This is a genomic window from Roseateles sp. GW823-FHT07B05 (assembly GCF_058794515.1).
Map to the genome: position 1 here is coordinate 166,331 of NZ_JBXAGX010000003.1, position 108,078 is coordinate 274,408.

Below are 108,078 nucleotides of genomic sequence, written 5' to 3' on the forward strand. Positions count from 1 at the left end.
ATCGGCGTTGGCGACGATCTCGTCCGGCGTGCCTTCGGCCAGCACGGCACCCTCGCTGATGATGTAGGCGCGGTCGCAGATGCCCAGCGTCTCGCGGACGTTGTGGTCCGTGATGAGCACGCCGATGCCGCGGGCCTTCAGGAAGCCGATGATGCGCTGGATCTCCAGCACGGCGATGGGGTCCACGCCGGCGAACGGCTCGTCCAGCAGGATGAAACGCGGCTGCGTGGCCAGCGCCCGGGCGATCTCGACGCGGCGGCGCTCGCCGCCCGACAGTGCCGGCGCCGGGCTGTCACGCAGGCCGTCGATGGACAGGTCGTGCAGCAGGCCGTTCAGCAGCTCGTCGATGCGGCCCTTGGACAGCGCCTTGCCGCGCTCGTCCTGCTGCAGCTCCAGCACCGCGCGGATGTTCTGCTCGACCGTCAGCTTGCGGAAGATGGAGGCTTCCTGCGGCAGGTAGGAGAGGCCCAGCCGCGCGCGGGCGTGGATGGGCTGGCGCTGCACCTCGGCGCCGTCGATGCGGATGACGCCGGCGTCGGAGCGCACCAGGCCCACGATCATGTAGAAGCTGGTCGTCTTGCCGGCGCCGTTGGGGCCCAGCAGGCCGACGACCTCGCCGCAGTCGACGCGCACATGCACGTTCTTGACGACCTTGCGGACGCCGTAGGTCTTGGCCAGGCCCTCGGCTTCGAGCCGGCTCGTGCAGGCCTGCGCCATCACGAGGCCTTGCCCGGTGTCAGCGTCGTGGACGGCTTCAGCGGCAGGCCAGGCGCCGGCGCGGAGGCCGGGTCGTCGGGCTGGGCGGGCGGCATGATGACGATGCGGGTGCGGCCGCTGGGGTTGGGCGACGTGTTGCCGGCCTCCAGCGTGAACACCTCGCTGCGGCTGTCATAGAGGATGACGGCGCCCGACACCTCGTTGGTGATCGTGCTGCCACGCATGCGGCGCATCGTGGCGCTGCCGATGAAGCGGATGGTCTCGGTGCGGGTGTCGTATTCCAGCTGGTCGGCCACGCCCTCGATGGACTCGCCGGGCTTGTCCTGCCCCTGGCGGAACGTCACCGGCTTGCCGGTGGCGCCATTGGCGTAAGCCTGGATGTAGCCGTCGCGGGTCTCGCGCACGTCCACCTTCTCTGCGCGCAGCATGAGGCTGCCCTGGGTGATGACGACGTTGCCTTGCAGCTCGGTGCGCTGGTTCACGCCGTCGACGGAGCCGCGCTGGTCCGACGTGAAGACCATGGGCTTGGTGCGGTCGGCCTTCTCCGCATGGGCGGCGCAGGCAGCGAGTGCGAGGAGCAGCAGGGATAGGCGGGGCAGCATGGCGGCACGGAAGTTGCAGGCCATTCTATGGGCCTGAGCCTGGCCTCAGCCTTTCCCTCGCGACAACCTGATCAGGAAATCTGCCGCAGCCAGCGCCTGTTGGCCTTGCGCCAGCTCGTTCTGGCCCTGCATGAGGCTGGGCGCGGTGCGGAAGCGCCCGCCGACGACCAGCGCCGGCACACCGTCGACGCCCGCCAGCTCGGCCAGCTTCTGGCCCTGGGCCAGCTTGCCGTTCACGCCGAAGGACGAGAAGGCGGCCTTGAACTTGGTGGTGTCCACGCCCAGCTTGCCGACCAGCGCGACGACGGCCGCCTCGTCATTGGCGTCCAGGCCCGCACGGTGGAAGGCGTTGAAGATGCCGCCGTGCACCTGCGGTGTCAGCGCGCCCATGGCTTCCAGCGCGTAGTACATGCGCGCATGCAGCTTCAGCATCGCCTGCTGGCCCACCGGCACGCGGCGGAACACCACGTCCGCCGGCTGCTGGTGCAGCCAGGCTTCCAGCAGCGGGTCGAACGCGAAGCAGTGCGGGCACTTGTAGAAGAAGAACTCGATGACCTCGACCTTGCCCGGCGTGCCGGGCAGGGCCTGGGGCAGGCGCACGTACTGGCGGCCCTCCACCGGCCCGCCCTGGGCGAAGGCGGTGGGTGCCGTGGCGGCCAGGCCGGCGGCGGCCAGCGCGAAGGTGGCGTCACGTCGCTTCATGTCTTGTTGCGCACGCGCTGGATCAGGAACTCGGTGTACTGCAGCGCGCGCTGGCCGGACTCGTGCTCGGGCAGGCGCTGGCCGGCGCCGGCCAGGGCCGGCGAGGTCAGGAAGCGGCCGCCGATGCCCAGGCTGGGCACGCCGTCGATGCGGTAGGCGTCGGACAGCTTGTCGGCCTGCGTGCACTTGGTCTGCACGCCGAAGGAGTTGTAGGCGTCCAGGTACTTGGCCGGGTCCACGCCGAGGTTGCTGAGGAACTTGGCCTGGACCTTGGGGTCGTCCAGCGTCTGGCCCTGCTGGTGGATGGCCGCGAAGATGGCCGGCCGTGCCTGCACTTCCTTGCCCAGCGCCTCCAGCGCGTAGAACATGCGCTGATGCGGCTTCAGGTTGGCGCGGAAGGCCACGTGGGCCTTGCGGAAGCTGACGTCGGCCGGCAGCTGGCGGCTCCAGTTCTCCACCAGCGGCTCGAATGCGTAGCAGTGCGGGCAGCCGTACCAGAAGAACTCTATGAGTTCGATCTTGCCCGGCGGCGTCGGCAGGGCCGGCGAAACCACCGTGTAGTGGCGGCCCTCGACGGGGCCGCCCTGGGCGAGCGCGGTGCCGGTGGCGCCGGCGAGCGGCGTGGTGGCGAGCAGGGCGGAGAAGTCGCGGCGCTTCATGGCGTCAAAGTCCTCGGGGCAGGGAATCAGCGTTGTACACGAACGAGGTTGGCCTCGAAGCCAGCCCCCTCAATCTTGCGTTGCAGGTCTTCGGCGGCCTCGCGCGTGTCGTTGGGCCCTAAGCGCACGCGGTAGACGGTGCGGCCGTTCTGCTCGCGCTCCATGACCTTGGCCGTGAAGCCCTGGATGGCCAGCTTGGCCTTCTGGGCCTCGGCCTCCTCGGGACGCGTGAACGCGCCGGCCTGCACGAAGTAGACATAGGCATCGGCGCCCGCGGCGGCGGCGGGCGCCGCAGCCGAGGCAGGGGCGTCGGCCTTGGGGGCCACCGGCTTGGGCTGGGCCGTCGTGACGGGCGGCAGCGCGGCGGCGGCGCTGGCAGCGGCCACGGCGGCGCTGGCGCCGGTGGTGGCCGGCGGCGGGGCCGTCACCGCAGGCGGCGTGGCGACCACGCCGCTGGCGCTGCGGGCGCCCTTGCCGGCCAGCGGCGCGTTGGGGTCCCAGTTCTTGTTGCGCTCGGCTTCCAGCGCGTCCTGCTCGGCGGTGCGCTGCGGCACCTTGTTGACGAACGGGATGGGCACCTTGGTGATGTAGAGCGCCACGCCCAGCGCGACGGCCAGGCCGACGAGCAGGCCGACGATGAGGCCCAGGACGAAGCCGCCCTTCTGGTTCTTCTGGCCAGCGGGCTTGGATGCAGAACTCATTCGGTCTCCGGGGTGGTTTCAGCCGTGTCGCGGCTCATCTGTTCGGGGGCGCTGACGCCCAGCATGCCTAACGCGTTGGCCAGCACCTGGCGGGTGGCGGCCAGCAGCGCCACGCGGGCGCGGCTCAGCTCGGGCGCCTGGCCCATGACGCGCTCGGCGGCGTAGTAGGAGTGGTAGGCGCCCGCCAGGTCCCGTGCATAGAACGCGATGTCGTGCGGCGCCAGGCCGGCGGCCGCGCCGCTCAGCATGTCGGGGTAGGCGGCGAGCTTGAGCATCAGCGCCTCTTCGGTCGGTGCGGTCAACAGGCCGAAATCGGCACCGGCCACACCGGTCACGTCGCCGCCCATGTCGGCCGCCCACTTGCGGATGACGGAGCAGATGCGCGCGTGCGCGTACTGCACGTAGAACACCGGGTTCTCGTCGTTCTGCTTCAGCGCCAGGTCGATGTCGAAGACGAACTCGGTGTCGGCCTTGCGGCTGATGAGGAAGAAGCGCACCGCGTCGCGGCTGGTCCAGTCGATCAGGTCGCGCAGCGTCACGTAGCTGCCGGCGCGCTTGGAGATCTTGACCTCCTCGCCGCCCTTCATGACCGTGACCATCTTGTGCAGCACGTAGTCCGGGAAGCCTTGCGGGATGCCCAGGTCCACCGCCTGCAGGCCGGCGCGCACGCGGGCGATGGTGCCGTGGTGGTCCGTGCCCTGGATGTTGATGCACTGCGTGTAGCCGCGCTGGAACTTGTTGATGTGGTACGCCACGTCGGGCACGAAGTAGGTGAAGCCACCTTCCTTCTTGCGCATGACGCGGTCCTTGTCGTCGCCGTAGTCGGTGGTGCGCAGCCAGAGCGCCCCGCCTTCCTCGTAGGTCTTGCCGCTGGCCACGAGCCGCTCGACGGTCTTCTCCAGCTGGCCGCCGGCGTACACGCTGGACTCCAGGAAGTAGCTGTCGAACTTCAGGCCGAAGGCCTGCAGGTCCAGGTCCTGCTCATGGCGCAGGTAGGCTACGGCGAACTGGCGGATGCTGTCCAGGTCGTTCACGTCGCCCGAGGCGGTGAACTCGCGGTCGTCGGCCTTGACGGTTTCCTTCTTGAGGAAGGCGTCGGCGATGTCCTGGATGTAGTCGCCGTTGTAGGCGGCCTCGGGCCACTCGGCGTCACCGGGCTTGAAGCCCTTCAGGCGCATCTGCGTGGAGTTGGCCAGCGTGGCGATCTGCACGCCGGCGTCGTTGTAATAGAACTCGCGGGTCACGTCGTGGCCCTGGCTCTGGAACACCGAGCACAGCGAGTCGCCCAGCGCCGCCTGGCGGGCGTGGCCCACGTGCAGCGGGCCGGTGGGGTTGGCGGACACGAACTCCACCATCACGTGCTTGCCCGTGGCGGCGCGGTGGCCGAAGGTGGCGCCGCCGGCCAGCACCTCGGCGACGACGGCCTGCTTGGCGGCCGGCTTCAGGCGGATGTTGATGAAGCCGGGGCCGGCGATTTCCAGCGCCTGCACCCATTGCTGGAAGGCGGGCTTGGCTTCGAGCGCGGCGATCAGGCGCGTGGCCAGCTCGCGCGGGTTGGCCTTCAGCGGCTTGGCCAGCTGCATGGCGGCCGTGCAGGCGAAGTCGCCGTGGGCGGCCTGCTTGGGGGATTCGAAGGCCGCGGCGGCGTTGGAGCCGGGGGCGATTTCCTGGAGGGAGTCGGCGAGTGCGGCGAGCAGCGCCTGCTTGGCTTGGATCATGGCGGCGATTTTAGGAGGCACGCCCTGAACGCACGGGCCGCTGGGCGCGCTGACTCATCCGGCCGTCGCTTCGTGACACGCGACGCACAGCTTGTTGCCGTCCGGGTCGCGGAAATAGGCGCCGTAATAGTGCGCGTGGTACTGCGGCCGCAGCCCGGGCGGGCCCTCGCAGACGCCGCCGCTGGCCAGCGCGGTGGCGTGCGCCCGGTCCACCAGCGCGCGGCTGGCTGCCAGCAGCGCCACCATCTGGCCGTTGCCGGGCGCGTGCGGGCCGCCGTCGAACGGCCGGCCCAGCACCAGCAGCGGCCGCGGGCCGGGGTCGCTCTGCCAGCCGGCCCAGGGCCTGGACGGGTCGCAGAAGCGTTCGGCCACACCCAGCAGCGCCATCAGCGGGCGGTAGAACGCCAGGGCGCGCTCGAAGTCGTTTGTGGCGACAAAGACATGGGAGAACAAGGGGCTGCACCTCCTGGGGCGGCCCGTATCATGCCCCGCGTGAGCGCTTCCGCAGACGACCTGCCTTCCCACATCGGCCGCTACCAGGTGCTCCGGCGCCTGGGCGAGGGCGCGACCAGCGATGTCTTCCTGGCCCGCGACCCGTTCCAGAACCAGGAGGTCGCCGTCAAGCGCATGCGCAGCTGGGCCCCGGTGCCCGACGCGCCCAGCAGCGACTTCAGCAACCGCTTCTTCAGCGCCGAGGCCGCACTGGCCGGGCGGCTGCACCACCCCAACGTCGTCGCCATCCTGGACGCCGTGGCCGAGGACGCGTCGCCCTACCTCGTCATGGAGTACGTGCCGGGCGTCACGCTGAAGCACTTCTGCCGCAGCGACCGGCTGCTGCCGCTGGACCAGATCGTCGAAGTGGCCTTCAAGTGTGCGATGGCGCTGGGCTATGTGTTCCGCCAGGGGCTGATCCACCGCGACGTGAAGCCCGCCAACCTGCTGGCGGTGCTGGACGGCTCGGGCCAGGTCGTCGACGTGAAGGTCAGCGACTTCGGCTCGGCGCTGAACCTGCATGCCGACTCGACGCAGATCCACCGCGTCGGCTCGCTGGCCTACATGCCGCCGGAGCAGATCGAGGGCGGCGACGTGGACTGCCGCGCCGACATCTACGCGCTGGGCGCCGTGCTGTATCACCTCATCGGCGGCCGCCCGCCGTTCGACGCGCCGCACCAGATGGCGCTGATGCACCAGATCTACCACCAGGCGCCGCTGCCGCTGACGGGCCAGCGCGAGGGTGTCACCGAGGCGCTGGACGCCGTCGTGCAACGCGCGCTGGCCAAGGCGCCGCACGAGCGCTTCCCCGACTGGGACAGCTTTGCGCAGGCGCTGTCGGCGCTGGTCGCCAGCCAGCAGATCCCGATGAACCGGCTGGGCGAGGTGCGCGACTCGGAGCGCTTCAACATGCTGCGCGCGCTGGAGTTCTTCGCCGAGTTCGGCGATGTGCAGCTGTGGGAGGTGGTGCGGCGCGCTCGCTGGCGGCGCTATCCCGTAGGCCATGCGCTGTTCCGGCGCGGCCAGGAGGGCAGCAGCTTCCACATCATTGCGCGCGGCGAGGTCAACGTGCACCGCGAGAACCGGCTCGTCGCCACGCTGGGGCAGGGCACGTCGGTGGGCGAGATGGCCTACCTGGCGCCCAACCCCGACCTGCGCAAGCACAGCACCGACATCAAGGTCACGCAGGAGTGCACGACCATCTGCTTCGAGCCCGAGACGCTGGGCCAGCTCAGCCCCGAATGCCAGCACCGCTTCGACCGCGCCTTCATCCGCGTGCTGGTGCGCCGGTTGCATGCGGCGCACGAGGCGCTGGCGCATCCACGACGCATTCTTTGAGGGCGGGGCCCGCTTGGCAGCGTCATGGCGCCGTGCTTGAATGACCCGGCCCGATCAATCTCCCAGAGGAAGGAGTTCCCGATGAAACGCTTCACCCTCGCCATCGCGCTCGGTCTCGCCGCCTTCGGCGTGCAGGCCGCCGACAAGGCGCCCACCGCGCAGCAGTCCAAGATGGCCACCTGCAACAAGGACGCCGGCGACAAGAAGGGCGACGAGCGCAAGGCCTTCATGAAGGAATGCCTGTCCGCCAAGGGCGATGCCGCTGCCGCCGCGCCGGCCAACGCGGCCTGCGAGAAGTCCGCCGCCGACAAGAAGCTGCACGGCGCCGCCGCCAAGGCCCACATCAAGAAGTGCACCGCCGACGCGGCCTCTGCCCCCAAGTAAGCGGACGCCCGCCCGCCGCAGAAGCCACCTCCGGGTGGCTTTTTTTCTGGGCGTGTGGCGGCATGCCGTCCGACAGGCGTGTGCGTCGGCGGCTGGCCGGGCGCGCGCGCTGCGCGGCTCAAAGTGGAGGCGTGGCAAGTCCATCACAAGGAATATGACCATGAACACCGCCATCACCTCCCTGTCCGGCGCCGCCTATTGGCGCGTCACCGTCGTCTCCCTGGCCGCCGCCACCACGCTGGCGCTGACCGCCTGCGCGGGCATGTCGCCGCGTGAGACCAGCACCGTCGTGGGCGCCACGGCCGGCGCCGTCATCGGCGGCGCGGTGACGGGCACGACCGCCGGTGCCGCCATCGGCGCCGCGGCCGGCGGCGTCGTCGGCAACGAAGTCTCGAAGAAGCGCGGCCGCTGACGCCGCGGCCTGGCGCCGCTCAGACGGCGTGGCAGGCCACCTGCCGGCCGTCCACGTCGCGCAGCTGCGGGGTGTCCTCCGCGCAGCGCGGCAACGCCAGCGGGCAGCGCTTGTGGAAGGCGCAGCCCGTCGGCGGGTTCAGCGGGCTGGGCAGCTCGCCGTGGATGACGATGCGCTCGCGCCGGTCGGCCTTGCGCAGCGCCGGCGTCGCGCTCATCAGCGCCCGCGTGTAGGGATGCAGCGGTGATGCGAACAGCGTGCGCTTGTCGCCGACTTCGACGGCCGCGCCGAGGTACATCACCATCACCTCGTCCGCCACGTGCTCCACGACCGACAGGTTGTGCGAGATGAACACGTAGCCGGTGCCGAACTCGTCCTGCAGGTCCATGAACAGGTTCAGGATCTGGGCCTGGATGGAGACGTCCAGCGCCGAGACCGGCTCGTCGGCGACGACGATGCCCGGGTTCAGGATCATGGCCCGCGCGATCGCGATGCGCTGGCGCTGGCCGCCCGAGAACATGTGCGGGTAGCGGCGCAGGTGCTCGGGGCGCAGGCCCACCTTGGTGGCCAGGGCCTCGACGCGCTCCTGCCGCTCGGCGGCGGACAGTGGCGTGTTGATGAGCAGCGGCTCGGCCAGCGTCGTCGCGATGGTCTTGCGCGGGTTCAGCGATGCGAACGGGTTCTGGAACACCATCTGCACGTCGCGGCGCAGCGCCTTCACGTCGGCCCCCGCGGTATCGACGCCGCGGATCTTCAGCGTGCCGCGCGTGGGCGGCTCGATCAGCGTCAGCTGCCGCGCCAGCGTGCTCTTGCCGCAGCCGGACTCGCCGACAACGGCGAGTGCTTTTCTCGGTGCGAGCGTGAAGCTGACGCCGTTCAGCGCCTTCACGGTCGCCTTGGGCTGGAACAGGCCGCGGCTGACGCTGTAGTGGCGGGTCAGGTCCTGCGCCTGCAGGAGGAGCTCAGACATGCGCCACCTCCTCGACCGGGTAGAAGCAGCGCACGCCGGCCTCCAGCGCGGGCCGCTCGGCCACGCAGCGCGGCTGCACGCGCGGGCAGCGCGGCGACAGCAGGCAGCCGGTGGGCCGGTCCAGCGCGCCCGGGACGATGCCGGGCAGCGCGGACAGCCGCTTGGCGCCGCGGTTGTGCTCGGGAATCGCGGCCAGCAGCGCGTTCGTGTACGGGTGGCGCGGCGCGTCGAACAGGTCGGGCACCGGGCCGGTCTCGACGATCTGGCCGGCGTACATCACCGCCACGCGCTGGGCCATTTCGGCCACCACCGCGAGGTCGTGCGTGATCATGATCAGCCCCATGCCCTGCTCGCGCTGCAGCTTCAGCAGCAGCGCCATGATCTGGGCCTGGATGGTCACGTCCAGCGCCGTCGTCGGCTCGTCGGCGATCAGCAGCTTCGGGCTGCAGGCGATGGCCATCGCGATCATCACGCGCTGGTTCATGCCGCCGGAGAGCTGGTGCGGGTACGCGTCGGCGCGGTTCGCGGCGTCGGGGATCTCGACCTGCTCCAGCAGTTCGATGACACGCTGCCTGGCCGCCTTGCCGCTCAGGCCCAGGTGCGTCTTCAGCACCTCGGCGATCTGCGCGCCGATGGTGTAGCTGGGGTTGAGGCTGGTCAGCGCGTCCTGGAACACCATGGCGACGTCACGGCCGATGAGTTGGCGTCTCTCTTTCGGCGAGAGCTTGAGCAGGTCGCGGCCCTGGAACTCGATGGCGTCGGCCGTCACCTTGCCGGGGGCGTCGATGAGGCCCATCAGCGCGAGCATGGCGACGGATTTGCCGGAGCCGGATTCACCGACGATGCCCAGCAGTTCGGCGGCTTCTAGCAGCAGGTCGACACCGTCGACGGCAGGGAACTGGCCGAAGCTGACGCGGAGATTCTTGATGTGGAGGAGGCTCATCGCTGCTGGATGTTGGTGGCGAGGCCCGTGCCGGGACGTCGCCCCGGCGGGCGACCTTCTTTTTGAGCGACCAAAAAGAAGGCAAAAAGTCGCCCCCGATCCGCCCGGCCCTTTGCTTCGCAGCGGGCTGCCCTGCGCTGCTCAGGCCTTGAGGGCCCGCGCAAAACTCGCTTCGCTACGCTGCGCTCAAACAGTTGCGCGGAGTTAGTTGTTGATGCGAGCTTCGCTCGCGCCCTCAAGCCCCTGCGCTGCTCGGCGGGCTCAAAGGGGGAGTGAAGAACAGCCGGCGCCAGCCGGCTGGCGGGCTTGGCTGTTGGCTGTTGGGGTCGCCCGCCGAGGCGAACTCCCGGCATGGCCCTGGGCGGTAGGCAAGCGCAACGAAGAAGCATCACGCCACCTTCTTCAACTTCGGGTCCAGCGCATCGCGCAACCCGTCGCCCATCAGGTTGATGGCCAGCACGGTAACGAGGATCGTCAGCCCCGGCAGCGTGACCACCCACGGAGCCCGTGTGATGTAGTCCCGCGCCGCCGACAGCATCGTGCCCCACTCGGGCGTGGGCGCCTGCACGCCCAGGCCCAGGAACCCCAGGCCCGCCGTCTCCAGGATGGCCGACGAGAACGACAGCGTCGCGTTGACGATCAGCGGCGCCATGCAGTTGGGCAGCACGGTGATGAACATCAGCCGCCACACGCCGGCGCCGGCCACGCGGCTGGCTGTCACGTAGTCGCGCCCGATCTCGGCCAGCGCCGCGGCGCGCGTCAGCCGCACATAGCCCGGCAGCGCGCCGATGGCGATGGCGATGACCGTGTTGACGAGGCCGGGGCCCAGGATGGTGATGACGCAGATGGCCAGCAGCAGCGCCGGCAGCGCCAGCACGATGTCCATCACACGCATGATGGCCGGCGACAGCCAACGCTGGAAGAACGCGGCCAGCAAGCCCAGCAGCACGCCGGGCAGCAGCGACAGCGTGACCGCCGCCAGGCCGATGCCCAGCGACACGCGGCCGCCGTAGAGCAGCCGGCTCAGCATGTCGCGGCCCAGTTCGTCGGTGCCCAGCAGGAAGCGCGTGCTGCCGCCTTCGGCCCAGACGGGCGGCGTCAGCATGAAGTCGCGGTACTGTTCGATGGGGTCGTGCGGCGCGATCAGCGGCGCGAACAGCGATGCCAGTGCGATCAGCGCAAAGACGACCAGCGCGATAAACGCACCGCGGTTGGCGGTGAAGCCTTGCCAGAACTCGCGCAGCGGGCTGGGCGGTTGTTGTTCGATCAGCACGGCGCTCATCAGTGACCGCCTCCGCGGATGCGCGGATTCACCACGCCATACAGCACGTCCACGACGAGGTTCACGCCGATGAAGGTCAGCGCCGAGATCAGGATGCCGGCCTGCACGACTGGGTAGTCGCGCCGCGCGATGGAGTCGATCAGCCACTTGCCGATGCCGGGCCAGCTGAAGATCGTCTCGGTCAGCACGGCGCCGGCCAGCAGGCTGCCGGTCTGCAGGCCCACCACCGTCAACACCGGGATCAGCGCGTTGCGCAGCGCATGCACCACCACCACGCGCGTGGGCGACAGGCCCTTGGCGCGGGCCGTGCGCACATAGTCCTCGCGCAGCACCTCCAGCATCGACGAGCGCGTCATGCGTGCGACGACAGCCAGCGTGCTGGTGCCCAGCACCAGCGCCGGCAGGATCAGGTGCATCAACGCTGACTTGAAGGCGCCTTCCTCGTCGCTCAGCGCCGCGTCGATGAGCATGAAGCCGGTCACGCGCACCGGGTCGTACTCGATGCCGATGCGGCCGCTCACCGGCGTCCAGCCCAGCTGCACGCTGAAGAACATGATGAGGATCAGCCCCCACCAGAACACCGGCATGGAGTAGCCCACGGTCGCCAGCCCCATGACGCCCTGGTCCAGCAGCGAGCCGCGCTTCAGGCCGGCGCTGACGCCCAGCAGCAGCCCGAAGCCCACCGCGAAGACCAGCGCCGCGGTGGCCAGCTCGACGGTGGCGGGGAACAGCGCGACAAACTCCTGGCTGACCGGCTCGCGGCTCACGAGGCTCTCGCCCAGGTCGCCCTTGAGCAGCTTGCCGACGTAGTCCGCGTACTGCACGGGCAGCGGCTGGTCCAGCCCCATGCGCTTGACGAGCGCGGCGTGCGTCTCGGCGTCCAGCTGGCGTTCGCCCATCATCACTTCGATGGGGTCGCCGGGCACCAGGCGGATCAGGCCGAACGCGACCAGCGTGATGCCGATCAACGTCGGCACCAGCGTGGCCAGGCGCTTGAGCAGGAAGCCCAGCATCACCAGCGCGACGTGTAGGGACGGGTCTCGCCCTCGGTGGCGCCGGCCACGCGCATCAGCGCGGGCGTGGACGCCACGTCGATGAGCGCGGCCGTCTCGGCGTCCACCAGGCCGGAGATGTCGCGCGGCCGGTACTTCATCTGGAAGGTGGCGACGACTTCCTTGGTCAGCGTGTCCAGCTGGCCGGAGCGCGACACGTTGTAGCCGATGCGCGCCAGGCGCTCCTGCAGCCAGGCCACGTCGCGCGGCGCCACCTCGTGCTCCAGCTGCTTGACGGCCACCGACGGGCCGTCGGGCCACGGGATGAGGCCGGCCTCGGCCAGCTGCTTCCACGGGAACATGGGGCCGGGGTCCTGCTTGCGGCCGGGCGCGATGTCGGCGTGGCCGATGATGCGTTCGGGCCGCACGTTGTGGCGCTGCTGGATGTCGCGCACCAGCGCGATGACTTCCTCCACCTGCGCCGGCGGGAACGGCGCGTAGACGCGGCCGGCCGGCGTGTCGGTGTAGCCGGCGTTGACGATCTCGATGCCGATGGACGCCGAGTTCAGGTTGGTGTTGCCGGCCCAGAAGCTGGCGCCGGCATGCCAGGCGCGGCGGTTCTCGTCCACCAGCGCGTAGCTGGCCACCGGGTTGTCGCGCACCAGGTAGTGCGCCGACACCTGGCCGCCGGTCGTCAGCACCCGCAGCGACTTCTCCCAGTCGATGACGGTGTAGTGCAGCACGATGTAGAGCGCGCGGCTGTCCTGGTTCTGCGACGTGTAGCTGCGGTCGATGCGCGGCGCACGCACGGTGATGCCCGGCGGCGCGGCCACCGGGGACGTGGCGGCGGGCGCGGGCGTGGCGGGCTGGGGCGATTGCTGCGGCGGCGGTGCGACGCTGGCGCAGGCGCTGAGCAGCAGGGCCAGGGCGGCGGTGAGGGCGTAGGTGAACTTCATGCGGGGGCGGGCGTGGCCAGGCCCGGATTGTTGCAGCGCCCCCGCGCCCGCCGACCGAGGGTCAAGCCGCAGCAGCCATGTCGAAGCGCCATGCAGGTATGACTGCAGGCCATGGCCTGCGCGCTGACCAGAATGGTGCATGACCTACACGACGCTGCATGCCACGCCCTCCGCCGACACCTACCGCCACCTGCGCGTGGCGGCGGGGCTGAGCCCCAAGTCCGCCGAGGCCGCCGCGCGCGGCCTGCCCAACACGCTGTTCGCGGTGCAGCTGCTGCACGGCGAGGAGCCGGTCGGCATGGGCCGCGTCATCGGCGATGGCGGCACGGCCTTCCAGGTCGTCGACATCGCCGTGCTTCCCGCGCACCAGGGCCGGGGCCTGGGCAAGCGGCTGATGGCCGAGATCGCCGCGTGGTTGCAGGCGAACGTGCCCGAGGGCGGCTACGTGAGCCTGCTGGCCGACGTGCCGGCCGACGCGCTGTACGCGCAGTTCGGCTTCGTGCCGACGGCGCCGGCCACGCTGGGCATGGCCTGGAAGCGGCCGGCCTGAGCGGTCAGCCGGCCAGCCGCGGTGTGGCGGCCAGTTCCTGCCGGGCCGCGGGCTCGGTGACGTAGCGCTCCAGCGCGGCCAGCAGCACCGGCGCGGCGATGCCGTAGTCGTGGCTGAAGATGATGATGTCCACGCCCGCCTTGCCGCGCGCCCAGGCCAGCCGCCGCGCCAGTTGCGCGCCGTGGCCGGGCGGCATCGGCGCCAGGGCGTGCGCATCCACCGTCAGCAGCACGGCCGGCTGGCCGTCCACCTCGTTGCCGCCCAGGCCGGTGATGGCGTCCCAGGGCACCCGCGTCTGGCCGCCGCGGTCGCCGACGGTCAGGCCGTCGGGGGCGAACTGCAGGTGGCCCGGCGGCAGCCGGCCCACCGCTACGCCGGCCAGCATGCCGCCGCCGACCAGCATCAACAGCCAGCCGCCGCCGCCCATCTGCGCGTCGCGCGGCCCGGCGACGCTGGCCAGCACGGCGCCCACCGCCAGCAGCGCGGCGCCGTACAGCGCGAACTGCAGGCGCGACGGCCGCAGCCGCACGCCGCCGGTCACGCGGGCCGACACGCTGCCCAGCCGCGCCAGGCGGCGCTTGCGCAGGATCACATGCAGCGTGTGCACCAGGCCCAGGCCGGCCACGGCCAGCAGGGCGACGCCGTTCTTGAAGTCGCCGGGCAGCAGGCCCAGACCGGCGAGCGTGAGGCCCGCGGCGATGCCGGCGAGCGTCCAGTCCATGGGGGTGACGCGCAGCCGCGGTGACAGCGAAGTCATGGGTGGCCTGCGGCGGGAATCGGCGGCAACTCGGGGGCGTCCAGGCCACTGAACGGATCCGCCCATGCCGGTAGCGCCAGCAGCCGCGCGTGCCAGGCGGCGACGGCCGGGTAGTCGTCCAGCGGCAGCCGCGCCACGTCGTTGAAGGGCAGGAAGACGGCCATGCGGAAGTCGGCATAGCTGAGGCCGCTGGGCAGCAGCCAGTCCTGCCGGGCCAGGTGGGCGTCGAGGATGGCCGCCGTCTCGTGGAAGCGCGCCAGGCCGCGTGCCAGCACGGCGGCGTCGAGCGCGCCCAGGCCGTAGCGCTGCTTGGTGCCGCGCTCGAAATGCACCATGTCGCAGGCGTGCATGAAGTTGTCGCGGCTCCAGCTGACCCAGCGGATCATGTCCGGCAGCTCGGCGCCCGTGCGCCAGAACTCCGACCCCACCTGCTGCGACAACCGGCAGGCGATGGCATCGGCCTCGAACAGCGAACGGCCCTGTTCGACCAGGATGGGCAGGCGCAGCGACGGGTTCAGCGGTCGGAATTTCTCGTCCTGCCCGGGCGCCAGCGGCGCAGCGAACTCGAACGTGACCGGCGCGGCCAGGTGGCGGGCCACCGCGACGGCCAGCCGCGGGTTGGGGTTGCGGGAGAAATAGAGGACGGGCTGCATGGCGCGGCAGTGTGGCGGGTGCCGCCGCGCCGCGACATCCCGTGGATGCAGCGCGTCAGCGCAGCTCGCCGAGCAGCCGCTCCCGCTCGGCCGGCCACAGCCCCGGCGCGCGGGCCAGCAGCGGCTCCACCTGCGCAGGGTCGATGTCGTGCAGGCTGCGGGCCAGGTCTTGCCAGGCCTGCCAGCGGCGCTCGGGCGACGCGATGCGAGCCACCAGGTCCATGGCCTCGAACGGCGCCTGGCGGGCCAGCTCGTCGCCGCTGGCGTGGCGGGCGATGGCCTCGTCCAGCTCGGGCTGGGGCGGCTGCGAGCGCAGCCAGTCGCGGGCGGCGGGGCCGTCCTGCGCGGTCCAGCGCGACAGGCCCTCGGCCAGCAGCGCGCCGCGGGCCTCGCCCGGCGGCAGCGTGCTGGCGAACACCGTGGCCGAGCGCGCGTCCTGCTGCAGCCAGCGGTCGTGCAGCGGCGCCAGCAGCGCGGCCTGGCCCGGCGTGGCCAGCGCCCAGCGGGCGGCCTGCTCGGGCGCGGCCTCGGCCCAGCGGGCCAGCAGCGCCTGCAGCAGCCGCTCGCGGGTGTCGGGGTCCAGCGGCGCGCGGGCCAGCGCCTGCACGCCGCGGGCATGCTGGCGCAGCGTGGCCCAGCGGTCCAGCAGCTGCTCGTACAGCGGCAGCGCCAGGCCGGGCCAGCGCTGGGCCAGCGCTTCCAGCTGCGGCAGCGCGGCCTGCGGGTCGCGTGCCAGCAGCTCGCGCACGCGGGCCAGCGCGTCGGCGTCGTGCTCGGCAGGGGCGGCCACCGCCGGTGCGGCGGGCCGGAACACGTGCAGCCGCGCCGGCGCCGGCAGCGCCGCCGTGGCGGGCAGGACGGGCATGGCGGGCGTCGGCTCGTCCCGCGGCGCCAGGGCCAGCGCCGCCAGGGCGCCCGCCGCCGCCAGCCCCCAGGCCAGCGGGCGGGCGGTCATCACTTGAACACGCAGGCGCGGGCGATGTTGCTGCTGTTGGTGTCCTTCACCGGCTCGTTGCCGGAGCCGGTGCCGACGAAGCCTTCGCACTTGGTCTTGGAGCCGCCGTAGACGAGGTCGGTGATGGTGGCCACGTCGTACTTGCCGGCGATGCCCGACTTGCTGTCGTAGCTGCTGTTCACGCCGATGCCGGCCGCGTTGACCGTGCCCAGGCGCACGCCCGACACGGTCACCTTGCGGGCGTACTGCGTGGAGCAGTTGCCGCAGGAGCGGTAGAGCTTGCCGATGTTGTCGGCGTAGAAGTCGGTGATGACCAGCGTGCCGTCGCCGTTGTGCTGGAACAGCTTGTCAGCGGCCTTGAAGGCCGCGCCGCCGCTGATGGTCAGCTTGCTGGTCACGCCGCTGAGCTTCTTGACCGTGGCGCCGTCCTCGCCGACGTCGGCCCAGTAGACGTTGGTGATGTTGCAGACGCCGTAGCAGTGCACGCCGTCGGCGCCGCCAGCGGCGAGGTTGGTGCCGCTGCCGAGCGACCCGTCGCCGATGACGACGTTCTTCACCGTCGCGCCGTTGTTCAGCTTGAACATCGGGATCTGGCTCTCGCTCTGCGTGCCCTTCATGTTGGATGCCGTGCCCACCAGGCACACCCACTTGCCGTACTTGGCCACGCCGTCCCAGGTCGTGCCGGCGGGCACGTCGATGGTGGTGCTGACGTTGACCTTGGTGCAGGCCGGCACCGTGCGCACGCCGGGCGCCGCCGCCGCGCTGCCCGCCGCGCCCACGAGGGCCAGGGCTACCAGACCGCGCCACAGGCGCGCCATCACAGAACCGTTCATTCCTTGTCTCCAGTCTTTGCTTTGATGAGCAGCCGGTCCCGGCTGCGGGGGCGTCAGCGCAACGGCAAGGTGTCTTGGAGGCAACCCACAGGCAAAGGCAAGGCGGGGGAGTTCAACAGCGGCTCCGGCCCGTCAGTCATTGACGGTCGAGAAGTCCAAAACGGTGTATTGCACCGAACGAAACGTAATTTCGTTGTTTTGGAACGCCGTTCCAATTGGTGATTCCCTGAAGCTGGAACACGCTGCGTTGAACCCCGGGCTGGGCGGCCGGCGGCCGTCAGCGCTTGCGCGGCGCGGCTTTCCTGGCGGCCGGGCGGGCGGGCCGGGCCGGTTTCTCGGCCTCGGCGGGGGCCGCCAGCGGCGCCAGCGCGGCCAGCGTGTCGAGCTGGGTCAGCAGCCGCTGCAGATAGTCCGGCGCCAGGCCCTGCAGCTGCTGCAGCGCGCGCGTCACCAGCACCTGGCTGTTCAGCGGGCCCAGGTGCTCGGGCACCGGCGCGCTGACCTCGGCCAGCCGGCGCTGCGCGCGCAGCGCCCCCCAGGTGCGGCGGTGCACGGCCACGTTGCGCAGCTCGGGGCTGGCGGTTTGCAGCTCAGTGACCAGCGCGGCCAGCGGGCTGGCCGGGGGGGCTGCGGGCCGGGCCGGCAGTGGCACCGGGGCGGCCTCGGCGCGCTGTACCAGCCGGCCCACCAGCCGCTCGCGCAGCGCGCCCGTCTGCGCGGCCGCGCGCCGTGCCAGGCCTTGCAGCACGCGCAGCCTCACCGGGTCGCTCTCGGCGCGGGCCTGCAGCCAGGCGAGCGGGTCCAGCAGCGCGTCGTCCATCGTCAGGGGGCGGACGCCGCCGCGCGCTTCGGGCGCGGCGTGGGGGCGATCTCGACGCGCCGGTTCAGCGCGCGGCCCGACGCGTCGTCGTTGGACGCCACCGGCTGCTGCGGCCCGAAGGCGGCGGCGAACACGGCGTCGGGCGGCAGCCCCTCGGCCATCAGCGCGCGCGTGACCGTCAATGCGCGGTGGGCCGACAGCTCCCAGTTGTCGGTGAACTTGGCCGTCGTGACGCCGCGGTCATCGGTGAAGCCGCTGACCATCAGGATCTCGTCGCGCTGCGTCAGGTAGGTGCGCAGTGGCACGGCCAGGCTCTTGATGAGCGCGCGGCCGTCGGCGTGCAGCTGGTCCGAGCCGATGGCGAACAGCACGGCGCCGCTGATGCCGATGCGGCCTTCGATGAGCGTGATGCGCCCGTCCGCCAGCGGGCCGGCGAGGGCCCGCTCCAGCGCCTCGCGGCGCGCCTGCTCGGCCTGGCGCTGCTCCACCTCGGCCTTGAGCTGGTTGGCCAGGTCCAGCTGGCCCACCAGCGCGGCGGCCAGCACCAGCACGAAGGCGCCCAGCACGCCGGCCATCAGGTCGCCGAAGGCTGCCCACGCCGGCGCGCCGACGCCTTCCTGCTCGATCTCCAACGGCTCATCCATGCGCGGCCGCCGTGTTCTGCAGCGCGTCCAGCACGGCCTTCTGCGACCCCAGGCACAGGTCGATGACCTCGCGCGCCTGGGCGACGTAGTAGCCCAGCTGCTCGTCGCTGCGGTTCATCGCGCCGGCCAACCGTTCCTCCAGCGCGGCCAGGTGCTGCACCAGCTGCGCGTTGGCGCCCTGGTACTGCTCCACCGCCGCGCCAAAGCCCTCGCCCAGGCTGCCCATCTCGGCGGCGCTGGCGGCGATGGTGGTGGCAGCCTCTGCCAGCGTCTGGCCTGTCGCGCCGGCCTGCTCGGTGAAGCGCTCGCCCAGCGACGCCAGCTGCGTGGCCGAGCCGTCCATCAGCGTGCTCACCTGCGTGGCCGTGCCGGCCAGCAGCGTCTCCACCTGGGTGGCGGTGCCGCCCAGCAGCGTGCCGACCTGCGCGGATGCGCCCTGCAGCAGCTCGTCCACCTTGGCTGACGCGCCGCCCAGCAGCGCCTCCATCTGCGACGACGTGCCGACCATCAGCGCCTCCACGCGGCCCGACGCGCCTTGCAGCAGCGCGTCCAGCGCCGCGCGCTGCTCGCCCGCGGCCTGCTGCAGCGAGGCCAGCAGCGTCGACACCGTCTGCATCAGCTCGGCGCGTTCGGCCAGCGCGGCGCGGTCCTGCGCCTGGCTCTGCGCCAGCTGCTCGCGCAGCGCGGCGACCACCTCCACGGCCGCGCGCGGTGCCTCGCCGGCGGCCTGCAGCAGCGCGCCGGCCTCGCTGAGCGTCGTCCTGGCCTGCGCCGCGGTCTGCGCAACGAGGTCGCGCGTGTGCTGCAGCAGGCCGTCGGCCAGTTGCTGCTGCTGGGCCAGCTGTGCGGCACCGGCGGACTGCAGCTCGGCGCGCCAGGCGGCCAGCCGTTCGGCGTCGTTGGCGACGTGGGCGGACTGCAGCTGCGTGTGCGCGTCGGCCAGCGCCGTCACGGCGGCCTGTGTCTGCGCGGCGAAGCCGGCGGTCAGCTCGGTCAGTGCGTCCTGCGCGCGCTGGCCGCTGGCGGCCAGCAGCTGCTGCGCGGCCTCGCGCTGGGCCATCAGCAGCTGCTCGTTGGCGGCGCGTTGCTGCGCCATGGCCTCGGCGTCGGCGCGGGCCTCGGCGCGGCGCTGCGCGTCCAGCTCGGCCTGCAGCGCGGCGTGGCGGGTCTGCGTGTTGGCGATGCGGTCCAGCAAGTCCCGGGTCTGCGCCGCGAAGCCGGTGGTCAGCGCCGTCAGCGCGTTCTGCGCGCGCTCGCCGCTGTCGGCCAGCAGCTGTTGTGCGGCCGCGTGCTGGGCGGCCAGCAGCTGCTCGTTGGCGGCGCGCTGTGTGCTGAGCGCGTCGGCGTCCGCCCGGGCCTCGGCTCGGCGCTGCGCGTCCCGCTCGGCCTGCGCGGCCTGCTGGCGCGCCTGCGCGTCGGCCACGCGGTCCAGCAGCGCCTGGGTCTGCGCGGCGAAGCGCTCGGCGGTGTCGGCCATGGCCTGCTGCGCGGCGGTGCGCTGCTCGGCCAGCGCGTCGGCCTGCGCGCCCAGCGCGTCGGCCTGCGCGCCCAGCGCGGCGGCGCGGGCGGCGTCTGCCTGGGCCTGCGCGGCCAGCAGCGCCTGCGCCTCGGCCGCCCAGCGCTCGCCGAGGCGGTCCACGGCCTGTTGCGTCGTCGCGCGGGTGTCGGCCAGCAGCTGCAGTGCCGCCTCGCGCTGCCGGGCCAGGCCCGCGGCCTGCGCCTGCGCGGCGGCTTCACCGTGCTGCGCGATCTGCGCCACGCCGGCCTCGAAGCGCGCGCCCAGCGCCGCCAGCTGCTCGCCCACCTGCGTGCCGACGCGCTCGTGCAGCGCGGCGGCCTCGCGGGCAATGCCGGCCATCGCGGCTTCGGCGGCGGGCTGGATGGCGACGCCGGCCAGGCGGGCGGCCTCGGTCAGGCTGGTGCGCAGCGTCGCGTCCACGCTGGCGGCCAGCTTCTCGTAGGACTGGCTGGTCTCGGCGTGGAAGCGGTCGTTCTGCGCGACGAGGCGGTCGGCCATCGCTTCCGCGAACTGCTGCAACTGGGCGACGAGTTCGCGCTGGTTCTTCCTGGCGTCTTCAGCGGCGGCAGCCTCGGCGGCGGCCTGCTCCACCTCGCGGCGGTGCGCGGCCGTCAGCGGGCGCAGCTTGCCCAGCAGCGCCGTGTCCAGCCGCGCGACGACGGCCGCGCGCTCGCGCCGCGCCAGCGCCACCATGAGGCCCAGCATGGCCGAGCCGGTCACGCCGGCCACGCTGGCGCTGAAGGCCAGGCCCAGGCCCTGCACGGGCGCGCCCAGGGCGGTGCGCAGCGCGGCCAGGTCGGCCGACGCGCCCAGAGCGCTGGCCGTGCTGCCCAGCGTGATGACCAGGCCGATGAACGTGCCCAGCATGCCGAGCAGCACCAGCAGGCCCGCCAGCGCCGGCGCCAGCGACAGCCCCGGCAGCGCCACGCGCAGGCCGTCCAGCCGCTGCTGCACGGCGGCGCGCAGCGACTCGGGCAGCGCGGCCAGGACGTCGTCGCCGTCCAGCGCGGCGCCCAGCCCGCGGCTGGCGCGGCGGAAGGCCGTCAGCTCCCACACGCCGACGGCGAAGAAGGCCGCGATCAGCAGCGTCATCGCCAGCGCCACCGGGTGGTGGCGGGCGGCCGCCAGCGCGGCGCCGGCAATGCCGGCCAGGCCGGCGGCCAGCGCGAGGGGGTAGAGGGCGTGCAGGAAGCGGTTCATCAGGAGTCGGCTGTGTGCAGGGCCTCGATGAGCCCTTGCACCGGTTGAAGTCGGAGGTCCAGCTCGGCCCGCAGCGCGCGCTGCAGGTCGGCCCAGAAGCGCAGGCGCCAGCGGCGCGGGTCGGCGGCGTGGTGGAGTTCGGCGCGGCGCGTCAGCAGCGCGGGCAGGCCGGCCAGGGCCTGCTTCTCCTGCGCGGCGATGGTGTGGTCGAACACGGCGTCCAGCTGCGCCAGCCGCGCCAGCGGGCCGGACGCCTCGGCCAGCCGCCCGCGCAGCCGCTCGCGCAGCGTGGCGACGCGGGCAGCCATGTTGCGCTGCTGCTGCGCGTGGTGCAGGCGGAACGGCGCGAGCAGGTCAGGCAGCGGCACGCCCTCGGGCGCCGTCTCGGCGGCGTCCAGCGCCAGCAGCGCGTCGTCGAAGGCGTTGGCCAGGTCGGCCTGCAGGCGGTCCAGCGCGGCGGCGGCCCAGTCCTGCGCCTCGCGGCGGGCGCCGGCATGGGCGCCGGTGGCGGGCGGCGTGGCCAGCACCTGCGACAGCCCGATGGCATCCGCCCAGCCCAGCGAGCCGCCCAGCCGCTCGGCCACCGGCGCCACGGGCACCGGCGCGACGCCCCATTGCAGCAGCAGCCGGGCCAGGGGCTCGGGTGCGGGGGGCTGCGTCGTGGGGGCGTGCATGGGGTGTCTCGCCCGCGCGGCGCGCGCGAGCAAAAAGGGCGAGATTTTAGTGACCCCCGCCGGCGCGGCCCCGGGGGTGTCACGGGCGGGGCGGAGAATGCCCCGTCCCCCCGCAGTCCGGCCCCCCTCGCATGCACACCCACGACCTCGCCGCCTGGCGGCATGACCATGTCTTCGACACCGGCAACGCGGCCGGCGAGCGCGGCACGCGGCGGGTGCTGTGGATCACCGCCGCGATGATGCTCGTCGAGATCGCCGCGGGCTGGTTCTACAACTCGATGGCGCTGCTGGCCGACGGCTTCCACATGAGCAGCCACGCCATCGCCATCGGCCTCAGCGTGGCCGCCTACGCCGCCGCGCGCCGGCACGCCAGCGACTCGCGCTACGCCTTCGGCACCTGGAAGATCGAGATCCTGGGCGGCTTCGCCAGCGCCATCGTGCTGCTGGGCGTCGTCGCGCTGATGGTGTGGGGCTCGGTGGAGCGGCTGCTCAAGCCCGAGCCCATCCACTACCCCGAGGCCATGGCGGTGGCCGTCCTCGGCCTTGTCGTCAACCTCGTCTGCGCCTTCATCCTGGGCGACGCCCACCATCACGGGCACGACCATGGGCACGGCCATGACCACGACCACGGCGACCCCCATCACCACGACCTCAACCTGAAGTCCGCCTACCTGCACGTCGTCGCCGACGCGGCCACGTCGGTCGCCGCCATCGCGGCGCTGGCGGGCGGCTGGTGGATGGGCTGGGACTGGCTGGACCCGGCCATGGGCATCGCCGGCGCCCTCGTCGTCGCGCTGTGGGCCAAGGGGCTGATCCGCGACACCGCCGTCGTGCTGCTGGACCGCGAGATGGACCACCCCGTCGTCGACGAGATCCGCGAGGTCATCGCCGAGCGCGGCGCGGCGGGCGAGGGCGCCATCGCCGACCTGCACGTGTGGCGCGTGGGCCGGGGCGCCTATGCCTGCGCGCTGACGCTGGTCACGCACGACGACCAGCTCACGCCCACGCAGGTGCGCGAGTGGCTGGCCGTGCACGAGGAGATCGTGCACACCACCATCGAGATCCACCGCTGCTGACCCCCATGCCCGCCGCCACCTCGCCCGACGCCGACATCGAGCTTCGCAACCGCTGCACCCGCTGGCTGAACGGCCACCGGCCGCTGCGGTCCATGCGCGAGGCGCTGCTGGCGCTGGCCGACGTGCCCGAGGCGGCACTGCCGCTGGACGTCTACGGCCAGGGCGAGGCCGTGCAGGCGCTGGAGCGCCAGGTCGCCGCGCTGCTCGGCAAGCCGGCGGCGCTCTACTTCCACAAGGGCGTGGCGGCGCAGCTGGCGGCGCTGCGCGTGCACTGCGGCGACGGGGACGGACCGGTGGCGCTGCACCCGCAAAGCCACATCGCCATCGACGAGGCCGACGCGTTCGAGCAGCTGATGGGGCTGCGGGGGTTGCGCGTGGGCGTCGCGCACCGGGCTTGCGGCCGCGGCGACCTGATGGCCGAGCCCGGGCGCCCGGCCGTCGTCACCGTGGAGCTGCCGCTGCGCCGCGCGGGCTATCTGCTGCCGGACTGGGAGGACCTCGTCCTCGTCAGCGGCTGGTGCCGCCAGGCGCGCGTGCCGCTGCACATCGACGGCGCACGGCTGTGGGAAGCCGCCGCGCACTACGGCCGGCCGCTGCACGAGATCGCCGCGCTGGCCGACTCGGTCTACGTGTCGTTCTACAAGGGCCTGGGCGGCCTGGCCGGCTGCGTGCTGGCGGGCAGTGCGGAGTTCATCGCCGCCACGGCGCCGTGGCAGACACGGCTGGCGGGCAACGTCTACACGCAGGCACCGTTCGTGCTGGGCGCGCTGGAGGGCCTGCGCGCGCAGCTGCCGCGCATGCCGGCCTACCGTGCACGCGCGCAGCGGCTGGCGGCGCTGCTGGCCGCCGAGCCCGGCTGGCGCGTGTGGCCGGAGCCGCCGCAGGTCAACGCCTTCCAGCTGCACCTGCCCCTCGCGCCCGGCATGTTGCGCGAGCGGCTGCTGGCCGTGGCTGCGCGGGACGGCTTCTGGCTGGGCGCGCGGGCCGGCGCATCGCACCTGCTGGCGGGTGGCGCGATGTTGGAGGTCGTCATCGGCGACGCGGCCGACGGCTGGGACGATGCCGACGCGCTGCAGGCGCTGGGCGCGGCCGTGGGCTGAGCTGAAAAGACAACGGCCGCCGGGCCTCGGGTGGGGCGCGGCAGCCGCTGCGGTTCAGCCGCTGGCGATCAACGCGTCGGCGCGGGGCCGCGGTTGGCCAGGTGGCGGAACGTGATGCGACCCTTGCTCAGGTCGTAGGGCGACATCTCCAGCGACACGTTGTCGCCGGCCAGGATGCGGATGTGGTGCTTGCGCATCTTGCCGCCGGTGTAGGCGATGACCTTGTGGCCGTTCGTCAGCGTCACGCGAAAGCGCGAGTCCGGCAGGATTTCGTCAACGACGCCGTGCATTTCGATCAGTTCTTCCTTGGCCAAGTGTGAGCTCCTAGTGCGATAGGTTGTACGAATCGGCGCGGCCAAGGGCCGCGCACGGGTGTCAATGGCAATGCGCCCAGGCCATTCCTTGCGTCCTGGCGTAGCGCAGCGCGGCCTGACGGCTGCTGAAATAGGGCGTGAACTGCATGACGCGGTCCACACTGGACATGCCCTGGCCGGAGCGGATGGACACGAGGGCGTCGAAGCCGCCACCGTTCCGGGCCTGGGTCATGGGAGAGACGACATAGCGTCCCACTTCGATGTTCTTGTTGTTGTTCATTTTCTTCTTCTGGTGTTGACCGCGGGGCCCGTCGAGGGGCCGCGCGGGGGAGACGCCGTCAGGCGCCTCAGAGCGAGCGGATGTTCGACGCCTGCAGACCCTTGGGGCCTTGCTTGGTCTCGAACTCCACCTTGGCGCCTTCGGCCAGCGAGCGGAAGCCGCCGCTGTTCTTGATTTCGCTGTGGTGGGCGAACAGGTCCTTGCCGCCGCCATCAGGCGTGATGAAGCCGAAGCCCTTGCCGTCGTCGAACCACTTCACGGTGCCGGTTTCGATGCTCATGGTGTTTCCTTTATTTCTGGAATGGAAGACAACTCCGCCGGCGACATTGCCGTGCGGAGACAGAGACACTCAAGAACACTCACCGGGAGTTGTTGAAGCGAGCCGCTCGCGAGAACGGGCCAGGGGGTGGCCAGCGGGGCTGCAAGAAGACCTTGAGAAAACGGTCTTGCGCGAATCTATGGCCCGGATTGTACCGCCCGCCGCGGAAATGCCGCATGCAGCCCGGGGCATCGTTCCGGGATTGCAGCACGCAGACGGCCGCCGCGGCGCGTCAGGCGCGCTCGACGCGGCACTGGAAGCAGTTGAATTTCGAGCGGATGTGCACGTAGGCCACGTCCGCGCGGGCCAGGATGTCGCGGCAGGCCTGGGCCAGTTCGGCGCCGGGCACGACGCGGCCGGTCTCGTAGACGATCCAGTCGCGCGCGTCGTAGCCGCGCACCAGCGCCGGCGCCAGGTAGGCGAACCAGGCGGGCAGCGTGTCGGCTTCGTAGCGCTCGCAGCCGTCCTGGTGCAGGAAGATGGGGCCGGTCTCGGCATAGGGCTGGGCGGCATCGAACGGCCGGTAGGCCAGCACGAGCTTGGTGTCGCCCTCGGCGATCAGCTGCAGGCAGTGCCGGCACGGGTTGCCCAGGCCGGCGGACGGCTCGGCCAGCGGCGCCTGGCCGTGGGCGTCGGGGCCGCCCTGGCGCAACGCGTGTGCGTGGGCGGTGGGAATGCCTCGGACGATGAGTTTCTGTGCGGTCTGCATGGGGCCGGCTCCGTGTGGGATTGGCCCGCATTGCAGCAGCGCCGCGCCCGGCGCGCTGGCCGGGAACGGACATGGAAATCGGCTCAGTGCCGCGCCGGGCCGCCCTGCGGCTGGCCGTTGTCGGGCTTGCGCGGGAACGGCGCGAACATGGCGCCCAGCACCGACGGGATGGCCGCCACCATGACGATGATGAAGTAGGTCTTGTAGCCGAAGTGGTCGGCCAGCGGCCCCGACACCATCTGCGTGGGCACCAGCGTCAGGTTCATGATGGAGTTCGCGAACGCGTAGTGCGTCATGTGGAACTTGCCCGGCGAGATCTGCTGCATCATGTACAGCATGTTGGCGACGAAGCCGAAGCTGTAGCCGAACTTCTCCAGCGTGACGAGGCTGGCCACGGTCCAGAACGACAGCCCATGCCCCGGGCCGGCCAGCTGCGACAGCACGACGAAGCAGACGTGCGGGATGTTCAGGCACAGCGCCATGAACACCAGCGTGCGGCGGTTCAGGCCGTACTTGGCCATGAAGGCGCCGCCCAGCAGGCCGGCGCCCAGGCTGACGACGGTGGCGATGGTGCCGTCGATGAGGCCCTTGTCCTTCAGCGACAGGCCCACACCGCCGGCGTCGGGCGAGGCCTGCAGGAACAGCGGCCCCTCGATCAGCAGCAGCCCCTCGGAGCTGCGGTACAGGAAGACGAACAGCAGCATGCCCCAGATGCTGTCCTTCTTGAAGAAGTCGACGACCGCCTCGCCGAAGGTGCGGAACGCCGCCTTGATGCTCTCGGGCCGCTCGCCCAGGCTGCCGGTGGGCAGTAAGAACCAGTGGTACACGGCCAGCAGCGCCAGCGTGGCGGCCGACATGCCCAGCGCCCAGCTCCACGCGGCCGTCGTGCTGAGGTGGTGGTCCTCCTTCAGCGAGCCTGCCAGCCACACCACCAGCGCGGTGCCGAACAGCCGGCCGACGTTCCAGAACACACCTTGCACGCCGATGTATTTCGCCTGGCCCTTCTCGTCCAGCGACGTGATGTAGATGCCGTCCACGCAGATGTCCTGCGTCGCCGACGCGAACGCCATCACCCACAGCACGGCGATGGTGATCTGGAAGTAGTTGGGCAGCGGCAGCGCCACGGCGATGCCGCACAGCAGCAGCGCCATCAGTACCTCCATCCACAGCACGAAGAACTTCTTCGTCTTGAACATGTCCAGGAAGGCGGCCCACAGCGGCTTGAGCGACCAGGCGATGCCGATGCTGGCGGTGGCCAGCGTGATCTCGCCGTCGCTGTGGCCCAGGTCCTTGAACATCGTGCCCACCACCCAGATGACCATCGCGAACGGGATGCCCTCGGCCAGGTAGGACGACGGGACCCAGGCCCAGGGGTTGCGGATGCGGGGTGATGGGGTGCTCATGCGGATGAAACTGGCTGAAATTTTTCTAGGCCCCGGGTGGACAGCGCGGCGTTGTCTCCAAGCGCGTGGACAGCGTTGTCATTTTGGATCGCAACAGTGCCCGGGGAACTGCTTCACCCCGCCGCCCGGAGGCGGGCGCGGTGAGCGTGGCGACATGCTAGGCGCGTAACCGCCCGTGGCTTATCCAGGGTTACGCGGGGAGGGTCCGGGCCGGCAGCCGCGGTGCGGCGTCAGTCGCCCAGCGCCTGCCAGATGGCCGCGGCGACCGGCGGCAGCTGCGGGTCGGCGCTGATGTCGATGTTGGTCATCAGCAGCCGGCCGACGCGGGTGGCGGGGTCCAGGAACAGGAAGACGGTCACGCCGTCGTCGCTGCCCGTGTGGCCCACGCTGCCGTCCTTGCGGATGGCGAAGAACAGGCCCTGGTTGGGCTCGCGCGCGCTCAGCCCGGCGGGGGCCAGGCCGGGCGGGAACTGCGGCGCCATCGCCGCGCGCAGCGCCGTGGCCGTCAGCGGCGCGGGGGCCTGGCCGTCCAGCGCCGCCGCCCAGCCTTGCAGCAGCCGGGTGAGGTCACCGCAGGTGCTGCGCAGGCCGCCGTCCGGGTAGGTCGCGAGCAGAAAGGGTGGCACCGCGCGGCGCTCGGCGTCGTACAGCGTCGCCGCCTGCGCCAGGCGGCTGGCGGGCATGAACCAGGCGCTGTCCCGCAGGCCCAGCGGCTGCAGCACCTGCTCGGTGGACAGGTGCTCGAACGACTGCCCGCTGGCGCGCGCCAGCACGTGGGCCGCCAGCGCCGACCCGACGTTGCTGTACTGGAACCGCGTGCCCGGCGGTGCGTCGGAGAAATGCGCGCGCTGGTAGAGCCGGCCACCGGGGCGCAGGTAGGCGGCCAGGTAGTCACTCAGCGCCTGCCGCGGGCGCTGCGGGTCGGCGCGGCCGCGCTCGTAGGCGGCCTGCTGGTAGCCGGCGTCGCTGTCCACCACGCCGGCCGTGTGCCGGGCCAACTGGCGCAGCGTGATGGCAGCGGCCGGGGCGGCGGGGTGCGTCAGCGGCCAGCCCAGCCAGCGCGACACCGGCGCGTCCAGGCCCACCAGGCCGCGCTCGGCCGCCTGGGCCAGCGTCAGCCCGATGACGGTCTTGCTGACCGAGCCCACCGGCTGCCAGGTGTCCACCGTGTAGGGCCGCTGCGTGACGACATCGGCATGGCCGAAGGCGTGCTGCAGCTCCACCGTGGTGCCGCGGGTGCGCGCCACGCAGCCGCCGGGCAGCGGCGCGCTTGCCAGCAGCGGGCGCAGCCGGTCCAGCCGTGAGGCTGCGGCTTCGTGGCCCGCGGGCTGGGCATGCGCCGCCGTGAGGCCCGCCAGCAGCAACGCGGCCAGGCCGGGGCGCCGTCGCCAGCGCGGCGTCACCGTTCGCCGGGCTGCGGCCCGTCGTAGCCCTCGACGATGACGACGTCCGCCTCGGCGGCCGACTGGCGCAGCGCGATCTGCGCCGCGTACTCGGGCGAGCGGTAGCAGGCCAGCGCCGCGTCGTAGCTCGGGAACTCGACGACCACGTTGCGGCCGCGGCTCGTGCCCTCGGGGTTCTCGAACCGCCCGGCGCGCACCAGGAAGCGGCCGCCGAAGCGGGCAAAGATGGCGTCGTTGCGCTGGGCGTAGAGCTTGTAGGTCTCGGCATCCGAGACGTCGACGCGGGCGATCCAGTAGGCCTTGGGCATGGTGTCGGGGCGGCAGAAGCGAAGCCTGCGTTGTAGCGCATCGCGTGCAATCCGTCCGGCGCCGGTGCCAGGTCTTGCGGCACACTGCCGCACGGCACGCCGCCACCGGGCCCGATGAGGCCGGGGCAGCCGTGAAGGAGGGGGAATGAGCCAACACGACGCGGCCGCACGAGCCGTCGCACCGCCGGCGGCACTGCTGGCCCACAGCCACGAACTCTGGTGGCAGGAAGACGAGGCCGGCGTGCTGCGCGAGGTCTCGGCCACGGCCGCCGCGCTGACCGGCTGGCGGCCCGACGCGCTGCTGGGCCAGCCCGTGAGCCGCCTGCTGGACGCCGAGGCCCGCCAGGCGCTGGCGCAGGCGCTGGCCGACGGCCGGCCGGGCTGCCAGGCGCTGCTGCAGCGCCAGGGCCAGCCGCCGCGCCACGTGGTGCTGGCCGCCCAGCCGCTGCCCGGGGCCGGCGGGCGCTGGGTGCTGGCCCGCGACATCTCCGAGCAGCAGCTGCTGCAGGAGCGCCTGCAGCACAGCGAGCGCCGCTACCTGGAGCTGGGCGAAACCGCCAGCGAAGGCATCGCCGTGGTGCAGGACGGCTGCTTCAAGTTCGTCAACCGGCACCTGTGCGAGTTCGTCGGGCTCACGGAGCAGGAGCTGCTCGGCCAACCCTTTCTGGACTTCATCCACGAAGACGACCACGAGCTGGTGTTCTCCAACCACCGCAAGCGCCTGGCCGGCGTGCCCATCCCCACGCGCTACGAGTACCGCGTGAAGACCCGCGCGCGCGGCATGCGCTGGCTGGAGATGGGCGGCGCCCTCATCGACTGGCAGGGGCGCCCTGCCACCATCAACACCATCAACGACGTCACCGTGCGCAAGGAGCTGGAGGCCCAGGTGCGGCAGCTGGCCTTCGTGGACGCGCTCACCGGCCTGCCCAACCGCCGGCTGCTGGACGACCGCCTGCGCATGGCCGTGAACCAGGTCCCGCGCACGGGCCTGCACGGCGCCGTGCTGTTCATCGACCTGGACCGCTTCAAGCCGCTGAACGACACCCACGGTCACGCGGCCGGCGACGCACTGCTGCTGGCCGTGGCGCAGCGGCTGCAGGCCGCGGTGCGGGCGTCCGACTCGGTGATGCGGCTGGGCGGCGACGAGTTCGTCGTCATGCTGACGCCGCTGCCGGCCGACCCCGGCGACGCCGCGCACCAGGCCGAGCGCGTCGCGGCCAAGCTGCGCGAGTGCCTGGCCCGGCCCTACGAGCTGCGGCTGCCCGGCCCGCACGGCGGCGAGCAGCGCGTGCTGCACGACGGCTCGGCCAGCATCGGTGTGGCCCTGTTCGGGCCGCAGGACGACCAGCCCGACGCCGTGCTGGCGCGCGCCGACCAGGCCATGTACCGCGCCAAGGCCGCGCGCTGACCGCGGCCGCGGCGTCAGCGTGCCGGCGGCGCGGTGACGAAGCCGGCCACGTCGTCCAGCACCGGCGCCAGCCAGCGCAGCGGCCGGCCGAAGGCGCCGATCAGCGTCATGTGGCCGACGCGGTCATAGCGCCTGAACACCACCGGCACGCCCGCCGCCTGCAGCCGTGCGGCCAGCGCCGCCGAGTTGCGTTGCGGGTCCACCAGCCTGTCGCTGGCCGCCGCGCCGAGGAAGCTGGGCGGCGCGCCGGCGCCGGCGTGCGACAGCGGCTGCGTGCCGGGCGGCACGTCGGGGTGGAAGAACACCGGCTTCACGTCCGGGTTCTCGATGGGCAGGAAGTCGTACGGCCCGGCCAGCCCCACCCACCCCGCCAGCTCGCGCGGCGCATGCCCCGTGGGCGCCAGCCAGCGCGCGTCCAGCGCCAGCATCGCCGCGTTGTAGCCGCCGGCGCTGTGGCCCATGACGAAGACGCGCTGCGGGTTGCCGCCCAGGCCCTGCGCATGCCCGAGCGCCCAGGCCAGCGCGGCGGCGCTGTCCTGCAGGAAGGCGGGGTAGCGCACCTCCGGGTACAGCCGGTAGTCGGCCACCAGCGTCAGGATGCCGCGCGCCGCGAGCGCCTCGCCGACGAACGCATAGCTGCCACGCTCGCCGTTGTTCCAGGAGCCGCCGTAGAAGAACACCACCACCGGCCAGCCGCCGGCCGGCGCGGTGCTGGCGGGGCGGTAGACGTCCAGCCGCTGCCGCGGGTGCGGCCCGTAGGCCACGCCGGCGGTGCGCGTGTAGGTGTCGCCGGGCGCGAGCGCATTCAGCGCCGTCGTCGGCGAGCAGCCGGCCAGCAGGCCGAGCGCCAGCAGCAGTGCAAGGGTGGGGCGGGAGCGGGCGGGCATGGTGTGAGTGTGGGTGGCTCAGAGCTGGGTGCGCAGCAGGCGGGCGGCGGCCTCCCACGCCCGCTCGGTGAGCGGGCGGTCGCGCCACTGCTGCAGCGTGATGGGCCGGGCGCGGGCCCAGTCTGCCTCGAACACCGCCTGCTGCTCGCGGCCGAACGCGGTGCTCATCACGTTCAGGTTGGCCTCGTCGTTCAGGCGGAAGGAGCGGTTGTCGAAGTTCGTGGAGCCGACCGACGCGAACAGCCCGTCCACCACCAGCCCCTTCACATGGAACATCGTCGGCTGGTATTCGGCGAACTCGATGCCGGCCTCCAGCATCGGGCCCCAGCTGCTGCGCGAGGCCTTGCGCACCGTCTCGGAGTCGATGTGGCCGCTGGGCGTCAGGATGCGCACCTTCACGCCGCGCCGCGCGGCGTCCACCAGCGTGCGGATGGTCAGGTCGTCCGGCACGAAATAGGAGTTGGCCAGGTCGATGCGCTGGCGCGCCGCGGTGATGGCCAGCAGGTACATCAGGTGCATGCTCTCGCTGCCGCCGCTGGGCGAGCTGCTGAACATCTGCGCCGTGTACGGGCCCACCGGCGCCAGCGCCGGGAAATAGGCCTCGCCGTGCAGCACCTCGCCGGTGGCGCGCATCCAGTTGTCGAGGAACACCGACTGCATCTGCGCCACCACGGGGCCGGTCACGCGGTAATGCGTGTCGCGCCATTCGCCCGGGTGGCGCGCCTGGCCGCGCCAGTGGTCGGCAATGCCCACGCCGCCGGTGAAGCCGGTGCGCCCGTCCACCACCAGCAGCTTGCGGTGCGTGCGGTTGTTCAGGCGGCCCCAGTGGGCGAAGCGCGGCTCGTGGAAACGCTCGCAGGCCACGCCGGCGGCCTTCATCTCGTCCAGCAGCGCGGTGTCCATCTTCATGCTGCCCACCCAGTCCAGCAGCACGTTCACCTTCACGCCGGCGCGTGCGCGCTCGGTCAGCGCGTCCACGAACTCGCGCCCGATGCTGCCCGACCAGTAGATGTAGGTCTCGAAGTTGACCGTCTTCTGCGCCGAGCGGATGGCGGCCAGCATGGCCGGGAAGATCTGGTCGCCGTTCAGCAGCGTCTCCACCTGATTGCCCTCCACCAGCGGCGGCCCCAGCAGCGCGCTGAGCGAGCGGCGGAACTCAACGTCGTCCGTCTCGTACAGGCGCGGCAGCTTCTCGTCGATCTTCTTCTCGGCCGACGACAGGTTCTGGAACAGCAGCACCGCCAGCAGCGTAACCGCCGCCGTGGCCAGCACCAGCAGCCCGCTAGCCATCTTGCGGCGCGCCATGGGGGCCCGCGCGCGTCAACGCGCCGTCAGCCGCTTCACCAGCAGCGCCGCCACGTCCTCGCTGGAGCGCGGGTTCTGCCCGGTGATGAGGTTGCCGTCCTCCTCCACATGGCTGAGCAGCGGCAGCAGCGCGGAATGGAAGTCGGCGCCGCGCGCCTTCATCTCGTCCTCCAGCAGGAAGGGCACCACGTCCTTCAGCCGCGCCAGGAACTCCTCCGCGTTGGTGAAGCCCGTCACGCGCCGGCCCTGCAGGAAGGGCTGGCCGTCGGCGCGCCGCGCGTGGATCAGCCCCGCGGGGCCGTGGCACACCGCGGCGATGAGCTTGCCGGCCGCGTCGTGGCGGGCGATCAGCGCGTGCAGCGTGGCGTCATGCGCCAGGTCCACCATCGGGCCGTGGCCGCCGGGCAGGAACAGCGCGTCGAAGGTCTGCGCCGCCACGTCGGCCAGCGGCACGCTGTGCTGCAGCGCCTGCAGCGCGGGCTGCCAGCGCTGGCGCTGCTCGTCGTCCGGCGCGGTCTTCGGGTCCAGCGGCACGGCGCCGCCGCGGGGCGACGCCACGGTGACCGCGATGCCAGCCGCCGTCACGGCCATGTAGGGCACGGCGAACTCCTCCAGCCACAGGCCGGTCGGATGGTCGGGCGCCAGCTGGCTGGCACTGGTGGTGACGAACAGGGCATGCATGGCGGGGGCCTCGGCGGGTGAATCGGTTGCTGGCGACTCTAGGCAGGCGCCGGTGCCCTGGCTGTCAGAGGGGGCGCCGTGGCAGCGTGCGGCGACGCTGGTTGCGCGGGCCGGGAACCCCCGTCGCCGTGAATCAGTCCACTCGACGGGGCGCGTCCAGCCCACGCCCGTTCGGCAGTCTCACCGTGAAACAGCTCCCCCCGCCCTCTGCCGGGGCCACGCTGATGCTGCCGCCGTGCACGTCCACGATGCTGCGCACCAGGGCCAGGCCCAGGCCGGAGCCTTCGTAGCGGCGCCGGGTGTGCAGGCGCTGAAAGGGCTTGAACAGGCGGGCGGCGCCTTCGGCGCTGATGCCGATGCCGTGGTCGCGCACCTGCAGCACGCGGTCAGGGCCGTCGTCGAAAGCGCTGAACGCCACGTCGGGTGCCTTGCCGGCTTCGACGAACTTGAGCGCGTTGCTCAGCAGGTTCTGCAGCAGCAACTGCAGCATGGCCGGGTGGCCGGTCACGCCGCCCAGCGGCGCGGTGGTGATGCGCGCCCCGCTTTTCTTGATCTGCTGTGCCAGGGCGTCCCGTGCGGCCTGCAGCGCCCGGTCGAGGTCGACGCGCGTCATCGTCGGGGCCTCGTGCTGCCGCAGCTGCGCGTAGGCCAGCATGTCGTCCAGCAGCGTGCGCATGCGCTCGGTGCCGCGCAGCATCAGCGCCAGGTGCTGGCGGGCGGTGGAGTCCAGCGCCGTGGCTTCGTCGCTCAGCAGGCCGCCGAAGCCGGCGATGGTGTTGAGCGGCTCGCGCAGGTCATGGGCCGAGAAGCGCACGAACTGCTCCAGCCCGTCGTTGGCGCGCTTCAGCGCCTCGGTGTGCTGGGCCAGGCGCTGCTGGCTGCGCCGCAGTGCCTGCAGCGTGGCGGCCAGCAGCTGGCCGGGCAGCAGTGCCGCGGCGATGGCGATGTAGATGAACACCTGCTGCCAGGCCGCGCTGAGCGGTGGCGCGGGCAGCAGGCCGCTGCCGAGCGCGGCCACCAGCGTGACGGAGACGGCCAGCGTCAGCACATAGGCGCCGGCCAGCGGCAGCATCACGGCGGCTGCAATCAGCGGCAGCGTGGCGTACACCATGGGATACGGCAACCAACCGGCCGCCAGCAGCGTGATGCCGATGGCTGCGCACAGCAGCGCCCAGGCCAGCACTTGACCTGCGAGCTGCCGCAGCGGCGCCGGCCCCGCGCCCGCCAGCAGCAGCGCGAGCGGCAGTGTGGAAAGCGCGCCGATGGAGGCACCCTCCAGCCACTGCAGCCCCAGCGCGCCCGGGCTCTGGCCCATGAGTGGCCCCACGGTCAGCATCGCCACGGTGGCGCCGGCCAGCGGGGCGGCCAGCGCCGCCAGCAGCAAGGCCTTGCCCAGCGTGGGGGCGGAGTCGATGCCCGTGCGCTGCAGCCCCGCGTGGCGCAGGGCCGCGGCCGCGACGCTGATCTCGGCCAGGTTGGCCGGCGTGAAGGCCAGCGCCGGCAGCAGCGGATCGCCCCACAGCGCATTGGCGGCCGTGATGGCCAGCGTCGTCGCGGCCAGCAAGGCCGGCCAGTCCTTGCGGGGGCGGTGAGCCAGCGCGGCCACGGCCAGCGCGTTGGCGTACCAGACGGAGGCCACGCTGCCGGGCTGGCGGGACAGTTGCAGCGACAGCAAGGCCGCCAGCGCGTAGGCCAGCGCCAGGCCCACGGCCAGGGGCGCGAGCGGCAGACGCGCCAGCCAGGCCTCGGGGGTGCGCGTGCCCGGCGTGGGGAGCGCGGGCGGGTCGGTGGCCGTCATGTCAGCGTGGACGGATCGGCTTCGCGGGCAGCGCGCCGCCGGCGCCGGTGCCACAGCACGCCCAGCAGCAACGCGGCGGCGGCGAGCCACGCGGCGGCCCAGCCTGCCATCCGGTGCCAGGGCGGCTGCATCAGCGCGCTGCCGCTCAGCGGCCCCATCCAGCGCTGCTGGATCTCGCTGCGCTCCTGCAGTGGCAGCGCGACGATGGCGTCGTCCAGCCGCTGCACCAGATCAGCCCGCGCCTTGGGCACGGCCAGGCTGAGCGCGTAGTCGAAGCCGATCGGGCCTGCGGAGCTCAGCGTGCCCATGCGGTGGCGCTGGGTGATGAAGGCGGCGCTGGCGGCGTCCACCACGGCGGCGTCGAAGCGCCCGTCCTGAACGCCCTGCAGCGCCTGCACGTCGTCGGGCACGGGCGCCCAGGCCACCTGAGGAAAGTGCTCACGCGCGAACCCTTCCACGGCATAGCCGGCACCGACCGACACGGCCCTGCCCGCCAGCTGCTGCAGCGCAGCCCGGCCGTCCGCACTCTGGGGGACACGGGCGTCGGTGCCGCGCACCACCAGGATGGCGGGCACGTTCACGTAGGGGCGGGTGAACGCCAGGTACTCGGCCCGCTCGGGCGTGGGCCGCAGTGAAGACACCAGGTCGGCCCCGCCGGCGCGCAACAGCGCCAGCTGCTGGGCGAGGGGTGCGGGCGGCAGCGTCCGCAGCTGCAACCCGGCGGCGGGCGCAAGGCGGGCGAGCAGGTCCACCGACAGGCCCTTCACCTGGCCCTGGTCGTCGGCGAACACGAAGGGGCCGTAGTCGCGCTCCGGCGCGAAGCGCACGATCTCCGGGGACGCCGCCTGGGCGGGAGGCAGCGCGACCAGCGCCAGCGCGGCGAGCAGCAGGCGCCAGTGCCCGGCCGTCATGCCGAGGCGAGCCCCCGGGGTTGCCCCAGGCGCTGCGCCTGGGCCTGCGTCAGCGGCTTGACGAGGTAGTCCTTCACCACCGGATGCGCCAGCGCCTGCTGACGCTCGCTGTCCAGCGGTGAGCTGCTGAGCACGACGATCTCGGTGGCACCCCGGACGTCCGCGGGCAGGCGCTCGAACGCCGCGATGAACTCGAAACCATTCATCCCCGGCATGTTGACGTCCAGCAGGATGAGGCCCACGCGGCCGGGCGCCTGCGCAATGACGTCCAGCGCCTCGGGCCCCGACTCGCATTCCTGCACCGCCCACGGCAGCCCCGTGCGGCCCAGCATGATGCCGGTGTAGGTGCGATCGAACTCGCTGTCATCGACGAGCAGCACGGGAATGGTCATCGCCAATCGGTCCGGGAGTGCTTACGCGGCGATTGAGTGTAGCCAGCAGGACGTTGCGTGGGTGCGCTTGACGGATGCGTCAGCGGCTCAAGCAGATCAAGCGGCGCGCCGGCACAGGTTGTTGTGAGTTCGGCTGCTGACGGCCTGCCGCTCAGCGCCGCCGCACGCGCGCGCTCTTGCGCGTGGCGACGAAGAAGTCGTCCGGCTTGGTCTTCACCCAGTCCACGAACGCGCGGAGCGGCGGGTGCGCCAGCAGCGCCTCCACCGTCGCGTACTGCCGCGCCAGCTCCGCCTCGGTCAGCAGCGCGTGGATCTGCCGGTGGCACACCCGGTGCAGGTACGCCGTCTGCCGCCCGCCGCGGCTCTTGGGCACCAGGTGGTGGGCGTCGCGCTGCGCGGGCGGGATGGGGCGCTCGCACAGCGGGCAGATGACGGGCTCGGGCGGGGCCATGCGGTGCGCGTCAGGCCGCCTCAATCGCCCGCGCCGGTGGCCGAGCCTTGCGACTCCGCCGCCTGGTCGATCATCAGCCGCGCCATCAGCAGGGCCACCAGCGTCTCCACGGCGGGGTCGTCGCTCAGCAGCTCCACGAGGTGGCGGTTGCGCAGCGTCAGCCACTTGCCCTGCGCCGTGGCCAGCAGCTGGCCGCGGTGCTCCACGCGGAACGACATGTCGATAAAGTTGCCGGTGAACGTGGCGCCGTCAAACGGCCCGCCTTCCACCACCAGCGTGCGCCGCAGCGTGAACACGCGCTGGCACAGCGTGAAGGCCCCGAGCGGCGAGGTGATGTCCCACCGCGGCACCCAGCTCAGGATGCGCCGGCGCATCACCGTCTCGGCCCCGCCCGCGGCCGTCAGCACCCACACCTCGCGGAACCAGGCGAAGCGCCAGGTGCAGTCATACAGCTCCACGGGCTCGCTGCCGTCGCCGCGCTCCTCGCGGATCTTGAAGCGCTCTTTCAGGGACAGGAGTTGGGTGGCGACGCTGAGATGGCGGGGCATGGGGGCAGCAGGAGTCGGGTGGTTCAGAAAGCTCGGCCGAGTGCGCGACTCCGACAAGCAGCGCGTCGGGCAATTCGAAGCGCCGGGATTGGCGATCAGGCCATCTGGGCGGTTTGCTCGCCGAAAGGTTTGGAGTTGAGGCCTGACCCCGATCCCGTTGGTCAGTGGCCGGGAAGATGCAGCACGCCGGCGCGCTGCGCCAGCGCGGCGAGGCGCCGGTCCAGCGTCCACAACGCCGCACCAGGCGTCAGCCGTGTGGACGCCAGCAGCGCGATGTCCACATAGCCGCAGCCCTGGCCGAACAGCTGTTCGCGCTCCAGGAAGGCCAGCACCTCCTGCAGGTTGGCCTGCTGCGCCGAGGGCAGCCGGGACAAGTCGGCCAGCGTGCGGTTGCGCGACGGCGGCGTGCCGCAGGCCAGTTCGCCGATCACCAGCGGGTGGCAGAGCACCCGGTCCAGCGCCAGCAATTCGGCCAGCGCGGCGTTGTGCTGCCGGAAGTGGGCCACCCAGACGGAGGTGTCCACCAGGACCGGCTTCACTGCGGCGCTGCCTCGCGGCGACGGGGTATGTCGGCCATCGCCGGCGCCTGGCCGCCCAGCGCAGCCAGGCGCTTGGCAGCCTGTACGCGCACAAAGGTCTTGATGGCCTCGCGAAACAGGTCGGCCTTGTCCATGTCGGGCTCAGCGAGCTCCAGGGCCTGCTGGTACAGGGCGTCGTCGATGGTGACGGTGGTGCGCATGATGAGTGCCTCAGAGTTGATGCGAGTCTGCATCTAACGAGGCATCAGGGCAAGCGGTGGGTGCAGCTGGGAGCGGGGATTGGCGGAGGACTTTAGATTTGAGACCTGACCCTGGCTCCCCCGCATGTGGTCCTGATCCCGTGACCCCGAGTTCACGATCATTTAGACCCATACTCATTCGATCCGTTGCTGACGATGCGTTCCTTGCCTAACTATGCGTTTTGAAGAATTTCAGCAATTCGAGGGTGATAGTCTGAAACTGATTTTCCTATGCCATCTACGCATCGCTGGAAAATCTTTGCCCCATCGGTCGCCTTGATTTCAATAGCAATTCGTTGGGCTGCACTTTCCTCAAGGTCTGGGCCGCAAAGCTTTACCACATATCCCATCACGTACCAGCGATTATGCGATTGGGCGAGTTCTGCTGCGGCGAGCACTGAGGCGGCCTTGCATTCATGATCGCCTGCCTTGAAGATGAACTCAAGGCGTTTGACTAGGACATCGCAGTATTCAAAGCTGAATCCGGTGGATTCGACCCAATTGCAGTATTCAAGGGCGACGAACTTCCATAGCCCGAAATCCAAATCCTTTAGAAGCGAAAGAGCCTCTTCGTCGAGAGCCGAGTGGACAACATATTTGTCGTCGTAGATCGTGGCGTGCGACAAAAATCTAGCGAATGCATGGGCTTTATCTAGGTCCCAACTACCAACGTACTTTACAGCGTCCGCCCATTCAGCGGCCTTCGGACTTGCAGTAATTGATGTGGTCGATGAGAGCAAGGTAAGAAGTGTGCCCCGCAGCGCCTGAACGCTCTTAAAGCGCTTCTCGGGTCGTTGCTCCGTACATTTTTCGATGATTGCGCCAATTGAACCTTGTGCGGTTTGCCGTTGATAGGGTATGCGTGGCGTGTTTGAATATATGTCGTGCAATATGCAGCCGAATGCATATATGTCAACTGCTGGCGTGGATCCTCGAAAATCAATGGCTTGCTCCGGGGCGCAGTACGCTGCGGTTCCCCAATTTGAGTCTAGTGATGTTAGTTTTGTTGTTCCTGTTGACGGCGGCAAAACAAGGCCGAAATCGGTTAGCTTCCACGTGCCCTCATGGAGTAATATATTTTGCGGCTTAAGGTCCCGATGCACAAATCCTAGTTGGTGCAATTCTTCTAGGGCGTTTAGTATGTCGGCCAGTCCATTTGCAGGAACGTTGCCGCTTATTCGATCTAATTCTATTTAGTCATGGAAATTTCGATCGGCCAAGGGCATAAGATAAGACGGATCTGGATTGGAGAGTTCTGAAGAAACTATCGGTATGAATGATTTTGAGTTTAGCGAGGATTGAACCCGTACTTCTCTTGAAAATCTGGTTTTCAGCTTCTCCAGTTCGGAGGCTGATCCTATTGCCATGGCTGGTGCAAACGTCTTTTTCGCCAGTCTGCTTCCATCTGGCATGCGTACCTGCTCTACCCGGCCGAAGCCGCCCCGCGCTATTTCCTTTTCGACTATCACAAGCACTCCCTAGGTTATTTGATGTGCAGCGCATCCGCAGCGGCGCGACGCGGGCTCGGGGGCAGGCCCTAAATCTAAAGTACAACAACCCCACCTGACCGACTCAACCGCCGGTACAGCGTATTCCTGCTGACGCCGAGCCGCCGCGCCGCCTCCGACACATTGCCATCCACGGCCGCCAGCGTCTCCCGGATGCTGGCGTCTGCCTGCTCCCGCAGGTCGCCGCCACCGGCAGTCCACATGGCCGGCCTCGCTGCAGTAGCAGGAGCCGCGGCGCCTGACGCCGCCAGCCTCTCCCGCAGGTCATCGCCCAGCTGCGCCAGCGTCAGCATGTCCTCGCCATCCTCCAGCAGCGCCACCCCCGTCCTCACCACGTTCGCCAGCTGCCGCACATTCCCTGGCCAGCGGTAGCGGCTGAACAAGGCCATCACGGCGTCATCCACCCGCAGCGCCCGCGCCGGTGCCTCGGCCTGCAGCAGCTTCGCCACCAGCGCCGGCAGGTCGCTGCGCTCGCGCAGCGGCGGCAGCGTCAGCGTCAGGCCGTTCAGCCGGTAGTACAGGTCTTCGCGGAAGCGCCCCGCGGCGACCTCGTCCGCCAGCCGGCGGTGGCTGGCGCAGATCAGCCGGAAGTCCACCGCCACGGCCGTGCCGCCGCCCAGCGGCGTGACGGTGCGTTCTTCCAGCACGCGCAGCAGCCGGGCCTGCATGGCCAGCGGCATGTCGCCGATCTCGTCCAGCAGCAGCGTGCCGCCGTGCGCCTCGCGCAGGCGGCCGGGCGCGCCCTGGCGGCTGGCGCCGGTGAAGGCGCCGGGGCGGTAGCCGAAGAGTTCGGCCTCGATCAGCGTCTCGGGCAGCGCGGCGCAGTTCACGGCGACGAAGGGCTGGGCGCGGCGGGCGCTGCTGGCGTGCAGCGCGCGGGCCAGCACGTCCTTGCCCGTGCCGGTTTCGCCGTGCAGCAGCAGCGGGATGGCCGGCTTGTCGAGCACGCGGCGGGCGCGGTCCAGCGCGGTGCGCAGCGTGGCGTCGCCGGTGTCGAGCGCCGCGAGGGCGTCGGCCGGGGCGCCAGCGGGTGGGGGGCGCAGCGCGGGCGCGGCGGCCGGCGAAGCAGCGGTCGGGGCGCGGGCCGGGGCGACCGCGGGCGTGGACAGCGCCACGCCGTGGCGCAGCGTCTGGCCGCGTTCCACGCGCAGCCACAGCGGCGCGCTGCCGCCGCCGCGCGGCAGCAGGCGCGGCGTGGCGCCCAGCGCCAGCAGCGCGCGCACGTCCAGCCCCAGCGCGCGTTCCACGGTGGCGGCGCCGATGTCGTGGCGGGCCAGGCCCAGCAGGTCCAGCGCGGCGGTGTTGGCGCCGGTCACCCAGCCGTCTTCGCTGACGGCCAGCAGGCCTTCGGTGACGGTGCCCAGGCCCTCGGCCTGGGTGTGCAGCCGCAGGTGCAGGCCGGCGGCGTGGCGCGCGGTGAAGAGCTGGTGCTCGATCATGCGGGCGCCGCTGCGGGCCAGCGCCAACGTGTGGCGGTGGTAGCCGCGGCGGTCGCCTGAGATGTCCAGCACGCCCAGCAGCTGGCCGGCGGGGTCGGCGATGGGGGCGGCGGCGCAGGTCAGGAAGCCGTTGCGCGACAGGTAGTGCTCGCCGGCGTGCACGACGAGCGGCTGGCCCTCGGCCAGCGCGGTGCCGATGGCGTTGGTGCCGCGCCATTGCTCGCTCCACAGCGCGCCGGGGCGCAGCGCGACGCGGGCGGCGCGGTCGGCAAACGGCGCGTCGCCGCTGGCGTGCAGCAGCAGGCCGTGGGCGTCGGCCAGCAGCACGAGGCTGTCGCTGCCCTGCACCTGGTCGTGCAGGAAGGCCATCACGGGCTGGGCGTGGGCCATCAGCGCGTGGCGGTGCTCCAGCGCGCGGGCCAGCTGGGCGGCGCTGGCGTGCGGCGCGCCCTGGGGGCGGCCTTCGGGGGCGAGGCCGAAGTGGTCGCGGCAGCGCGCCCAGCTGGCCTGCAGCGGGCCGGCGATGAGGCCGCTGGCGACGGTGCCGGTGTCCAGCCACTGGCGGCGGGCCTGGCGGATGCGGTCGGGCGGCGTGGGGGCCTGGGATGCGGGCATGGCGTTGTCTCCGGTGCGGCGCGGGGTGGCGCCTTGGGGCGCTCTGCGGTGCCGGGTCAGCATGCCCGGCCTGCCGGACGCTAGCCTGACGCCGCCGCGCGTCAAGCGGTTGTGCCGGTTTGGCACGGTGTGCCGGCGCGGGTGTGCCATTTCGTGACAGTCTGGCCGGCGCCGGGCCTGGTTTTGCGCCGGCCGGCGGCGGGGCCGGCGGAAGGGGCGCTGGCACGCGGTTTGCGCTGAAGGGGGTGACCCGGCGCCGTTCAGGACGCCGGGCGCCCATCCCTCGGAGACAAGCCCCATGACCGTTTACGCCGCCCCCGGCGCCGCTGGCGCCAAGATCGCCTACAAGCCCCGCTACGACAACTTCATCGGCGGCAAGTTCCAGCCGCCGGTGGAGGGCCAGTACTTCGACGTGATCTCGCCGATCAACGGCAAGGTCTACACCCAGGCCGCCCGCTCGGGCGCGCGCGACGTGGAGCTGGCGCTGGACGCCGCCCACGCCGCCGCCGCCGGCTGGGCCGCCACGCCGCCGGCCGAGCGGGCCAACGTGCTGCTGAAGATCGCCGACCGCATCGAGCAGAACCTGGAGCTGCTGGCCTACGCCGAGACGGTGGACAACGGCAAGCCCATCCGCGAGACGCTGAATGCCGACATCCCGCTGGCGGTGGACCACTTCCGCTACTTCGCCGGCTGCGTGCGGGCGCAGGAGGGCGCGCTCAGCGAGATCGACGGCCACACCATCGCGTATCACTTCCACGAGCCGCTGGGCGTCGTGGGCCAAATCATTCCGTGGAACTTCCCGCTCCTGATGGCGGCCTGGAAGCTGGCGCCGGCGCTGGGCGCGGGCAACTGCGTGGTGCTCAAGCCCGCGGAGAGCACGCCCATCGGCATCCTGCTGTTCGCCGAGCTGATCGCCGACCTGCTGCCGCCGGGCGTGCTCAACGTCGTCAACGGCTTCGGCCGCGAGGCCGGCACGCCGCTGGCGACGAGCAAGCGCATCGCCAAGATCGCGTTCACCGGCAGCACGGCCACCGGCAAGGTCATCGCGCAGGCGGCGGCGGCCAACCTGATCCCGGCCACGCTGGAGCTGGGCGGCAAGAGCCCCAACCTGTTCTTCGACGACGTGATGGCCGAGGACGACGCCTTCCTCGACAAGGCCATCGAGGGCCTGGTGCTGTTCGCGTTCAACCAGGGCGAGGTGTGCACCTGCCCCAGCCGCGCGCTGATCCAGGAAAACATCTTCGACAAGTTCATGGAGCGCGCGCTCAAGCGCGTGGCGGCCATCAAGCAGGGCAACCCGCTGGACACCGACACCATGATGGGCGCGCAGGCCTCGGCCATGCAGATGGACAAGATCGAGACCTACCTGGCGCTGGGCAAGGAAGAGGGCGCCAAGGTGCTGGCCGGCGGCAGCCGCGCGCAGCTGGGCGGCGACCTGGCGGGCGGCTACTACATCCAGCCCACGCTGTTCCAGGGCCACAACAACATGCGCATCTTCCGCGAGGAGATCTTCGGCCCCGTGCTGGCGGTGACGACGTTCAAGACCGAGGCCGAGGCGCTGCAGATCGCCAACGACACGCCCTACGGCCTGGGCGCCGGCGTGTGGACGCGCGACGGCAGCCGCGCCTACCGGCTGGGCCGCGCCATCCAGGCCGGCCGCGTGTGGACCAACTGCTATCACGCCTACCCGGCGCACGCGGCCTTCGGCGGCTACAAGGAATCGGGCATCGGCCGCGAGACGCACAAGGACATGCTGGACCACTACCAGCAGACCAAGAACCTGCTCGTGAGCTACTCGCCCAACGCGCTGGGCTTTTTCTGACCAGCCGTTGCGCCGGCTGACGGGGGCCGCCGCGGCGGCCCCTTGTCATCACAGCACCCGCTGCGCCGCCGCCGTGTAGGCCGGGATGCCCACCAGGATGTTCAGCGGGAAGGTCAGCCCCAGCGACATGCCGAAGTACAGCGCCGGCCGCGCCTCGGGGATGGCGATGCGCACCACCGCCGGCACGGCGATGTAGGACGCGCTGGCCGCCAGCACCATCAGCAGCGCGCCGTTGCCCACCGACAGCCCGCAGGCCCAGGCCAGCGCCAGCGCCAGGCTGGCGTGCACCGGCGGCGCCAGCAGCGCGTAGGCCAGCAGCCGTGGCGACTCGCCGCGCAGCGAGCCCAGGTTGCGCGCAGCCAGCAGGCCCATGTCCAGCAGGAAGAAGGCCAGCATCCCCTTGAACAGGTCGCCGGCGAAGGGCTTCATCGCGGCCTCGCCCGAGGCGCCGGTGATCAGGCCCACGGCCATCGCGCCGATGAGCAGCAGCTGCGCGCCGTCGGTGAGGGACTCGTGCAGCACCGACTTCAGGCTGTGCGAATGCGCCGTGCTGCCCTCGCGCTTGCGGGCCAGGTTGGCCAGCACCACGGCCATCACGATGGCGGGCGATTCCATCAGCGCCATGGCCGCGGCCATGTGCCCGCCGAAGGCGACGCCCTGGTTGCCCAGGTACTGCGTGGCGGTGATGAACGTGACGGCGCTGACCGAGCCGTAGGTGGCCGCGATGGCGGCCGCGTCGAAGCGCGACACCAGCCGCTTGAGCAGCAGGTAGCCCAGCGCCGGCACCGCGGCGGCCAGCAGCAGCGCGCAGGCCAGGCTCACCACCACCTCGGCGGTGAGGCCCGACCTGGCCAGCGCGAAGCCGCCCTTCAGGCCCAGCGCCATCAGCAGGTACAGCGACAGGAAGCGCGCGATGGGCGGCGGGATCTCCAGGTTGGACTTGAGGGCCCCGGCCAGCAGGCCGAAGACGAAGAAGAGGATGGCGGGATCGAGAAAATTCTGCATGGCGGGGCGCGATGGTGCGCAGGCCCGTTGATATGCACAATTGATTTATGTCGATGCCATTGATCAAATTTGCCAATGCGTGATGCGCCGCCCCCGGGGCTGGAGAAGGCGTGGCGGGCCAGCTGGCCGCAGCTGCGCAGCCTGGAAGCCACCGTGCGCCTGGGCGGCGTGGGCCGTGCGGCGCGGGCGCTGCACCTGGCGCAGCCGACCGTGTCCACGCAGCTCAAGGAACTGGCGGCGAGCTTGGGGCTGGTGCTGTTCGAGCCGCAGGGCCGCGGCCTGGTGCCCACCGCCGTAGCGGAGCAGCTGGCCGCCACCGTGCGCGACATGGCCGGGCGCTGGCAGCAGTTCGAAGAAGACGCCGCCGCGCTGCAGGGCCTGCGCCAGGGGCGGCTGCGCATCGCTGCGGTGACGACGACCGAGTACTTCCTGCCCGACCTGCTGGGCCCGTTCGCGCGGCAGTACCCGGGCATCCGCATCGAGCTGGCGGTGGAGAACCGCGATGCCGTCGTCGCAAGGCTGGAGCGCGGCGACGACGAGCTGGCCGCGATGATGCGGCCGCCCACGCACCTGCCGCTGGCGCGCTGGCCGTTCCTGGAGAACCCGCTGGTGTTTATCGCCGCGTTGGACCACCCGCTCGCCGCGCGGCGGCGCCTGCGGCTGCAGGACCTGGTGGACCAGCCGCTGCTGGTGCGCGAGACCGGCTCGGGCACGCGCGCCGTGCTGGAGGAGGCGCTGGCCGAGCGTGGCATCGACTGGCCGCCGCGCATGGCGCTGGGCAGCAACGAGGCCGTCAAGCACGCGGTGCGCGCGGGGCTGGGGCTGGCGCTGCTGTCCCGCCACACGCTGGCGGCCGAGCCGGCGGGCGAGGGGCTGGCGGTGCTGCCGGTGGCGGGCTTCCCGCTGCGGCGGCAGTGGGTGCTGGTGTGGCGGCAGGACCGCGCGCTGTCGCTGCCCGCGCGCACGCTGCTGGACGACCTGCGCGCCCGGCTGCGCGTGCGCGCCGTGCCGCGCTGAAACAAACGAAACGCACCCCCCGCTTCGCTGAAGCGGCGCTGCAACGCGCGCTGCCGAGCATGACGGCTCTTTCGACACGGAGCCCTTCATGACCTCGACCCGCCACACCCTGACCCTGATCGCCACCGCCGCGCTGCTGAGCGCCAGCACGCTGGCGCAGGCCCAGCTGATCCAGCCTGCGCCGCAGGCGCGCCGCGCCCCGGCCGAGCCGGCAGCCGCCGGCTTCATCATCAAGTTCAAGGACGGCAGCCGCACGCCGGTGGCCGCCAAGGCCGCCGTGCAGGGCTTCCGCGCGATGACCGAGGCGCGCGGCCAGCGCGTGGCCTTCGACCGCGAGAGCGCCTTCGGCCGCCGCGTGATCCGCCTGGACCGCCGCGTGCCGGCGCGCGATCTGACCCAGTTGGCGCGCGACATCCAGCTGTCCGACCCCAGCATCGAGTCGGTCGAGATCGACCACGTCGTGCGCGCCAGCTTCACGCCCAACGACGGCCGCTGGGACCTGCAGTGGGACTTCGTCAGCGGCACGGGCGGCATCAACATCCAGAAGGCCTGGGACCTGAGCCAGGGCTTCGGCCAGCGCGTGGCCGTGCTGGACACCGGCGTGCGCCCGCATGCCGATCTCGTCGGTAACCTGCTGCCGGGCTACGACCTCATCAGCGACAGCACCCGCGCCGGTGACGGCGGCGGCCGCGACAGCGACGCCAGCGACCCCGGCGACAACGTGGCCGCCGGCGCCTGCGGCCTGTTCGAGCCGGCCGAGGCCAGCAGCTGGCACGGCACCCACGTGGCCGGCACCATCGCCGCCGTGGGCAACAACGGCATGTGGGTCAGCGGCGTGGCGCCCAAGGCCAAGATCGTGCCGGTGCGCGTGCTGGGCAAGTGCGGCGGTGCCGAGTCCGACGTGGCCGACGGCATCGTCTGGGCCGTGGGTGGCAGCGTGGGCAACCTGCCCAAGAACGCCAACCCGGCGCTCATCCTGAACCTGTCGCTGGGCGGCCAGCACAGCTGCGGCAGCACCTACCAGTCGGCCATCGACTACGCCCGCAAGCTGGGCGCGCTGATCGTGGTGGCCGCCGGCAACGACGAGGAGGACGTGTCCAACCACGCGCCCGCCAACTGCAAGGGCGTGATGGCCGTGGCCGCCACCACCCGGGCCGGCGCCCGCGCCAGCTACTCCAACTTCGGCAGCGGCGTGGACATCGCCGCGCCCGGCGGCGACAAGGACAACCCGGTCTGGTCGCTGTCCAACATGGGCACGGCCGGCCCCAGCACCGATGCGCTGGCCGGCATGAGCGGCACCTCGATGGCTGCGCCCCACGTGGCCGGCGTGGCCGCGCTGATGATGGCCAGCAACAGTCTGCTGATGCCGTCTGACACGGCCTACCTGATGAAGGCCTCGGCGCGCAGCTTCCCCGGCAGCTGCAGCGGCTGCGGCACCGGCATCGTCGACGCCGAGGCGGCCGTCATCGCCGCGCGCGGCTTCCGCGCCGAGCGCGAGCCCAACGACACGGTCGCCACCGCGCAGTACCTGAACGTGTTCCCGGCCCGCGTCATCGGCACGCTGCAGGCGGCCTACCCGGAGCAGGTGGACGTGTTCTCGCTGAACCTGCCGGCCGGCCAGGGCCTGTCCACCAACATCGTGGTGCTGGCGATGGACTTCAACTTCAGCGCGTCGCTGGAGCTGCTGGACGCCACCGGCAAGGTGCTGGCCAAGTCCACCGTCATCAACAACAAGCCCGAGATCAACTACTACAACACGTCGGGCAAGACGCAGGCGCTGTACGTGCGCGTGAAGGGCAAGACGACGCTGATGCTGGGCTCCGGCGACAAGGCCTACGAGCTGAAGCTGACCCGCAATCCCTTCTGACTACTCCGCGTCAGCGCGCTGCGTACGGCCCCGTGCGCAGCGCGTCCGCAATGCCCTTGCGGTTCTGCGCCAGCGCGACGAGGCTGAAGTGGATGTGCCCGCTGCCCGGCGCCAGCCGGCGGATGCTGTCGATCTGGCCCAGGACCTCGTCGGGCTGCCAGCTCTGCGGCGTGCTGTCGATGCGGCTGGTGAACAGCCCCGGGTGCAGCGGCCGGTCCAGCGGGTTCAGCGCCTGCCACGACTGCAGCAGCACGTCGAAGGCCTGCGCCGCCTGCGCCCGCGGCCAGTACAGCTGAGGCGCGAGGTAGTCCAGCCAGCCCTCGCGCAGCCACAGCTCCACGTCGGCGTACAGCTTGTCGTACTGGCTGAAGCCGGTGATGCCGGCGGGCCGCAGGTCCGGCCGCGGCAGGCCGAAGGGGCTGATGCCCACGCGGGTGCCGGGCCGCGTCTCGTGGGCCACCGCGTACAGCCGCTGCACGAGGCGGTTCACGCTGTAGCGGCGCCAGTCGGCGCGCGCCAGGCTGCCGCCGCCGGCGAGGTACTTCTGCCAGCTGGTTTCGTCGGGGAAGTCGATGTCGTTCTTCGCCGCGTCCTGCACCGGGTAGGGGTAGAAGTAGTCGTCGATGTGGATGCCATCCACCGCATAGCGGCTCAGCAGGTCGCGCACGACGGCCAGCGTGTGCTCCGCGGCGGCGGGCTCACCGGGGTCTATCCACAGCTGGTCGCCATAACGCTTCACCCAGTCGGGCTGCGTGCGGCTCAGGTGCGTGGCCGCCGGTGCGGACTTGGCCGTGCTGTGTCGCGCGCGGTAGGGGTTGAGCCAGGCATGCAGCTCCAGCCCGCGCAGACGTGCCTCGGCCAGCCAGACGGCCAGCGGGTCGTAGCCCGGGTGCTGGCCCTGCGTGCCGGTGAGGTACTCGCTCCACGGCTCCAGGCTCGATTCGTACAGCGCATCCGCGCCCGGGCGCACCTGCAGGATCAGCGCGTTCAGGCCGATGCGCTGCGCCGTGTCGCACAGCGCGCGGATCTCGGCCTGCTGGGCTTCGGCGGAGAGGCCCTTCTTGCTGGGCCAGTCGATGTTGGCGACGGTGGCCACCCAGGCGGCGCGCCATTCGCGCGGCGGCACGGCGGGTGGGGCTGCCACGGCGCTGGCCGCTGGTGAGGGCGCTGCCGGTGCGTCGCCCGGCGGGGCGGGCGGCGGCGCGGGCGGCGTGGCGCAGGCGCCCAGCAGCGGCAGGCTGGCGAGGCTGAGGAGGTCGCGGCGCTTCATAGCTTGATGAACCAGTGTTGGCGGTGCATGAACCACGCCACGGCATACATGACGAGCACGAAGGCGATCGCATGCAGCAGCGACGCGTTGATGGGCGCGAGGCCCGTGTCGAGCAGGGGTTGGTACAGGTGCCGGCCCAGGCTGCGGCCGTCGGCCAGCGTGAACGTGTGGAGCAGCTTGGCGACGAGCCCCGACAGCACGAACAGGAACAGCGCGTTCATGCCGAACACCACCAGCGGGTGCAGCACCCTTGCCCAGCGCGCACGTGACAGCGGCTGCGGCATTGCGTCCAGCAGCCAGTAGAAGACGGCGAACACCAGGCAGGCCCAGCCGGCCATCGTGAAGACGAAGGCCGGCGTCCACAGCGACTTGTTGATGGGCATCAGCCACGCGTGCAGCACCTGGCCCAGCCACAGCGAGGCCAGGCCGGCGATGACCCAGGTCATGGCCTTCTCGGCGGGTTGCCGGCGGGACGCCAGCACATAGCCCGCCAGCACGCCCAGCAGCTGCGACGCGACGGCCGGCAGCGTGGAGAGCAGGCCCTCGGGGTCCCAGGTCTTCGCCTGCTTCCACAGGTGGCCGTCCATCAGCAGCCGGTCCAGCCACGCGCCGGCATCCTTGCCGGGTTCCAGCAGGCCCACGTGGACGACGCCGTCGGCATCCGGCACCGGCAGGCACAGCTGGATGACCGAGTAGACGGCCATCAGCCCCAGCGCCCACAGCGCCACGCCGCGCGCGCCGCACCACAGCACGATGGGTGCGGCCAGCAGCGTGCACAGGCCCAGGCGCTGCAACACGCCGGGGAGGCGCAGCGTGGCGAGGTCGAAGCTCGGGATGAGGTTCAGCAGCAGGCCGATGCCGATGATGAGCACGGCGCGGCGCGATGTGGCGAGCAGCAGCGCGGTCTTGTCGGCGCCGGCCTGCGCGCGGCGGGCGAGGCTGATCGTCATCGCCATGCCGCTGATGAACACGAAGAACGGGAACACCCAGTCCGTGAACGTCCAGCCGTGCCATGGGGCGTGCAGCAGCGGCGCGTACACATGGCCCCAGTCGCCCGGGTTGTTGACGAGCAGCATCGCCGCGATGGCGAAGCCGCGGAACGCATCCAGGCTGAGGACGCGGCCGTTCACTCGACCTTCTTCCCGAAGCAGTCGGGGATCTTGATGAGCGCCGCCATCGCGACGCTGGGCACCGTGGCCACCAGCACCCACGCGAAGAAGGGCACGTAGCCGAGGTGGTCCTGCAGCCAGCCGCTCCACATGCCGGGGATCATCATGCCCAGCGCCATGAAGCCGGTGCAGATCGCATAGTGCGCAGTCTTTTGCGGGCCATCAGCCACGTGGATCATGTACATCAGGTAAGCCGTGAACCCCAGGCCGTAGCCGAACTGCTCGACGGCCAGCGCCGCGCTGATGACGGCCAGGCTGGTCGGGTGTGTCAGCGCCAGCACGAGGAAGGCCACGTTGGGCACGTGCATGGCGGCCACCAGCGGCCACAGCGCCTTCTTCAGGCCCACCTTGGAGATGACCCAGCCGCCGCACAGCCCGCCCAGCGTCAGCGCCGTCAGGCCCACGGTGCCGTAGGCGATGCCGACGGCCTTGGTCGACAGGCCCAGGCCGCCGTCGCTGACGGGGTCCAGCAGGAAGGGCGTTGCCAGCTTCAGCAGCTGCGCCTCGGGGAAGCGGTACAGCAGCAGGAAGCCCAGCGTGACGAGGATGCCGGGCTTCTTGAAGTAGCTCGCGAACACGGCGAAGAACTCCGCCACCAGCCCGCGCGCGGCCGCGCCACCGGCGCCGCGCACGTCCGCCGCGGGCCGGGGCAACGCGAACGCGTGCCACAGCGCCAGCGCCACGAACAGCCCGCCCAGCAGCCAGAACACGGCAGCCCACGCCTGCACGACGCTGCCGGTGCGCTCGGTCAGCTCACCGGCCAGATACACCAGCCCGCCCTGGCCACCGATGTTGGCCAGCCGGTAGAACGTGGAGCGCACGCCGACGAAGGCGGCCTGGCTGTGCTGCGGCAGCGCCAGCATGTAGAAGCCGTCGGCGGCGATGTCGTGCGACGCGGACGCGAACGCCATCAGCCAGAACACCGCCAGCGTCATCTGGAACGCGCGCTCGCCGGGCAGCGTCAGCGCCACGCCGGCCAGCGCCGCGCCGACGAAGAACTGCAGCACCGTGACCCACGCACGCTTGGTGCCGAACAGCTCGGCCAGCGGCGACCACAGCGGCTTGATGACCCAGGGCAGGTAGAGCCAGCTGGTGTAGAGCGCGATGTCGGTGTTGGAGATGCCGAGGTTCTTGTACATGACGACCGACAGGGTCATCACGACGACGTAGGGGATGCCTTGCCCGAAGTACAGCGTGGGAATCCACGCCCACGGGGAGCGCTGCGTCGCGCTCACGCGGCCAGTGCCCGGCTCACGCTGCCGTCGGCGGCTTCGAGCAGCTGCCGAGCCTGATCGACACCCACGCCGCGCTTCAACATCACCAGCGCCGTCTTTACATGGTGGTCGCACTGCGCCAGGGCGGCCTGGGCGTCCGCCTCGCTGGCGCCCGACGCGCGCACCGTCAGCGCCAGCGCCCGCTTCACGAGCTTGGCGTTGGTGGCCTTCAGGTCCACCATCAGGTTGCCGTACACCTTGTTGAGCTTGACCATCAGCGCCGACGAGAACGAGTTCAGCGCGATCTTCTGCGCCGTGCCGGCCTTCAGCCGCGTGCTGCCGGAGATGACCTCGGCGCCGGTGTCCAGGATGACGCCGATCTCGGCCTGCTGCGCCACCGGCGCGCCGGGGTTGTTGGCGATGCCGATGGTCAGCGCGCCGGCGTCCCGCGCGGCCTGGATGGCGCCCAGCACGTAGGGCGTGCCGCCCGATGCGGCCAGCAGCAGCGCCACGTCGTTGGGGCCGGGCTTCAGCGCGGCGAGGTCGGCGGCGCCTTGCAGGCGGTCGTCCTCGGCGCCTTCCACGGCGACGAACATCGCGCCGTGGCCGCCGGCGATGACGGCCACGGCCCGTTCGCGCGGCCACGAGAAGGTGGGGTACAGCTCCACGCTGTCCAGCACGCCCAGGCGGCCCGACGTGCCGGCGCCTGCGTACAGCAGCCGGCCGCCGGCGCGGATGCGCGGCAGCGCCGCGTCCACGGCCGCGGCGAGCTGCGGCGCGGCAGCCTTGACGGCGGCGACGGCGGCGGTCTGGTCGGCGATGAAGGCATCCAGCAGCGCCGGTGTGGCGTAGGTGTCCAGGTCGGGATGCCGGGTGCTCGGGGTTTCGGTGTTCAGCATGGGAAATGGGGGCGCTAAGCCTCGGGACTCTAGCGGCTCACCTCTGACCATGACGAATGCCACGCGCCATTGCAGTCATAACGCCGGGTAATCAGAATCTGCGCGTCGGCTGTAAGGAGTAGGGCAGGGCCCCCGACGGACGCTGGCAAGTTGATGCCGGGCCTTCCGGTGCCGACCTGTGGTGAACCCGATCTCAACCACTCTTTCCTTTTTGGAGACTCCCCATGAACGCATCCCTGAAGACCGGCCTGGGCATTGCCGCCGCTGCTGCCGCCCTGTTCGCCACCGCCGTGCCCACGACGGCGCTGGCCGCCGACGGCATGGTCAAGTGTTCCGGCGTGAACAGCTGCAAGGGCACCTCCGAGTGCAAGACCGCCAAGAGCGAGTGCAAGGGCCACAACGGCTGCAAGGGCCAGGGCTGGGTCAGCAAGAAGTCGGCCGACGAGTGCACCAAGGCCGGCGGCAAGGTGGAGAAGTAAAGCCCACCCCCGAAGGGCAAGCCCACCCCCGAGGCGCTTGATGCGCCTCCCCCTCAAGGGGGCTGAGCCCGGACACAAACAGTCCTGAGGACTGTTTGTGCCTGGCGAAGGACAAGGCCGCTGGCCTTGGCAGCACTGAGCGGCCAGGCAGAGCCAGTTCCGCCAGTGCCGCTGGATGAGGTGCGGGCGCCTGCGGCGCCGCACCGTTTTCCCTTCTGACGATGACCAAGATCCAAGGCTTCGGCCTCGGCCTGCGCACCGAGCATTACGCTGCCTTCGAGGCCGGCGTCGATGCCGCCGCGCGGCCCGACTGGCTGGAGATCATTTCCGAGAACTACCTCGTGCCCGGCGGTCCGCCGCTGGCGCATCTGGAGCGCATCCGCGCCGACTACCCGCTGGTCATGCACGGCGTGTCGCTGTCCGTCGCCGGCCCCGAGCCGCTGGACCTGGCCTATCTGCGCGACCTGAAGAACCTGGCCGACCGGCTGCAGCCCGGCTGGGTGTCCGATCACCTGTGCTGGAGCGCCGACGCGCACAGCCAGCTGCACGACCTGCTGCCCGTGCCGCTGACACGCGCCGCGCTGGACCATGTCGGTGGCCGCGTCGCGCAGGTGCAGGACCTGCTGGGCCGCGCACTGGTGCTGGAGAACGTGTCCAGCTACGTGCGCTTCGCCGCCGACGAGATGACCGAGTGGGACTTCCTCGCGCAGCTGCTGGCCGCCACCGGCGCGCGGCTGCTGCTCGACGTCAACAACGTCTACGTGTCCGGCCGCAACCACGGCTTCGACCCGCTGGACTACCTGAACGCCATCCCCGTCGGGTGCGTCGCGCAGATCCACCTTGCCGGCCACGAGGACCGCGGCGACATCGTCATCGACACGCACGACCACCCGGTGCGGCCCGAGGTCTGGGCGCTGTATGGCCACGCGCTGCAGCGCTTCGGCGCCGTGCCCACGATGATCGAGCGCGACGACCACATCCCGCCGCTGCCCGAGCTGCTGGACGAGCTGGCCATCGCGCGGCGGTTGGCGTCATGAGCGTCGTGCAGCAACAGCGCCAGCTGGCCGCCGCCGTCCGCGACGACGGCGACGCCACGGGCCTGCTGGCCGGCGATTTCGCGCTGGGCCTGGAGGTCTACCGCCATGCCTACCGCGCCCGCCTCGTCGCCGCGCTAGCCGACAACCACACCGTGCTGGCCCGCGCGTTGGGCGACGACGCCTTCGACGCGCTGGGCCGCGCCTACCTCGCCGCCCGCCCCAGCCGGCATCCGTCCATCCGCTGGTTCGGCGACGCGCTGGCCGATTTCATGGCCCAGGCCGGCGACGACCTCGTGCCGCACGCCAGCCTCGTCGACATCGCCCGCATGGACTGGGCGCTGCGCGGCGCCTTCGACGCGGCCGACGCGCCGCTGCTGGACGGCGCGGCGCTCGCGGCGCTGGCGCCCGATGACTGGGCCGGGCTGGTGCTGCAACTGCAGCCCAGCGCACGGCGCGTGGCGCTGGCGCATGCCGTCGAGCCCGCCTGGCGCGTGCTGCGCGAATGGGCCCCCGAGTCCGGCGACGACCAGCCCGAGCTGCCCGAGCCCCTGCCGCACGACCACGTGTTGCTGGCCTGGCGCCAGGCCGGCGAAACGCGCTGGCGCTCGCTGGAGCCGCTGGAGGCCATGTTGCTGGACGCGGTGGCGCGGGGCGAGCCGTTCGCCGCGCTGTGCGAGGCCGCCGCCGCGCAGCTGGGCGACGCCGATGCCGCGGCGCCGGCGGTCATCGGCCTGCTGCAGCGCTGGCTGGCGGACGGCCTGCTTCAGAGCCGCGCGTCGTAGCTCAGCGGATGCGAGGCGGTGCGCAGCCCCGTGAGGCTGCCGTGGCCGTTCATCGTCGGCGCGATGCTGCCCGTGGCCTTGGCGGTCCACGTGACGACCAGCTCGCAGCGCGTGACGGCCGGCGTGCGCGCGTCGTTGTTGTTCGCGTTGCGGCTCGCCGCGTTCAGGCTGTCGTCCACCGCCGCCGGCTCCAGCCGGTAGCCGCCGGCCACGCTGGTTTCGGTGCGGGCGCCCAGCGAAGCGCCTTTGAGCTCAAAGCTGCTGCCGTCGCTGCGGCTGCAGTTGCCGCTGGCCGAGGCACTGGCGGCGCCCACCGTGGCCTGGCTCAGCCGCACGGGCAGCGCGGCGCCGGAGCGCGTCAGCAGCGGGCCGCCGGTGGGCTGCAGCACCGTGAAGCCGGCCGGCAGCGTGACCTGGCTGACATGCCGCGTGCCGCCGCGCGTGAACACCACGCGCACCACCGACTGCTCGCCGGCGGCGGCGAGGCGGGCCGTGTAGTTGAGGCGCTTGCCGTCCGGGCTCGCGAGCGTGACCTCGGTGCCGCCATCGACGGACGCGCTCAGCCGCTCGTCGGGCGCGATCAGCACCGTGGTCAGCACGTTGGCGGACTTGCCCAGGTCGCCCTCCACGACGAGGGTGCTGTCGCCAGCCGCCTGCATCGCCGTGAAGCGCGGGCTGATCTCGTCGACATTCAGCGTCGCGGACTCGGTGCAGTTGCGCAGGCCGCAGATCAGGCCGTCCGCGATGGCGCCGCCAATGTCTGGCGTCGGGCTGCTGACGCCGCCGCAGCCGGCGAGGGTGAGCAGGACCAGCAACGGCGGCAGGCAGTGGCGGGGAGAAGTCATGTCGGGCACCTCGGAATTCACCGCCGCGGATACTAGGCGCCTGCTGGCCACCGCCTTGTGGCTGACCGATGTGACTGTTCACCTTTTGGAGTCGTTATGTTGACGTCCCCCGCCCGCCTGCTCCTTGCCCTGCCGCTGCCGCTGCTGCTCGGCCTGGCGCTGCCCGCCCACGCCGCGCTGACCGTCGGCGCCCCCGCGCCCGACTTCAGCACCGACGCCGCCGTCGGTGGCCAGCCCTTCAAGTTCAAGCTCGCCGAGGCGCTGAAGCAGGGCCCGGTCGTCGTGTACTTCTACCCCAAGGCCTTCACCAGCGGCTGCACCGTCGAGGCCCACCAGTTCGCCGAGGCGACCGACAAGTTCAAGGCGCTCAACACCACCGTCATCGGCCTGTCCAACGACAACATCGACACGCTGAAGAAGTTCAGCGTCGAGGCCTGCCGCAGCAAGTTCGCCGTCGGCGCCGATGCCGCGGGCAAGGTCATCAAGGCCTACGACGTCGAGCTCAAGATGGTGCCCGGCACGATGGCCGACCGGGTGTCCTACCTGATCTCGCCCGACGGCAAGGTTGCCGCCGTGCACGCCAGCATGAGCCCCGACGGCCACATCGATGCGATGCTGAAGGCTGCCGAGAAGCTGAAGAAGTGATCGCCGCGCTGTCGGTTGCCGAGCTGCTGGCGGCCTACCGCCGCGGCACGCTGTCGCCGGTGGATGCGGTGCAGGCCGTGCTCGCGCAGGCCGACGCGCGCGAAGGCCAGCTGCATGCGCTGTGCGCGGTGGACGCCGACGGTTCGCTGGCCGCCGCCCGCGCCAGCGAGGCCCGCTGGCGGGCCGGCACGCCGCGGGCGCTGGACGGCGTGCCCGTCACGCTGAAGGAAAACATCGCCGTGCCCGGTGCGGCCTACCGGCTGGGCACGGCCGCCACGCCGGAAGACGCGGTGGCCGGCTTCGAGGCCCCGCCCGCCGCGCGGCTGCGCGAGGCCGGCGCCATCGCGTGGGCGCGCACCACCATGCCCGACTACGGCATGCTGAGCTCGGGCCTGAGCAGCCTCTACGCCGAGCCGGCACGCAACCCGTGGAACACGGCGATGACCCCCGGCGGCTCCAGCGCCGGCGCCGCGGCCGCGGCCGCGGCGGGCTACGGCCCGCTGCACCTGGGCACCGACATCGGCGGCTCCATCCGGCTGCCGGCCGGCTGGTGCGGCCTCGTCGGCCTGAAGCCCAGCCATGGCCGCGTGCCCATCAAGCCGGGCTACGCCGGCCGCGTGGCCGGCCCGCTGACGCGCAGCGTGGCCGATGCCGCCGCGATGCTGGCCGTGCTCGCGCAGCCCGATGCGCGCGACCCCACGCAGCTGCCGCCCGGCGACGTGGCCCCGCGGCCGCTGGACGTGCGCGGCCTGCGCATCGGCGTGATGCTGGACGCCGGCTGGGGCGACGCCGTGCAGCCCGACGTGGCCGCCGCCATCACGGCCGCCGCGCGCGCCTTCGAGCAGGCCGGCGCCGTCGTCGAACCGCTGGCCGGCTTCACGAAGCGCGACATGGCCGACGGCATCGACCGCTTCTGGCGCATGCGCTCGTGGCTGGACATCTCGGCGCTGCCGGCCGCGCAGCGCGAGCGCGTGCTGCCCTACATCCTCGACTGGGTGGCGCCCGCCGCCGGCTACGACGGCGCGACGGTCTTCCACGGCTACAGCCAGATGCAGGCGCTGCGCGAGGCCGCCAACGCGGCCTGTGAACCGTTCGACTTCGTGCTGTCGCCGGTGTCGCCCATGCCGGCCTACCCGGCCCACCAGGCCAGCCCGCTGCATGACCCGGCCCGGCCGTTCGAGCACATCGCGTTCACGCTGCCGTTCAACATGAGCGAGCAGCCGGCGCTGGCCATCAACGCCGGCTACACGTCGTCCGGCTTGCCCATCGGCCTGCAGATCATCGGTCGCCGCTTCGACGACGCCGGCGTGCTGGCGCTGGGCGCGCTGTGGGAACAGCTGCGGCCCGCGCAGCGGCCGTGGCCCCTCGGCGGCGCCTGACGAGGCCGGGTGCGGCCGCGGAGCCGCTCAAGGCCGCGGTGGCGGCGGCTGCGGTGGCAGGCCGGCGGCCTTCAGGTCGGCGTTGACCAGCGCCCAGGCCGTGTCGAAGTTGTCGGCGCGGCGCACCGGGCGGCTGGCGCGCCAGATGTCCATCAGCGCCGGCAGCCGCTCGATGCCCGGCAGGCCCGGCGGCACCAGGAAGACCGTGGAGATGGCGACGATGCCGCGCTTGGAGAAGCTCTCGATGCTGGCGCGCAGCTGGGCCAGCGCGTCGCCGTCCATGCGCAGGCTGCCGCGGATCTCCAGCAGGTCGCCGAAGCGCCGGTCCGCCGGCAGCCGCTTGCCGGCCAGCGCGATGGCGCGCTTGGTGGCCGCCATCAGGTCGGCGTCGAACGGGCCTTCGGCGATGGACATCATCACGCGACCCTGCACGCCCACGCTCACGCGGCCGAAGCTGGGCTTGGGCGGCAGGCGGCGCAGGGGCGGCAACGAGGGGGCTGGGCTCATGATGTGAGACGATTTTGCACGCTCGACGAAGGAGTCAGGATCATGTTGACCTTGTACGGCTGCAAGGGTTCCGGCGCCGCCGCCATCGAGGCCGCGCTGGCCCGGGCGGGCCTGGCCTTCACGGCGGTGGATGCCGCCTCCTGGACGCCCGGCCCCGGCCTGGACGACCTGCTGCGCGTGAACCCGCTGGGCCAGATCCCGACGCTGGTGCTGGCCGATGGCACCGTGCTGACGGAAAGCGCCGCCATCCTCATCCACCTGGGCCTGACGGCGCCGCCCGGCCTGCTGCTGTCGGCGGACGCCAGCGCCCGCGCGCGGGCCGTGCGCGGGCTGGTCTACATCGCCGCCAACTGCTACGCGGCCATCAGCGTCATCGGGGCCTTTTCAGGCCACGGCAGTGGGTTGCGAAGGCCATCCGCAAGGGGCCAATCAAGGCGCAGCGCGCAGCCCGCATTGGTATGCGGGCCAGCGGTGCAACGCCGAGTGGCCCCTTGCGGATGGCCTTCCCTTCGGGTTGAGGCCAGACAGCCCGCGAGCGGCGTTGCAAGTCCTCGCCGGGTGCCCACCCGGCTCCGGCTTGCGCCTTGCCCGCGGGCTGTCTGGCCTCAACGCAACCCGCTGCCGTGGCCTGAACAGGCCCACCCGAGCGCTGGTGCGAGCCCTGCGACGACGCGATGAAGGAGCGCATCCGCGCCGGCACGCGGGCGCGGCTGCACCTGCACTGGCAGACCTTCGCCGACGAGTTCGGCATCGGCTTCGACGCGGGCTCGCCGGGTGCGCTGGAGCTGCTGGCGACGGTGGTGTCCAAGTGGTCCGGCGCGCGGGCGCATCTGCAGGCGCAGCGGCCGGCCTTCCATGCGCAGCTGCTGCGCGTGGAGCAGCACCCGGACGTCGCCGCGGTGTTCCAGCGCCACTGGCCTTGAGCGGCGCTCAGTCCAGCGTCTGCCGGTAGCGCGCCAGCGCCACGCCGCCGGCCACGGCCAGGAAGGCCAGCATGGGCCACAGCTCCGGCAGCAGTTCGGCCGCGCCCGAGCCCTTCAGCATGACGCCGCGCACGATGCGCAGGAAATGCGTCAGCGGCAGCGCCTCGCCCAGCCACTGCGCCCACGCCGGCATGCCGCGGAACGGGAACATGAAGCCCGACAGCAGCATGCTGGGCAGGAAGAAGAAGAACGTCAGCTGCAGCGCCTGCAGCTGGTTGCGCGCCAGCGTGGAGAACGTGAAGCCCACGCCCAGGTTGGCCAGCATGAAGACGCCGATCATCGCCAGCAGCAGCGGGGCGCTGCCCACCATGGGCACGTCGAACAGCAGGAAGGCCGCGCCGAGGATGACGCCCAGCTGCACATAGCCCAGCACGACGTAGGGCAGGATCTTGCCGACCATGACCTCGATGGGCCGCACCGGCGTGGCGAGCAGGTTCTCCATCGTGCCGCGCTCGCGCTCGCGCGTCATGGCCAGCGCGGTCAGCATCACCATGGTCATCGTCAGGATGGTGCCCACCAGCCCCGGCACGATGTTGTAGCGGCTCAGGCCCTCGGGGTTGTAGCGGCGCTGCACGCGCACCTCGAACGGCGCCGCCGCCTGCGGCGCGTGCGCAGCCAGCACGCCGCGCAGGTCGCGGTTCAGCGCCGTCTGGCTCAGCTGGCCGAGCGCGGCCATCGCGTTGCTGCCGGCGGACGGGTCGGTGGCGTCGGCGGCGATGAGCACCGCGGGCCGCTCCCCGCGCACGACGCGGGCGCCGAAGCGGTCCGGCACGACGACGAGGAACTGGATGTCGCCGCGCTGCAGCAGCTCGTCGCCGCGGGCTTCTGACAGGCCGGTCTCGACGACGTGGAAGTAGCCGCTGGTCTGCAGCGCCGCGACGAGGCTGCGCGCCATCGGGCTGGTGTCCTGGCTGACGATGGCGGTGGGCAGGCCCTTGGGGTCGGTGTTGATCGCGTAGCCGAACAGGATGAGCTGCAGGATGGGCACGCCCGCCGCCATCGCGAACGTGAGCCGGTCGCGCAGCATCTGCTGCACCTCCTTCAGCGCGATGGCGAAAGTGCGGGCCAGCGCCTGCATCACGCGTGAGCCCCGAAGTTGTCGGTGGCCTGGGCGACGAGCCGCACGAACGCGTCCTCCAGGTCGTGCGCGCCGGCGCCGGCGATGACCGACGCCGCCGTGCCGCGCGCCAGCACGCGGCCGTAGGCGATGTAGACCAGCTCGTCGCAGCGCTGCGCCTCGTCCATGTAGTGCGTGGAGACGAGCACCGTGATGCCCTCCTGCGCCAGGTCGTGGAGCTGGTCCCAGAACTCGCGCCGCGCCTTGGGGTCCACGCCGGCGGTGGGCTCGTCCAGCAGCAGCAGCCTGGGCCGGTGCAGCAGGCAGGCCGCCAGCGCCAGCCGCTGCTTCCAGCCGCCGGACAGCGAGCCGGCCAGCTGCCGCTCGCGCGTCGTCAGGCCCAGGCGCGCCAGCGCGCCGTCCACGGCCTGGCGGCGGTCCGGCATGGAGAACAGCCGCGCGATGAAGTCCAGGTTCTCGCGGATCGACAGGTCTTCGTAGAGGCCGAACTTCTGCGTCATGTAGCCCACCTGGCGCTTCACGTCGGCGGCCTGGCGGCGGAAGTCCAGCCCCAGCACGCGGCCCTCGCCGGCGTCCGGCGTCAGCAGCCCGCACAGCATGCGCAGCGACGTGGTCTTGCCGCTGCCGTTGGGGCCCAGGAAGCCGACGATGCGGCCGGTGGCGACCTGCAGGTCGACGTTGTCGACGACCGTGCGGCCGGCGTAGGACTTGCTCAGCCCCTTCACGTCGATGGCGGGCGGCGTCGCGGGTTCATCTTCGGGCCGAGCGCCGGGCCGCCCCAAGCCGGCCCGCGGGGCGATGTGCTTGCCGGTTGATCCGGCAAGCATCGCCGCCCCCTCGGGGGGCCGACCGGGCGCGCCCGCGTCCAGCGGGGCGGGGCTGGGCGGGGGGCTTGTCATTTGGACACGTCCAGCGGCTGCCCTGGATGCAGCCGCTCCGCGTCCTCGGCCTTCACCGGCCGCGCCTCGACGAGGAAGACCAGCTTGTCGCGCTGCTGGTTGGAGTAGATGACGGGGGGCGTGTATTCCGGCCCCGCTGCGATGAAGCTGATGCGGGCCGGGATTGCGGCGCCACAGCCGTCGCAGCGCAGCTGCACGGGCGCGTCCAGCTTCAGGCCGCCGACGGCCGACTGCGGCACGTAGAAGCGGGCCTTGCGGTGGGCCGGCGGCAGCAGCGCCAGCACCGGCTGGCCGGCGGCCACCCATTCGCCCGGCCGCATGAAGACGTCCTGCACGCGGGCCGGCATGGGCGCCGTCTGGCGCTTCTGGTCCACGCGCCAGGCCGTTTGCACGCGGCTGCTTTCGGCCGCTTCGGCCAGCGCGCGGGCGGCGTTGCGGGCGTCGTCGCGGGCCGGCAGCCGGCCCACCTGCAGCGCGGCCTCCAGCTCGGCCACGCGGGCCTGCGCCTGCGTGCGCGCCGTGGCGGCATCGTCCACGCGCGCCTGGGCGACGAAGCCCTGCGCCATCAGCTGCTGCTGGCGGGCCAGGTCCAGCCCGGCCAGGCGCTCGGCGGCGCGGGCCTGCTCCAGCTGCGCGCGGGTGACGGCCAGTTCCGGCGCGCGGCGGCCCTTGTCGGCATCCAGCGCCTGGGCCCGGGCGCTTTGCGTGCGGGCGACGGCCTCGGCGTCGGCGGCCTGCTCGGGCGTGGCGTCCAGCTCGAACAGCGGCTGGCCGGCCGCCACCGCCTCGCCGGCGCGCACCGGCAGCGTGGTCAGGCGCCCGGCCACCGGTGGCGCAATGTAGACCAGCTCGGCCTCGGCATAACCCGTCCATGCGTCGGGTGGCTTGGGCGCGCAGCCGGCCAGCAGCGCGGCGGCTGCGACAAGGGCGAGGCGTCTCATCGGCATCTCCATCACAACCCGCTGGCCAGCCCCAGCAGCGCCCAGTCGATGCGCCGCTGCACGGCGGCGTCGGACAGCACGTCGCCGTCCACCAGCGCCTGCATCGCCGGCGGCACGGCGCCGATGGCCTGCATGCCACCGGCCAGGATCAGCGGCGCGACGACGGCACCGACGAGGAAGGTGAAGCGCGTCAGCAGCGGCTGCGGCGGCAGCCGGCCCCGGGCTTCGGCCTCCTGCAGCAGGGCCATCAGCACGGCCAGGTGGCGCGGCGTGTTGGCACGCAGGAAGTCCTGCGCGACGGCCTCGCCCGCCTGCGCGTCGGCCCACACGCGGGCCACCAGCGGCCGGTGCGCGCGCACGAAGCGCGCCACGCCCAGCAGCGCCGCGGCCAGGCGCGCCATCACGTCGGCCTCGCCCTGGCTGTGCAGTTGCAGGGTGTCGAACATGGCTTCGTAGTGCTGCTGCAGCAGCGCGCGCAGGAAGGCGTCCTTGCTGCCGAAGTGGTAATGCACCATGGCCGGGTTCACGCCTGCCGCCTCGGCCACGCGGCGCACCGACAGCCCGGCGCAGCCCAGCTGCGGGTACAGCGCGGCACCGGCGGTGAGCAGGGCCTGGTCTTGATCCTGGCTGGGGCGGGGCATGCGCCGGATTATTGGTCAGTCGTTCAGTAACTGCAAGACGTGGCAAAAGCCGCTTGCCATCACCGGGCGCTTCACTAGCATGGCTGCCACACCAACAAGGAGACATGCGATGGACCTGGCCACCTGGATGCGCAGCTTCACCATCCGCACCCGCATGCACGGCGCCATCGCGATGGTGCTGGTGATGTTCGCGGCGCTGGGCCTCACGGGCCTGCTGGGCGGGCGGGCGCTGGCGGCGCTGAACGTCGACGTGACGACGCACGGCATGCGCGACCTGCAGCAGCTCAGCGGCATCCGGCAGGCGCTGGCGGACGTGCGGCTGGAAGAGAAGCAGATGGTCATCGCCTACGAGGACCCCGACCAGGTCAAGCAGTACCGGCAGCGCTGGAGCGCGGCCATCGATCGGCTGTCCACCGGGCTGGCGGGCCTGCAGGGCAGCAACCAGCCGGAGAACACCGCGGTGGCGGCCGAGGCGCTGAAGTTCCTGCAGGACTACCGCACGGGCGCGCAGCCGGTGCTCAACCAGATCGAGTCCGGTGGCTTCGACACGGCCAAGGTGGCCGACCGCATGCTGAACCGGCCCAAGGCCGCGATGCGCGAGATCGAGCAGCGCGTGGAGCGCCTGTCGGGCCTGGTTGACCAGCAGGCCAAGGCCGTGGAGGAGGAGTTCAACGCCGAGATGACGCGCATCGGCTGGCGCTCGGCGGCGGTGCTGGCCATCGTCATGGTGCTGGTGGTGCCGCTGACGCTGGTCAACTCCGCCACCATCACCAGCCCCATGCGCTACGCCGGCACGGTGGCGCAGTCCATCGCCAGCGGCGACCTGAACAACAGCATCCGCATCGTCGGGCGCGACGAGGCGTCGGACCTGCTGCGCGCGCTGGACACGATGCAGGCCAGCCTGCGCGACCTGGTGCGACAGGTGAAGGAGTCGGCGCAGAGCATCGACACGGCCAGCAGCGAGGTCGCGTCCGGCAACCAGGACCTGAGCCAGCGTACCGAGCAGGCAGCGTCCAGCCTGCAGCAGACCACCAGCTCCATGGACGACCTGACCAGCGGCGTGCGCCACGGCGCCGACGCGGCCGGCAAGGCGCGCCATCTGGCCGAGGGCGCCGCCGAGGTGGCGCGCCGCGGCGGCCAGGAGGTGGCCGAAGTCGTCACGACGATGGACCAGATCAACGACAGCTCGCGCCGCATCGGCGACATCGTGGGCCTGATCGACAGCATCGCGTTCCAGACCAACATCCTGGCGCTGAACGCGGCCGTCGAGGCGGCGCGCGCGGGTGAGCAGGGGCGGGGCTTTGCCGTCGTCGCCAGCGAGGTTCGGGCGCTGGCCCAGCGCTCCGCGGGCGCGGCGCGCGAGATCAAGACGCTGATCGCCACCAGCGTCGAACGCGCCGAGGCCGGCTCGCGCCTGGTGGAGCACGCGGGCATGACGATGCAGGAGATCGTGCAGAACGTGCAGAAGGTCAGCGACATGATCGGCGAGGTGGCCGAGGGCGCGGCCGACCAGAGCGCGCGCATCGGCCAGGTCAACGGCGCCATCACGCAGCTGGACCACATGACCCAGCAGAACGCCGCGCTCGTGGAGCAATCCGCCGCGGCCGCCGACAGCCTGCGCCAGCAGCTGCAGCTGCTGACGGGCGCGGTGGCGCAGTTCAGGTTCTGACCGACCGTCGTGAATTTGGGGCCGAGCGCCGGGCCGCCCCAAGCCGGCCCTCAGGCGATGTGCATGCGGCTCGATGCCGCGTGCATCGCCGTCCCCTCGGGGGCTGAGGCCGGACACAGGGCGTCCAGTGGACGGCCTGTGCCTGCCGAAGCTCTGCGGCCACTGGTCGCAGAGCGGTCCCGACTGGTCATGCGCGCGTTCAGCGCGGCATGACCAGGCGAGGGGCATACAATTCATCAGCGCCGATTTGTTCCGGATTGCGGGCGCTCTACAAATGCCGCTAAACAGGGCGCTCAAGAATCAACCGGCGTCCCGCAACAGTGGCTCCGGTTTTTTCTTTTCTGGAGTGGGCCATGACGGGCCGTAGCGTCGGCGACGTGTCGCCGCAGACTTTCCATTTCGACGAGCCGCTGCCGTTGCGCAGCGGCGCCAGCCTGCCGGCCTACGACCTCGTGGTCGAGACCTACGGCCAGCTCAACGCCGAGCGCAGCAACGCGGTGCTGGTGTGCCATGCGCTGAACGCCAGCCACCACGTGGCCGGCACCTACGCCGGCCAGGCGAAGAGCGAGGGCTGGTGGGACAACCTCATCGGCCCGGGCAAGCCGCTGGACACCGACAAGTTCTTCGTCATCGGCGTCAACAACCTGGGCTCCTGCTTCGGCTCCACGGGCCCGATGCACATCAACCCGGCGACCGGCAAGGCCTGGGGCGCGGACTTCCCCGTCGTCACCGTGCATGACTGGGTGGACGCGCAGGCCCGCGTCGTCGAGCGCTTCGGCATCCTGAAGCTGGCGGCGGTGCTGGGCGGCAGCCTGGGCGGCATGCAGGCGCTGGACTGGGCGCTGCGCTACCCCGACCGCCTGGCGCACTGCATCGCCATCGCGACGGCGCCCAACCTGTCGGCGCAGAACATCGCCTTCAACGAGGTGGCGCGCCGCGCCATCGTGACCGACCCCGACTTCCACGGCGGCCATTTCTACGAGCACGGCGTGGTGCCCAAGCGCGGCCTGCGCGTGGCGCGCATGATCGGCCACATCACCTACCTCAGCGACGACGTCATGGCCGAGAAGTTCGGGCGCGAGCTCAAGACGGGCGCGCTGGGCTACTCGACGCAGGAGATCGAGTTCCAGATCGAGAGCTACCTGCGCTACCAGGGTGACAAGTTCAGCGACTACTTCGACGCCAACACCTATCTGCTCATCACCCGCGCGCTGGACTACTTCGACCCGGCGGCCGAGCATGGCGGCGACCTGACGCGCGCGTTCGCCGCGGCCAAGGCCAAGTTCCTCGTCGCCAGCTTCACGACCGACTGGCGCTTCTCGCCGCAGCGCTCGCGCGAGATCGTCAAGGCGCTGCTGGACAACCGGCTGGACGTGTCCTACGCGGAGATCGACGCGCCCCACGGCCACGATGCCTTCCTGCTGGACGACGCGCGCTACCACGGCGTGCTGCGCGCCTACTTCGAGCGCGTGGCCGGCAACCTGTGCCCGGCGGCGCGGGCGCCGCTGCAGATCAAGGGGGTGGCCGTATGAGCTTTGATCCGGCGATTGCGGCGCTGGTGCCGCCTGGCTCTCGTGTGCTGGACCTGGGCTGCGGCACGGGCGAGCTGCTGGAGCACCTCATCAAGCACAAGGGCTGCACGGGCTACGGCGTGGAGCTGGACGACGCCAACCTGCTGGCCTGCGTGAAGCGCGGCGTCAACGTCATCCAGCGCAACCTGGAGGAAGGCCTGTCCATCTTCGAGGACCAGAGCTTCGACGTCGTGCTGCAGCTCGAAACCTTGCAGCATCTGCGCAATGCTGAAGCCATGCTCAAGGAGACGGCGCGCGTCGGCAGGATGGGCATCGTCAGCTTCCCCAACTTCGCCCACTGGCCCAACCGGCTGCAGGTGCTGTTCGGCCGCATGCCGGTGACGCGGGCGCTGCCCTACGAGTGGTACGACACGCCCAACATCCGCGTCGGCACGTTCGCCGACTTCGGCGTGCTGGCGCGCAAGAACCGGCTCAAGATCCTCGACAGCTTCGGCCTGCAGAACGGCGAGGTGCAGCGCACGCTGCCCAACCTGATGGCCAGCGTGGCGGTGTTCAAGTTCGAAAGGGAGTAGGTGCCCCTCGTCCAGTCCGCCGCCGCTGAACGCGGGGCGGCCTGGCCGGTCCCCCGAGGGGACGGCGATGCTTGCGGCATTGAGCCGCAAGCACATCGCCCGCGGGCCGGCTTGGGGCGGCCCGGCGCTCGGCCCGCAGTGGAGCGCTCCGGGCGCGCGGGGTCAGCCCTTGCGATGGGCCTTCTTGCCCGACTTCTTGTGCTTGGCCTTGGCGCCGGCCTTCTTGCCGGTCTTGGCGGCCTTGGCCTTGACGGTGGCGCTGGCGTGGGGCTTGTCCTGATGCTTGGCGACGCGAGCCTCCGCGGCCGGGGCGGCCAGGAAGGCGAGGGCAAGGGCGGCGGTGGTGAGCAGGGTCTTCATGGCGGTGTCCTTCACAGATGTGAACAGTATCCCGGCTGAAGCTTGCGCGCGGTCGTCGGGTCGGTGCGAAGCCGGCTTCAGCTGCCTTTGCGGATGGTGTGGCCGTCGTCCGTGCGCTCGTCGTCCTTGAACACGCCTTCCCAGCGGTCGCCGCTGGGCCAGTGGAAGGTGCCCTGGCCGTGCTTGAGGCCGCGGGACCAGGCGCCCTCGTAGCGCTCGCCGCTCTTCCACGCGTACTTGCCCTGGCCGTGTGCCTTGCCCACCTCGAACTCGCCTTCGTAGATGTCGCCGCTGGGGAACACCATGCGGCCCTTGCCATGCGGCAGGCCGGCGCTGAGCTGGCCCTCGTACTGGTTGCCGTTGGCGAAGCGCATCTTGCCCATGCCCTGCGGCTTGTCGTCGACCCAGTCGCCCTCGTAACGCTGGCCGCTGACCCAGGCATAGCTGCCCTTGCCGTGTGGCAGGCCCTTCTTGATCTGGCCGGTGTAGACGTCGCCGGAGGCATAGGTCATCTTGCCCTCGCCCTCGGGCTGCCCCTCCACCAGCAGGCCCTCGAACTGGTTGCCGTTGGCGAAGGCCATCAGGCCGCGGCCGGTGGCGCGGTCGGTCACCCAGTCGCCCTTGTAGCGCTGGCCGTTGGCCCAGCGGATCTCGCCGACGCCGTGGCGCCGGCTGCGCACCAGCGGGCCTTCGTAGACATCGCCGTTCTTCCATTCGACGCGGCCGGTGCCGGTGACGGTGTCGTCGTCCTCGCGCACGAACTGGCCCACGTAGCGGGTGTCGCCGGCCGTGCGGTCGAACAGCTTGGGCTCGGGCGCCGGGGTGGCGGCGGGCGGCGGTGTCAGCGGCGCGATGGGCGTGGCGGCGGCCTGGCGCAGCGGTGCCGTCGCCACGGCAGCCGCTGCGGTGGCCGCTGCGGCGGCGGGTGCCGCCGCCGGCTTGGCCGTGGGGGCCGGCGCGTTGGTGGCCGGCTTGGCCGCGGCGGCCACGGCCGTGGTGGGGGCGGGGGCGGCCTTGGCCAATGGCGGCGCGCCGGGCAGCGGCGTGGACACCCAGGGCGTGCCGCGCTCGCGGGCCAGCGCCAGCGCGTTGTTCATGGCCAGTTCCTGCGCGCCGCCCTTGCACTGCGTGGCGGTGTCGCGCCACAGCGTCTCGCCGATCTGGCTCTGCGTCTGGCGCTCGGCCAGCGGCAGCGCGGCGGCGCTGTTGCGCAGCTTGCCGGAGAACTCGCGCGCCCGCTCGAACGGCGGTGCGCAGAACTCGGCGTTGTGGCCGTCGATCTCGCTCTGCTCGCGGCGGCGTTGCGCGGTCTCCTGCTGGCTGCCGTTGCACTGCTCCACGGCCAGGTCCCACATGCCCTCGGCCTTGCGGTATAGGCTGGCGGCATCGCCGAAGCGGCGCTCGCTGAACGCGGTGCGCGCCAGTTCCTGCAGCGCGCTGGCGTCGCGGTGCGCGCTCTCGCACTGGCTGCCGGCCTGCAGCTTCTCGGCCAGCGCGTCGTGGGCCTTCTGGCTGTCGGCCAGGTTGCGCTGCGCGCGCTCGCGGGCCCGGCCGTCGCAGGTGGCAATGGCCGCGCCCCACTGGGCCACGGCTTCGTCGTAGAGCTTGACCTGGGTCTGCAGCGGCTGGTTCTGCGACTGCGCCGTCGCCGCCTTCAGGTCGGCGGACAGCGCGCGGCTGGTCAGCTGCGCGCAGCTGGGCGGCGGCGGGGCCGGCGCGGGTTCGGGCATGGAGGCCGCGGGTTCGGGCGCCGAAGCGGCCGCGTCGGGCGCGGAGGCCGCCGAAGCCGCCGGCTCGGGCGGTGTCTGCGCGTGGGCGGCGGTGGTGGCCAGCAGGGCCAGGCAGAGCAGGAAGGCGAACTTCATCATTTCCGGCGTGCACCGGACTCGGCCGGCATTTCCAGCATCGCGTCGACCAGGCCGCGCGAGAAGCGGCCGGCGCCGGGGTCATCGGGGCTGTCGAACGAGAAGCTCGTCTGCGTGGACGCCAGCGGCATGGCGCCGATCTCGGCCACCAGCACGTCGGCGCGGAAGCCGCCGAGGATGGCCGTCACCTCGCGCTCGAAGCCGCGCGCGGCGGCCACCTTGTTCAGCGCGGTGAGGCGGTCGGCGTCGAACAGCATCGAGTTCTGTGCCAGGCTGCGCTCGATGAGCTTCTGGTGCAGCGTGAAGCCGGCCAGCGGCGGCGCGCCCAGGGCGGCCATGCGCGTGAAGGCCCAGGCGTCGGCCTTCTCGAACGCGGTGGCCGCGATGCGCGAGATGCCGCCCAGCGACCCGCGGTTGGCGGCCGCGGCCTGCATGACGTTGAGCACCTGCTGGCGCGTCAGCTGCTGGGCGGCGTCCACCAGGCCTTCGCGGATCTTCTGCGCGGCCAGCGCCCGGCCCTGCTCGATGAGCTGCTGCTTCAGGAAGTCGCTGGCCACGTTGGCGGCGGCACTCTTGGCGGCCGAAATGGCCGCGTCGGCCGCCAGCGCGGCCGCCTTGACGCCCGAGGCCAGCGTGGCCAGGTTGTAGAGCGTGCCGGCAATCTTGACCGCGTAGTGGTAGGTCTTCATGCGCGCGCCGCCCTCTTCGGACAGGCCCTGCGTCCACAGCACCATCCACAACGCCTCGTCGGGCGTGGGCTCGGCGCGCGTCACCTCCAGCGGGTGCAGGCTCAGCAGCCAGTGGTAGTCCTGCATCTGCGGCGTGTTGGGCGGCGCGAAGCGCGTGTAGCCGCGGCAGACCTCGAACGGCCGGATCTGCACCGTCTTGCCCGCCGCGGTGCCGACGTTGAAGGGCTTGCCGGCATCGCGCACCTCGGCCAGCCACTCCAGCAGCTTCTCGCCGTCGTCGCTGGCGCGGTCGCCGATGCGGTTGATCCGCGTGCCCATGGGCAGCGGCGAGTCTGCTGTTGCGGCGATGACGGTCAGCCGCTCGTCCACCTGCAGCGAGCGCACCCAGGCGACACGGTCGTTCTCGTCCCAGCCGGCGCTGGTCGCCACCGCGAAGGGCAGCTCCCACTGCTTGTCGCACTCCTTGTCCTTCAGCGCGGCACTGCGGGCGATGGCCGGGCGGATCAGCCGCTCGCCGGCACCGTAGGCGCGCATGCCGGTCAGCAGGTCCTCGTTGACCTTGCGGCCGTCGTCCACTGTGAACTTGGGGCCCGAAGCGCAGCCGGTCAGCAGCGCGAGCAGGCACAGGAGCAGGAGTCGGGTCATGTTGGCGGCGAGCCTAAGCGGTCCGCGTGACAGGCGTCGCCCGTAGTTCTACGGAGTGTGTGAAGCAGGTCTCGGGCCAGGCGCAAAATGTCGGGTTCACGGCGCCACAAGCGCCGCCCGAAGGAGACCGCCATGAACGCTCGAGACCCCAACCTTCCCTTGCAAGCCGACGAAGCCAGCGCGCTCGGCGAGTTCGCCGCCCGCGTGTGGGACGACGAGATCGTTCCCGCGCTGACCGACTACATCGCCATTCCCGCCAAGAGCCCGATGTTCGACGCCGACTGGGCGGCCAACGGCCACATCGAGAAGGTGCTGACCCAGGCCGCCGCGTGGGTGGAGAGCCAGAAGGTCGCGGGCCTGACGCTGGAGGTGGTGCGCATCCCCGGCCGCACGCCGGTCATCTTCTTCGAGGTGCCGGGCACCAAGACGGGCTCGGACGACACCATCGTGCTGTACGGCCACCTGGACAAGCAGCCCGAGTTCAGCGGCTGGCGCAGCGACCTGGGCCCCTGGACGCCCAAGTACGAGAACGGCCTGCTGTACGGCCGCGGCGGCGCCGATGACGGCTACGCGATCTACGCGTCGCTGACGGCCATCATGGCGCTGGACAAGCAGGGCATCCCGCGGCCGCGCTGCGTGGGCCTCATCGAGACCTGCGAGGAATCCGGCTCCTTCGACCTGCCGGCCTACCTGGACGTGCTGCGCCCCCGCCTGGGCAACGTGTCGCTGGTGGTCTGCCTGGACAGCGGCGCCGGCAACTACGAGCAGCTGTGGCTGACGACGTCGCTGCGCGGCATGGTGTCGGGCGTGCTGAAGGTGGAAGTGCTGACCGAAGGTATCCACAGCGGCGACGCGTCGGGCGCCGTGCCGTCGAGCTTCCGCATCCTGCGCCAGGTGCTGGACCGGCTGGAAGACAGCAAGACCGGCCGCCTGCTGCCGGAGAGCTTCCACTGCGAGATCCCCGGCGCGCGGCTGGAGCAGGCGCGCGCCACGGCGGCCATCCTGAAGGACGAGGTCTACAAGCGCATGCCCTGGGCCTGCGGCGCCGACGGCGGCCCGGTGCTGCCGGTGACGACCGACCCGGTGGAGGTGCTGCTGAACCGCACCTGGCGGCCGACGCTGTCGGTGGTCGGCGTTGATGGCTTCCCCGAGCTGAAGAACGCCGGCAACGTGTTGCGCCCGTACACCGCCTTCAAGCTGAGCCTGCGCCTGCCGCCGCTGATCGACGGCAACGCCGCGGCGCTGGAGTTGAAGACGCTGCTGGAAGACAACGCGCCCTACAACGCCAAGGTCACCTTCGTGCCTGACGGCCGTGCCGGCGCCTATGGCGCGACGGGCTGGAACACGCCCGATCTGTCGCCCTGGCTCAGCCGGGCCCTGAACGACGCCAGCCAGGCCCACTTCGGTGCGCCGGTGGGCTACATCGGGCAGGGCGGCACCATCCCGCTGATGAGCATGCTGCAGAAGGGCTTCCCGGCTGCTCAGATGATGGTCTGCGGCGTGCTGGGCCCCAAGAGCAACGCGCACGGCCCCAACGAGTTCCTGCACGTGCCGTACGGCAAGCGGTTGACCGCCGCCGTCGCGCAGGTGATGGCTGCGCACCCCTGAACTGAACGAATGGATCAGCTCCGCGCCATCAAGGTCTTCGTCCGCGTCATCGACGAGGGCAGCTTCGCCGCCGCGGCGCGGGCGCTGGACCTGGCGCCCGCCGTCGTGACCCGGCTGGTGGCCGAGCTGGAGGAGCACCTCGGCACACGGCTGCTGAACCGCACGACGCGGCGGCTGGCGCTGACCGAGATCGGCGAGGCCTACCTGGAGCGCGCCCGCCGCATCCTGGCCGACGTGGACGAGGCGGCGGCGCTGGCGGCCTCCGCCACGCAGGAGGTGCGCGGCCTGCTGCGCGTGCTGTGCCCGCCGGCCATCGCCGTGCACCAGCTCGCCAAGCACCTGCCGCGCTTCCACCGTGACTACCCGGCCGTGACGCTGGAGATCACGTCGCCCGGTCCGGTGGACACGGTGGACGACAGCTACGACCTGACCATCTTCCTGTCCCGCGAGACGCTGGACGGCGACTTCATCGCCCGGCGCCTGGCGCGCAGCGAGTTCATCCTGTGCGCGTCGCCGGACTACCTGGACCAGCGCGGCCGGCCGCAGCACCCGCACGAGCTCAAGCAGCACGACGCGCTGGTGCCGCCGACGCCCACGATGATGCGCGGCCTGACGCTGCAGCGCGGGGACGGTACGGAGGAGATCACGCTGCCCATGTCGCCCAGCCGCGCGACGCTGTCGACGACGCACATGGACACCAACTACGCCGCCGCGCTGCACGGCCTGGGCATCGCGGGCCTGCCCAGCTTCATGGTGGAAGACGCGCTGCTGGAGCAGGCGCTGGAGCGCGTCATGCCGCAGTGGCGTCTGTTCGGCACCACGCTGTGGGCCGGCATGCCCACGCGCAAATACGTGCCGGCGCGCACGCGAGCGTTCCTGGACTTCCTGCTGGAGATCTTCGGCGGCGAGGACAAGGACCCGTGGCTGGTCGCTGCGGGCTGTGCGACCTGTCCTTGATGAGCCCCTCGCCCAGCCTGGCGCTGGCCCGTGGGGCCTCGCGCTGTGCTACCTCAAGCTGAAGCCCAGGTCGAAGAACTCCGGATAGCGCGCTTCCATCGCCCGCTTCAGGAACCCGAGGGCGACATAGCGCGCCGACGTCTTGGCGATGCGCGCCAGCAGCCGGCGCTCCTCCGCATGGCCCTGGCCCAGCAGCACCAGGTGCTGCCGCAGCGCGCTCCATTCCAGCCGCCGCCAGTACTCGCCGAAGTCGGCGGCCAGCTCTTCGTCCAGCTGCTCCGCGGCGCGGCAGGCCTGCCAGTGGCGCACCGCCCAGTCGATCTCCTGCGCCTCGTCCCAGGCCTGCCCGGGCGGGCGCAGCAGCGCGGCGAGGCCGTCGGTGGGGCTGCCCTGCGGCGCGTCGGCCACGAGGCGCTGCAGCACCACGTCCAGCCCGGTATCGGCGATGCGGGCCAGGCCCGCGGCCAGCGCGGCCGGGTCGGGGGGCAGCAGGGCGGGCGGCTGCTCGCGCAGTGCGGCGCAGGCGGTGCGCATGGCCTGGTCGGCGTCGTCGGTCGGGGATGTCATGGCAGGCAAGGAGAAGAGAGAGGAGGGGAGAGGGGCCCTCGTGGATAATCGATTTTAAGAAGCCGGCCCCGGCAATCCCCTCGACTTCGCGCCCCCTCGCCGCCCGTGCCGCGCCCGTCCCGACCTCCCCACCCCGCCCCGCTGCCCACGTTGATCGCCCTGGCCTTGTGCGCCTGGGGGCAGGCGTCCGCCCGGCCTGCTGAAGACGACGCCGTCACGCTGCGCGGCAGCCGCGTGCTGACGGCGCCAGCCAAGTCGCGCGCCAAGCCGGCGCTGGTCATCAGCGCCACCAAGGTCACGGCTCAGGCCGAGCAGCAGGCGTCGGCCGAGGGCGACGTCGAGCTGCGCTACGGCGAGCTGCTGCTGAATGCCGACACGCTGAACTACCGCGTCGTCGACGATTTCGCCCGCGCCGAGGGCAACGTCCGCATCAACCACAACGGCAACGTCTTCACCGGGCCGTTGCTGCAGATGTACGTCAGCCGCTTCGAAGGCGAGTTCCTGACGCCCAGCTTCTTCCTGAAGGCCACCGGCGGCGCCGGCAAGGCGCAGCTGGTCAAGTTCATCGACAGCGACCACCTCAGCGCCACGCAGGGCAGCTACAGCAGCTGCCCGGTCGTCGACAACCAGGAGCCGGCCTGGCAGATCACCGCCAAGCAACTGCGCCTGGACCTGGCCGGCAACGAGGGCCAGGCCGACGGCGCCGTGCTGCGCTTCCTGGGCGTGCCCATCCTGGCCGCGCCGGGCCTGAGCTTCCCGCTGAGCTCGGCCCGCAAGTCCGGCTGGCTGCCGCCCAACATCTTCCTGGACAACCGCTCCGGCCTGGAACTGGGCGTGCCCTACTACTGGAACATCGCGCCGCAGCGCGATGTGACGGTGACGCCGTTCGTCATGACCAAGCGCGGCGCCGGCGTGGACGGCGAGTTCCGCTACCTGGAGCCGGGCCATGCTGGCCGCGTCAACGTCGACCTGCTGCCCAGCGACCGCGTGTTTGGCCACTCGCGCTGGAGCCTCAAGCTCAACGGCGACGGCCTGCTGGGCGACTGGCGCTACAAGCTCAAGAGCGAGCGCGTCTCCGACGACGATTACTGGAAGGACCTGTCCCGCCGCGTCGAGAGCCAGACGCCGCGGCTGCTGGCCAGCGACCTGTCGCTGGGCCGCCACCGCGAGCTGTCCTGGGGCGCCATCGACACCTACGCCCGCGTGCAGCGCTGGCAGACGCTGCAGGGCCTGGACGAGCAGGCCCGCTTCGACTCGCCCTACCAGCGCAGCCCGCAGCTGGGCGTGCGCGTGACGACGGCGGCCGACGAGGCCGTGCTCGACAGCTTCCGCCCCTGGGGCCGCAAGGCGCGGCTGGAGGGCGGGCTGGAGCTGGAGTACAACCGCTTCGACCTGCCCGGCTCGGCGCTGGCGGCGCAGCTCAGCCAGCTGCCCGGCGGCCAGCGCGTGCATGCGCTGGGCCACGTGGCCGCACCGCTGGGTGGCGAGGCCTGGTGGTTCATCCCGCGTCTGTCGTTCAATGCCGCGGCCTACGACCTGGACCGCCCGCTCGCCGACGGCCGCCGCCGCATGAGCCGCGTCATCCCGACGCTGAGCATCGACCACGGCTGGGTGTTCGAGCGCGACACCAAGCTGTTCGGCCGCGCGATGCGCCAGAGCCTGGAGCCGCGCCTGCTGTACGTGAACACGCCGTTCCGCGAGCAGGCCAGCCTGCCCAACTTCGACTCGGCGCCCAAGGACTTCAACTTCGACTCCATCTACACCGACAACCCGTTCTCGGGCGTGGACCGGGTGTCGGACCTGCATTCGCTGAGCTTCGGGGCGACCAGCCGCTGGGTCAGCGCGTCGCAGGGTGAGGAGATCCTGCGCGTGGGCGCCGTGCAGCGCGTGCTGTTCCGCGACCAGCGCATCACGACCGACCCGGACGGCCAGCCCGTCACGCAGCGCTTCTCCGACATGCTGCTGGCCGCCGCCGCCCACCTGGACGAGCGCTGGTGGGTCGAGAGCACGCTGGAGTTCAACCCCGAGACCAACCGCTCGGTGCGCTCCGTCGTGCGCGCGCGCTACTCCCCCGGGCCGTTCAAGACCGTCAGCGTCGCCTACCGGCTGGCGCGGGCGCAGAGCGAGCAGGTCGAGTTCGCGTGGCAGTGGCCGCTGTACGGCCAGCCCGTCACGCAGCGCGGCGCCAACAGCCAGAGCTGCGGCGGCGCCTGGTACGGCGCCGGCCGCGTGCAGTACTCGCTGCGCGACAAGCGCCTGACCGATTCGGTCATGGGCTTTGAGTACGACGCCGGCTGCTGGGTGCTGCGCTTCGGCGTCGAGCGGCTGTCCACCGGCCGCGCCGAGACCAACACGCGCATGATGCTGCAGCTGGAGCTCGTGGGCCTCAGCCAGCTGGGGTCCAATGCCCTGAAGGTCTTGAAGGACAATGTGCCCGGTTACCGCCGGCTGAGTTCCGACCGTTCGCCGAGTTCAGACTTCCTCCCATGATCCATCGCCTCGCTCCCACTTTCCTCGCAGTGACGCTGGCCCTGGCCGCTTTCAGCGCCTCGGCCCAGACCGCGCCTGCGCTGCAGCCGGGGGACTACATCGCCGCCGTCGTCAACCAGGACGTCGTCGCCGCCAGCGAGGTCGTGGCGCGCACCGAGCGGCTGCGCCAGGAGGCGCGCCAGAAGGGCGAGGTCATGCCCGAGACGGCCGGCCTGCGCAAGCAGGCGCTGGACGCGCTGATCGAGGACCGCGTGCTCGTCACCTACGCCCGCGAGAACGGCAACAAGGTCGACGAGGCCGAGCTGGACCGCGTCGTCGCCAACGTCGCCGCACAGAACAAGCTGACCATGGCCCAGCTGCGCGAGCGGCTGAAGGCCGACGGCACCGACTACAAGAGCTTCCGCGAGAACCTGCGCGACCAGATGATGACCGAGCGCGTGCGCGAGCGCGAAGTGCAGGGCCGCATCAAGGTCAGCGACGCCGAGATCGACGCCTACCTCGAGAAGAAGCGCCAGGCGCTAGAGCAGGGCGGCCAGATCAACCTGGCCCAGGTGCTGGTGCCGGTGCCCGAAGGCGCGCCCGAGGCGGTGGTCGCCGAGAAGCGCGCCGTGGCCCAGGCGGCGCTGGCCCGCATCCAGGGCGGCGAGGACTTCGCCAAGGTCGCCCGTGAGGTCTCCGAGGACAGCAACAAGGCCCGCGGCGGCGAGATTGGCATGCGCCCGGCCGACCGCCTGCCCGACATCTTCGTGAACGCCGTGAAGGCCCTGAAGAGCGGCCAGGTCGCGCCCGAGCTGCTGCGCAGCGGCGCGGGCTTCCACGTGCTGAAGGTTGTCGAGCGTCAGGGCGGTGCGTCCATGACGCAGAGCCTGCAGACGCATGCCCGCCACATCCTGCTGCGCCCGTCGGCCCAGCTGACCGCCGAGGTTGCCGCGCGGCGCCTGGCCGAGATGAAGCGCCAGATCGAGGCCGGCCAGGCGCAGTTCGAGTCGCTGGCCAAGGCCAACTCCGAGGACGGCAGTGCCGAAGGCGGCGGTGACCTGGGCTGGATGGGCGCCGGGGGCTTCGTGCCCGAGTTCGAGGAAGCCATGAACGCGCTGCCGCTGAACGGCATCTCCGGCCCCGTCATGTCGCGCTTCGGCGTACACCTGATCCAGGTGCTGGAACGCCGCACCGTGGAGGTGGACCCCAAGGTGCTGCGCGACCAGGCCCGCGGCGCGCTGCGCGAACAGAAGTACGACGAGGTCTACCAGGACTGGGTCAAGGAACTGCGGGCCAAGGCCTTTGTTGAAGTGCGCGAGTGGCTGGACTGACCCACCCCCTACCGGCTTCGCCGGCCCCCTCAAGGGGGCGCTGCCGGCGGTTCGGCAAAGCCGGTTCCGCGGCGGTCACTGGGTGAATTCATGAAATCGCACATTCCAAGGAAGCGTTTCGGGCAGCACTTCCTGACCGACAAGGCGCTGATCGAGGCCATCGTCGACCTCATTGACCCGCAGGCCGGTGAGACGCTCGTCGAGATCGGCCCAGGCCTGGGGGCCATGACGCTGCCGATCCTGGAGCGATACAAGCCGCTGACCGTCATCGAGCTGGACCGCGACCTCGCCGCACGGCTGCGCAAGCGCGACGACGTCGAGGTCATCGAGAGCGACGTGCTCAAGGTCGACTTCAAGGCACTGGCGGCCACGAAGGGCGCGAAGCTGCGCGTCGTCGGTAACCTGCCCTACAACATCTCCACGCCCATCCTGTTCCACCTGCTGGACGCGGTGGACGACGTCGTCGACCAGCATTTCATGCTGCAGAAGGAAGTTGTCGACCGCATGGCCGCGGCCCCCGGCAACAAGGACTACGGGCGGCTCTCGGTGATGCTGCAGTGGCGCTACGACATCGAGTCGGTGCTGGACGTGCCGCCCGAGGCGTTCGACCCGCCGCCGCGCGTGGACTCGGCCATCGTGCGCATGCTGCCGCTCAAGGCGCCGCCGGCGCTGGACCCGAAGCTGCTGGGCGAGTTGGTCGCCAGCGCGTTCTCGCAGCGCCGCAAGCTGCTGCGTCACAGCCTGGGCAAGTGGCTGACCGAACGCGGCTACGCGGGCCACTTCGACCTGCAGCGCCGGGCCGAGGAAGTGCCGGTCGACGAGTTCGTCGCGCTGGCCCTCGAAGTGAAGGCCTGAAACAGAAAACGGGACCCGCGGGTCCCGTTTTTCATCGAGGTATCAGTGCGTCAAGCCGCGCTGAGCCACATCGAGGTGTCGAAGGCACTGCACATCATCGGCATGTTCACGCCGAAGTTGGGGTTGCCTATCGTCGCCTTGGCGCTTTTCGGCGCAGGCTTCTCAATAACCGGGGCCACCTCAGCAGCCCGCTCCCATGACCCGTTTTCTTGGGAGCGGGCTACTGAAAAGAATAGAAACACCGGAAGGCGATCTTCCTGTCGGCCCAGTAGTCGGCCGTGTCGCGGAAGACGTCGAGCAACTGCTCGCGGGCCTCGCGGTCGAAGCGCACGTTGTCGGGCAACTGCTCCAGCACCACGACGAAGCCCGGCTGGCTGCCGGCCTTGTGGACGAGGTCGGTCATGCAGTCATGCAGGGCGTCCAGGTTCTTGCCGAAGTGAGCAGGGAAGAGGAAGGCCTGCGCGATGCCGTCCAGCACGTCCTGCTTGGACTGCGCCTCCGACAGATTGGCATACAGGAAATGCTGGCCTGCCTCTTGAGCGGCCTGCATCAAGTCCTCGACCCGGTAGGCCCGTATGGCCTGCACGATATTGGGACGGACGGTCTGCAAAAGCATGGTCGCGTTCCTCCTTTCAAGTCACAAAACTGCCAAAACTCGTCTCAACCGGCCTCACCGCGCCGCGCCGGCGCGGATGCGCTGGAAGCTGGCATAGTGATCGCCGGTGTAGTAACAGACCTCGGGCGACGTGGGGGGCTTGCCGCCACAAACAAGGCGACGAGCGCCTCGGTTACGTGCGCCAGGGGTCTTGACCGTGTATTCGCGATAGAAGCCGCGTGCCTTGGGAGGCAGCAGCCGTTCGCGATTGCCGAACACCACGCCGTCCTTGCTGTAGGGAAATGGACCGCCGGCCAAGACGAGCCGATGGGTTTCCTGTGCCTGGGCGGGCAGCTCGCTCAGCGAAATTTCAGCCAGAGCGGGCGCGGTGGTGGGTGCTGCTTCCTTGGCTTGCGCGCTGCCGGCCAGGCCGGAAAGCAGCAGGGCGGTGGTCACCGCCGAGGCGCCAGAGCGCGCCAGCCACGAGAGCAAAGACACGGGTTTACCCTTGATTCGAAACCGATATGGTACCGAAGCGACCCCAAAAGCTCAAGCCGGACCCAGGCACCGGAGTCCGGTCAAGGGTCATGTAAGCCTGTGCTCACATGCGTGCAAGTCGTTGATTTTGCTGATGTCGTGACGGCATCGTGACAGGTTTTCTCGAACGAAAACTTCTGTCAATTGGGGGAGTCCGGGCGCGTTTGCCCGGGGCTCCCGGCCGTGGCGACGCCGCTCAGGTGCGTGCGGCGTTGGCGTCGGCGACGGTCAGCGCCGTCATGTTGACGATGCGCCGCACGGTGGCCGACGGCGTCAGGATGTGCACCGGCTTGGCCGCGCCCAGCAGCACCGGGCCGATGGCGATGCCGCCGCCGGCGGCCGTCTTCAGCAGGTTGTAGGAGATGTTGGCAGCGTCGATGTTGGGCAGCACCAGCAGGTTGGCTTCGCCGGTCAGCGGGCTGTGCGGCATCAACTGCTTGCGGTAGCTCGCATCCAGCGCGGTGTCGCCGTGCATCTCGCCGTCGACCTCCAGCCAGGGCGCCAGCTGCTGGATCAGCGCCAGCGTGTCGCGCATCTTGATGGCCGAGGGCTTGTCGCTGGTGCCGAAGTTGCTGTGCGACAGCAGCGCGGCCTTCGGCGTCAGGCCGAAGCGGCACATCTCCTGCGCGGCCATGATGGTGATCTCGGCCAGCTGCTCGGCGGTCGGGTCGTAGTTGACGTGGGTGTCGACCAGCATGACCTGGCGGCCCGGCAGGATCAGCCCGTTCATGCAGGCGTAGGTCTTGACGCCCGCGCGCCGGCCGATGACCTGGTCGATGTAGGCCAGGTGGGTGGCGGTGGTGCCCCAGGTGCCGCACAGCATGCCGTCGACCTCGCCCTTGTGCAGCAGCATCGCGCTGATCAGCGTCAGGCGGCGACGCATCTCGATCTTGGCGAGCTGCTGCGTGACGCCCTTGCGCTCGGTCATGCGCAGATAGGTCTGCCAGTAGTCGCGGTAGCGGTCGTCGTGCTCGACGTTGACGACGTCGTAGTCGCGGCCCTGCTGCAGGCGCAGGCCGAAGCGCTCGGCGCGTTCGGCGATGACGCCGGGCCGGCCCACCAGCGTCGGGCGCGCCAGGCCTTCGTCGACGACGACCTGCGCGGCGCGCAGCACGCGCTCTTCCTCACCCTCGGCGTAGGCCACGCGCTTGTTGGGCGCGCGCTTGGCGGCGGTGAAGATGGGCTTCATCGTGTTGCCCGACGCGTAGACGAAGCTCTGCAGCTTCTCGCGGTAGGCGTCCCAGTCCTTGATGGGACGGGCGGCAACGCCGGAGTCCTCGGCCGCCTTGGCCACGGCCGGCGCGATGCGCATCATCAGCCGCGGGTCGAACGGCTTGGGGATCAGGTACTCGGGGCCGAAGGAGAGCGTCGCGCCGACGTAGGCCGCGGCGACGACTTCGCTCTGCTCGGCCTGGGCCAGCTCGGCGATGGCCTGCACGGCGGCGATTTCCATCTCGACGTTGATCGTCGTCGCGCCCGAGTCCAGCGCGCCGCGGAAGATGTACGGGAAGCACAGGACGTTGTTGACCTGGTTCGGGTAGTCCGTGCGGCCGGTGGCCATGATGGCGTCGTCGCGCACCACCTTGACCTCCTCCGGCAGGATCTCGGGCGTCGGGTTGGCCAGCGCGAAGATCAGCGGCTGGGCGGCCATCGTGGCCACCATGTCGGCCTTCAGCACGCCGCCGGCGGACAGGCCCAGGAACACGTCGGCGCCCTGGATGACATCACGCAGCGAGCGCAGGTCGGTCTTCTGCGCGTACTCGGCCTTGTCCGGGTCCATCAGCTCGGTGCGGCCCTCGTAGACGACGCCGGCCAGGTCCGTCACCCAGATGTTTTCCTTGGGCAGGCCCAGCTTGACGAGCAGCGAGATGCAGGCGAGCGCGGCCGCGCCGGCGCCCGACGTGACCAGCTTGACCTGCTTGATGTCCTTGCCGACGACCTTCAGGCCGTTCAGGAAGGCCGCGCCGACGACGATGGCGGTGCCGTGCTGGTCGTCGTGGAAGACGGGGATCTTCATGCGCTTGCGCAGCTCGCGCTCGACGTAGAAGCAGTCCGGCGCCTTGATGTCTTCCAGGTTGATGCCGCCGAACGTCGGCTCCAGCGCGGCGATGCAGTCGACGAGCTTGTCGAGGTCGTTCTCGGCCACTTCGAGGTCGAAGACGTCGATGCCGGCGAACTTCTTGAACAGGACGCCCTTGCCCTCCATGACGGGCTTGGATGCCAGCGGGCCGATGTTGCCCAGGCCCAGCACGGCCGTGCCGTTGGAGATGACGGCGACGAGATTGCCGCGCGACGTGTAGCGGAACGCGTTGGCCGGGTCGGCGACGATTTCCTCGCAGGCTGCGGCCACGCCGGGCGAGTAGGCCAGCGCCAGGTCGCGCTGGTTCACCAGCGACTTGGTGGCCGCGATGGCGATCTTGCCCGGCGTCGGGAACTCGTGATATTCGAGGGCGGCCTGGCGGAGTTGGGCGCGTTTTTCTTCGGGGTTCTTCATGGACGTGGAACAAGCAAAGGCGCCGGCCGGCGGGGTGGGAATCATGCCACCGCAGCCCGGGCATGGCCGCTGCGGATGTCCACATGGAGACAATCGCGGCCATGGGTGAATTCGATCTGATCCGGCGCTACTTCCAGCGCCCCGCCACGGCGGGCGTCGACGTCGGCGTCGGCGACGACTGTGCGGTGCTGGTGCCGACGCCGGGCGCGCGCTGGCTGGTGTCCAGCGACATGCTGGTGGAGGGCCGGCACTTTCTGTCCACGGTGGACCCGGCGCGCCTGGGCCACAAGGCGCTGGCCGTCAACCTCAGCGACCTGGCGGCCTGCGGCGCCGCGCCGCGAGGCTTCACGTTGGCGCTGGCGCTGCCGCGCGTTGACGAAGCCTGGCTGGCCGGCTTCTCGCGCGGGCTGCTCGCGCTGGCCGATGCGCACGGCTGCCCGCTGGTGGGCGGCGACACGACGCAGGGCCCGCTGAACCTGTGCATCACCGTGTTCGGCGAGGCGCCGGCCGGCCAGGCGCTGCTGCGCAGCGGTGCGCGGGTGGGTGACGAGATCTGGGTGTCGGGCGCGCTGGGCGACGCGCGGCTGGCGCTGGAGGTGTTCCGCGGCACGGTGGTGCTGCCGGGAGACGGCTTCGAGGCCGTGCGCGCGGCGATGGAATGCCCAGCGCCGCGCGTCGCGCTGGGCCAGGCGCTGCGCGGTGTCGCGACGGCGGCGCTGGACCTCTCCGACGGCCTGCTGGGCGACCTGGGCCACATCCTGGCCGCGTCGGGCGTCGGCGCCTGCATCGACGTCGACGCGCTGCCGCGCAGCGCCGTGCTGGCCGCGCAGCCAGCCGCGCTGCAGCGCACTTGCGTGCTGGCGGGCGGCGACGACTACGAGCTGGTGTTCACCGCGCCGCCGGGCGCCCGCCTGCCCGACGTGGGCGTGCCGCTGACGCGCGTCGGCGTCATCGAGGCCGAGCCGGGGCTGCGCGTCGTCGATGGCCGGGGCGATGCCGTCGAGCATGGTCTGCGGTCGTTCGACCACTTCGCGGCATGACCGGCGCCCCCATCCGCCCCACCGGGGCCTTCATGCTGCGCCACCCGGCGCGCTGGATCGCGCTGGGCTTCGGCAGCGGCCTGAGCCCGAAGGCACCCGGCACCGTCGGCACGCTGTGGGCCTGGATCGCCTTCTGGGCGATGGCGCCGTGGCTGAGCGACGTCGGCTGGGCGCTGGTCATCGGCGTCGGCACCGCCGTCGGCTGGTGGGCCTGCACGCGCTGCGCGCAGCACCTGAACACGCCCGACCCGGGCAGCATCGTCTGGGACGAGGTGCTGGCCTTCTGGCTGGTGCTGTGGCTGATCGCGCCCAGCAGCTTCATCGGCCAGGCCGTCGCGTTCGGGCTGTTCCGCTTCTTCGATGCCGCCAAGCCCGGCCCGGTGGGCTGGGCGGACCGGCTGTTCAAGACCGAGCGCGGCGCGCCCATCGGCTGGGCGCAGGGGCTGGGCATCCTGGTGGACGACTTTGTCGCCGCCGGCTGTACGCTCGTCGTCATCGCGCTGGGCCGCTACTTCATGGGGTGATGCCATGTTTCACGACAACGCCGAGCTGATCGACCGCATCGCCGTGGCGCTGATCCGGCGCCGCGAGCGCATCGGCACGGCCGAGAGCTGCACCGGCGGCCTCATCGCGGCGGCCTGCACGGACATCGCCGGCTCCAGCCAGTGGTTCGAGCGCGGCGTCGTCAGCTACAGCAACGAGGCCAAGGCCGAGCTGCTGGGCGTGCCCAAGGGCCTGATCGCGCTGCACGGCGCCGTCAGCGCCGAGGTGGCCGAGCACATGGCGCGCGGGCTGCTGGCGCATGCGCCCATCGACTGGGCGCTGTCGGTCACCGGCATCGCCGGCCCCACGGGCGGCAGCGAGGCCAAGCCGGTGGGCACCGTGTGGCTGGCGCTGGTGCACGCCGGCCGGCCGGCACGGGTCTGGCGCGAGCACTTCAGCGGCGACCGCCGTGCGGTGCGCGCGCAGACGGTGGTGGCGGGCCTGACGGCGCTGTGCGAGGCGCTGGAGGATGGCGACAACTGACGGCGATCAGCCGAGTTTGGCCATCACGCTTTCCGCGGTGAGCGTCACGCCTTCGGGCGGCTGCCAGTCCTGCGCCCACGCGATGAACTGCTCCTGCGGCATGGGCTTGCTGATGAAGTAGCCCTGGCCCTCGTCGCAGCCCAGCCGGCTCAGCATGCCCCAGGCCTTGGCCGTCTCCAGGCCCTCGGCCACGACGGTCAGGCCCAGGTTGTGCGCCAGCTCGATGGTGGAGCGCACGATGCGCGCGTCGTCCAGGTCGCGCTCCATGGCCATGACGAAGCTCTTGTCGATCTTCAGCTCGTCCACCGGCAGCCGCTTCAGGTAGGCCAGCGACGAGTAGCCGGTGCCGAAGTCGTCGATGGACAGCTTGAAGCCCATCGCGTGCAGGTGCTCCAGCGTGGACAGCGCCCGCTCGGGGTCGTCCATGATGGCGCTCTCGGTGATCTCCAGGCAGATGGCCGACGCCGGCACCTGGCGCGGCGTGATGAGCGCCTCGATCTTGGCCGGCAGCTCCTGATCCATCAGGTCGCGGGTGGACAGGTTGACCGACAGCCGCAGCGCCAGCCCCGCGTCCTGCGCCTCGCGTGCGAACTTGGCCGCGCCGCTCAGCACCCAGGCGCTGAGCATGCGGATGAAGCCGGTCTGCTCGGCGAATGGGATGAACTGCATCGGCGGCACCAGGCCGCGCGTGGGGTGCTGCCAGCGCACCAGCGCCTCGGCGCCGATGACGCGCCCGGTCTGCAGGTCGATCTTGGGCTGCAGGAACAGTCGCAGCTCCTCGTTCTCGACGGCGCGGCGCATCTCCGACAGCAGCGACAGCGACTCCTGGCTGCCGATGTCCAGCTGTGCGTGGTAGATCAGGCTGCCGCACTGGCGCGTCTTGGCGGCGTACATGGCCAGCTCGGCACGGCCCAGCAGCAGGTTGACGTCGACGCCGTGCTCCGGGAACAGCGCGATGCCGATGCCGGCGCCCAGGTCGATGGTCTCGTTGTCGATGTGCAGCGGGCGCTCGAAGTCCTTCAGGATGGCCAGCGCCGCCTCGCTGGCCATGCGCGCGTCGGTGTGGGCCAGCAGGATGACGAACTCGTCGCCCGACAGCCGCGCCAGCACCGAATGCGCCGGCGCGCACAGCGCCTGCAGCCGCTCGGCCACGCTCTGCAGCAGGCGGTCGCCGACGTCGTGGCCCAGCACGTCGTTGACGTGCTTGAAGCGGTCCAGGTCCAGCATCAGCACCGCGCCGGGCGTGTCGCTGTGCAGCAGGTGGTGCTGCAGGAACTCGGCGAAGCGCGCGCGGTTGGGCAGCAGCGTCAGCGGGTCCACGTAGGCGAGGTTGTTGACGAGCGCGTCGCGGCGGCGGATGCCCTCGCGCATGCTCTCCAGCGCCAGCGCCAGCTTGCGCACCTCGTCCAGCTGCGAGGCGGCCGGCACCGGCGTGTCGTAGTCGCCTTCCTCCAGCCGCCGCGCGGACGTCGACAGCGCCGTGATGGGGTTGCTGATGCCGCGTGCCAGCACCACGCTGACCAGCGCGAACACCGCCACGCCCAGCAGCGTGATGCCCAGCAGGATGAGCTGCAGCTGCCGGTAGGGCGCCAGCGCGGCGTCCAGCGAGCGCAGCAGCAGCACGCCCAGGCGCGGCTCGCCGGCCAGCAGCGGCACGAAGCGCGCGCGCAGCCGCTCGCCGGACAGCTCCATGACGCCACCGGCCGGCGCCGCGCTGCCCAGCGCCTGCCGCAGCGCGGCGGCGGGCTCGGGCGGCAGGTTGTCGACGATGCCCTGCCAATGCCCGCCGGCCGGCTGCAGCAGCACGGCGCTGTCCAGCTCCGACAGCGCCTTCAGGTCGTCCAGCACCTCGCGGTCCAGCTCGAAGCCCATCAGCACCCAGCCCACCGGCGCCGGTGTGCGCACCTGCACGGCGACGACCTGGTAGACGTGGCTGCCCTGCACCGCCAGCGCGGTGCCGTCCTTGCTGTTGACGATCTGCTGCAGCGCCGCGCCGAAGGACGCCGCGCCGTCGCGCGTGGCGGCCACCAGCTGCAGCTGCACGTCGAAGTACGCGACGACCGATGCGCCGACGCGTTCGCCCTGGTTGGACAGCGCGTCCCGGATGGTCTCGACCGTGCCGGCCTCGGCCAGCGACAGACCGATGGTGGTGCGAAAGCCGTAGTCCTTGGCCAGCAGCTCGGCCGCGTCGTGCAGCTTGCCGGCGCGCTGCTCCAGCAGCCGGCGCAGCACGCGCTCGCCGGTCTGCAGCTCGGCGGCCAGCGAGTCCTCGGCGTTGTGCGTGATGCCGGCGTGCAGCGCGCCGAAGCTCACCAGCTGCACCACCAGCAGCAGCGCCAGGAACAGGCCGGCGATGCGGCCCTCCAGGCGTCGCGGGTTCAGCCAGGCCGGCATCGCTACTCGGCCAGCGTCAGCGTGCTGGCGCCGCCGGCCGGCGCCACGGTCAGCCGCAGGCTTTGCAGCGTGGGCGACTTCTGGTCCGCATGCCAGGCCTTCACGGCATGCTCGCCGGGCGGCAGGTCGAACTGGGCCTGGCCCTTGTCGTCGGTACGGGCGAAGGTGGCGGTGTCGACGACGACGATGTGGGCGCTCATGCGGTCGTGGATGTTGCAGCCCAGGGCGGCGACGCCGGGCTTGTCGAACACGACGGGCTCGGCCGGCGTGCCCGAGTAGAGCTTGATGTCCATCACCTTGATCGGCGAGATCGAGTAGACGTGATGCCGCACGGTGTCGAAGTTCGGGAAGCTGACGGCCGTGCCGGTCTGCACGATGAGCAGCTGCGGCGTGAACTGGCGGTCACGCTGGCCCATCTCGGCCTTGGCGGCGGTTGTCTTGGGCGGGCGGCCCTTCACCTCGACGGCGACGGCCGCGCCGGCCAGCGGCTGGCCCGCCGGGCCGCGCAGCTGCACGGTGACGGGCACGGCCAGCGCCGCGAGCGGGCTCAGCACGAGGGACAGGACGGCGAGGCGGCGAAGAGTCGTCATGGGGGCAGGCTCCGCCCTCGACGATAGCCCAATCGCGCTCAGCGGACCGTGAGAACTGCCCCGGATTTGCCGGTCGCGGTTTCGGCCAGCATCAGCGCCAGCCGGCGCAGCGCGGCCCAGGGGTCGCCGGGCCAGTCGGGGTGGCGCAGGCCCTTGACGAGGCCATCGCACACCTGCGCGGCCTGCACCAGCGCGCCGGCCTGGGCGCTCTCCAGCCGCGGCGCGATGCGCTCGATGAGGCGCTCCTTGGCGCCCCACACGCGCGCCTCGCGCATGGCCATGGGCAGCGGCCGGCCGGCGTCCAGCGCGGCGCGCACGCGGGCCAGCGCGCGGGCGTCCTCGGCCAGGTTCCAGTGCACCAGCACGGCGGCCTCGCCCTCGGCCTCCAGGCCGTCCAGCATGCGCAGCAGCCGCGGCACGTTGCCGGACAGCACGGCCTCGCTGAGCTTGAAGACGTCGAAGCGCGCCACGTCCAGCACGGCGGCCTCGATGTGGCCAAGAGTCAGCTCGCCTTTCGGGTGCAGCAGCGCCAGCTTCTGCAGCTCCTGGTGGGCGGCCAGCAGGTTGCCCTCCACGCGGTCGGCGAAGAACGACAGCGCGCGCTGGCCGTCCTCGCCCTCGGGCACCGACTGGCCCTGCGCCTTCAGCCGCTGCGCCAGCCAGGCCGGCAGCAGGCGGCGCTCGACGGGCTCGACGCGGATGGACACGCCGTGGCCGTCCAGCGCCGTGAACCAGGCGCTGCTCAGCTGGGTCTTGTCCAGCCGTGGCAGCGTCACCAGCGTCAGCACGTCGTCGGGCGCGGCCTCGGCGTAGCGCTGCAGCGCCTCGGAGCCGTCCTTGCCGGGCTTGCCGCCCGGGATGCGGATCTCGATGAACTGGCGGTCGGCGAACAGGCTCATCGCCTGCGCGGCGGCCAGCACGGGCGCCCAGTCGAAGTAGGCGCCGGAGACGATGAAGATCTGCCGCTCGCCGAAGCCCTGCGCGCGGGCGGCGGCGCGGATCTGGTCGCCCGCCTCCTGCGCCAGCAGCGGCTCGTCGCCGTGCACGGTGTAGATGCGGGCCAGGCCCTTGCTCAGATGGGGCCCCAGGGCCTCGGCACGCAGCTGCATCAGCTCTGCACTTTGACGGCGGCCAGGCGGCGCATGACCTGCGCGATCGCGTCGGAATGCATCGCGCCGTACAGGTTGGCGGCTTCCTGCTCCTTGGCCAGCGCCGTGGTCTCGGTGTAATTCATGTCGCGCGCCAGGCGCAGCTCCACCTTGGGCACCAGCAGTTCGCCGTCGGCGGTGCGGATCAGGTAGTCGAAGTTCAGCCGCAGCTGCCATTCGCGCACCTGGCCCACGCTGGTGGAGGCGACGACGGTGCGGTCGCGGTGCTCGTGCAGGACCTCCAGCACGACCTGCGCGCGCGCCGGGTCTTCCAGCAGCTGCACCGGCGTGCGCTTGACCTGGCGCCGCAGCCCGGCCGCCAGCGGCGAGTCGGGCTGGAAGCCGATCAGCGCCAGCGTCTTGAACGGCAGCTCGGGCTCACGGCGCAGCTCGAAGCCGCAGCCGGCGAGGGCCGTCAGGCCGAGGAGCAGGAAGCGCCTGTTCATCACACGACGATGTTGACGAGACGGCCCGGCACGATGACGACCTTCTTCGGCGCCTTGCCTTCGCTGAACTTGGCGAACTCGGGGTTGGCCAGCGCAGCCGCCTCGATGGCGGCCTTGTCGGCGCCGGCCGGCACCTTGACGGACCCGCGCAGTTTGCCGTTGACCTGCAGCATCAGCTCGATCTCGTCCTGCACCAGCGCGGCCTCGTCGACCGTGGGCCAGGGCGCGTCGAGCAGGTCGCCGAGTTCGGCCGCAAAGCCCAGGTCTTGCCACAGCGTGTGGCTGATGTGCGGCGTGGCGGGGTAGAGCACGCGCAGCAGCACCGAGAAGCCGTCGCGCACGGCGGCCGCCTGGCCTTCCGCCTTGAAGCCTTCCAGCGCATTCAGCAGCTTCATCGCGCCGGAGACGACGGTGTTGTACTGCATGCGCTCGTAGTCGTAGCTGACCTGCTTCAGCACGTTGTGCACCTCGCGGCGCAGCGCCTTGCCGTCGCCGTTCAGCGCGGCGTAGTCGGTGCCACCGGTCTTGATGGCGTCGGCATTGCGCACGCCGAAGTTCCACACGCGCTTCAGGAAGCGGTGCGCGCCTTCCACGGCCGCGTCGTTCCACTCCAGCGTCTGCTCCGGGGGGCTGGCGAACATGACGAACAGGCGGGCCGTGTCGGCGCCGTACTGGTCGATCAGCGCCTGCGGGTCCACGCCGTTGTTCTTGGACTTGGACATGGTCGTCATCTCGTACTCGAGACGCGTGCCGTCCTTCTTCAGCGTGGCGCCGGCGATGCCGCCCTTGTCGTCATGGATGACGTCGATCTCGTGGTCCCAGTAGTAGTCCTTGCCGCCGCCCTCGGGCTTGTGGAAGAACGCGCCCTTCAAGACCATGCCCTGCGTCAGCAGCTTCTCGAACGGCTCGGACACGTCCACCAGCTTCAGGTCGCGCATGACCTTGGTCCAGAAGCGCGCGTACAGCAGGTGCAGGATGGCGTGCTCGATGCCGCCGATGTACTGGTTCATCGGCATCCAGTACTTCGTGCCGGCGCCGACCATCGCTTGGTCGTTGGTCGGGTCGCAGTAGCGCATGAAGTACCACGACGAGTCCACGAACGTGTCCATCGTGTCCGTCTCGCGGCGCGCCGGTTTGCCGCACTTGGGGCAGCCGACGTTCAGGAAGGCCGCGTGCTTGTTCAGCGGGTTGCCGCTGCCGTCGGGGATGAGGTCGTCCGGCAGCACGACGGGCAGGTCCTTCTCGGGCACCGGCACGACGCCGCAGTCATCGCAGTGGATGATGGGGATGGGCGTGCCCCAGTAGCGCTGGCGGCTGACGCCCCAGTCGCGCAGGCGCCAGGTGGTCTTCTTCTCGCCCAGGCCTTGCGCGGCGAGCAGGTCGGCGACCTTGTTGACCGCTTCCACGTGCGACAGGCCATCCAGCGCGCCGGAGTTGATGCAGCGGGCCTTGGACTTGTCGCCGTAGGACTCGCGCCAGGTCTTGTCGTCATAGGCCCCGTCGTCGACGGCGATGACCTGCTTGATGGGCAGGCCGTACTTGTTCGCGAACGCGAAGTCGCGCTCGTCGTGCGCCGGCACGCCCATCACGGCGCCGTCGCCGTAGCTCATCAGCACATAGTTGCCGACCCAGACCTCGACCTGCGCGCCCGTGATCGGGTGCGTGACGAACAGGCCCGTGGGCACGCCCTTCTTGTCCTGGGTAGCCAGCTCGGCCTCGGTGGTGCCGCCGGCCTTGCATTCCTCGATGAAAGCCGCCACTTCGGGCCTGGTCTTCGCGGCGATGGTGGCCAGCGGATGCTCCGGCGCTACCGCGCAGAAGGTCACGCCCATGATGGTGTCGGCGCGGGTCGTGAACACCCACAGCCGCCCACCGCCGCCTTCGATGCTGTGCGGGAACGCGAAGCGCACGCCCTGGCTCTTGCCGATCCAGTTCTCCTGCATCAGCCGCACGCGCTCGGGCCAGCCGCTCAGGTAGTTCGGGTCTTCCGGGTTGGCGACCGCCGACAGCAGCTCCTCGGCGTACTGCGTGATCTTCAGGTAGTAGCCCGGGATCTCGCGCTTCTCCACCAGCGCGCCCGAGCGCCAGCCGCGGCCGTCGATGACCTGCTCGTTGGCCAGCACGGTCTGGTCCACCGGGTCCCAGTTGACGACCTGCGTGCGGCGCTCGGCGATGCCGGCCTCCAGCATCTTCAGGAACAGCCACTGGTTCCACTTGTAGTAGCTGGGCTGGCAGGTCGCGACCTCGCGGCTCCAGTCGATGGCCAGGCCCATGGCCCGCATCTGGCCCTTCATGTGGGCGATGTTCGAGTAGGTCCACTGCGCGGGCGGCACCTTGCCCTTCATCGCGGCGTTCTCGGCCGGCAGGCCGAAGGCGTCCCAGCCCATCGGCATGAGGACGTTGTAGCCCTTCATGCGCAGTTGGCGGGCCAGCATGTCGTTGATCGTGTAGTTGCGCACATGGCCCATGTGCAGCTTGCCCGAGGGGTAGGGCAGCATGGAGCAGGCGTAGAAGTGCGGCTTGCTGGCGTCCTCGGTGACGCGGTAGGCGTCGCGCTCCGTCCAGTAGGCACGGGCGGCGGCTTCGATCTCGTTCGGGTTGTAGCTGGGCGCTTCGGTCTTGGCGTTCATGCGCCAAATTGTAGGTGGCGCCTTCCGCTCAACCCTTCGCTCAGGGTGCCGACGCGGCGGCTTGCGCGACGAAGGCGATGCGGTTCAGCCCCGCGGCCTGCACCCAGCCGATCAGCTCGGCCACGCGGCCATAGGGCACGGCTTGGTCGGCGCGCAGCTGCACTTCCATCTGCGCATTGGCACGGCCCAGTTCCGAGATGCGCTGCTGGAAGGCCTTGGCGTCGAGTTCGTCATCGCCCAGGTGCAGCTTGCCGTCGGGGGTGATCGCCACGGCGATGAAACTGGGCGCGTCGCTGGGCGTCGCCGCCTCGCTCTTGGGCAGGTCCAGCCGCAGGGACGCCGTCATCAGCGGCGCGGTGATCATGAAGATGACCAGCAGCACCAGCATGACGTCGATGAGCGGCGTCATGTTGATGTCGCTCATGGGGCGAGCGGTGTCGGGGCGTTCGAGCCGGCCGAAAGCCATGATCAGGCGTCGTGGTCGAGGAGCTCGCGCAGGTCGTGCGCAAAGCCTTCGAGGTCGGCCTCGCAGGCCGCCACCATCTTGCCGAAGACGTTGTAGGCCAGCACGGCGGGAATCGCGACCGCGAGGCCCGCGGCCGTCATGATCAGCGCCTCGCCGACCGGGCCCGAGATCTTCTCGATGGTGATGTTGCCGCTGGCCGAGATGCTGACCAGCGCGTGGTAGATGCCCCAGACGGTGCCGAACAGGCCCACGAACGGCGCCGTGGCGCCCACGGAGGCCAGCAGCACCTGGCCGAACTGCAGCTTGGCCAGCACGCCGTGCAGCGCGTCGCGCAGGCGGCGGGTCAGGCGGGACTCGCGCTTGGCCGAGGCGTCCAGCGTGGCCGCCCGCGTTTCAGCCGTGGCGGCGTCCAGCAGCGGCAGCAGCAGCTGTTCGGTGTCGAAGCTCTGCAGCGCGCTGCGGCCTTCGGTCACGCCGGCCGCCGACCAGAACGCCGGCACGGCGCGCACCAGGCCCTTGCGGGCGCGGCGCAGCAGCCAGGTCTTCCACAGGATCAGCGCCCAGGCGCTGACCGACATCAGCAGCAGCAGCAGCGCGACGCCGCGGCCGACGAGATCGCTCTGGGCCCAGAAGGTGGTGAACATGTCAGCGGGTGAAGCCCAGCACGTCGTTCATGCCGAACAGACCGGTCGTCTTGCCGCCGGCCAGGAAGCGCGCGCAGCGCAGGCTGCCCTGCGCGTAGATGCTGCGGTTGGTGGCTTTGTGGCTGACCTCGATGCGCTCGCCGATGCCGGCGAACAGCACGGTGTGGTCGCCGATGATGTCGCCGCCGCGCACGGTGGCGAAGCCGATGGTCGACGGGTCGCGCGCGCCGGTGACGCCTTCGCGGCCGTACACGGCGCATTCCTTCAGGTCACGGCCGACCGCATCCGCGACGACCTGGCCCATCTGCAGCGCGGTGCCGCTGGGCGCGTCCACCTTCATGCGGTGGTGGGCCTCGACGATCTCGATGTCGTAGCCCTCGGCCAGCGCGCGGGCGGCCATGTCCAGCAGCTTGAGCACCACGTTGACGCCCACGCTCATGTTGGGCGCGAAGACGACGGCGGTGCGCTCGGCGAACTTCGCGAGCTCGGCCTTCTGCGCCTCGTCGAAGCCGGTGGTGCCGACGACCGCCTTCACGCCCAGGTCGGCGCAGGCGGCCAGGTGGGCCAGCGTCGCCTCGGGGCGGGTGAAGTCGATCATCACGTCGGCGCCGGCCAGACCGGTGCGCACGTCGTCGCCCTTGTCCAGCGCGACATGCAGCGTGCAGTCGTCGGCGGCCTGCACGGCCTCGATCAGCATCTTGCCCATGCGCCCGGAGGCGCCCATCACCGCGACCTTGATCACGAGCCCGACCCCGTCTTGGCGTCCAGCGGCGGGTACACGCGGCCCGGTGCGGGGCCTTCGGCGGCGGCCGTGGGCGCGGCTTCTGCGCTCTTCTTGGGCGGCGGCAACGCGGCGCGCTCGGCCTCGCTCAGCTCCAGCTTGGGCTGCTTGCCGCTGGGCTTGAAGGTGTTGATGGCCGTGACGAATTCGTTCTCGGTCGGCAGGTCGTCGGGCACCGTCAGCGTCTTGAGCTTGTCACCGTCGAACTCGGCAATGACCAGGCGCTGCTGCTCCGGCGCGCCCTGGCGGCGGATCGTGAACGGGTAGTCCCAGCGCGACTCGTGGAAGACGTCGGCCAGCAGCGGCGAGCCCAGCAGGTCACGCACCTGGGCCTTGGGCATGCCGGGCTTGACGCGCGCGACCATCTCCTTGGTCAGCACATTGCCCTGCACCACCTCGACGCGGTAGGGCGTCACGAAGCCCAGCACCTTCTCGCCGGTGACGGAGGGCAGCGTGGCCCACGAGGGCAGGTTGGAGCAGCCGCCAAGCAGCGCAAGCAGCGGGAGAGAGGCAAGCAGGGGACGCATGAGGCGGCTGGCTGGAGGGCGGCAAGGGGACGGAAGTGCCCGCCGAAAGCTCGGCTGGCTATGATCGCGCGGATTCTAGCGGGGCCACTTCAGCGCCCCGGCCCCCCGCGCCATGCCCTCTTCCCCCAAGACCCAGACCAGCGACATCAAGAACAGCGGCCTCAAGGCGACGCTGCCGCGCATCAAGATCCTCGAGATCTTCCAGCGCTCGGCGCAGCGACACATGACCGCCGAAGATGTTTACAAGGCTTTGCTTGGCGAAGGGGCCGACATCGGCCTGGCGACCGTCTACCGCGTGCTGCAGCAGTTCGAGCAGGCGGGCCTGCTGAGCCGCAACCATTTCGAGACCGGCAAGGCCGTCTACGAGCTGAACGAAGGCCATCACCACGACCACCTGGTGTGCCTGAACTGCGGCAAGGTCGAGGAGTTCTACGACGCCGGCATCGAGTCCCGCCAGCACGCCATCGCCAGCGAGCGGGGCTTCCAGCTGCAGGAGCATTCGCTGGCGTTGTACGCGACCTGCACCAAGGTCGACTGCCCGAACAAGGACTGAGCGCCTCCGGCGGGCCAAGCGCCGGGCCGCCCCAAGCCGGCACGCGCTGGCGATGTGCGAGCGGCTTGATGCCGCGAGCATCGCCGTCCCCTCGGGCGAGGGGCTGTCAATCCAGCGAACCGCTGTCGATGGCGCGCTGGTGGCGCTCGACGAATTCCTTGTAGGTGTCGATGCCGCGCAGTTGCAGGATGGTGTTGCGCACGGCGGCCTCCACGAGCACGGCCAGGTTGCGGCCGGCGTCCACCGCGATGACGACCTTGCGCACCGGCATGCCCAGCACGTCCTCGTGCAGTGGCTCGTAGGGCAGACGCTCGAAGTCGCGCTCCATCGTCTCCTTGCGCACCAGGTGGACGATGAGCTTGAGGCGCATCTTGCGGCGCACGGCCGTCTCGCCAAAGATGGCCTTGATGTCCAGCAGGCCGATGCCGCGCACCTCCAGCAGGTTCAGCAGCAGCTCGGGGCAGCGGCCCTCGATGGCGGTCTGGGCGATGCGGAAGAAATCGACCGCGTCGTCGGCCACCAGGCCGTGGCCGCGCGAGATCAGTTCCAGCCCCAGCTCGCTCTTGCCCAGGCCCGATTCGCCGGTCAGCAGCACGCCCAGGCCCAGGATGTCCATGAACACGCCGTGGCGCGTCGTGCGGTTGGCAAACAGCTGCGACAGGTAGCCGCGCACCAGGTCGATGACGTGGCCGGCGGATTCCGTGGTGCGGAACAGCGGGATCTCGGCGCGGTCGCACATGGCCACCAGGCGCGGCGGCGGCACGGAGTCGTCGGCAATGATGATGACCGGCGGCTCCAGCGTGACGATGCGCGAGATGCGGCGGTCCTGGACCTCGGGCGTTTCCTGGCTCAGGTAGGCCACCTCGCGCCTGCCGACGATCTGCACCCGATACGGGTGGATGTAGTTCAGGTAGCCCACCAGGTCGGCCGCGCTCTGCGCGTCGCGCACGGCGGCCTCGTCGAAGCGGCGCTCAGGATGGCCGTGGCCGGCAATCCACTCCCAGAGGAGGGCCTCACGGTGCTCTTCGAAAAGCCGCTCGGCGCTGATCGAGGTGGGTTTCAAGTCGGACGGTGAAGCACTAAGGGTTTACGCGAAGCGCCGATTGGCGGCTCAGGCGACGGACTTCAGCGGCTCCCAGGCCGCGATGAGCTTGTGCAGCGTGGCGGCCTCGGCCTCGGTCTTGAGCTGCTCGCGCAGTTCGCGGTCAGACAGCATCTCGGCGATCTCGGACAGGATCTCCAGGTGCCGCTGCGTGGCCGCCTCGGGTACCAGCAGGAAGATCAGCAGGCCGACAGGCTCGTCGTCCGGCGCGTCGAACGCGATGGGCTGCTGCAGGCGCAGCACCGCGGCCAGCGGGTTCTTCAGCCCCTTGACGCGGCCATGCGGGATGGCCACGCCATGACCCAGGCCGGTGGAGCCCAGGCGCTCGCGCGCGAAGAGGTTGTCGGTGACCAGCGCCCGGGCCATCTGGTGGTGGTTCTCGAACAGCAGACCTGCATGTTCAAAGGCGCGTTTCTTGCTGGACGCATCCACGTTCACCAACACGTTGTCGGCGGGCAGGATGGCGGCGAGACGGTTCATGGGCTGGGGCCGAGCGTCGGGGGCGCCTGGTGGGCGCGGCCGGAGCCGGGCGGGTGGGTCAATCAGAGTCGCAGATTATGGAACTGCGCGCCGTTTTGGGGAGGGAGGTCGATCCCGCGGGCGTGGAAAAGGCCCTTCGCGACCCCCGAATGCGGGTTTTTGCGGCACTGCAGCAACAACCGTTTGCCGCCGATTGCGCATCGCGCAAAACAAAAGCGGCCCGCAGGCCGCTTGAGGACGGATCGCCCGGCGTTCAGCGGGCGGGCACCTCAAGGCGCTTGGCCGAGGCGTGGTGGTGGTCTTGCACCTTGTCCTTGTGCCGGCAGACCTGGCGGTCCAGCTTGTCCATCAACTGGTCGATGGCGGCGTACAGGTCTTCGTGGGACTGCTCGACAAAGATGTCGCGGCCCTTCACGTGCAGCGTGACTTCAGCGCGCTGGCGGCGTTCCTTCTCCTTTTGCTTCTCTACGGTCAGCAGGACGTTGATATCAACAACCTGGTCGAAGTGGCGAGTCACACGGTCCAGCTTGGTGAGCACGTATTCGCGCAGCGCCGGGGTGACTTCGAGGTGATGGCCACTGATCGTCAGATTCATAAAGCCTCCTTTCAGAGGAATGGGTCGGAAAAACGGAACCAGAAAACAGGGGAAGGGGGAGGGAGGAGGAGGGTCTTTCGGGTAGCGGAGGTGGGTGGGAGTGGGGGAATCGACAAGCCCAGTCTGCGCGCAAAGCGGCTGCGTGACAAGAGGATGACGGTGAGCTTTTGTCGCAGCTCAGGCCTTGTTTTCGCGTCTTCTTTCACGGCTTGTGCGGGTGCAATAATCCGCGGCTATTTCCCCTACGGAGCCCTTCTTGGACAGCGATCACCCTCGGTGACCGTCCACTCCCGCCGGCGGCCCTGAGCAGGCCGCGCCCGCCCGGAGTGAGACGGTTGACTGACCCCGCCACCCCGGACGGCGCCAGGCGTCGTCCTTTGCCAGCGCTGCTGGAGACGATGCATGCTGAATGTGTTCACGCTGGACAATGGCCGCCTGAAGGGCGGGCTGTTCCAGGAAGAAATTGAGACCGCCGAAGACCTGGCGCTGTCGCGACCGATCTGGGTCGACCTGGAGAGCCCCAGCGTCGAGGAAAAGGGCTGGATCCGCGACCGCTTCGGGCTGACCATCCCCGAGGACATCGTCGACGAGGACCTGGAAGAGTCGGCGCGCTTTTACGAGGAAGACAACGGCGAGCTGCACATCCGCTCCGACTTCCTCATCGAGGGCGATGAAGGCCCCGATGGCAAGTCGGCCCGCAACGTGCGGGTGGCCTTCATCCTGTTCAACAACGTGCTGTTCTCCGTGCACAACGAGGACTTGCCGGTGTTCCGCCTGCTGCGGCTGCGGGCGCGGCGCATCCCGGCGCTGATCGAGGATGCCAAGGACGTGCTGCTGAAGCTCTACGACGCCGACGCCGAATACTCGGCCGATGTGCTGGAGGGCATCTACGACAAGCTGGAGGCGGTGAGCGCCCGCGTGCTGAAGAGCGACGTGACCGACGCCGAGGCCGGCGAGGTGCTGGGCTCCATCGCCCGAGAGGAAGACTTGAACGGCCGCATCCGCCGCAACGTGATGGACACGCGCCGCGCGGTCAGCTTCATGATGCGCAGCCGCATGCTGAATGCGGAGCAGTTCGAGGAGTCGCGCCAGATCCTGCGCGACATCGACTCGCTGGACTCGCACACGGCCTTCCTGTTCGACAAGATCAACTTCCTGATGGACGCCACGGTCGGCTTCATCAACATCAACCAGAACAAGATCATCAAGATCTTCTCGGTGGCCAGCGTCGCGCTGCTGCCGCCCACGCTGATCGCGTCCATCTACGGCATGAACTTCAAGCACATGCCGGAACTGGAGTCGGACTGGGGCTACCCGTTCGCGCTGGTGCTGATGCTGCTGTCGGTCGCCGCGCCTTTCATCTACTTCCGCCGCAAAGGCTGGTTGAAATAGACCACCCCTACGCGCTGCGCGCGCCCCTCTAGGGGCACTGCAGATGGACCGGCAAAGCCGGATCCATCGCAGTCGCTCGGCAAGGCACGCCGGCGCCTCGACTCGGCCAATGAAAAGGGTCTGTGTCGAGCTGACACAGACCCGGTCATAAAAGTGGCCGCAGAACGCCTCGAAGCCAACGAGGGAGGGAGGGAGGAGGAGGAGAACGGCTCCGAGATTGCTGCTCTGTCCAGAGAGGTTGAGCGGCCAAAATTCCGTGGGGTGGGGCTCCTCCGTTCGAGCTTTCCGCTCGGGTTTTCACCATGTGTAGCTGTAGAGCCGCCCACCAGCACGAAGTTACGCGGCGCTGTCCCGCATTCGGGCGACGATTGTTGTCGGCATCGCGGGCTGTCGTGGCACCGCCTTGTTGATCGGGCACGATTGCAAACAGTCACGTTCAAGGGGCAAAAGGCCGTCGACGGCGTGCCGACGTGGCGGCTTCCACAAACTTTTAGAATCCCGCCTCTAAACGAGGACCGACCATGCTTTACCCCGAACTGTTCAAGCAACTTGAAGCCGTGCGCTGGAACATGGACAGCGACATTCCCTGGGACAAGTTCGATGCCAGCCTGCTCACCGACGAGCAGGCCCAGACGATCAAGATGAACGCCATCACGGAATGGTCGGCGCTGCCGGCCACCGAGATGTTCCTGCGCGACAACCGCGAGGACAGCGACTTCTCGGCCTTCATGTCGGTCTGGTTCTTCGAAGAGCAGAAGCACAGCCTGGTGCTGATGGAATACCTGAAGCGCTTCCGCCCCGACCTCGTGCCGACGGAGGAAGAGCTGCACGAGGTGCGCTTCGACTTCGACCCGGCCCCGGCGCTGGAAACGCTGATGCTGCACTTCTGCGGTGAGATCCGCCTGAACCACTGGTACCGCCGTGCCGCCGAGTGGCACACCGAGCCGGTCATCAAGGCCATCTACGAGACGCTGTCGCGCGACGAGGCTCGCCACGGTGGCGCCTACCTGCGCTACATGAAGCGCGCCATGACCAAGTTCGGCGACGAGGCGCGTGCCGCGTTCGCCAAGGTGGGCGTGCTGATGGCCAGCGCCCGCCGCACGGCGCAGGCGCTGCACCCCACCAACCTGCACGTGAACGCCAAGCTGTTCCCGCGCGACACCATCCAGAGCCGCCTGCCCGACCCCGAGTGGCTGGAGCGCTGGTTGGACAAGCAGATCCAGTTCGACTCCGTGTGGGAGAACAAGGTCGTCGAGCGCATCCTGCACAACATGAGCCTGCTGATGGACCGCAGCTTCGCGACCGTGCAGGAGCTCAACCGCTTTCGCAAGGAAATGTCCGGCCGCCTGGCGCCGCCGGCCGCCGGCACCGCGACGGCCTGAGCGCCGCGGCAACGACAACGGGGCCCTCTGGCCCCGTTTTTCATTCAGCGCCGAGCGAGCTCAGCCGCCGCGCGAGCGCTTCAGCACCACCAGCGCGAAGCCCGCGGCCGCCACGGCCATCCAGCCCAGGAACTGCAGCGAGGCCAGTTCCGCCAGTGCGTTGCCCAGGTCGCTCACGGCCCAGGTGACCAGGTCGCTGCCGTTCTTCAGCGCGTCCTGCAGGCTGCGGCCGTCGTGCACCAGCGTGTGGTTGATCTGGTCGTTCAGCCCCTGCAGCACCTCCAGCGGCCAGTTGATGTCGTAGGCCTTGCTCAGCACGGCCACCGCCACGCCACCGCCCACCAGCACCACCGGCACGCCCAGGCGCTTGAGCCAGGCTGACGCCGCCATCAGCGTGAGGATCACCGGCAGCAGCCACAGCACCATGGGCACCGTGCCGGCCAGGCCGCGCAGCAGCAGCGGTGTGGAGGCCAGCGCCACATCGCCCCAGTTCACGTGCATCGCGTCGGCCAGGCCCATCTTGCTGGCCAGCACGCTCAGCGCGATCGGCATGCCGAGCAGCGCGCCGATGACGGCGGCGCCCAGCGGCGCCAGCCAGGCGTGGGCCATCACCGTTGCGGCGATGCTCTCGCTGGGCCGGCCCGGCAGCGACAGCCAGAACTCGATGGAGCGGTCCTGCACGTCGCGCCGCGCCAGGCCCGGCAGCTGGAACACCGCCACCAGCAGGCTGATCACGTAGACCACGCAGGCGGTGAGCAGCGTCATACCGATGGCCATCAACTCCAGATGCTTGGTGGGCAGGGCCTGGAACTGGCCGAACGGCAGCACGGCCACGAACAGCAGCGGCGGCGCCAGCGCCGCGATCAGCCAGCCGCGCTTGTGCTGCATCCATTCGCGTTGCAGCAGGGTGGGGATGTGGTTGTTCATGACGGTCTTCCTCAGGCTTGCTTGCTGTTGAGCGCCGGGTTGCGGGTCAGCGCCATGAAAAGGTCCACCAGGCTGGGCCGCACGCGCTGGCCCAGGCTGGTGATGTGCTCGGGCGGGGTGCCGTCGAACAGCGACGTCGTGCGGCCCTGCTCGCGGTAGCGCAGCAGTGGGTGGGCTGCGGCCATCGCGTCGGCGGCGGCCGGGTCGTGGTTCAGCGCGACGAAGCGGCGGTCGATGTCCTCCAGGCTGATCGACAGCGCCACGCGGCCCTCGTCCAGCATGATCACGTCGCTCAGCAGCGCCTCCACCTCCTCAACTTGGTGCGTCGAGATCAGCACGCTGCGCTCGCCGTCGCACCACTCGTCGATCAGCATCTCGTAGAAGCTCTTGCGCGACACCACGTCCAGCCCCAGCGTCGGCTCGTCCAGGATCATCAGCTTCGCGTCGATGGCGGCGATCAGCGCCAGGTGCGTCTGCGCCACCATGCCCTTGGACAGGCTCTTCACCTTGTCGCTCTCGCTGACGCTGGTGCGCTTGAGCAGCGCGCGGGCGCGCTCGGCCGAGAACTTGGGCTGCAGCTTGCTCATCAGCGTGATGAGCTCGTGCACGCGGGCCCAGCGCGGCAGCACCGCCACGTCGGGGATGTAGCTCAGCTGCTCCAGCAGCTTCTGGCGGTCGTGCGTGGGCTTGAGGCCCAGCACTGTCAGCTCGCCCTGCACCGGCAGCAGGCCGACGAGCGCCTTCATCAGCGACGTCTTGCCCGCGCCGTTGTGGCCCAGCAGGCCCACGACGCGGCCCTTCGGCACGGTCACGGACACATCGTTCAGCGCCGTCTTCTTGCCGTAGCTCAGCGAGACGTTCTTCACTTCAATCAGGTTGGTGTTCATGTCGACTCCCAGTTCAGATCCTTGGCGGTCAGCCCCAGCCGCTTGAGCTTGGCGCGCAGCGCCGGCCAGTCCTTGTGCAGGAACTGCTCGCGTTCCTGGCGCAGCAGCCGCTCCCGCGCGCCGGCCGTGACGAACATCCCCAGGCCGCGGCGCGATTCCACCAGGCCGTGGTCGGCCAGCGCCTGCAGCGCCCGCGTGACGGTCAGCGGATTGATGACGTACTGGCTCGCGAGGGCGCGCACCGAGGGCAGGGCCTCGCCCTCCGGGGGGCTGCCGTCCAGCAGCTGCACGGCCAGTCGGTCGGCCAGCTGCTGGTAGATCGGTGCCTGGTCTGTCCAGGTGGGAGTCATGGGAGCTCCGGGGTGTGTTGCTGATGTAGCACACCATATCTCCCAGGCCCGGGCGGGCCCAAGCGGCGGGCGACAGACTGCAGATTTGGCGGGATAGGCCGCAAACCGACACAAACCGCCGCGCACCGGTAAGGCTTTGTGCGCTCCCGTTAACGACGGCGGCCTTGCTCACAGCTCGGTACGTTTGCGCCGGCGGTCTTCCTAGAGTCGCGGTTCTCTGCTTTTCCATGAGTTCACGATGACGAGACTGTCCCCCCTGATCGTCGCCAGCAGCGTGCTGTTGCTGAGCGCTTGTGCCACCAAGGATTTCGTCAAGGAGACCGTCGAGCCGGTGCAGACCCGCGTGGATGGCCTCGGCACCCGCGTGCAGGCGCACGACGACGGCCTCAAGGCGCTGGATGGCCGGCTGCAGGGCAGCGAGGCGCGCATCCAGGCGCTGCAGCAGGAAGCCGCGGCGCGGGCCCAGGCGGCCAAGAACCTGCCGGCGCCGCCCGGGCTGCTGATGAGCACCGTGCTGACCGACGACAAGATCCGGTTCAGCTCGGGCCGCGCGATGCTGACGTCCGAGGCCGGCCAGGAGCTCGACCAGCTCGTCGCCAAGCTCAAGGCCGACAACCAGCCGGTGTTCGTCGAGATCCAGGGCCACACCGACGCCACCGGCAGCGACGCGCTCAACCACCAGCTAGGCCTGCAGCGCGCCGAAGCCGTGCGGCTGTACCTGGCCCGCGCCGGCCTGCCGCTGGTGCGCATGGCCACCATCAGCTACGGCGAAACCGCGCCGCTGGCCGACAACAACACCCGCGAAGGCCGCAGCACCAACCGGCGGGTGCAGCTGATCGTCATGCGCTGAGCCGGCGGGTGTGCCGGCCCGGGGGCGCCGCTCGCGCACCCGGTGCTTGACTCTGGGGCCGCTCCAGGGTTTGCAATGGCGGCATGAAAGACACCCTCCCACCCCCGTCCTCCGCCTGCGGTGGCGGCGCCTGCGGTTCCTGTGCCGGGGCCGCGCCGCCGGCCGCGGCGGCCGCCCCCGGCCCGGGCCGGACGTTCCGCATCCCGACGATGGACTGCTCGGCCGAGGAGTCCGAGATCCGCCAGGCGCTGGCGTCCATCGACGGCATCCGGTCGCTGGGCTTCCAGCTGGGTGCGCGGCGGCTGACGATCTCGGCGCCGGACGCGGTGCTGCCGCAGGCGCTGGACGCGATCCGCGCGGCCGGCTTCCGGCCCGAGCCCATCGAGCCCGCCGCGGCCGGCCCGGCGGACGGTCACGCGCATGGGCATGCCCACAGCCACGATCACGACCATGGCATCGGCCCCGGCGTGGCCCGGCTGGGCGTGGCGCTGCTGGTGGCGCTGGCGGCCGAGGGCGTGGCCCTGGTGATGCCCGAGGGGCCGGCAAGCGAGCTGGTCGGCATGGCGCTGGCTGTCGTGGCCATCGCGCTGGCCGGCGTCGACACCTACACCAAGGGTCTCGCGGCGTTGCGCCGCTTCAAGCTCAACATCAATGCGCTGATGACGGTGGCCGTCACCGGCGCCTTCCTGATCGGCCAGTGGCCGGAGGCGGCCATGGTGATGGCGCTCTACGCCATCGCGGAGCTCATCGAGGCCCGCTCGGTGGACCGTGCGCGCAACGCCATCCAGGGCCTGATTGCGATGGCGCCGGAGACCGCGCTGGTGCTGCAGCCCGACGGCAGCGGCGTGGCAACGCCGGTGGGCCAGGTCGCGCTGGGCAGCGCGGTGCGCATCCGCCCCGGCGAGCGCGTGCCGCTGGACGGTGTCGTCACGCGCGGCAGCAGCGCCATCAACCAGGCGCCGGTGACGGGCGAGAGCATCCCGGTCGACAAGGCCGTGGGCGACGCGGTCTTCGCCGGCACCATCAACACCAGCGGCGAGCTGGAGGTGCGCGTGACGGCCGCCGCGTCGGACTCCACGCTGGCCCGCATCATCCATGCCGTCGAGCAGGCGCAGGGCTCGCGTGCGCCCACGCAGCGCTTCGTCGACCGCTTCGCGGCGGTCTACACGCCGGCCGTGTTCGCGCTGGCCGTGGCGGTGGCCGTGCTGCTGCCGGTGCTGACGGACGCGACCTGGCTGCAGGGCGTCTACAAGGCGCTGGTGCTGCTGGTCATCGCCTGCCCCTGCGCGCTGGTCATCGCCACGCCGGTCAGCGTCGTCAGCGCGCTGGCGGCGGCGGCGCGGCGCGGCATCCTCATCAAGGGCGGCACCTACCTCGAAGACGCCCGCCGGCTGAAGGTGCTGGCGCTGGACAAGACCGGCACCGTCACCGAGGGCCGCCCGCGGCTGGTGGACCACGTGGTGCTGCGCGGCGACGCCGCCGTGGCGCGCCAGTGGGCGGCCAGCCTGGCGGGGCGGTCGGACCACCCGGTCTCGCGCGCGATTGCCGACGGCCTGGGCCTGCCGCCCGCGCCGGTGGACGACTTCCAGGCGCTGGCCGGCCGCGGCGTGCAGGGGCTCATCGCCGGCACGGCGCTGGTGCTGGGCAACCGCCGCCTCATCGACGAGCGTGGCCAGCGCAGCGCCGACGTGGACGCCGCGCTGGCCCGCCACGAGGCCGCGGGCCACACCGTCACGCTGCTGGCTGACGGGCAGGGCGTCGTCGCGCTGTTCGCGGTGGCCGATGCGATCAAGCCGTCGTCGCGGGCGGCGGTGGCCGAGCTGGTGGCGCTGGGCGTCACGCCCGTGCTGCTGACGGGCGACAACGAGGCCACCGCGCAGAGCATCGCGGCCCAGGCCGGCATTGCCGAGGCGCGCGGCAACCTGCTGCCGCAGGACAAGCTCGATGCGGTGCAGGCGCTGCAGCAGCGGCTGGGCCCCACGGGCATGGCTGGCGACGGCATCAACGACGCGCCGGCGCTGGCCCGGGCCGACATCGGCATCGCAATGGGCGCGGCCGGCACGGACACGGCGATGGAGGCGGCCGACGTGGTCATCATGAACGACGACCTGCGCCGCATCCCGGCCGTCATCCGGCTGTCGCGCCGCACGCACGCGGTGCTGTGGCAGAACATCGTGTTCGCGCTGGGCGTGAAGGCCGTGTTCTTCCTGCTCGCCGTGTTCGGCAGCGCGACGATGTGGATGGCCGTGTTCGCCGACATGGGCGCCAGCCTGCTGGTGGTGGCCAACGGGCTGCGCCTGCTGAAGGCGGACCTGGACCCGCCGCGTTGATGGCGTGCGCTGATGCCGTGCGCTAACGCACCCGCAGCTGGGCGCCGTCGGCCCCGGCGGCGCTGACGCCGCCGATCTCGGCCGCCGCGGCAAAGCCGTGGCGGTGGAACACGGCCAGCACCTCGTCCACGGCCGCCGCGTCACAGGACACCAGCAGCCCGCCGCTGGTCTGCGGGTCGCTCAGCAGCGCCTGGTCCACCGCCGCGAAGCCGTCGGGCAGCCGCACGCTGTCGCCATAGCCGGCCCAGTTGCGGCCCGATGCGCCGGTCACGAAGCCGCGCCCGGCCAGCTCGCGCACGCCCGGCAGCAGCGGCACGCGCGCCCAGTCGAGGTCGATGGCTGCGCCCGCGCCGCGCGCCAGCTCCAGCGCATGGCCGGCCAGGCCGAAGCCGGTTACGTCGGTCATCGCATGCACGCCGGCCAGCGCGGCGAGGTCGGGGCCCGGCGTGTTGAGCTGCGTCGTCGTCGCCACCATCTGCGCATAGCCGTCAGCGGACAGCGCCTCCTTCTTCAGCGCGGCCGACAGCACGCCCACGCCCAACGGCTTGCCCAGCACGAGGCGGTCGCCCGGACGGGCGTCGGCGTTGCGCTTGACGCGCTTGGGGTGCACCACGCCCAGCGCGACGAGGCCGTAGATGGGCTCGACCGAGTCGATGGTGTGGCCGCCCGCGATCGGGATGCCGGCCGCCGCGCAGACCGACTCGCCGCCCGCGAGGATGCGGCCGATGACGTCCACGGGCAGCACGCTGATGGGCATGCCCACCAGCGCCAGCGCCAGGATGGGCTTGCCGCCCATCGCGTAGACGTCGCTGATCGCGTTGGTGGCGGCGATGCGGCCGAAGTCGAACGGGTCGTCGACGATGGGCATGAAGAAGTCGGTCGTCGCGATCAGCGCGATGTCGTCGGTGAGCTGGTAGACGGCGGCGTCGTCCGACGTCTCGATGCCCACCAGCAGCTCGGGCGGCACCGGCAGCTGGCGCGTGTTCTTCAGGATCTCGCTGAGCACGCCGGGCGCGATCTTGCAGCCGCAGCCGCCACCGTGGGAGAGCGAGGTCAGGCGCGGAAGGGGGGCAGTGGACATGGGATTCAGGTCAGTGAGGCAATGCGGCCGGCCAGGGACAGGATGCCGGCGTCGGACAGATCGTCGCATTCCACGCGCGCGGCGTTCGGCAGCCCGGCCAGGTGGCGGCCCTGCGAGCGGGCGTAGAGCGGGTCGTAGTGGCGGGCCATCAGCGCCTCGAACAGCGGCGGCAGCGCGCCTTCGAGCGCCCAGGCCTGCCACTGCGCCAGCACGTCGCGCGGCAGCAGCTCGCGCAGCGTGCCGAGCTTGTCGGCCAGCCCCTGCGGGTCGTCGCCCAGCCAGGCGTAGTCGCGCAGCAGGTAGGCCAGCCGCGCGGCGGGCGTGGCGGCGATCTCGACGACCGGACTGTCGCGCAGCCGCTGCAGCAGCGGCTCGGGCACGGTGAGGCGGCCGATGCGCCGGCTCTCGGCCTCCACCCACACGCGGCGCGACGGGTCCAGCGCGGCCAGGTGGTGCATCAGCTGCGTCTCGAAGGCCTTCTGCGACGGCTGCGGCCGGCCCGGCACGGCGCCCAGCACCGAGCCGCGGTGGGCGGCCAGGTCTTCCAGGTCCAGCACCTGCTCGCCGCCGTCGGCCAGCGCCTGCAGCACGCGTGTCTTGGCGCTGCCGGTGGGGCCGCACAGCACGCGCAGGTCCAGCGTGGGGGCGCGCAGTGCGATCTGCTCGATGACGTGGCCGCGCCAGGCCTTGTAGCCGCCCTTGAGCTGCTGCGCGTCCCAGCCCACCAGCCGCAGCCAGTTGACGAAGCTGCCGCTGCGCATGCCGCCGCGCCAGCAGTAGATCAGCGGCCGCCAGTCCTTGGGCTTGTCGCGGAACAGCTCGTCCAGGTGGCGGGCGATGTTGCGCGCCACCATGGCGCCGCCGATCTTGCGCGCCTCGAAGGCCGAGGTCTGCACGTAGGTGGTGCCGACGATGCGGCGCTCCTCGTCGTCCAGCACCGGGCAGTTGATGGCGCCGGGGATGTGGTCCAGCGCGTACTCGGCCGGCGAGCGCGCGTCGATGAGGACGCTGAACTCGCCCAGGTCGTTCACGGTGGTGGGCTTGTGGCTCATGGGCGCCAAGCGTACACGGCGCTGTTGAGCGCGCCGCCCCAACCCCGGCCTAACCCCGGCCTAATGCGAGCCGCGAGCGGCGCACCTAGCATCGCGCGGTGCCCGTCGCCCCTGCTCCTGCCCTGTCTCTCGCCCAGAAGCCGCCTGTTCGCCCCACGGGGCGCGGCGGGTGACGGCGTTTCCTGCCCGCCCGAGCCGCCGCCGCGCCGTGGCCGCCTCGGCCGTGTGCCTGGGGCATGTGCTGGTGCTGCTGGCCGTCTGGGAGCTGCGGCAGGCAGCGCCGCGCGGCGTGGCCGACAAGGCGCGCCCGGTGGTGATCCGGCTGCTGCCCGAGCGCCGCCAGCGCGCGCCCCGCGCCGAGCCAGCGGCGCCAGCGGCCCGGGCCCAGCCGCCGCGGCTGCCGCTTCTCGAAGCCGTGATGCCCGTGGAGCCGGCGCGCGTGAGCAGCACGCTGGTGCCCGTTGCTGCGGCGGCGTCCGCAGCGGCGGGGGACGCCGCCGGCCAAGCTGGTGCCGTGGCGGCAGCGTCCGGTGCCGGCTCCGCGCCGCTGTCCCTGAAGCCGTCGCGCGAGGTGCTGCTGGGCTCGCTGGGGTCCAACCCGGCCGTCACCGACCCGCGCAGCAACACGCCCAAGCCGACGTTCGAGGAGCGCCTGGCGATGGGCCTGAACCCCGCGCTGTGCGTGAAGCTGGAGCGGCTGCCCGACGGCAGCATCCGGCGTTCGATGGGGCGCCTGAGCGGCGCGCTGACCTCCGCCCAGGCCACGGGGCTGACCACCGGTGGCGGCGCCGGGGGCGCCGGCGCGGGCCAGGGCGGGCCGGGTGGGCCCAGCGGCGCCAGCATCCTGGCACCGGGCGGTGGGGGTGGTGGCGGGGTCAGGACCTGCGTCTGAGACTGGGGCATATTGCGGGCCATGACTGCACCGCTCACCCCCACTCCCGGCGACGACCTGCCCGCCGTTGTCGACGCCCTGCGCGGCGCGCGCCTGCGCTGGCGCGAGGCGCACCGCCGCGGCGGTGACGGCCGCGAGCTGCCGTCGCGAGAACTGCTGGCCGGCATGGTGCAGTGCCTGTCCGGCGCGCTGTTCCCGATGCGGCTGGGCCCGCCCACGCTGCGGCCCGAGAACGAGGACTTCTACGTCGGCCACACGCTGGGCGCGGCGATGGTGACGCTGCGCCAGCAGATGGCGCTGGAGCTGCGCCACGACGCCCGCCAGCGGGGCGACGCGGCGCCCGCGGCCGATGCCGAGGCGCTGGCCGCGCGCTTCCTGCGCACGCTGCCGGCCGTGCGCGAGCTGCTGGACAGCGACGTGCTGGCCGCCTACCAGGGCGACCCCGCGGCGCGCAGCGTCGACGAGGTGCTGCTGTGCTACCCGGGCCTGCGCGCGCTCATGAGCCACCGCCTCGCGCACGAGCTCTACCGCCTTGGCCTGCCGCTGATCGCGCGCGTCATCGCCGAGCTGGCGCATGCCGACACCGGCATCGACATCCATCCCGGCGCCACCATCGGCGCGGGCTGCTTCATCGACCATGGCACCGGCGTCGTCATCGGCGAGACGGCCGTGCTGGGCCGGCGCGTGCGCATCTACCAGAACGTCACGCTGGGGGCCAAGAGCTTCCCCACCGATGGCGACGGCAACCTGCTGAAGGGCCAGCCGCGCCACCCGGTCGTGGAAGACGAGGTGGTCATCTACGCCGGGGCGACGGTGCTGGGCCGCATCACGCTGGGGCGCGGCGCCGTCATCGGCGGCAACGTGTGGCTGACGCGCAGCGTGGCGCCGGGCAGCGTCATCACGCAGGCAGACGCCAGCACGGCGCGCGAAGCCGAATAAGCATCTGCGCAAACAGGCGTTCACGCCGCGGGAGGGCCTGCCTAGAGTGACAGGCAATGACCCGCCTGCTCACCTTCCCCGACTCCCAGCACCAGGTCCTGTCCATCCGGGCCAAGGCGCTGGTGTTCGACGACCCCGCGTCGCGCGCGCTGCTGGCCCAGGCCGAGCGCGTCGCGGCCAGTGACGCGACCGTCCTCATCATCGGCGAGACCGGCACCGGCAAGGAGCTGATCGCCCGCCACATCCACTCCTGCAGCGGCCGGCGCGGCCCGTTCCTGGCCGTCAACTGCGGCGCGTTCACCGAGCAGCTGGTGGAGGCCGAGCTGTTCGGCCATGAGGCCGGCGCCTACACCGGCGCCACGAGCGCGCGGGCCGGCTGGTTCGAGGCCGCGGCCGACGGCACGCTGTTCCTGGACGAGGCGGGCGACCTGCCGCTGTCGGTGCAGGTCAAGCTGCTGCGCGTGCTGCAGGAGCGCCAGGTCGTGCGCCTGGGCTCGCGCAAGCCCATCGATGTGCGCGTGCGCCTCGTGGCGGCCACCAACGTGCGGCTGGAGCAGGCCGTGGCCGCCGGCCACTTCCGCGCCGACCTGTACTACCGCTTGAGCGTCGCCACGCTGCAGCTCAGCAACCTGGCGCAGCGGCCCGGCGACATCCTGGCGCTGGCCGAGCACTTCATCGGCGTCTACAGCCGCCGCCTCGGACTGACCGACGTGCGCCTGGCCCCCGACGCGCGCGACGCGCTGCTGGGCTACGCGTGGCCCGGCAACATCCGCGAGCTGGAGAACGTCATCCACTACGCGCTCATCATCTGCCGCGATGGCCGCATTGCCCGCGAGGACCTGCAGCTGCACGCCATTGCGCGGCCGGGTGCGGTGGTGGCGGCCGCGCCCGCCGCGGTGGCGGACGACGAGGAGGTGCTGGAGCGCGTCTTCGAGCGCCTGTTCGACGAAGCCCCGCAGGCGCTGCACGCGCGCGTCGAGTCGGCCCTCATCCGCGCCGCCTACCGCCACTGCCACCACAACCAGGTGCACACCGCGGCGCTGCTGGGCATCACGCGCAACGTGCTGCGCACGCACCTGAAGCGGCTGGACCTGCTGCCGCCCGCGCGCGCGGCGCTGCCGCAGATCACGCACGAGCCGCACCGCGTGGACGAGCGCCTCCACGCGGCTGCATGAGCTAACGCGAAAAGCTTAGTTCGCCGCCCACCGCCGGCTGCGCAAACTGCGGCGCAGCCTCCCTGACTC

109 protein-coding genes, 1 pseudogene and 1 riboswitch (1 of these 111 running past the window's edge) are annotated in these 108,078 nt (G+C 71.1%); of the genes and pseudogenes, 36 read left to right on the top strand and 74 right to left on the bottom strand.

The window, feature by feature from the left end; translation table 11 throughout:
- The 7 genes in view from lptB to AC1Q7O_RS08945 are tightly spaced (at most 54 nt apart) and all read right to left on the bottom strand, a layout consistent with a single transcriptional unit that may run on beyond the window.
- Positions 1-717: the 5' portion of an LPS export ABC transporter ATP-binding protein gene (gene lptB, locus AC1Q7O_RS08915; protein ID WP_492661084.1), read on the bottom strand. 39 nt of this gene lie to the left of the window's left edge; 717 of the gene's 756 nt are visible here — the first part of the coding sequence; the start codon lies at positions 715-717; its stop codon lies off the left edge, out of view.
- Complete coding sequence (lptA, locus tag AC1Q7O_RS08920) at positions 717-1,319, bottom strand: lipopolysaccharide transport periplasmic protein LptA (protein ID WP_492661085.1); 603 nt, start codon at positions 1,317-1,319, stop codon at positions 717-719. The genes lptB and lptA overlap by 1 nt, the downstream gene beginning before the upstream one ends.
- Before the next feature lie 45 nt (positions 1,320-1,364).
- Entirely contained in the window at positions 1,365-2,021 is a 657-nt protein-coding gene (locus tag AC1Q7O_RS08925; RefSeq protein WP_492661086.1) for a thiol:disulfide interchange protein DsbA/DsbL, read from the bottom strand.
- A complete protein-coding gene (locus AC1Q7O_RS08930; RefSeq protein WP_492661087.1) occupies positions 2,018-2,680 on the bottom strand; it encodes a thiol:disulfide interchange protein DsbA/DsbL in 663 nt (220 codons plus the stop codon). Before AC1Q7O_RS08930 ends, AC1Q7O_RS08925 begins: the two co-directional genes overlap by 4 nt.
- 26 nt (positions 2,681-2,706) lie before the next feature.
- On the bottom strand, positions 2,707-3,381 hold the full coding sequence (locus AC1Q7O_RS08935) for an SPOR domain-containing protein (RefSeq protein ID WP_492661088.1): 675 nt from the start codon (positions 3,379-3,381) through the stop codon (positions 2,707-2,709).
- Positions 3,378-5,099, bottom strand: a complete 1,722-nt coding sequence (gene argS, locus AC1Q7O_RS08940) for an arginine--tRNA ligase (protein ID WP_492661089.1) — start codon at positions 5,097-5,099, stop codon at positions 3,378-3,380. The genes AC1Q7O_RS08935 and argS overlap by 4 nt, the downstream gene beginning before the upstream one ends.
- Positions 5,100-5,153: 54 nt before the next feature.
- On the bottom strand, positions 5,154-5,552 hold the full coding sequence (locus AC1Q7O_RS08945; RefSeq protein ID WP_492661090.1) for a VOC family protein: 399 nt from the start codon (positions 5,550-5,552) through the stop codon (positions 5,154-5,156).
- 30 nt (positions 5,553-5,582) lie between these two features.
- Between AC1Q7O_RS08945 and AC1Q7O_RS08950 the strand changes: the two genes are divergently transcribed.
- The 3 genes from AC1Q7O_RS08950 (at position 5,583) to AC1Q7O_RS08960 (ending at position 7,725) form a co-directional block, all read left to right on the top strand.
- Positions 5,583-6,929 (top strand): serine/threonine-protein kinase, encoded by a 1,347-nt coding sequence (locus AC1Q7O_RS08950; protein WP_492661091.1) that lies wholly within the window; start codon positions 5,583-5,585, stop codon positions 6,927-6,929.
- Between the two features lie 81 nt (positions 6,930-7,010).
- Positions 7,011-7,313 (top strand): PsiF family protein, encoded by a 303-nt coding sequence (locus AC1Q7O_RS08955; RefSeq protein WP_492661092.1) that lies wholly within the window; start codon positions 7,011-7,013, stop codon positions 7,311-7,313.
- A gap of 160 nt (positions 7,314-7,473) precedes the next feature.
- Complete coding sequence (locus tag AC1Q7O_RS08960) at positions 7,474-7,725, top strand: YMGG-like glycine zipper-containing protein (protein ID WP_492661093.1); 252 nt, start codon at positions 7,474-7,476, stop codon at positions 7,723-7,725.
- A gap of 19 nt (positions 7,726-7,744) precedes the next feature.
- On the opposite strand, the gene AC1Q7O_RS08965 is transcribed toward AC1Q7O_RS08960, so the two are convergent.
- From AC1Q7O_RS08965 to AC1Q7O_RS08985, 5 genes are all read right to left on the bottom strand, one after another.
- Positions 7,745-8,695, bottom strand: coding sequence for a peptide ABC transporter ATP-binding protein (locus AC1Q7O_RS08965; protein ID WP_492661094.1), 951 nt, complete (start codon positions 8,693-8,695; stop codon positions 7,745-7,747).
- A complete protein-coding gene (locus AC1Q7O_RS08970; RefSeq protein WP_492661095.1) occupies positions 8,688-9,638 on the bottom strand; it encodes an ABC transporter ATP-binding protein in 951 nt (316 codons plus the stop codon). Before AC1Q7O_RS08970 ends, AC1Q7O_RS08965 begins: the two co-directional genes overlap by 8 nt.
- Positions 9,639-10,026: 388 nt before the next feature.
- Positions 10,027-10,920, bottom strand: coding sequence for an ABC transporter permease subunit (locus tag AC1Q7O_RS08975; protein WP_492661096.1), 894 nt, complete (start codon positions 10,918-10,920; stop codon positions 10,027-10,029).
- Entirely contained in the window at positions 10,920-11,933 is a 1,014-nt protein-coding gene (locus AC1Q7O_RS08980; RefSeq protein ID WP_492661097.1) for an ABC transporter permease, read from the bottom strand. Before AC1Q7O_RS08980 ends, AC1Q7O_RS08975 begins: the two co-directional genes overlap by 1 nt.
- On the bottom strand, positions 11,933-12,868 hold the full coding sequence (locus AC1Q7O_RS08985) for an N-acetylmuramoyl-L-alanine amidase (RefSeq protein WP_492661098.1): 936 nt from the start codon (positions 12,866-12,868) through the stop codon (positions 11,933-11,935). The genes AC1Q7O_RS08980 and AC1Q7O_RS08985 overlap by 1 nt, the downstream gene beginning before the upstream one ends.
- A 139-nt stretch (positions 12,869-13,007) precedes the next feature.
- On the opposite strand from AC1Q7O_RS08985, the gene AC1Q7O_RS08990 reads away from it, so the two are divergent.
- Complete coding sequence (locus AC1Q7O_RS08990) at positions 13,008-13,418, top strand: GNAT family N-acetyltransferase (protein WP_492661099.1); 411 nt, start codon at positions 13,008-13,010, stop codon at positions 13,416-13,418.
- A gap of 4 nt (positions 13,419-13,422) precedes the next feature.
- Here AC1Q7O_RS08990 and AC1Q7O_RS08995 read toward each other — a convergent pair whose 3' ends face one another.
- The 8 genes from AC1Q7O_RS08995 to AC1Q7O_RS09030 all read right to left on the bottom strand — a co-directional run bounded on the left by AC1Q7O_RS08995 (position 13,423) and on the right by AC1Q7O_RS09030 (position 21,473).
- The gene (locus AC1Q7O_RS08995) at positions 13,423-14,175 is read right to left on the bottom strand and encodes a hypothetical protein (protein ID WP_492661100.1); all 753 of its coding nucleotides are present in this window, start codon (positions 14,173-14,175) and stop codon (positions 13,423-13,425) included.
- Positions 14,172-14,828 carry a glutathione S-transferase family protein gene (locus tag AC1Q7O_RS09000; RefSeq protein ID WP_492661101.1) on the bottom strand — a complete coding sequence of 219 codons (657 nt, stop codon included), beginning with the start codon at positions 14,826-14,828 and terminating at the stop codon, positions 14,172-14,174. Before AC1Q7O_RS09000 ends, AC1Q7O_RS08995 begins: the two co-directional genes overlap by 4 nt.
- Before the next feature lie 55 nt (positions 14,829-14,883).
- Positions 14,884-15,783 carry a hypothetical protein gene (locus AC1Q7O_RS09005; RefSeq protein WP_492662686.1) on the bottom strand — a complete coding sequence of 300 codons (900 nt, stop codon included), beginning with the start codon at positions 15,781-15,783 and terminating at the stop codon, positions 14,884-14,886.
- A complete protein-coding gene (locus AC1Q7O_RS09010; RefSeq protein WP_492662622.1) occupies positions 15,783-16,616 on the bottom strand; it encodes a pectate lyase in 834 nt (277 codons plus the stop codon). The genes AC1Q7O_RS09005 and AC1Q7O_RS09010 overlap by 1 nt, the downstream gene beginning before the upstream one ends.
- A 277-nt stretch (positions 16,617-16,893) precedes the next feature.
- A complete protein-coding gene (locus tag AC1Q7O_RS09015) occupies positions 16,894-17,436 on the bottom strand; it encodes a DUF2894 domain-containing protein (RefSeq protein WP_492662623.1) in 543 nt (180 codons plus the stop codon).
- Between the two features lie 2 nt (positions 17,437-17,438).
- A complete protein-coding gene (locus AC1Q7O_RS09020; protein ID WP_492662624.1) occupies positions 17,439-18,080 on the bottom strand; it encodes an OmpA family protein in 642 nt (213 codons plus the stop codon).
- Positions 18,073-20,799 (bottom strand): hypothetical protein, encoded by a 2,727-nt coding sequence (locus AC1Q7O_RS09025; RefSeq protein WP_492662687.1) that lies wholly within the window; start codon positions 20,797-20,799, stop codon positions 18,073-18,075. The genes AC1Q7O_RS09020 and AC1Q7O_RS09025 overlap by 8 nt, the downstream gene beginning before the upstream one ends.
- Positions 20,799-21,473: a DUF3348 family protein gene (locus AC1Q7O_RS09030; RefSeq protein ID WP_492659068.1), complete on the bottom strand. Its 675-nt coding sequence runs from the start codon at positions 21,471-21,473 to the stop codon at positions 20,799-20,801. The genes AC1Q7O_RS09025 and AC1Q7O_RS09030 overlap by 1 nt, the downstream gene beginning before the upstream one ends.
- A gap of 131 nt (positions 21,474-21,604) precedes the next feature.
- Here AC1Q7O_RS09030 and dmeF point away from each other — a divergent pair, with 131 nt between their 5' ends.
- Both dmeF and AC1Q7O_RS09040 read left to right on the top strand, forming a co-directional pair.
- Positions 21,605-22,549, top strand: a complete 945-nt coding sequence (gene dmeF, locus AC1Q7O_RS09035) for a CDF family Co(II)/Ni(II) efflux transporter DmeF (protein ID WP_492659067.1) — start codon at positions 21,605-21,607, stop codon at positions 22,547-22,549.
- Between the two features lie 5 nt (positions 22,550-22,554).
- On the top strand, positions 22,555-23,649 hold the full coding sequence (locus AC1Q7O_RS09040; RefSeq protein ID WP_492659066.1) for a threonine aldolase family protein: 1,095 nt from the start codon (positions 22,555-22,557) through the stop codon (positions 23,647-23,649).
- 68 nt (positions 23,650-23,717) lie between these two features.
- Here the strand turns inward: AC1Q7O_RS09040 and infA are convergent, their stop codons facing one another.
- The 7 genes from infA to AC1Q7O_RS09075 form a co-directional block, all read right to left on the bottom strand.
- Positions 23,718-23,963, bottom strand: coding sequence for a translation initiation factor IF-1 (gene infA, locus AC1Q7O_RS09045; protein WP_394509370.1), 246 nt, complete (start codon positions 23,961-23,963; stop codon positions 23,718-23,720).
- Positions 23,964-24,024: 61 nt separating this feature from the next.
- A complete protein-coding gene (locus tag AC1Q7O_RS09050; protein WP_492659065.1) occupies positions 24,025-24,243 on the bottom strand; it encodes a hypothetical protein in 219 nt (72 codons plus the stop codon).
- A 67-nt stretch (positions 24,244-24,310) separates the two neighbouring features.
- Positions 24,311-24,517 (bottom strand): cold-shock protein, encoded by a 207-nt coding sequence (locus tag AC1Q7O_RS09055; RefSeq protein WP_492659074.1) that lies wholly within the window; start codon positions 24,515-24,517, stop codon positions 24,311-24,313.
- Between the two features lie 277 nt (positions 24,518-24,794).
- A complete protein-coding gene (locus tag AC1Q7O_RS09060) occupies positions 24,795-25,271 on the bottom strand; it encodes a DUF1203 domain-containing protein (protein WP_492659064.1) in 477 nt (158 codons plus the stop codon).
- Positions 25,272-25,354: 83 nt separating this feature from the next.
- The gene (locus AC1Q7O_RS09065) at positions 25,355-26,674 is read right to left on the bottom strand and encodes an MFS transporter (RefSeq protein WP_492659063.1); all 1,320 of its coding nucleotides are present in this window, start codon (positions 26,672-26,674) and stop codon (positions 25,355-25,357) included.
- Positions 26,675-26,904: 230 nt separating this feature from the next.
- Positions 26,905-28,077, bottom strand: a complete 1,173-nt coding sequence (locus AC1Q7O_RS09070) for a serine hydrolase domain-containing protein (protein ID WP_492659062.1) — start codon at positions 28,075-28,077, stop codon at positions 26,905-26,907.
- Positions 28,074-28,385 (bottom strand): DUF1330 domain-containing protein, encoded by a 312-nt coding sequence (locus tag AC1Q7O_RS09075; RefSeq protein ID WP_492659061.1) that lies wholly within the window; start codon positions 28,383-28,385, stop codon positions 28,074-28,076. Before AC1Q7O_RS09075 ends, AC1Q7O_RS09070 begins: the two co-directional genes overlap by 4 nt.
- Positions 28,386-28,530: 145 nt before the next feature.
- Here AC1Q7O_RS09075 and AC1Q7O_RS09080 point away from each other — a divergent pair, with 145 nt between their 5' ends.
- Positions 28,531-29,793, top strand: coding sequence for a diguanylate cyclase domain-containing protein (locus AC1Q7O_RS09080; RefSeq protein ID WP_492659060.1), 1,263 nt, complete (start codon positions 28,531-28,533; stop codon positions 29,791-29,793).
- Positions 29,794-29,807: 14 nt separating this feature from the next.
- Here the strand turns inward: AC1Q7O_RS09080 and AC1Q7O_RS09085 are convergent, their stop codons facing one another.
- The 12 genes from AC1Q7O_RS09085 to AC1Q7O_RS09140 form a co-directional block, all read right to left on the bottom strand.
- Positions 29,808-30,680 (bottom strand): alpha/beta hydrolase, encoded by an 873-nt coding sequence (locus AC1Q7O_RS09085; RefSeq protein ID WP_492659059.1) that lies wholly within the window; start codon positions 30,678-30,680, stop codon positions 29,808-29,810.
- An 18-nt stretch (positions 30,681-30,698) separates the two neighbouring features.
- Positions 30,699-31,985: a phospholipase D-like domain-containing protein gene (locus AC1Q7O_RS09090; RefSeq protein WP_492659058.1), complete on the bottom strand. Its 1,287-nt coding sequence runs from the start codon at positions 31,983-31,985 to the stop codon at positions 30,699-30,701.
- Between the two features lie 15 nt (positions 31,986-32,000).
- Positions 32,001-32,666 carry a type 1 glutamine amidotransferase domain-containing protein gene (locus AC1Q7O_RS09095; RefSeq protein ID WP_394509362.1) on the bottom strand — a complete coding sequence of 222 codons (666 nt, stop codon included), beginning with the start codon at positions 32,664-32,666 and terminating at the stop codon, positions 32,001-32,003.
- Between the two features lie 133 nt (positions 32,667-32,799).
- Complete coding sequence (locus tag AC1Q7O_RS09100; protein ID WP_492659057.1) at positions 32,800-34,464, bottom strand: sensor histidine kinase; 1,665 nt, start codon at positions 34,462-34,464, stop codon at positions 32,800-32,802.
- Positions 34,461-35,375: a transporter substrate-binding domain-containing protein gene (locus AC1Q7O_RS09105; RefSeq protein WP_492659056.1), complete on the bottom strand. Its 915-nt coding sequence runs from the start codon at positions 35,373-35,375 to the stop codon at positions 34,461-34,463. The genes AC1Q7O_RS09100 and AC1Q7O_RS09105 overlap by 4 nt, the downstream gene beginning before the upstream one ends.
- Positions 35,372-35,767, bottom strand: a complete 396-nt coding sequence (locus tag AC1Q7O_RS09110; protein ID WP_492659055.1) for a response regulator — start codon at positions 35,765-35,767, stop codon at positions 35,372-35,374. The genes AC1Q7O_RS09105 and AC1Q7O_RS09110 overlap by 4 nt, the downstream gene beginning before the upstream one ends.
- A 151-nt stretch (positions 35,768-35,918) precedes the next feature.
- Positions 35,919-36,218 (bottom strand): HNH endonuclease, encoded by a 300-nt coding sequence (locus tag AC1Q7O_RS09115; protein WP_492659054.1) that lies wholly within the window; start codon positions 36,216-36,218, stop codon positions 35,919-35,921.
- 20 nt (positions 36,219-36,238) lie between these two features.
- A complete protein-coding gene (locus tag AC1Q7O_RS09120) occupies positions 36,239-36,766 on the bottom strand; it encodes an LURP-one-related/scramblase family protein (protein ID WP_492659053.1) in 528 nt (175 codons plus the stop codon).
- Between the two features lie 161 nt (positions 36,767-36,927).
- Positions 36,928-37,293 carry a type II toxin-antitoxin system VapC family toxin gene (locus AC1Q7O_RS09125; RefSeq protein WP_492659073.1) on the bottom strand — a complete coding sequence of 122 codons (366 nt, stop codon included), beginning with the start codon at positions 37,291-37,293 and terminating at the stop codon, positions 36,928-36,930.
- 8 nt (positions 37,294-37,301) lie between these two features.
- The gene (locus tag AC1Q7O_RS09130) at positions 37,302-37,505 is read right to left on the bottom strand and encodes a type II toxin-antitoxin system VapB family antitoxin (RefSeq protein WP_492659052.1); all 204 of its coding nucleotides are present in this window, start codon (positions 37,503-37,505) and stop codon (positions 37,302-37,304) included.
- 212 nt (positions 37,506-37,717) lie between these two features.
- Positions 37,718-38,737, bottom strand: a complete 1,020-nt coding sequence (locus tag AC1Q7O_RS09135; protein ID WP_492662694.1) for a protein kinase domain-containing protein — start codon at positions 38,735-38,737, stop codon at positions 37,718-37,720.
- 350 nt (positions 38,738-39,087) lie between these two features.
- Entirely contained in the window at positions 39,088-41,106 is a 2,019-nt protein-coding gene (locus AC1Q7O_RS09140; RefSeq protein ID WP_492659051.1) for a sigma-54-dependent Fis family transcriptional regulator, read from the bottom strand.
- Positions 41,107-41,404: 298 nt separating this feature from the next.
- Between AC1Q7O_RS09140 and exaC the strand changes: the two genes are divergently transcribed.
- Positions 41,405-42,928 carry an acetaldehyde dehydrogenase ExaC gene (exaC, locus tag AC1Q7O_RS09145; protein ID WP_492659050.1) on the top strand — a complete coding sequence of 508 codons (1,524 nt, stop codon included), beginning with the start codon at positions 41,405-41,407 and terminating at the stop codon, positions 42,926-42,928.
- A gap of 48 nt (positions 42,929-42,976) precedes the next feature.
- Here the strand turns inward: exaC and AC1Q7O_RS09150 are convergent, their stop codons facing one another.
- The gene (locus AC1Q7O_RS09150) at positions 42,977-43,933 is read right to left on the bottom strand and encodes a sodium-dependent bicarbonate transport family permease (protein WP_492659049.1); all 957 of its coding nucleotides are present in this window, start codon (positions 43,931-43,933) and stop codon (positions 42,977-42,979) included.
- 75 nt (positions 43,934-44,008) lie between these two features.
- Here AC1Q7O_RS09150 and AC1Q7O_RS09155 point away from each other — a divergent pair, with 75 nt between their 5' ends.
- Positions 44,009-44,950, top strand: coding sequence for a LysR family transcriptional regulator (locus tag AC1Q7O_RS09155; protein ID WP_492659048.1), 942 nt, complete (start codon positions 44,009-44,011; stop codon positions 44,948-44,950).
- A gap of 88 nt (positions 44,951-45,038) precedes the next feature.
- A complete protein-coding gene (locus AC1Q7O_RS09160; RefSeq protein ID WP_492659047.1) occupies positions 45,039-46,817 on the top strand; it encodes a S8 family peptidase in 1,779 nt (592 codons plus the stop codon).
- Between the two features lie 10 nt (positions 46,818-46,827).
- On the opposite strand, the gene AC1Q7O_RS09165 is transcribed toward AC1Q7O_RS09160, so the two are convergent.
- Genes AC1Q7O_RS09165 through AC1Q7O_RS09180 form a run of 4 tightly spaced genes read right to left on the bottom strand, consistent with a single transcriptional unit; the run spans position 46,828 to position 51,369 of the window.
- On the bottom strand, positions 46,828-48,087 hold the full coding sequence (locus tag AC1Q7O_RS09165; RefSeq protein WP_492659046.1) for a glycoside hydrolase family 10-like protein: 1,260 nt from the start codon (positions 48,085-48,087) through the stop codon (positions 46,828-46,830).
- Positions 48,084-49,217 carry an acyltransferase family protein gene (locus AC1Q7O_RS09170; protein WP_492659045.1) on the bottom strand — a complete coding sequence of 378 codons (1,134 nt, stop codon included), beginning with the start codon at positions 49,215-49,217 and terminating at the stop codon, positions 48,084-48,086. The genes AC1Q7O_RS09165 and AC1Q7O_RS09170 overlap by 4 nt, the downstream gene beginning before the upstream one ends.
- Entirely contained in the window at positions 49,214-50,491 is a 1,278-nt protein-coding gene (locus AC1Q7O_RS09175) for an MFS transporter (protein WP_492659044.1), read from the bottom strand. Before AC1Q7O_RS09175 ends, AC1Q7O_RS09170 begins: the two co-directional genes overlap by 4 nt.
- Positions 50,488-51,369 (bottom strand): N-acetylmuramic acid 6-phosphate etherase, encoded by an 882-nt coding sequence (locus tag AC1Q7O_RS09180; RefSeq protein WP_492659043.1) that lies wholly within the window; start codon positions 51,367-51,369, stop codon positions 50,488-50,490. The genes AC1Q7O_RS09175 and AC1Q7O_RS09180 overlap by 4 nt, the downstream gene beginning before the upstream one ends.
- Before the next feature lie 224 nt (positions 51,370-51,593).
- Between AC1Q7O_RS09180 and bufA2 the strand changes: the two genes are divergently transcribed.
- From bufA2 to AC1Q7O_RS09195, 3 genes are all read left to right on the top strand, one after another.
- Positions 51,594-51,848 carry a BufA2 family periplasmic bufferin-type metallophore gene (gene bufA2, locus AC1Q7O_RS09185; protein WP_394509347.1) on the top strand — a complete coding sequence of 85 codons (255 nt, stop codon included), beginning with the start codon at positions 51,594-51,596 and terminating at the stop codon, positions 51,846-51,848.
- A 221-nt stretch (positions 51,849-52,069) separates the two neighbouring features.
- Positions 52,070-52,885 (top strand): MNIO family bufferin maturase, encoded by an 816-nt coding sequence (gene bufB / locus AC1Q7O_RS09190; protein ID WP_492659042.1) that lies wholly within the window; start codon positions 52,070-52,072, stop codon positions 52,883-52,885.
- Positions 52,882-53,667, top strand: a complete 786-nt coding sequence (locus tag AC1Q7O_RS09195; protein ID WP_492659041.1) for an HvfC/BufC family peptide modification chaperone — start codon at positions 52,882-52,884, stop codon at positions 53,665-53,667. The genes bufB and AC1Q7O_RS09195 overlap by 4 nt, the downstream gene beginning before the upstream one ends.
- Here the strand turns inward: AC1Q7O_RS09195 and AC1Q7O_RS09200 are convergent.
- The gene (locus AC1Q7O_RS09200) at positions 53,649-54,512 is read right to left on the bottom strand and encodes a hypothetical protein (protein WP_492659040.1); all 864 of its coding nucleotides are present in this window, start codon (positions 54,510-54,512) and stop codon (positions 53,649-53,651) included. The genes AC1Q7O_RS09195 and AC1Q7O_RS09200 overlap by 19 nt on opposite strands.
- A gap of 96 nt (positions 54,513-54,608) precedes the next feature.
- On the opposite strand from AC1Q7O_RS09200, the gene AC1Q7O_RS09205 reads away from it, so the two are divergent.
- On the top strand, positions 54,609-55,157 hold the full coding sequence (locus AC1Q7O_RS09205) for a peroxiredoxin (protein WP_492659039.1): 549 nt from the start codon (positions 54,609-54,611) through the stop codon (positions 55,155-55,157).
- Positions 55,157-56,536, top strand: coding sequence for an amidase (locus AC1Q7O_RS09210; protein WP_492659071.1), 1,380 nt, complete (start codon positions 55,157-55,159; stop codon positions 56,534-56,536). Before AC1Q7O_RS09205 ends, AC1Q7O_RS09210 begins: the two co-directional genes overlap by 1 nt.
- Before the next feature lie 27 nt (positions 56,537-56,563).
- On the opposite strand, the gene AC1Q7O_RS09215 is transcribed toward AC1Q7O_RS09210, so the two are convergent.
- On the bottom strand, positions 56,564-57,043 hold the full coding sequence (locus AC1Q7O_RS09215; protein WP_492659038.1) for a hypothetical protein: 480 nt from the start codon (positions 57,041-57,043) through the stop codon (positions 56,564-56,566).
- A 42-nt stretch (positions 57,044-57,085) separates the two neighbouring features.
- Between AC1Q7O_RS09215 and AC1Q7O_RS09220 the strand changes: the two genes are divergently transcribed.
- Together AC1Q7O_RS09220 and AC1Q7O_RS09225 are read left to right on the top strand one after the other, a co-directional pair.
- A complete protein-coding gene (locus tag AC1Q7O_RS09220; protein ID WP_492659037.1) occupies positions 57,086-57,721 on the top strand; it encodes a glutathione S-transferase N-terminal domain-containing protein in 636 nt (211 codons plus the stop codon).
- A complete protein-coding gene (locus AC1Q7O_RS09225) occupies positions 57,718-57,966 on the top strand; it encodes a glutathione S-transferase family protein (protein ID WP_492659036.1) in 249 nt (82 codons plus the stop codon). The genes AC1Q7O_RS09220 and AC1Q7O_RS09225 overlap by 4 nt, the downstream gene beginning before the upstream one ends.
- A gap of 7 nt (positions 57,967-57,973) precedes the next feature.
- Here the strand turns inward: AC1Q7O_RS09225 and AC1Q7O_RS09230 are convergent, their stop codons facing one another.
- The 4 genes and pseudogenes from AC1Q7O_RS09230 to AC1Q7O_RS09245 all read right to left on the bottom strand — a co-directional run bounded on the left by AC1Q7O_RS09230 (position 57,974) and on the right by AC1Q7O_RS09245 (position 61,585).
- Positions 57,974-59,104 (bottom strand): ABC transporter permease, encoded by a 1,131-nt coding sequence (locus AC1Q7O_RS09230; RefSeq protein ID WP_492659035.1) that lies wholly within the window; start codon positions 59,102-59,104, stop codon positions 57,974-57,976.
- A gap of 80 nt (positions 59,105-59,184) precedes the next feature.
- A pseudogene (gene ccmA / locus AC1Q7O_RS09235) lies at positions 59,185-59,886 on the bottom strand (heme ABC exporter ATP-binding protein CcmA); the annotation flags it as partial.
- 113 nt (positions 59,887-59,999) lie between these two features.
- Entirely contained in the window at positions 60,000-60,944 is a 945-nt protein-coding gene (locus AC1Q7O_RS09240; protein WP_492659034.1) for an HlyD family secretion protein, read from the bottom strand.
- 11 nt (positions 60,945-60,955) lie between these two features.
- Positions 60,956-61,585, bottom strand: coding sequence for a TetR/AcrR family transcriptional regulator (locus AC1Q7O_RS09245; RefSeq protein ID WP_492659033.1), 630 nt, complete (start codon positions 61,583-61,585; stop codon positions 60,956-60,958).
- Positions 61,586-61,694: 109 nt separating this feature from the next.
- On the opposite strand from AC1Q7O_RS09245, the gene AC1Q7O_RS09250 reads away from it, so the two are divergent.
- The 3 genes from AC1Q7O_RS09250 to metW all read left to right on the top strand — a co-directional run bounded on the left by AC1Q7O_RS09250 (position 61,695) and on the right by metW (position 65,358).
- Complete coding sequence (locus AC1Q7O_RS09250) at positions 61,695-63,254, top strand: methyl-accepting chemotaxis protein (RefSeq protein ID WP_492659032.1); 1,560 nt, start codon at positions 61,695-61,697, stop codon at positions 63,252-63,254.
- A gap of 229 nt (positions 63,255-63,483) precedes the next feature.
- Positions 63,484-63,559, top strand: a riboswitch (SAM riboswitch).
- A gap of 48 nt (positions 63,560-63,607) precedes the next feature.
- Positions 63,608-64,786, top strand: a complete 1,179-nt coding sequence (gene metX / locus AC1Q7O_RS09255; RefSeq protein ID WP_492659031.1) for a homoserine O-succinyltransferase MetX — start codon at positions 63,608-63,610, stop codon at positions 64,784-64,786.
- On the top strand, positions 64,783-65,358 hold the full coding sequence (gene metW, locus AC1Q7O_RS09260; RefSeq protein ID WP_492659030.1) for a methionine biosynthesis protein MetW: 576 nt from the start codon (positions 64,783-64,785) through the stop codon (positions 65,356-65,358). Before metX ends, metW begins: the two co-directional genes overlap by 4 nt.
- A gap of 162 nt (positions 65,359-65,520) precedes the next feature.
- Here the strand turns inward: metW and AC1Q7O_RS09265 are convergent, their stop codons facing one another.
- The 3 genes from AC1Q7O_RS09265 to AC1Q7O_RS09275 form a co-directional block, all read right to left on the bottom strand.
- Positions 65,521-65,718 carry a hypothetical protein gene (locus AC1Q7O_RS09265; RefSeq protein WP_492659029.1) on the bottom strand — a complete coding sequence of 66 codons (198 nt, stop codon included), beginning with the start codon at positions 65,716-65,718 and terminating at the stop codon, positions 65,521-65,523.
- 77 nt (positions 65,719-65,795) lie between these two features.
- Positions 65,796-67,586: an MORN repeat-containing protein gene (locus AC1Q7O_RS09270; RefSeq protein ID WP_492659028.1), complete on the bottom strand. Its 1,791-nt coding sequence runs from the start codon at positions 67,584-67,586 to the stop codon at positions 65,796-65,798.
- Positions 67,583-68,917 (bottom strand): hypothetical protein, encoded by a 1,335-nt coding sequence (locus AC1Q7O_RS09275; protein ID WP_492659027.1) that lies wholly within the window; start codon positions 68,915-68,917, stop codon positions 67,583-67,585. The genes AC1Q7O_RS09270 and AC1Q7O_RS09275 overlap by 4 nt, the downstream gene beginning before the upstream one ends.
- A gap of 132 nt (positions 68,918-69,049) precedes the next feature.
- Here AC1Q7O_RS09275 and AC1Q7O_RS09280 point away from each other — a divergent pair, with 132 nt between their 5' ends.
- The gene (locus AC1Q7O_RS09280) at positions 69,050-70,525 is read left to right on the top strand and encodes a M20 family metallopeptidase (RefSeq protein WP_492659026.1); all 1,476 of its coding nucleotides are present in this window, start codon (positions 69,050-69,052) and stop codon (positions 70,523-70,525) included.
- A gap of 9 nt (positions 70,526-70,534) precedes the next feature.
- The gene (locus AC1Q7O_RS09285; RefSeq protein ID WP_492659025.1) at positions 70,535-71,482 is read left to right on the top strand and encodes a LysR family transcriptional regulator; all 948 of its coding nucleotides are present in this window, start codon (positions 70,535-70,537) and stop codon (positions 71,480-71,482) included.
- Positions 71,483-71,530: 48 nt separating this feature from the next.
- Here the strand turns inward: AC1Q7O_RS09285 and AC1Q7O_RS09290 are convergent, their stop codons facing one another.
- The gene (locus AC1Q7O_RS09290; RefSeq protein ID WP_492659024.1) at positions 71,531-72,049 is read right to left on the bottom strand and encodes a hypothetical protein; all 519 of its coding nucleotides are present in this window, start codon (positions 72,047-72,049) and stop codon (positions 71,531-71,533) included.
- Positions 72,050-72,199: 150 nt separating this feature from the next.
- Between AC1Q7O_RS09290 and AC1Q7O_RS09295 the strand changes: the two genes are divergently transcribed.
- The 3 genes from AC1Q7O_RS09295 (at position 72,200) to rsmA (ending at position 76,704) form a co-directional block, all read left to right on the top strand.
- Positions 72,200-74,539 carry an LPS-assembly protein LptD gene (locus tag AC1Q7O_RS09295; protein WP_492659023.1) on the top strand — a complete coding sequence of 780 codons (2,340 nt, stop codon included), beginning with the start codon at positions 72,200-72,202 and terminating at the stop codon, positions 74,537-74,539.
- Positions 74,536-75,849 carry a peptidylprolyl isomerase gene (locus AC1Q7O_RS09300; RefSeq protein WP_492659022.1) on the top strand — a complete coding sequence of 438 codons (1,314 nt, stop codon included), beginning with the start codon at positions 74,536-74,538 and terminating at the stop codon, positions 75,847-75,849. The genes AC1Q7O_RS09295 and AC1Q7O_RS09300 overlap by 4 nt, the downstream gene beginning before the upstream one ends.
- 90 nt (positions 75,850-75,939) lie before the next feature.
- On the top strand, positions 75,940-76,704 hold the full coding sequence (gene rsmA, locus AC1Q7O_RS09305; protein ID WP_492659021.1) for a 16S rRNA (adenine(1518)-N(6)/adenine(1519)-N(6))-dimethyltransferase RsmA: 765 nt from the start codon (positions 75,940-75,942) through the stop codon (positions 76,702-76,704).
- A gap of 220 nt (positions 76,705-76,924) precedes the next feature.
- Here rsmA and AC1Q7O_RS09310 read toward each other — a convergent pair whose 3' ends face one another.
- From AC1Q7O_RS09310 to AC1Q7O_RS09320, 3 genes are all read right to left on the bottom strand, one after another.
- Positions 76,925-77,320: a barstar family protein gene (locus tag AC1Q7O_RS09310; RefSeq protein WP_056268781.1), complete on the bottom strand. Its 396-nt coding sequence runs from the start codon at positions 77,318-77,320 to the stop codon at positions 76,925-76,927.
- A gap of 54 nt (positions 77,321-77,374) precedes the next feature.
- Positions 77,375-77,755: a guanyl-specific ribonuclease gene (locus tag AC1Q7O_RS09315; RefSeq protein ID WP_492659020.1), complete on the bottom strand. Its 381-nt coding sequence runs from the start codon at positions 77,753-77,755 to the stop codon at positions 77,375-77,377.
- A 277-nt stretch (positions 77,756-78,032) separates the two neighbouring features.
- On the bottom strand, positions 78,033-80,330 hold the full coding sequence (locus tag AC1Q7O_RS09320) for an NADP-dependent malic enzyme (protein ID WP_492659019.1): 2,298 nt from the start codon (positions 80,328-80,330) through the stop codon (positions 78,033-78,035).
- 101 nt (positions 80,331-80,431) lie between these two features.
- On the opposite strand from AC1Q7O_RS09320, the gene thiL reads away from it, so the two are divergent.
- Genes thiL through AC1Q7O_RS09335 form a run of 3 tightly spaced genes read left to right on the top strand, consistent with a single transcriptional unit; the run spans position 80,432 to position 82,396 of the window.
- Complete coding sequence (gene thiL, locus AC1Q7O_RS09325) at positions 80,432-81,370, top strand: thiamine-phosphate kinase (protein ID WP_492659018.1); 939 nt, start codon at positions 80,432-80,434, stop codon at positions 81,368-81,370.
- Positions 81,367-81,894, top strand: coding sequence for a phosphatidylglycerophosphatase A family protein (locus tag AC1Q7O_RS09330; protein WP_492659017.1), 528 nt, complete (start codon positions 81,367-81,369; stop codon positions 81,892-81,894). The genes thiL and AC1Q7O_RS09330 overlap by 4 nt, the downstream gene beginning before the upstream one ends.
- 4 nt (positions 81,895-81,898) lie before the next feature.
- Positions 81,899-82,396, top strand: coding sequence for a CinA family protein (locus AC1Q7O_RS09335; RefSeq protein ID WP_492659016.1), 498 nt, complete (start codon positions 81,899-81,901; stop codon positions 82,394-82,396).
- A 6-nt stretch (positions 82,397-82,402) separates the two neighbouring features.
- On the opposite strand, the gene AC1Q7O_RS09340 is transcribed toward AC1Q7O_RS09335, so the two are convergent.
- From AC1Q7O_RS09340 to AC1Q7O_RS09380, 9 genes are read right to left on the bottom strand one after another with little or no spacing between them, the layout of a single operon-like run.
- Positions 82,403-84,790, bottom strand: a complete 2,388-nt coding sequence (locus AC1Q7O_RS09340) for a putative bifunctional diguanylate cyclase/phosphodiesterase (protein WP_492659015.1) — start codon at positions 84,788-84,790, stop codon at positions 82,403-82,405.
- Between the two features lie 2 nt (positions 84,791-84,792).
- Positions 84,793-85,380, bottom strand: a complete 588-nt coding sequence (locus tag AC1Q7O_RS09345; protein ID WP_492659014.1) for a methylamine utilization protein — start codon at positions 85,378-85,380, stop codon at positions 84,793-84,795.
- 38 nt (positions 85,381-85,418) lie between these two features.
- Positions 85,419-86,489: a DNA polymerase III subunit delta gene (gene holA / locus AC1Q7O_RS09350; protein WP_492659013.1), complete on the bottom strand. Its 1,071-nt coding sequence runs from the start codon at positions 86,487-86,489 to the stop codon at positions 85,419-85,421.
- Positions 86,489-86,974 carry an LPS-assembly lipoprotein LptE gene (locus AC1Q7O_RS09355; protein WP_492659012.1) on the bottom strand — a complete coding sequence of 162 codons (486 nt, stop codon included), beginning with the start codon at positions 86,972-86,974 and terminating at the stop codon, positions 86,489-86,491. Before AC1Q7O_RS09355 ends, holA begins: the two co-directional genes overlap by 1 nt.
- A complete protein-coding gene (gene leuS / locus AC1Q7O_RS09360; protein WP_492659011.1) occupies positions 86,974-89,604 on the bottom strand; it encodes a leucine--tRNA ligase in 2,631 nt (876 codons plus the stop codon). The genes AC1Q7O_RS09355 and leuS overlap by 1 nt, the downstream gene beginning before the upstream one ends.
- Before the next feature lie 40 nt (positions 89,605-89,644).
- Positions 89,645-90,070 carry an ExbD/TolR family protein gene (locus tag AC1Q7O_RS09365; RefSeq protein ID WP_394509305.1) on the bottom strand — a complete coding sequence of 142 codons (426 nt, stop codon included), beginning with the start codon at positions 90,068-90,070 and terminating at the stop codon, positions 89,645-89,647.
- 2 nt (positions 90,071-90,072) lie between these two features.
- On the bottom strand, positions 90,073-90,714 hold the full coding sequence (locus tag AC1Q7O_RS09370; RefSeq protein ID WP_492659010.1) for a MotA/TolQ/ExbB proton channel family protein: 642 nt from the start codon (positions 90,712-90,714) through the stop codon (positions 90,073-90,075).
- A 1-nt stretch (position 90,715) separates the two neighbouring features.
- On the bottom strand, positions 90,716-91,456 hold the full coding sequence (gene dapB, locus AC1Q7O_RS09375) for a 4-hydroxy-tetrahydrodipicolinate reductase (protein ID WP_492659009.1): 741 nt from the start codon (positions 91,454-91,456) through the stop codon (positions 90,716-90,718).
- Positions 91,453-92,022, bottom strand: a complete 570-nt coding sequence (locus tag AC1Q7O_RS09380; RefSeq protein WP_492659008.1) for an outer membrane protein assembly factor BamE — start codon at positions 92,020-92,022, stop codon at positions 91,453-91,455. Before AC1Q7O_RS09380 ends, dapB begins: the two co-directional genes overlap by 4 nt.
- Positions 92,023-92,134: 112 nt before the next feature.
- Here AC1Q7O_RS09380 and fur point away from each other — a divergent pair, with 112 nt between their 5' ends.
- Positions 92,135-92,575: a ferric iron uptake transcriptional regulator gene (fur, locus tag AC1Q7O_RS09385; protein ID WP_492659007.1), complete on the top strand. Its 441-nt coding sequence runs from the start codon at positions 92,135-92,137 to the stop codon at positions 92,573-92,575.
- Positions 92,576-92,681: 106 nt separating this feature from the next.
- Here the strand turns inward: fur and hprK are convergent, their stop codons facing one another.
- From hprK to hpf, 3 genes are all read right to left on the bottom strand, one after another.
- Complete coding sequence (gene hprK / locus AC1Q7O_RS09390) at positions 92,682-93,638, bottom strand: HPr(Ser) kinase/phosphatase (RefSeq protein ID WP_492659006.1); 957 nt, start codon at positions 93,636-93,638, stop codon at positions 92,682-92,684.
- A 48-nt stretch (positions 93,639-93,686) separates the two neighbouring features.
- Entirely contained in the window at positions 93,687-94,157 is a 471-nt protein-coding gene (gene ptsN, locus AC1Q7O_RS09395; protein ID WP_394509298.1) for a PTS IIA-like nitrogen regulatory protein PtsN, read from the bottom strand.
- A gap of 253 nt (positions 94,158-94,410) precedes the next feature.
- The gene (hpf, locus tag AC1Q7O_RS09400; protein ID WP_056200061.1) at positions 94,411-94,752 is read right to left on the bottom strand and encodes a ribosome hibernation-promoting factor, HPF/YfiA family; all 342 of its coding nucleotides are present in this window, start codon (positions 94,750-94,752) and stop codon (positions 94,411-94,413) included.
- A gap of 402 nt (positions 94,753-95,154) precedes the next feature.
- On the opposite strand from hpf, the gene corA reads away from it, so the two are divergent.
- Both corA and AC1Q7O_RS09410 read left to right on the top strand, forming a co-directional pair.
- Positions 95,155-96,144 carry a magnesium/cobalt transporter CorA gene (gene corA / locus AC1Q7O_RS09405; protein WP_492659005.1) on the top strand — a complete coding sequence of 330 codons (990 nt, stop codon included), beginning with the start codon at positions 95,155-95,157 and terminating at the stop codon, positions 96,142-96,144.
- A gap of 521 nt (positions 96,145-96,665) precedes the next feature.
- Positions 96,666-97,526: a ferritin family protein gene (locus AC1Q7O_RS09410; RefSeq protein ID WP_492659004.1), complete on the top strand. Its 861-nt coding sequence runs from the start codon at positions 96,666-96,668 to the stop codon at positions 97,524-97,526.
- 60 nt (positions 97,527-97,586) lie between these two features.
- Here AC1Q7O_RS09410 and AC1Q7O_RS09415 read toward each other — a convergent pair whose 3' ends face one another.
- From AC1Q7O_RS09415 to AC1Q7O_RS09425, 3 genes are read right to left on the bottom strand one after another with little or no spacing between them, the layout of a single operon-like run.
- On the bottom strand, positions 97,587-98,453 hold the full coding sequence (locus AC1Q7O_RS09415) for a hypothetical protein (protein ID WP_492659003.1): 867 nt from the start codon (positions 98,451-98,453) through the stop codon (positions 97,587-97,589).
- Between the two features lie 11 nt (positions 98,454-98,464).
- The gene (locus tag AC1Q7O_RS09420; protein ID WP_492659002.1) at positions 98,465-99,340 is read right to left on the bottom strand and encodes an ABC transporter ATP-binding protein; all 876 of its coding nucleotides are present in this window, start codon (positions 99,338-99,340) and stop codon (positions 98,465-98,467) included.
- Complete coding sequence (locus AC1Q7O_RS09425) at positions 99,337-99,690, bottom strand: GntR family transcriptional regulator (RefSeq protein ID WP_492659001.1); 354 nt, start codon at positions 99,688-99,690, stop codon at positions 99,337-99,339. Before AC1Q7O_RS09425 ends, AC1Q7O_RS09420 begins: the two co-directional genes overlap by 4 nt.
- Before the next feature lie 238 nt (positions 99,691-99,928).
- Here AC1Q7O_RS09425 and AC1Q7O_RS09430 point away from each other — a divergent pair, with 238 nt between their 5' ends.
- Together AC1Q7O_RS09430 and AC1Q7O_RS09435 are read left to right on the top strand one after the other, a co-directional pair.
- Positions 99,929-100,540: an OmpA family protein gene (locus AC1Q7O_RS09430; protein WP_492659000.1), complete on the top strand. Its 612-nt coding sequence runs from the start codon at positions 99,929-99,931 to the stop codon at positions 100,538-100,540.
- A gap of 83 nt (positions 100,541-100,623) precedes the next feature.
- Positions 100,624-102,870 (top strand): heavy metal translocating P-type ATPase, encoded by a 2,247-nt coding sequence (locus tag AC1Q7O_RS09435; RefSeq protein WP_492658999.1) that lies wholly within the window; start codon positions 100,624-100,626, stop codon positions 102,868-102,870.
- A gap of 22 nt (positions 102,871-102,892) precedes the next feature.
- Here the strand turns inward: AC1Q7O_RS09435 and selD are convergent, their stop codons facing one another.
- Both selD and mnmH read right to left on the bottom strand, forming a co-directional pair.
- Positions 102,893-103,951, bottom strand: a complete 1,059-nt coding sequence (gene selD, locus AC1Q7O_RS09440) for a selenide, water dikinase SelD (protein WP_492658998.1) — start codon at positions 103,949-103,951, stop codon at positions 102,893-102,895.
- A gap of 5 nt (positions 103,952-103,956) precedes the next feature.
- On the bottom strand, positions 103,957-105,003 hold the full coding sequence (mnmH, locus tag AC1Q7O_RS09445) for a tRNA 2-selenouridine(34) synthase MnmH (RefSeq protein WP_492658997.1): 1,047 nt from the start codon (positions 105,001-105,003) through the stop codon (positions 103,957-103,959).
- A 208-nt stretch (positions 105,004-105,211) separates the two neighbouring features.
- Here mnmH and AC1Q7O_RS09450 point away from each other — a divergent pair, with 208 nt between their 5' ends.
- Genes AC1Q7O_RS09450 through AC1Q7O_RS09460 form a run of 3 tightly spaced genes read left to right on the top strand, consistent with a single transcriptional unit; the run spans position 105,212 to position 108,009 of the window.
- Positions 105,212-105,895, top strand: a complete 684-nt coding sequence (locus AC1Q7O_RS09450; RefSeq protein WP_492658996.1) for a hypothetical protein — start codon at positions 105,212-105,214, stop codon at positions 105,893-105,895.
- A gap of 21 nt (positions 105,896-105,916) precedes the next feature.
- Positions 105,917-106,834, top strand: coding sequence for a serine O-acetyltransferase EpsC (epsC, locus tag AC1Q7O_RS09455; protein ID WP_492658995.1), 918 nt, complete (start codon positions 105,917-105,919; stop codon positions 106,832-106,834).
- Between the two features lie 56 nt (positions 106,835-106,890).
- Positions 106,891-108,009 (top strand): sigma-54 interaction domain-containing protein, encoded by a 1,119-nt coding sequence (locus AC1Q7O_RS09460; protein WP_492658994.1) that lies wholly within the window; start codon positions 106,891-106,893, stop codon positions 108,007-108,009.
- The last annotated feature ends 69 nt before the right edge of the window (positions 108,010-108,078 follow it).

Bases quoted from the DNA above. Each gene is read 5' to 3' on its own strand.
- AC1Q7O_RS08980 (WP_492661097.1), bottom strand. From the start codon at position 11,933: ATGCTGGGCTTCCTGCTCAAGCGCCTGGCCACGCTGGTGCCGACGTTG.
- AC1Q7O_RS09250 (WP_492659032.1), top strand. From the start codon at position 61,695: ATGGACCTGGCCACCTGGATGCGCAGCTTCACCATCCGCACCCGCATG.
- AC1Q7O_RS08960 (WP_492661093.1), top strand. From the start codon at position 7,474: ATGAACACCGCCATCACCTCCCTGTCCGGCGCCGCCTATTGGCGCGTC.
- AC1Q7O_RS09355 (WP_492659012.1), bottom strand. From the start codon at position 86,974: ATGAACAGGCGCTTCCTGCTCCTCGGCCTGACGGCCCTCGCCGGCTGC.
- AC1Q7O_RS09230 (WP_492659035.1), bottom strand. From the start codon at position 59,104: ATGCAGGCGCTGGCCCGCACTTTCGCCATCGCGCTGAAGGAGGTGCAG.
- AC1Q7O_RS09080 (WP_492659060.1), top strand. From the start codon at position 28,531: ATGAGCCAACACGACGCGGCCGCACGAGCCGTCGCACCGCCGGCGGCA.
- AC1Q7O_RS08970 (WP_492661095.1), bottom strand. From the start codon at position 9,638: ATGAGCCTCCTCCACATCAAGAATCTCCGCGTCAGCTTCGGCCAGTTC.
- AC1Q7O_RS09415 (WP_492659003.1), bottom strand. From the start codon at position 98,453: ATGAACAACCACATCCCCACCCTGCTGCAACGCGAATGGATGCAGCAC.
- AC1Q7O_RS08975 (WP_492661096.1), bottom strand. From the start codon at position 10,920: ATGAGCGCCGTGCTGATCGAACAACAACCGCCCAGCCCGCTGCGCGAG.
- AC1Q7O_RS09115 (WP_492659054.1), bottom strand. From the start codon at position 36,218: ATGGCCCCGCCCGAGCCCGTCATCTGCCCGCTGTGCGAGCGCCCCATC.
- AC1Q7O_RS09320 (WP_492659019.1), bottom strand. From the start codon at position 80,330: ATGAAGAACCCCGAAGAAAAACGCGCCCAACTCCGCCAGGCCGCCCTC.
- leuS (WP_492659011.1), bottom strand. From the start codon at position 89,604: ATGAACGCCAAGACCGAAGCGCCCAGCTACAACCCGAACGAGATCGAA.
- holA (WP_492659013.1), bottom strand. From the start codon at position 86,489: ATGCAGCTGCGTGCCGAGGCCCTGGGGCCCCATCTGAGCAAGGGCCTG.
- AC1Q7O_RS09180 (WP_492659043.1), bottom strand. From the start codon at position 51,369: ATGCTGAACACCGAAACCCCGAGCACCCGGCATCCCGACCTGGACACC.
- AC1Q7O_RS09420 (WP_492659002.1), bottom strand. From the start codon at position 99,340: ATGAACACCAACCTGATTGAAGTGAAGAACGTCTCGCTGAGCTACGGC.
- AC1Q7O_RS09345 (WP_492659014.1), bottom strand. From the start codon at position 85,380: ATGACGACTCTTCGCCGCCTCGCCGTCCTGTCCCTCGTGCTGAGCCCG.
- AC1Q7O_RS08985 (WP_492661098.1), bottom strand. From the start codon at position 12,868: ATGAAGTTCACCTACGCCCTCACCGCCGCCCTGGCCCTGCTGCTCAGC.
- AC1Q7O_RS09050 (WP_492659065.1), bottom strand. From the start codon at position 24,243: ATGAACAACAACAAGAACATCGAAGTGGGACGCTATGTCGTCTCTCCC.
- AC1Q7O_RS09430 (WP_492659000.1), top strand. From the start codon at position 99,929: ATGACGAGACTGTCCCCCCTGATCGTCGCCAGCAGCGTGCTGTTGCTG.
- AC1Q7O_RS08965 (WP_492661094.1), bottom strand. From the start codon at position 8,695: ATGTCTGAGCTCCTCCTGCAGGCGCAGGACCTGACCCGCCACTACAGC.
- AC1Q7O_RS09160 (WP_492659047.1), top strand. From the start codon at position 45,039: ATGACCTCGACCCGCCACACCCTGACCCTGATCGCCACCGCCGCGCTG.
- AC1Q7O_RS09100 (WP_492659057.1), bottom strand. From the start codon at position 34,464: ATGACGGCCACCGACCCGCCCGCGCTCCCCACGCCGGGCACGCGCACC.
- bufA2 (WP_394509347.1), top strand. From the start codon at position 51,594: ATGAACGCATCCCTGAAGACCGGCCTGGGCATTGCCGCCGCTGCTGCC.
- AC1Q7O_RS09225 (WP_492659036.1), top strand. From the start codon at position 57,718: ATGAAGGAGCGCATCCGCGCCGGCACGCGGGCGCGGCTGCACCTGCAC.
- AC1Q7O_RS09335 (WP_492659016.1), top strand. From the start codon at position 81,899: ATGTTTCACGACAACGCCGAGCTGATCGACCGCATCGCCGTGGCGCTG.
- hpf (WP_056200061.1), bottom strand. From the start codon at position 94,752: ATGAATCTGACGATCAGTGGCCATCACCTCGAAGTCACCCCGGCGCTG.
- AC1Q7O_RS09290 (WP_492659024.1), bottom strand. From the start codon at position 72,049: ATGACATCCCCGACCGACGACGCCGACCAGGCCATGCGCACCGCCTGC.
- thiL (WP_492659018.1), top strand. From the start codon at position 80,432: ATGGGTGAATTCGATCTGATCCGGCGCTACTTCCAGCGCCCCGCCACG.
- rsmA (WP_492659021.1), top strand. From the start codon at position 75,940: ATGAAATCGCACATTCCAAGGAAGCGTTTCGGGCAGCACTTCCTGACC.
- AC1Q7O_RS09265 (WP_492659029.1), bottom strand. From the start codon at position 65,718: ATGAAGACCCTGCTCACCACCGCCGCCCTTGCCCTCGCCTTCCTGGCC.
- AC1Q7O_RS09020 (WP_492662624.1), bottom strand. From the start codon at position 18,080: ATGGATGAGCCGTTGGAGATCGAGCAGGAAGGCGTCGGCGCGCCGGCG.
- AC1Q7O_RS08990 (WP_492661099.1), top strand. From the start codon at position 13,008: ATGACCTACACGACGCTGCATGCCACGCCCTCCGCCGACACCTACCGC.
- AC1Q7O_RS09150 (WP_492659049.1), bottom strand. From the start codon at position 43,933: ATGCAGAATTTTCTCGATCCCGCCATCCTCTTCTTCGTCTTCGGCCTG.
- AC1Q7O_RS09005 (WP_492662686.1), bottom strand. From the start codon at position 15,783: ATGACCGCCCGCCCGCTGGCCTGGGGGCTGGCGGCGGCGGGCGCCCTG.
- AC1Q7O_RS09195 (WP_492659041.1), top strand. From the start codon at position 52,882: ATGAGCGTCGTGCAGCAACAGCGCCAGCTGGCCGCCGCCGTCCGCGAC.
- corA (WP_492659005.1), top strand. From the start codon at position 95,155: ATGCTGAATGTGTTCACGCTGGACAATGGCCGCCTGAAGGGCGGGCTG.
- mnmH (WP_492658997.1), bottom strand. From the start codon at position 105,003: ATGAGCCACAAGCCCACCACCGTGAACGACCTGGGCGAGTTCAGCGTC.
- AC1Q7O_RS09340 (WP_492659015.1), bottom strand. From the start codon at position 84,790: ATGCCGGCCTGGCTGAACCCGCGACGCCTGGAGGGCCGCATCGCCGGC.
- AC1Q7O_RS08955 (WP_492661092.1), top strand. From the start codon at position 7,011: ATGAAACGCTTCACCCTCGCCATCGCGCTCGGTCTCGCCGCCTTCGGC.
- AC1Q7O_RS09275 (WP_492659027.1), bottom strand. From the start codon at position 68,917: ATGACCCGACTCCTGCTCCTGTGCCTGCTCGCGCTGCTGACCGGCTGC.
- AC1Q7O_RS09095 (WP_394509362.1), bottom strand. From the start codon at position 32,666: ATGCATGCCCTGTTCGTCACCACCAGTGCCAGCCAGCTGGCGCCCGAC.
- AC1Q7O_RS09060 (WP_492659064.1), bottom strand. From the start codon at position 25,271: ATGCAGACCGCACAGAAACTCATCGTCCGAGGCATTCCCACCGCCCAC.
- AC1Q7O_RS09165 (WP_492659046.1), bottom strand. From the start codon at position 48,087: ATGAAGCGCCGCGACCTCCTCAGCCTCGCCAGCCTGCCGCTGCTGGGC.
- fur (WP_492659007.1), top strand. From the start codon at position 92,135: ATGCCCTCTTCCCCCAAGACCCAGACCAGCGACATCAAGAACAGCGGC.
- lptA (WP_492661085.1), bottom strand. From the start codon at position 1,319: ATGCTGCCCCGCCTATCCCTGCTGCTCCTCGCACTCGCTGCCTGCGCC.
- AC1Q7O_RS09365 (WP_394509305.1), bottom strand. From the start codon at position 90,070: ATGGCTTTCGGCCGGCTCGAACGCCCCGACACCGCTCGCCCCATGAGC.
- AC1Q7O_RS08930 (WP_492661087.1), bottom strand. From the start codon at position 2,680: ATGAAGCGCCGCGACTTCTCCGCCCTGCTCGCCACCACGCCGCTCGCC.
- AC1Q7O_RS09155 (WP_492659048.1), top strand. From the start codon at position 44,009: ATGCGTGATGCGCCGCCCCCGGGGCTGGAGAAGGCGTGGCGGGCCAGC.
- AC1Q7O_RS09215 (WP_492659038.1), bottom strand. From the start codon at position 57,043: ATGAGCCCAGCCCCCTCGTTGCCGCCCCTGCGCCGCCTGCCGCCCAAG.
- AC1Q7O_RS09030 (WP_492659068.1), bottom strand. From the start codon at position 21,473: ATGCACGCCCCCACGACGCAGCCCCCCGCACCCGAGCCCCTGGCCCGG.
- AC1Q7O_RS09220 (WP_492659037.1), top strand. From the start codon at position 57,086: ATGTTGACCTTGTACGGCTGCAAGGGTTCCGGCGCCGCCGCCATCGAG.
- AC1Q7O_RS09140 (WP_492659051.1), bottom strand. From the start codon at position 41,106: ATGCCCGCATCCCAGGCCCCCACGCCGCCCGACCGCATCCGCCAGGCC.
- AC1Q7O_RS09015 (WP_492662623.1), bottom strand. From the start codon at position 17,436: ATGGACGACGCGCTGCTGGACCCGCTCGCCTGGCTGCAGGCCCGCGCC.
- AC1Q7O_RS09300 (WP_492659022.1), top strand. From the start codon at position 74,536: ATGATCCATCGCCTCGCTCCCACTTTCCTCGCAGTGACGCTGGCCCTG.
- AC1Q7O_RS09435 (WP_492658999.1), top strand. From the start codon at position 100,624: ATGAAAGACACCCTCCCACCCCCGTCCTCCGCCTGCGGTGGCGGCGCC.
- epsC (WP_492658995.1), top strand. From the start codon at position 105,917: ATGACTGCACCGCTCACCCCCACTCCCGGCGACGACCTGCCCGCCGTT.
- AC1Q7O_RS08925 (WP_492661086.1), bottom strand. From the start codon at position 2,021: ATGAAGCGACGTGACGCCACCTTCGCGCTGGCCGCCGCCGGCCTGGCC.
- argS (WP_492661089.1), bottom strand. From the start codon at position 5,099: ATGATCCAAGCCAAGCAGGCGCTGCTCGCCGCACTCGCCGACTCCCTC.
- AC1Q7O_RS09270 (WP_492659028.1), bottom strand. From the start codon at position 67,586: ATGATGAAGTTCGCCTTCCTGCTCTGCCTGGCCCTGCTGGCCACCACC.
- AC1Q7O_RS09200 (WP_492659040.1), bottom strand. From the start codon at position 54,512: ATGACTTCTCCCCGCCACTGCCTGCCGCCGTTGCTGGTCCTGCTCACC.
- AC1Q7O_RS08995 (WP_492661100.1), bottom strand. From the start codon at position 14,175: ATGACTTCGCTGTCACCGCGGCTGCGCGTCACCCCCATGGACTGGACG.
- AC1Q7O_RS09370 (WP_492659010.1), bottom strand. From the start codon at position 90,714: ATGTTCACCACCTTCTGGGCCCAGAGCGATCTCGTCGGCCGCGGCGTC.
- metX (WP_492659031.1), top strand. From the start codon at position 63,608: ATGACGGGCCGTAGCGTCGGCGACGTGTCGCCGCAGACTTTCCATTTC.
- metW (WP_492659030.1), top strand. From the start codon at position 64,783: ATGAGCTTTGATCCGGCGATTGCGGCGCTGGTGCCGCCTGGCTCTCGT.
- AC1Q7O_RS09425 (WP_492659001.1), bottom strand. From the start codon at position 99,690: ATGACTCCCACCTGGACAGACCAGGCACCGATCTACCAGCAGCTGGCC.
- AC1Q7O_RS09065 (WP_492659063.1), bottom strand. From the start codon at position 26,674: ATGAGCACCCCATCACCCCGCATCCGCAACCCCTGGGCCTGGGTCCCG.
- AC1Q7O_RS09240 (WP_492659034.1), bottom strand. From the start codon at position 60,944: ATGAGACGCCTCGCCCTTGTCGCAGCCGCCGCGCTGCTGGCCGGCTGC.
- AC1Q7O_RS09310 (WP_056268781.1), bottom strand. From the start codon at position 77,320: ATGCTTTTGCAGACCGTCCGTCCCAATATCGTGCAGGCCATACGGGCC.
- AC1Q7O_RS09410 (WP_492659004.1), top strand. From the start codon at position 96,666: ATGCTTTACCCCGAACTGTTCAAGCAACTTGAAGCCGTGCGCTGGAAC.
- AC1Q7O_RS09205 (WP_492659039.1), top strand. From the start codon at position 54,609: ATGTTGACGTCCCCCGCCCGCCTGCTCCTTGCCCTGCCGCTGCCGCTG.
- AC1Q7O_RS09000 (WP_492661101.1), bottom strand. From the start codon at position 14,828: ATGCAGCCCGTCCTCTATTTCTCCCGCAACCCCAACCCGCGGCTGGCC.
- dmeF (WP_492659067.1), top strand. From the start codon at position 21,605: ATGCACACCCACGACCTCGCCGCCTGGCGGCATGACCATGTCTTCGAC.
- ptsN (WP_394509298.1), bottom strand. From the start codon at position 94,157: ATGAACCGTCTCGCCGCCATCCTGCCCGCCGACAACGTGTTGGTGAAC.
- AC1Q7O_RS09130 (WP_492659052.1), bottom strand. From the start codon at position 37,505: ATGCGCACCACCGTCACCATCGACGACGCCCTGTACCAGCAGGCCCTG.
- exaC (WP_492659050.1), top strand. From the start codon at position 41,405: ATGACCGTTTACGCCGCCCCCGGCGCCGCTGGCGCCAAGATCGCCTAC.
- AC1Q7O_RS09380 (WP_492659008.1), bottom strand. From the start codon at position 92,022: ATGCGTCCCCTGCTTGCCTCTCTCCCGCTGCTTGCGCTGCTTGGCGGC.
- AC1Q7O_RS09245 (WP_492659033.1), bottom strand. From the start codon at position 61,585: ATGCCCCGCCCCAGCCAGGATCAAGACCAGGCCCTGCTCACCGCCGGT.
- AC1Q7O_RS09085 (WP_492659059.1), bottom strand. From the start codon at position 30,680: ATGCCCGCCCGCTCCCGCCCCACCCTTGCACTGCTGCTGGCGCTCGGC.
- AC1Q7O_RS09120 (WP_492659053.1), bottom strand. From the start codon at position 36,766: ATGCCCCGCCATCTCAGCGTCGCCACCCAACTCCTGTCCCTGAAAGAG.
- AC1Q7O_RS09090 (WP_492659058.1), bottom strand. From the start codon at position 31,985: ATGGCGCGCCGCAAGATGGCTAGCGGGCTGCTGGTGCTGGCCACGGCG.
- AC1Q7O_RS08950 (WP_492661091.1), top strand. From the start codon at position 5,583: ATGCCCCGCGTGAGCGCTTCCGCAGACGACCTGCCTTCCCACATCGGC.
- selD (WP_492658998.1), bottom strand. From the start codon at position 103,951: ATGTCCACTGCCCCCCTTCCGCGCCTGACCTCGCTCTCCCACGGTGGC.
- AC1Q7O_RS09110 (WP_492659055.1), bottom strand. From the start codon at position 35,767: ATGACCATTCCCGTGCTGCTCGTCGATGACAGCGAGTTCGATCGCACC.
- AC1Q7O_RS09105 (WP_492659056.1), bottom strand. From the start codon at position 35,375: ATGACGGCCGGGCACTGGCGCCTGCTGCTCGCCGCGCTGGCGCTGGTC.
- AC1Q7O_RS09025 (WP_492662687.1), bottom strand. From the start codon at position 20,799: ATGAACCGCTTCCTGCACGCCCTCTACCCCCTCGCGCTGGCCGCCGGC.
- AC1Q7O_RS08935 (WP_492661088.1), bottom strand. From the start codon at position 3,381: ATGAGTTCTGCATCCAAGCCCGCTGGCCAGAAGAACCAGAAGGGCGGC.
- AC1Q7O_RS09075 (WP_492659061.1), bottom strand. From the start codon at position 28,385: ATGCCCAAGGCCTACTGGATCGCCCGCGTCGACGTCTCGGATGCCGAG.
- AC1Q7O_RS09285 (WP_492659025.1), top strand. From the start codon at position 70,535: ATGGATCAGCTCCGCGCCATCAAGGTCTTCGTCCGCGTCATCGACGAG.
- bufB (WP_492659042.1), top strand. From the start codon at position 52,070: ATGACCAAGATCCAAGGCTTCGGCCTCGGCCTGCGCACCGAGCATTAC.
- AC1Q7O_RS09040 (WP_492659066.1), top strand. From the start codon at position 22,555: ATGCCCGCCGCCACCTCGCCCGACGCCGACATCGAGCTTCGCAACCGC.
- AC1Q7O_RS09280 (WP_492659026.1), top strand. From the start codon at position 69,050: ATGAACGCTCGAGACCCCAACCTTCCCTTGCAAGCCGACGAAGCCAGC.
- AC1Q7O_RS09010 (WP_492662622.1), bottom strand. From the start codon at position 16,616: ATGAACGGTTCTGTGATGGCGCGCCTGTGGCGCGGTCTGGTAGCCCTG.
- AC1Q7O_RS09330 (WP_492659017.1), top strand. From the start codon at position 81,367: ATGACCGGCGCCCCCATCCGCCCCACCGGGGCCTTCATGCTGCGCCAC.
- AC1Q7O_RS09460 (WP_492658994.1), top strand. From the start codon at position 106,891: ATGACCCGCCTGCTCACCTTCCCCGACTCCCAGCACCAGGTCCTGTCC.